Source organism: Brevibacillus gelatini, assembly GCF_003710935.1.
GTDB lineage: Bacteria > Bacillota > Bacilli > Brevibacillales > Brevibacillaceae > Brevibacillus > Brevibacillus gelatini.
On the sequence record NZ_RHHS01000005.1, the window covers coordinates 1 to 115343 of the forward strand.

A 115343-nucleotide genomic window follows, 5' to 3' on the forward strand; every position below is an offset into this window, starting at 1 on the left:
CACGAACATTTTACTCATACATTGTCAAGGAATAAATTTTGCAAACTGGCCCCAAATGTGCCCGCAATGTCCTGGCGCAAGAACGAAGGGTCGATCCGGTTGTGTAAATGTCATCGACCAGAAGGATCTTTGGGAGACCCGCGGGCAACGTTTTTCGGTGATTGGAGGGCGAAGCGGTATTGGCTGGCGAGTCATGCGAGATGGCAGAGCGCAGACTGAACCAACTGCCAAGCAAAAAACCGATCTCAGCAGCAATTTGCTTGGTCAGATTCTGATGATCGTCACCCCGGCTATCAGAACCGACACAGGCACCCCCCGGGAGCACCGCCCTCTCGTCCCACGAAAAGGCCTCCCGCATGCTTTCCTGCCGGGATGCGCGTCCCCACTGCTTGCTTAGCTTCTCTGTCTCTTTTGTGCGCCTGAGCAGGGGTTGCACCGGGATTCCGGTTGCACGCCCCAAGCGGGCGGCCAGCAGGTCTGCCTGGTTGAATCCGCGCTCCTGCAGCCGTCTTGCATGAAGGGGAACAGCGGCGATGCAGGCAAAACCTGACAGAGTGTAGAAACGAAAGGCCGCGATGGCCAAAAGCGTCCCGTAATAGTCAGCCAGACGCTCATCGCCGCGGTATTTGAACAGGCTGAGCATGCTTTTGCCGTCCTGATCGTACCGCAGCAAACTGCGATTTCCCTGCAGCGGCTCGTCTGCCTCCCTGACACAGTCGCGGCAGCGCCCCTCGCTGATGTACCGCTCTGCTCGCATGTCCCGCCCGCACTGTCGGCAGATTTCCTCTCCGATAAACGGCAGCGATTCCAGACAGCTTGCGCAAACAGACAGACTGTGCAGCAAGCGATAGATCGCCGGATAGGTGGCGGGACGGGAAAGCCGGACCGCAAGTTCACGGACAGCCCCTTCCCTTTTGGGCGTATGCACACGTCCGCCGCAGGTGACACATGTCCTCTGCTTCATGAATGCTCTCTTCCTTTTGCCAGCCTGTTTGCAAGCTGGTTCATCCGGGTAATTTGCCGGACCGCAAGCCTGGGCGCCTGAGCGCGTTCTGCCTGCAAAAACAGCACGGTGCCTGCCGGATCATCGAACGACCTGCCCACACGCCCGGCGATCTGCACCAGAGAAGCTTCGTCAAAGACAGGTGCTTCCGCGCCAACAACAATCACATCGCTCTTCGGGATGGTTACCCCCCGCTCCAAAATCGTCGTCGTTACCATGAGAGTATAGCGCTTTTGCCGAAAGCCGAGCACCTTTTCCTCGCGCATCGCGTCCGCAGCATGGACACCCGCCATCTGTTCGGCATGAGTCGGCAACCACTTTTGCAAATAGGTTAGCACCACATCTACGTCATCAATCCGCGGGACAAACACGAAAACTTGCCGTTCGGAAGCGAGCGACCGATTCACCGCCTCTGTCAGTGAGCGTACCGCCCGATTCGCCCGAACGCGCTTGTGCAGGCTGCGAACTGTGCGAATCTCGGGAACGGGCAGCGGAAAGCCGTGATAGCGACCCGGCAAAAGGACGTGTGTGGCGGAAAAAAGCGGATGAGTCTTTGCGCCGCGCCCAGTTAAACGAGCGTTTGAAACCAGTCGCTTTTGCAAATAGCGCGGTGGGGTCGCGCTCAAATAAAGCAGCTTTCCCGCCTGGTGTACAGCTCTGGCCAGCGCCCGGTAGAGGACGGGATTATTGTGATACGGAAACGCATCGGCCTCGTCGAGCACAACCAGCAGAAAGCGGCGGTAATAGCGCAAAACCTGATGGGTCGTCGCGATTGTGATGTCGCTCTCTTCCCACTTTTCAGCGCTTGCGCCGTGGACGGCAATCACCCGCGCGTGGGGGAACACCCGTTGGATGCGCGGGGCCAGCTCCAGCACTACGTCTTTGCGCGGAGTCGCAATCAGTACGCGACCTCCCGCCGCAAGCCCCTCTGCTACGGAAGGAAAAAGCAGCTCGGTCTTGCCAGCTCCGCAAACGGCCCAGATCAAAAACTCGGAAAGGCCGGGGCGCAGATTCGCGACAAACCGCCGAGCGCGCTCGGCAGCTCTCGCCTGGTCGTCCGAGTAGCTGCCTGTCCACTCCAGCCGCGAAGGCGCTGTGTCCGGGGCTGTACCCTTGTATCGACGCACAGCCGGAGAGCCGCTTGCAGCCAGCAAAATATACGGCGTGCAGCATTTGCTCCTGCCCATCCCAAGACAAACCGTGCAATATGCGCAGCCTTGCCCGCAACTATGGCAAAAGGTCAGCTCAATCGTCCGTCCCGTACTGCCGCATCGCTCACAGGTCAGGACAAGGCGGCTTTGCCACCAGCTGCTGCACACGTCAATCCGCACCCCAGGCAGCCACTGCGCTTTTCCTGTCAGCACTTGCCTGTGCAATACAGCAGCGAGATCATCTACTTCCACTCCCCGCTTTTGCAGCAGCGTCCCGATTTCCTCCCAGAGCAGGGCGCGACCATCCAGCAGCTCTCTCACCGTGCTGTCAGGCCCTCCCTCTGGCGTGGAAGGTGCGGGTATGGCTTGCAGCGCATCCATCCGGGAAAGATACGGCGCTGCTGTCTCCTTGCACGCTATTTCCTCCCAGGCAAACCACTCCTTATGCGGAACAGGCTGGCGCAAATGTGCCGGATGCTCCCCGCCATCGACGCGATCCAGTCCCTGGCCGCTGGGCACTGCACGATACAGCTCTGCCCGTCTCCTTGCCACTTCCCGCCCGTATAGCGCGCTCGCCTCCCTGACCTTGGCCGCGGCCAGCCCCCGCAGCTCCGCGACCAGCGTATCCGTCACCCTCGCGCGCTTGCGCAACCGTTCGTTTATTTTCTCGCGCAAGAAAAAGGCCAAGGCAAGCGACGAAGTCTTGCCAATCACATGCAGCACACCGCCCTCCCGCTCCTGCCAAAAAGCTCGATCAACAGAAAAGCTCGGCGTCACATACGTCTGGACAGACGGCACTGCTCCTGTGCCGCACTTGATATACAGCAGGTACTCGCGCATTTGCCTCCCCCATTCCTTGGCTGCTTTCTGCCTCCATTGTGCAAAAAGACAAGCAGGGTCGGCAAAAATTTTTCAGAGAACACAAAAAGGCTGCCGACTCGTTCGACAGCCTTGCATGTCTATTCATTTCCCCTAAAAAAGTCAGGCTCCTTCCCGCTTCTGTCGCAGATCAATCACGATTGCTCCTGTTGCAAGCTCTACAGGATCGTCTGCCACTCCCAAGCCGCAGCAGTACGGCTCTCGCGCCAAAATCGTCACCATCCGCGCCGAATCGTCCGTAGACCCTTCTTCTATCAAGGTAATCCGGACAGGCTTGCCACTCCAGTAGGAGCGCAACAGAAGCTTTCTTACGGCCCGCTCCAAAACCTGCTCCGAATTGTGTACCAACAAACGATAGTGCTCTTGCGGGAGTTCGGTCATGCTGTTCATCCGACTGGTCCATTGCTCCGCTATCATCACAAGCAGCGAGCAGCAGCCAAAAGCCGCCAACAGCCATACAACCAGTTCTTCCATCACGGTCATACCCCCTCCTATAAAAAGGTATGCCGGATGGCTTGAACAGGGTGCCAACGGGACGCGTTGCCTGACTCTACAGCTTCACCCAGCCGTTTTTAATCGAGATGACAACAGCCTGCGTCCGGTCCTGGACATTCAGCTTTTGCAAAATGCTGCTGACGTGATTTTTCACTGTCTTTTCGCTGATGAACAAAAATTCCCCGATAGCCCGGTTGCTTTTTCCTTCCGCCATCAGCTGCAGCACTTCCCGCTCGCGGCGGGTCAGCGATTCGATCACTTTTGGATCGATGGCTTGCGATTCATCCACAGAGAAGCTGCGCTCTGCCGTCCCCTCATTCTCACTCAGGCGACGGAACTCCTCAATCAGCTTGCCTGTCACCTTTGGGTGTATGTAAGCGCCGCCGCTGGCTACCACGCGTACAGCTTCCACCAGGTCGGAGGTGCCCATCTCTTTGAGCAGGTAGCCGGACGCGCCGGAACGCAGCGTGCGATAGACGTAGCCCTCGTCATCGTGAATAGAGAGCATGATGACTCGCGTGGAGGGACTCACTGAAATGACATTTTCTGCAGCAGAGACGCCGTTGATGTTCGGCATGTTGATGTCCATCAGCAAAACGTCCGGCTTGTGCTCTTCCGCAAGCAGCGCAGCATCTCCGCCGTCCGCCCCTTCACCGACGACCTTGAAATCCTCTTCCATTTCCAAAATACGTTTAACTCCCTCGCGGAACAATTGATGGTCGTCCACAATCACAATGCGGAGCTCTTGCTGTCTCTTATCCATGTTTCATCCCCCTGTGTACATGATCTGTATCGGTTCATACTTTTAACGGTATTTGAAAAATTACCTTTGTTCCTTCGCCCGGAGTCGATTGCAAATCCACACTGCCTTCCAGCAGCTGCACGCGCTCTCGCATTCCCAAAAGCCCAAAGGAGTTGCCGTTTGCCATGCGCTTTTCCAGATCGAATCCGACTCCATCGTCTTTGACGACGAGACTCAGCGACTCCTGCAGAAACTCCAGCTTCACTTGTACCGAAGAAGCTTTCGCATGCTTTTCCACGTTGTTCAGGCATTCCTGCACGAGACGGAAAATCGCAGCCTTGACAGAACTGCGCAGCGGCGGCTCCACACCAAATACTACCAGATCAATGGCAGCATGGATACGTTCTTCGCACGTCTGGATATATTTTTGCAGAGTGGGCACCAGTCCAAGGTCATCCAGAGCCATTGGGCGAAGGTCAAAAATAATCCGTCTTACATCAGCCAGGCTCAGCCGGACCATTTCTTTCAGTTCGTGCAGCTCCATTTGCGCTTCCAAAATACGCTCGTTTTTCAGCATGCGCTCCACGATTTCGGAGCGCAGCACGACGTTTGCCATCGATTGGGCCGGCCCGTCGTGAATCTCGCGCGCGACACGCTTGCGTTCTTCTTCCTGGGCCTGGATGATCTTCAGCCCCATCAATTGAGTCTGCTTGGCCGATTCCAGCGCTACTCCGATCTTGCTCAGATCACCAGTCAAATAACCGAGCACGACACCCATCTGGGAAACCAGCTTCTCAGCGCGAACGATGGTTTCCTCCAGCGTCCGCAGTTGCCGCTCCAGATCGTTTCGCCGGCGCTTCAGGTTGTTTTCCCGCTCGCGGTAGATGGATAGCTCCACCTGAATCCGGCTCGCTTCCTCGTAGGCGATGCGAATGTCGTCTTCCGTATACATGTGGAAGTTGCGGCTTACTTGAACGAGCCTGTTGCGCGACTTGCGATAGGCCAGCTCCAGCGCATCGACTTTTTGGATGACCTTCGAGATTTCCTGCCGAAGCTCGTGCAATTCGAATTTTAACGAGTTGCCTTGCTGCCTGGCGTTTTCGGCTATATCAAAAATTTGCGTTTTACTCGTTTCCACGGTTTCAATGGTTCTCTTAATCACCCCATCCAGCACGCTGATGTCGATCACTTTGTTCATGATTGTTCTCCTTCGAACTCTTTTTTCGCCTTCGTGAACAACTGATGGAGTATGACCTCATCTACATCTCGCAGTCCCACATCATTTCGCGGGATGGCGAACGGATCTACCCCTTTTTTCACAAAACCGGGTGTAGAAGTAAAGACATATCCGTAGCCCGCCTGCCGCGCTGTCTCCAGTACGATGGGATTCGTATAGCCAAAAGGCAATGAAATCGCTTTTATCTCCCGGCCCATCCATTTGTTCAAGCCTACACGAGACATACTGAAATCAACGTAAAGTCGATCCCTGTATTCTTCCTCATTTTCCAATCGTTTTAAATCTTGCAAGTAGACGGGCGCCGTCTCCGGTCCCATCTCTCCCCATTCATTCCGTGCTTCCTCTTCGTGCAGGCTGTACGTATGCGAACCAATATCAGCCAGCCCGGAGTGAAGCATTTCCATGACTTGCTGACGCGTCAGCGGCGTCGTCATGTTCTCCCGTTTTCGATCAGCTACATCTCGCAAGCGCCCTGCAATCACAAAGTTCACTGACGGGTAGCCGTATGTACGCAAGATGGGAAAAGCCTCCGTGTAATAACTCTCATAGCCGTCGTCAAACGTAATCAGGACAGCATTCTCTGTCGGCAAGCTCCCTGTATCCACAAACCGCAAAAACTCATCCAGCGAGATCGGATGCAAGTCGTTTTCGTGCAAAAACGACATATGTTTTGCAAATTGCTCCGACGAAATCACGTACCGCTGACCTGATTCATCCGTGACATGGTGATACGTCAGAACGACTACCTGATTGTTATACCACTTTTTCGGCTCTACCGTTGCTTTTTCATTCTGCGTGACGTTTGGCTCAGCAATTTCCGCCGCGCTTATGCTTATAGACGTATCTACTTGGGGAAAAGGTTGCGCTTTTTGCGCATTATTTTTAAATTGGTAAAAATGACCAATCCCTACTGTAGACACAATGAGCAGCAAACAAATAACAAACACGGTCAGGAAGAGCCTTCTGTTCGGCAAAGAAACCCCTCCTTATTTTCCTCTCTAGGAGATTCGACACAGTCCTACATTTTCCCTTCGATCAAGACCCACTAAAAAATGGAAAATTTCCCCATAACAAAAAGAGCCCAGTAGCATTACCAGGCTCTTGCTTGTTGTCGTTCTTATTTTGCCAGTTGAGCGGCTTCTTGCTTCAAAATTTCTGCTTTGTCTGTTTGCTCCCAAGGAACATTCAGGTCATTGCGTCCAAAGTGGCCATAAGCCGCTGTTTGTTTGTAGATAGGACGACGCAGGTCGAGCTGCTTGATGATGCCAGCCGGACGCAGGTCGAAGTGTTTGCGGATCAGTTTCACCAGGTCTTCTTCGGAAACGGTTCCTGTACCGAACGTATCGACAGAGATGGATACAGGCTGTGCTACACCAATGGCGTAAGCCACTTGCACTTCGCATTTGTCAGCCAGGCCGGCAGCCACGATGTTTTTCGCTACGTAACGAGCAGCGTAAGCACCGGAACGGTCTACTTTCGTCGGATCCTTACCGGAGAACGCGCCGCCGCCGTGACGAGCGTAGCCACCGTAAGTATCTACGATGATTTTGCGGCCAGTCAAGCCAGCATCCCCTTGAGGTCCGCCGATGACGAAACGGCCAGTCGGGTTGATGAAGTATTTGGTATCAGCGTCCAGCAGTTCGGCTGGAACAACTGGTTTGATGACATGTTCCATCAGGTCTTGCTTGATTTGCTCCAATGTCGCTTCTGGAGCGTGTTGAGTAGAAATAACGATTGTGTCGATGCGAACTGGTTTGTCTCCATCGTACTCAACCGTTACTTGCGTTTTGCCGTCAGGACGCAGGTAAGCGAGGGTGCCGTTTTTGCGAACTTCAGTCAGACGGCGCGCCAGCTTGTGGGACATGCTGATCGGCAGTGGCATCAGCTCAGGAGTTTCGTTGCAAGCAAAGCCGAACATCAGTCCTTGGTCGCCTGCACCGATTGCTTCGATCTCAGCGTCAGTCATTTTGCCTTCGCGCGCTTCCAGTGCCTGGTCTACGCCAAGAGCGATGTCAGCGGATTGCTCGCCGATCGCAGTGATAACGCCGCAAGTGTCAGCGTCAAAGCCGAACTTTGCACGATCATAACCGATTTCACGAATAGTGTCGCGAACCAGCTTTTGGATGTCTACGTACGTGTTGGTGGTGATTTCACCTGCTACGAGAACCAGACCGGTAGTTACGGAAGTTTCGCAAGCTACACGAGCGTTTGGATCCTTGGCCAAAATCGCATCCAGAATGGAGTCGGAAATTTGGTCACAAATTTTATCCGGATGTCCTTCGGTAACAGACTCCGATGTGAACAGACGACGACCCTTTTGCAAAGCCATGAGAAAATACCTCCTTTGACCTCATACAAATAGTTTGGTAGCCGAATCAGGATTTTATCGACGTAAACGCAAATAAAAAACCTTTTCCATCTTTTGGAGGAAAAGGTTTGAGCGCTTTTAGCTTCCTTCATCCTCTTATCGGCCAGAACAGATTTCCGTCCTGCTGGTTAGCACCGCTCCAGACGGTTGCCGGGCTTCATAGGGCCAGTCCCTCCGCCTGCTCTGGATAAGAGTATCCATTACGGATTATAGAATAATTGTTTTTTGAGGTGGTGTCAATAGACTTTTACAGAGGACTTTTTTGGCCGAAACCGCCCTGGGAAAAACGCTGCTGAATTGCCTGCGGGAAGCATCTGAGGTGATCTGCTGTGCGCTTTTCCGTGTGCGATCCGGCGAGGCTGTACGTTTTCGCTTGTACGCTTACACTTGATACGACTTGGCGAGCAATACAACAACCTCGGCCCGCGTAGCGCTTCCCTGGGGCTTGAAGTTCGAGCCGTACCCATTCAGCCAGTTTCTCGCCGTCATGGCCCCGATTGCCGGAGCTGCCCAGTGGTCGGCCGGAACATCGCGATAGCTCGATGTTCTTCGGCTGTTCAGCGCCAAGCCCTTCGCCCTGGCGATCATCACAGCCATTTCCGCCCGCGAAACAGCCAGGTCAGGCTTGATTTGACTGTCAGGATACCCCTTCAAGATCCCGAGCTGATAAGCCACTCCAAGGGTGTTGTACGCCCAATGCTTTTTTGGCAGATCAGAAAATGCTTCCTTTCCCGAATAGGTGGTAGCTACTTTGGAGCCAGTAGCGCGCATCGTCTGCAGCAGCATGGTGGCAAACTGGGCGCGGGTGACTGCCTGGTTGGGCTTGAACGTCGCATCGTCAAAGCCTTTGACAATGCCTTTGGAGCTCAGCCTGGCAATCTCTGTACGCGCCCAGTGGTCGGAAATATCCCGATACCCCGAGACGAGCGGCTGCTGCGTGACCGTCAGTTTGTAAGCATCGTACTTGAACGGAATGCCGCTGTTCAGGCGCACGTAATACTTGCCTTTTGGCAACCGCAGGCTGAAAATCTCCTTGCCCCGGTCGGACAGCTCTGCCACTTCATTTGTCGATGCGAGCGCGTAGTTCATGTTTTTCTCGCTGTAAAGGGCGATGCGAAACCCGCTGGATACGGGAATGAACGGAGCGCGAATGGTGACGTACGAATCTGTATGGAGCGTAAATTGAAACCAGTCTGAATCCGATGCCGTCGGGATGGTTCCGGTCATGACCCCTCCGGCGGCGAGCGGCGAGGCCCTGCTGTACGTGTCATTCGGTTCGTTCAGGTCTTTTTTCAGCGGAGTGAAACCGAGATCCAGGCGGTATTCACCGTTTACCGCATTTTGCTGATACTCGCTGACCCGAATGTAGTATTTTCCCGGAGAGACTTCCTTGCTCGCACGCTCAGCCGGGTGATCGCGGTCGTCGTTGTCGTAGATCGGGTCCCAAACCGTATTATTTCCGTTCTGCTTCCCTATGGCAAGCACCAGGTCCACCCGCTTGTTGTCGGGCGTCACTGTCACATCCAGATGCCCGTACTCGCGGACGTAGTAGGAGAACCAGTCCTGGTCGCCCTCCTGGTGGAAGTTGCCCGTGACGCTGATCTGGTTGCCGACAAGCGGTCTTGCCGTCGCCATCGTATCGTTTGGCTCATTGCGGTCCGGGTTGATCGTGAACTTGCTCGTCAGCACGTATGTAAACGCATTGACGCCGCCGTTTCGCATCAGCTTGATGTTCATCCTGCCCGCTTTTGCCGGGACGGTAACGGTATCCCCGTTTCCAAAATAATGCGTAATCGACGTCCGGTTTTCGGAGTAAAAGGTAGCCGCCATGGCGGAGGATACCCCGGAGTTAATCTTCGCCGTAAAGCTGACTTTGCCGTCATACGGTACGTCCATCTTAAACCAGTCGACCGTGTCGTTCGGCCCCAGGTTGCCGCGGATTTGCTGTTCAATCGGGAATGCCTTGGCCCGCTGCAATGTGTTGTTCGGCTCCAAAAAGTCACTGGAGAGTGCGCTGCGCACTGCCTTGTTCACGTCCAGCAGTCCGTAGCCTGTCTGCCGATCCCAGCCGCTCTCGCCAAGGTCGGTAGCCGTCTGGTAAAGCAATTGCCTGACATCGAGCGGCGTCAGCTTGGGATAACGCGCCAGGATCAGGGCCGCCGCTCCTGCCACTTGAGGCGCTGCGGCCGATGTACCGGAAAACGATCCGTACTTTCCGCCCAGCTTCGTCGTATATACGTTAAGCCCCGGCGCCACAAGATTCAGCTCGGGCCCTGTATTCGACTGAGAGATCACCTGGTTTTTCCCGTTCACAGCCCCTACCGCAACCACCGTCGGGTAGGCTGCCGGATAGGCCACGCGGCTTGCTTCGTTGCCGCTCGCTGCGACGAGGACCGCTCCGCTTCTCTCCGCCCGGTCGATTGCCTCTCTCAAGGAGCGGGAATAGGAAAGGCTGCTAAACGACATCAGGATGACTTTTGCTCCCCTGTCGAGTGCAGTATTGATCCCTTTTGCGATCATATCCACATTTGTCACAGCGTCTTTGTTCAAAATCTTGATCGGCAAAATCCGGGCATTCCAGACTACCCCTGCAACCCCGATGCCGTTGTTGCCTTTTGCCGCGAGAACCCCGATCACTTCTGTACCGTGCCCGTTGTCATCCTGCGCGGATTTTCCGGGGTTGACCAGATTGACGCCCGGCAGCAGATTCCCTTTCAAATCAGGATGGTTGTAGTCCGCTCCTGAATCGAGAACGGCAATCGTAATCGCCTGGTTGCTGTTGACGACCGACCATGCCTTGTCTGCCTTGATCTGGCTGATGTGCAGCTGATTGCTCAGATAGCTGTCGTTGGAAGCAGGCGCGGCAGCAAGTGCAGCCCGTGCGCCTAGCGGAGCAAGCGTGAGCAGCATCGCTAATGACACGGCTATGTGAATCGATTTTTTCATAAAAAACAGTCCTTCCTTACTTTCCCCTGCAACGAGCGCAGCAAGAAAACCTCTGTCGCAGCTCTCTCCCTGGAGCGCCCGCGCTGTAGTGGAAGGTTTTCTTAACGTAGCGAAACCAATAAACGCGTGCGCTTACCATTTCCCGTACGTTCAAAAAGATACTCAAGTATTGTGCTTCTCGTCCTAGCATAGCGGATGAAAAGGACGAAAAGCAACCCTGTTTCCCCAAGATTTGGAACGTTTTAGCAGGAGAAAAACCCTTTTCACCATGGGCAAAAAGGGTTTTTCGATTATTGCAGCAGGCCTTTGTTGTCTTCGAACCCAGGCTCCGCGTATGCTGCTTTGTCATTTTTGCGTTGACGCGCCTTTGGAATAAAGGCAGTCAACTCCTCCACGTTCACTTCCGACTTTTTGATCGAAGTAGCCGGGATGTCAAACGCCCAGATGCGCTGGCTGTTTGCTTCCACCTTCATGTTTTCCAGGGTGTAGTTGACACGGGCAACCGCATCGCCAGCCTTGTCGTGAACGATGATCGGCACCTCGGTAAACTCCAGGCGCTTCTCCAGTCCGTTGCGGAATACAACCACGACTTTCAGCCCTTTATCCTTGCCTGGCTTGATGTCGAGGACTTGCAAATCTACCTGTCCTTGCTCCACAGGAGCTTTCTCTTTCGCCTTTTGTACATAGTGTGCTTGTTCGTCCGCACTCAGGCCGATATTCAAGTCTTCACTCTCCTCGACGCGGCGTTTTTCCGGCTTTTTAAAGGTCAGAGTCAGCGGCACTTCCTTGTCAGGGATGCGGTCGAACTCCTCCCAACGGAACATAAATTCCATCGGACGGCTGGCCATGTGGCCAACAGGACCTTTTTCCATCAAATCAAACGTCTTTCTCGCTACTTCTTCGCCGTCTGCCGTCACGAGAGTCAGCGGCAACTTCTGCAACAGAACATTGCGGTTTGTCGCATTGCGAATGTAAGTCAGCACCAGGTAGCCTTCCGCCGTCACCTGCGTATAGAACGGAATAATGCCAACCTCGTCGCGAACGACCGGAGGCAGCTCGTCGTGGATGTACTGCAGCAGCTCCTGCTCCGCCTCATCCAGTTGATCGTCCCAAGGACCGTTCATCGTCAAAAACAGCTCTTTGGCCTCAATCCTGTTCGCCGATTGCTGCGGGTTGTCAATTCCCGACACCCCCAGGTAAAACTCTTTATGCAAATGCTCATGAATATCTTCACGTACCTGCTCCAGACTTTCCTTGGAGCCAAACCAGTTTTCCAATAACCAACTCATATAACAACCTCCTTATTGCTGCAGTATGGAACTCTTGCGCCTATTCTACTTCAAGAGTCCATCTACGCAGATTGGCATCCGGCTTTTTCACAAATTCCGGCGGGAATACAACCAGCCACGGGCGGCTGTTCCCCGGTTTCACGCGAATCTTGCTGGCATTTACAACCCCTCGCGCCACGACATCCCCATCCATATCGGAAATGGTGATTTTCAGCTGGTCAGGCTGATAATCCTTGGACAGCCCGTTGCGGAACAGCAAGGCGGCCACCAGCTTTCCGTCTTTTGTCTTCCCGATGTCAAACCCGGTAATGTGCACCGTATTGACCGGGATCGGCGGCAAAGAGTACGCGAGCGATTCCAGACGGTCTTTTTGACGCTGTGTCATGCGGCTTTCCATATCCGGGTCCAGCTCCAGTGTGCTCGGCCAGATATGCGATCTTTTCCCTGCTTTCATCACGACTTTCCAACGGCTGAACATGAAATTGTCGTGCAGGTAGCTCTCTTCCGGGAAATGCACTTCCCACGGACGGCTTGTATGCGGCGGGATGCTGCCCATATCCGACAGGTCGACTCTCATCCGCGCAAACGGTTTGTCGTCCAAATAAATCGCCAGCCCGATGTTCTTGAAGCGCACAGGCTTATCTGTCGCATTGCGGAAAAACAACGCCACGGTCATTCCGTTCGGCTGGGGAATCAAGCTGAAGCCCGTTACGCTAATCAAGCCTCGCGCCATCTCAGGCAGCTCTGCCTGCAAAAAGCGCAGCGTGTATTTTTTCTCTGCATCCAGCTCCTGCTCCCACATCGGATGCAGGGACAGTTCTGTGCGCACTCTGTCAGGCTTGCCGGATGCACCCGCCTCCGCCTTGTTTTCCACTTCCACCTCAGTATCTTTCAGCTCTGCAATATCAATCGCAGACTCTTCCTGAATCTCTTTTTTCAAATCCTCCAGGGATTTTTCACCCTGCTGCTTGCCAAAGAAATTTTTCACAAAAGAAAACATGGGTTACCTCCTCACACGTCCGGGCCCGAACGAAGTATCTCTCTCCATGATAAACATTCCCACACTGCCCATGCAAACCAGACTCTCTACGCCTGCTGCGGAACACTTACCTTCCAGCGCGACAGGTCCGGCTGCTCCACCAAAATGCTTTCCGGAGGATAAATAAACAGCCACGGCTTGCTCGTATTGGCATTCACGGTCAGGTTGCCAAGCTCGAACAATCCTTCTGCCACCTTTGCCCCTGTCGCATCATAGAGCGCGAGCGGCAGCTTTTCAAAGGAGAGCGACTGTTTAGAACCGTTGCGAATCAACAGCATGACGTGAAGCGCTCCTTCCGGGGAGCGGCGAATTTGCACACTCTGGATATTGACTTCTCCCTCTTTCAGAGCCGGGAGATTTTTCGCCAGCTCAATCAGGCTGTTTTTCTGCTTATCCGACAGCGCCTTGATCCAAGACTCTTCCAGTTCCAGCTGCTGCGGCAGCACCATTTTTTTCTGCGCCATCTCGAACGCGATCTTCCAGTTAGCCAAAAGTACATTCGCTTGCAGGAAGTGTTCGCGTGTAAATACAAACGACCACGGTCTGGCTGATCGCGGCGGAATTTCCCCTATCTCGCTCAGATCAAACACCTGGCGGGTAAACAACTGCTGATCCCCGAACAATACCACCAGCGTCATTTCTTTCAGGCGGATCGGACGGTCCGAGCTGTTGCGAATGAACGCCGTCACTTCGATTCCTTCATCATGCGGAACAAGCGCTATTCCTGCGAGAGAGATATTCCCTTCCAGCAGCGGTTCCAGCTCCTGCGCCATAAAGGACAGCGCGTATTTCTCCTGCGTACTCAACTGCGCTTCCCACGATGGATGCAAGGACAGCGCTGTTACGACGCCGGCAGATGTCTCTTTTTGCTCCTGTGCTTCCTGATGAGACTGTTCGGTATCAGAAGCGGACAAAATGGATTCCTCCTGAACCTGCTCTCGCACCTCTTTCGTGGTAGGTGTCTTCCCCATTAAATTCTTCAAGAAGGATAACATAGCACCGCTCCCAACTTATCTCTACATCTATATAGTATAGAGTTTGCGTTCGTCATTCACTATAGCATAGTGACATTCTTTTGCAACATAGAAAACTTGGCATTCTTCTGCTGATTCTCAGGTCTTGATCGAATACGCACGGAAAGGCAGCAAACTGACTGCCATGTCCCAAGCATGCGGCGGGTAATATTTGTTAGGATAACTGTACGAATCAGGGATGTCAAGGAATGGAAGGATGTCACTTGCAATCGTTAAATTTCCATTTGATGATAAAGTTTACATTATTCATCCAAGTTGATAAAATGGAAGTGTCTAAACAAATATCTTGGGGAATGTTTTTGTAGCCAGCTGAGGGTTTCAGCTGGTGATTTTTTATGGAAAGGAGTTGGAAATAGCGTCTATTCGGTCAAGGGGAAGAGGATGTTCATGTGAGTCGCAACGGGGGTTCTGTTTTTGTTAAGATGGAGAAAAAAGCTGCCTTTTCAGAACAGCAGCACGCGTAATGTAATAATACTATTCAGATAATTTATAACAGGTTTATCCACAGTTTGTGGGCAACTTTTTTCTTCTATGAATGGGTCTGGAGGTGTTCGTTACGATGCCGTTTTCGATCAGGTATTGCTCGAACAGTTGGATTTGCTTCACCCTTTTTGCTCCTTTCCGCAACACAACGTAAATAGCCCTACATCCACTTGGGGACATAGGGCTGTAGGTTGGTTCACTTTCTGATTTTTCGCCTCGTGCAAGGCATTCTGCGCGGGATTTCGGGCTACACTTTGCTGCCGTACCCGTAGTGTTTCATCAGGTACAGTCTGACTGCCGTGTTGACCAGGTTGCTGATCCGGTCGATCTCTCCTGACTCGTACAGCTGCTGTACCTTGTCGTACACGCCGTTCTCCAGGTACGTCGTGACCCTTCTGTACCGTTTCTCGAACGGGGCCTGTCTCTTCGGAATCTTCATTGAAGACAGCTGCTGTGACGGTGGCAGTACAGTTTCCGCTTTGAAAGCTTTGTCTGTGTCTTCTGCCTTGTTTGTTGGCCGTGGTTTTACTCTCAACGGCTTGGCCTGTTGACCTTCCAGCAGTTTCGGTGCATGGTTCCCCCTTTCCTGGATTTTTTGTTCCGCTGCCTTGAGAGGTACTACATTTGCTCTCTCTATGGAAGCTCCCTGCTGTTGGTTTTCGGCTGCTTGTGCGGCCTTTTTCGCTTCCTGCTGGGCAAGTACTCTAGCAAGGATTGATTTCGTGTCGTTCATCTCGTCCACTCCTGCTCTGATATTTTGGTTACGTCAACGCCTACGTATACGTGTGCGTTGATGTTGACGTCTATGTATTTGTTTTGCAAGCGGTGGAATGGACGGAAGTCGGAATTTCTGCCTCCTTTCGGGTGTAGGATCAGGGAAATAATATATGTTTGAGTTTTGAGTTGTTACGCAAAAAAGAAAAGACCCCTTAGCCAAGAGAGACTAAGGGGATGAGGTGAATCGAACGTCTATTATGGTTATCGGCTGTTGATGCCGATATTTGTAGATTTATGTCGAACTGACTACAGTTTTTATAGTTTACAGTGAGGGAAGTTTGGAAGGTATTCTTGCTGTGGCTGGATGGTTGCTGGTGGGCATACACGGGGAACGGAAATGCAGTGAGCTACCAGAAAGTTTTGCAGTGAACTTGGGAAAAAGAAAGAGCCTGCCTCTTTCGAGACAGACCCTTTCGACATTTTTCGGATGGTGGCACGCACCAATCACGATCATTACTTAGCAGCAGTGTAGGAAATCTTCTCAGCAGCAGCTTTATTACCAGCTGCATCTTCTGCTACAACATAATAGTCAACAGTTCCTGTTGCTTTGTCTGCAAGGTCGATAGCATCAAAGGAACCATCAGCTTTTACTGTTGCGGTACCAACCAGTGTAGTCAGTGCAGCATCACTATATACACTCACTTTTGTTCCATCGGTTACTGCTCCAGCTGCACCAGCAATAGTATCTACTGCAGGAGTAGTGTTATCAGTGATGGAGATTTTACCAGCAGCCACGGTTGGGGCTACGTCATCACTAACAATAACTTTCAAAGACAATGGAGCAAGATTCAGAGAATCAGCAAAAGTAATTGTGAGTGTAGCTTCACCAGCGCCAACGATTGGGAGTGTGCTTACAGTACCATCTGTGTCACCTTGAACAACAGTGGCCTTGTTACTGTAAATAGCAGCTACCTCAGCACTTGTCAAGATATCGTCACCAGTTGGTTCGTAAGTACCATCATTGTCTCTGTCAAAACCTTTGCCTGTCGTATCTTTTGCAGTGATGTTTGCCAAAACTGCGCTCAATACATCTGCATCAGATTGCTTAGCAGTCAATGTAGCTTTAGTAAGAGCTACAGATCCAATTACTGGTTTAGAATCGTTAACTACTACATCGAAAGTACCTACTTCAAGGCTTCCAACTTTAGCAGTCAGAGTTGCAGTACCTTTCTTCTTAGCAGTTACAGTTACTGAACCTACTGCAGAATCAGTTACACCGTCAGCAGTACCGCCATCGTTATCGATGGAAACAAATCCGTTGGAGAAATCTTTTACTGTCCAAACTGCATTTTCAGCAGGACCAGTGATGTTACCGTTAGCATCAACTGGATACAGTTTCAGAGTAAGATCATCATCAGCTGCATCATTAGCGTCGAGAACATTGTCGTCAGCGCTGTTGACGATTTTATACCCTGTTACAGTACCAGTAGAAGCGGTAACAGTTACGTTAACAGTTGCTTCAACTGCATTTGGAGCAGCACCTACAGAAAGCTTAACTGCTTCAGTACCAGCTGCTTTTGGAGTAATTGTAAGAGTAATTTCCCCTTTGGCATCTGTTTTACCAGAATTGCCAAGTGCAGCATCAGAGAAGTCAGTAGTAGTAGACTCAGTTTTTGTTACAGTAGCACCAGATACAGGGTCACCATATTGATCCTTAACTGTAACCTTAATTGCCTTAGCTGGTGCTTTATCAGACAATGTTACGCTCGATTCAGCAACAGTAAGAGTTGTAGGTTTTGCAGCTGCTTTTACTTCGATAGAGATAAGCTTTTTGAAAGTACCAGACTCAACTTGTACAACAGCTGTTCCAGTTGCAACAGGAGTCAATTTACCAGTAGCGGAGTCAACAACCAGGATAGTTGGGTTTTTAGACGTAAAAGTGAACCCGCTGTTGGTAGTAATTACGTTACCATATTGGTCTTTAACAAATGGGAAGAGGTATCCAGTTTCACCCATTTTCAAAGATGTTTTAATATCAGTTGCAGCCAGTTTTGTATAGTCTGCAACAGTACCATCATCATCGACTGTGAAACCTTCATAAGTGGTAGGTGTAGCATTAGCTACAGTGATCACTGCTTGAGCAGAGTAAACCTTAGTTGTGCCATTCATTACATATGCTTTTGCAAGGATAGTTGTACCAGCTGCAATATTACCAGTCAGTTTACCATCAGCATCAACATTTGCATTGTTTGTCTCCCATTTCACTGGATAATCACCAGTGATATCGTTTCCGGAAGCATCTTTAACAGTTGCTTTCAGTTGATCACCAGTTTTTCCAGTTACATAAGAAGTGTCAATTGTTACGGATGCAGGAGTAGCCAAGCTGTAAGTTACTTCTTTAGTTTGTGCTTGCTCACTCAAACCGCTTACAGTTACAACATATGTTTTTCCAGAGATCAAGTTGTCACCAAGAGTCAAAGTAACAACTTTACCAGAAACGGATACGGAGTCAATGTACGGCTCGTTGTATTCGTTGTCTTTTTGAACCAGGTTAAAGTTAGAAGGTTTAATATCTTTTCCTGTCAGGTCGGTAGCAAATGTTACTTTAACTTCATTTTTGGTAATAGCACTTACCGACTCAACTTTCAACTCGCCAGCTGGCTCTGGATCGATGTCGTTACGTGGGTCGTAAGTGGCACCATCAGTACCGTCGGTCTTAACTTGAGTATAAACACCTTCAAAATCGGACTGTTTCAGGTCTCTCTTAACTTTCTCAAGACCATCAGTGCTATTGAAGATCTCTTCCAAGAAAGCACCTTTTTTATCGTAGTCAACGAAAACGATGTTTTTAGAACCAGCTTTGCCAAGATCGGTATTGAATTTAGCCATACCTTGCGCGTTCAGGTTCATCAGATCTGTCAAAGAGTAATATCTGTCAACATCTCCGCCCATGTAGATACCAGGGTTTGGTGCTGCAAATGCGGAAGCAGCCATGCTGGAAATTACTGTAGCGGAAAGCAGGGAAAGAGCTACTTTTTTATTCACGTACTACCCCTCCGTAAATTTAATAGGAAGTCTATTTTTTTGGGTAAGTATATAAGGAACAACGGAAGGAGGTGTCTCCTCCCGTTGCCCAGCTAACATGGAAAGCTCTACTTCACTATTACTTCTTGAAAGTAACAGTTGCAGTGTCTTTCTCACCATCGTTGTTAGTTACAGTGATTTTTGCTGTACTTGCGTTGAAAGTACCGGAGAATTCAAAAGTGATTTCTCCATTTTCCACTTTACCAACAACTGGTTTGTCCAGACCTGTAGCTTCGAGTACTGCAGATTTGATGTCTTCTTCTTTGATGTCTTTATTCAAAGCAACAGTTACGTGGTAGATGTTCAGGGAACCAATTGGGAATACTTTGCCGTCTACTTTAGAAGGAATAGCATTCCATTCTTCTGGTACTTCTGGATCAGGTTTACCACCGATAGCTTGTTTCAGGAAGTCGTTAACAGCTTTATCGGAGATGCCTTCTTTTTCTACCCAGTCTTCGCTACCTACGATCAGAACGTAGTCATAACGATCACCGTCGATTTCGCTGCTGTCGAGCAGTACGATGTAGTCGCCTTCTTCTACGCCATCTTCAGCTTCGAAATCATCATATGTGTCGATGAAAGCAGTGGAAGACTTGGTATACAGTTTGCGAGTCTCATCGTCGCTTACTTTGTAAGTGATGGTGTTGCCATCAACCTTATCAACACGAGCAACTGTCAGCTTTTCGATGCTAGCCTTTTTCCACTTGGATTGTTCAAGCAGTTTTACATTGTCCTCATCGTCGATAGCTTTGTTGTCAACAACTTCGATAACGTCATCAACAACTACTTCATCATCAGAGTTCAATTGGAATGCGATGAAATCGCCGCGTTTGATTCCGCGATCTGTCAGTTCTTCACGGTCATCGTCCAATTTGTACTCTTTTGTTGTTACAGTGTCGCCATCTTTAGTGATAACTTTGATGGAGTCCTGTTTGCCAGCGGAATTAAGCTCTGTAACTACACCGTAGTAAGTGTCGCTAGAGAAGCCCTCGCCATCTACTACGAAGATAGCTTCTACTTCGTCTTTATCTTCATCAACGGAGTAGTAAACTGTCAGATCGTCTTCGTCAGCGATGTCTTTGAACTTAACTACACCTGGGTTTTTCAGCTCAGGGCGTTTCGCAGATGTATCCAGTTCGCCAGTCATTTTGAAGATCGCAGTTTTGTCTGTTACTTCATAGTCGCCAACAACATCGTCAGTTTCGTCTGCGAGTTTATCCCAAGCAGAACCGGAAGATTTAATCAGTTTGGAATCCAGGATTTTGACTTTGTCAACTTCGCCTTCGGAATCCAAAGTTACTTCCAGCAGAGCGATGGAGTCATCTTTGCTTGGTTGCAGGATTTCCAGCAACTCATTAGTGTCCATACCGTCGCGGCCATAGTGTTTGCCTTCATGGTTGTAGATGTCCTCTTTTTCCAGGGACAGAGCCAGTTTTTTACCTTTTTGAGTCAAAACAGTGAAATCGTAAGTGTCTTTTGAAGTGTTCTCATGAACAGCTTTGACAACGATTGCTTTTTGTTTGCGATCGTCGATTGGATCTTTGGTTTCAATGTGACGAACGCGACCGGAAGCATCCAGGTACAGTTTCACTGTTTCGGAATCCAGGTTGGAGATCACATCCCAGTTGCTGCCATCGATGTCTTTCACATCTTTGTTTCCGTTTTCGGAGTAAGTAACTTCTTTGTAGATACGGTAAGTTTTGTCGCCAACAGTCAGACGATAGTCGTTCGAGTTACGGCTAACAACTTTGTCAACTTTACCTTCTACTACTGTGCGGTTAGCGAATACCAACAGTTTGTCTTTATCGCCATCCGCGTAGTATACGGAGTACACGTCGCCTTCTTTCAGGTCGCTCAGTTTTGCTGGTTTGCCATCGAGGAATACGAGGAAGTCTTTGCCTTCTTCCTTGTCATCCAGCTCGTTGAACTTGCCAGTGTCGAGGTTGGTGATTTTTTTCTTGTCAGCATCGATTTTGCCGATCACTTCAGAACCGTACTTCACTTTGGTGTTCTTGTTCATTTGAGTGTCGTCAATTACGTGCATGTAAGCAATCTCGTTGTCGCTGTTCAGAACAACTTTTACACCAAAGCTGTCGTTGTCAGCGATGATCTCTTTCAGAGCGTCAACTGGATCGCTGTAACGTTTGAAGTTGTAAGTAATTTTGGAGTTTTTGTTGAAGCGGTAAGTTTTGCCGCTGGCATCCAAAGATACTTTCAAATCGTTCAAATCGGAAGAGCTCAGGTTTTTACCATCGGTAGTTTTACCGTTGAGAGTAAACTCGTCCAGACGATCCAGAATTACTTCTTCGTCCTCGGAGCCTTCCATCCAAACGATAGTGTCTTCTCTGTCATCTTTGATCCACACTTGTACGCGTTGACCATCGAAGTCGTTAGGGTTGATACCGTCAGCAACTTTGAAGGTAGTGTTGCCCAGACCAGCATCTTTACCGTTCAGAGTGATTTCGTTCGCTTTCAGTTTGCCCAGACCGATTGCTGGTACGTTAGTAACGAGTGGCAGATCGTCGGAATCATGATCTTTCTCATGAGCCCACTCCATGTCAATTACCGTTACTTTCAGGTATTTGGTCAGGAGGGTTTTGTCGGTAACTTCGAAACGAACGTCAGTACCGTACTCAACTTGCTCCATCAGGTCTACGCGGAGAGCGTTGTCCAGCATTTTGAAGATGTCGCCGCGAGTTGCTGCATTGTTAGGAGTAGTGATGCTCTTCGCAATGTTCAGCTCGGAAGCTTTGGAGATCATGCTGTTTGGCCATACGCCACGAACTGCTGGCTCATAACCCAGAGCACGAACGATCATGGTTACTGCTTCAGCGTAAGTAACTTGGTTTTGTGGTTTGAAGGATTTGTCCGGGAAACCTTTTACGATTTCTTCGCCGGATGCTACGTTTACGAAACCAGCAAACCAATCGGTAGATTTAACGTCAGTGTAAGTAGTGTTGAATTGTGCCAGTTTCGCACCTTGCTCCAGTCCGCGAGCGCGAACGATCAGAGTAGCGAACTCTGCACGAGTGATGGTTTTGTCTACACCGTATTCGCCGTTGCCATAACCTGCTACCAGGCCAAGAGCTTCCAGGCGCTTAACGGTTTTTTCCATATCAGCGTCCATTTTAGGAGCTGTTGTAGTTGCTTCTTCTGCTGCGAAAGCCATTGGAGCAACAGAAAGTGCGAGTGCACTAGCCAATACACTGTTAACGACCTTTTTCATAACCTTGTGTTCTCCTCCTCTAGTATAAACAAATTGTTCTTGGGGAATATTTGTTGTTAATCTATCTTTCTTTTTAAAGCCCGAATCCTGCAAGCGCGTGTCACCTCCTTTCGCAGGACAGCTTCGCTTTTTTGCGTTAAAAATCTCTAGTATATTCAGTATTGTGTAAAATGCAACAATCACTAGTGTAACACAAGTGCTAGAATTCGTGAATCTTTTTTACACAATTCCCCGTATTTCGTGTGACATCCTATTAAACGCCTGAGCCATTCAAAAGTTGCGGCGCCTTCGAAAAAAATTTAAAGATTTTTTCGTGGGTTCGTTTTCACCTGTCGATTATGTACGAAGTGACATCCGCCACAACTCGTATTATAGGGTACGCAGGGCGGACTGTCACCATTGAACCTTTTTCCAGTTCCATTCAAAACCTTACAAATTTTCCTTAAGGGCAAACAAGCCTAGTTGCCGAGTGCTGTTTCAAAGTTTACGACAGCCAGATTGTAGTTGAGGATCGCTTTTTGGTACTGGTTCTCGCGGTCGGAAAGCTCTTCTTCCGCCTGAATCACTTCCAGTGTAGTCGCAAGGCCGTTTTCAAAGCGCAGGTTTGTCAGGCGGTAGCTTTCGGCTGCCGCGTCTTTCGCTTTTTTCTGGAACTCAATCGCCTCACTTGCCGCACTCAGATTCAGATAAGCCTGGGCAACTTCCTTGGAAATGGCTCGTTTTTGCTCCTCGATCGCCATTTTCGACTTCTCTACGTTGTTGCGGGCTTGACGGCCTTGCAGCGTCGACAATGCCGAATACTCCTCGATCAGCTTGACGTTCAGTTCGGCCAGATTCAGCTCTTCCTGCACCTTTGTCATCTCGATCCGTTTGGAAAGGGCCTGAGCTTGCGCTTGCTCCATTGTAAGGGAAATCGGCGCAACCTGTTTGTTGTTGGAGACGATCTTCCACTTTTTGTTCAGATCAACGCCAAGGAAATCGTTCAGCTCCATGCGTGCCACTTCTACTGCATTTGCTGCGGATGTCAAGGCAGCTTTAGCTCCTGCCACGCCCATTTCGGCTTGCAGAACGTCCGTTTTCGCCTTCGTTCCCACATCAAACGCTGCTTTGGCCACTTTCAGCTGTGCTTCTGCACGTTTCAGGCTTTGTTGTTTCAATTCGTAGTCATCCTGCGCAAAAATGAGGTTGTAGTAGGCATTTTGCGCACCCAGTCTGATTTTGGATTCTGTAGCTTTTACCGTCAGAGCGTTCAGTTTTTTGTTGATCTCTCCCTGTGCATTCCCAACGTACTTGGCCTTCGCGGCGTTCAATTGGTCTTTTATATTTTCCAGGGAATCGATCATGTCCTTGGACATTTCAGCAGAGGTCGTGTAGGAAAGCACCTCGTTCAAATCCGCGTTTTTCGCGTCAATACGTGCGTTCTGGAGCGTATTGTTGGTTTGCAAAGCTTGTTCAATCGCTTTTTCCAGTGTCAGCTCTTCGAGGGCAGCAGCCTGGGATGTCGTGGTATTGCCTGTTTCCGCTGCCACTGTTTGTCCTGTCTGCGCTGTTTTCTCCGCCTCTGCTCCCGTATTGGCAGATGCTGTCATGGTTCCTGCTCCAATTGCGGTTGTGAGTACAGCCGCCAAACCGATGCTCATCCACTTTTTGCTCGAATATGGAAAGTTCACGTGGTTCCACTCCTTTTGCTTGTATTGATTGTAAAACTTTTCACTACCTGAAATATTACAGTTTGTCCCAAGTTCACTATATCACAGAGTAATGTTTCGCACACGAAAAATTAGTGGCCTGCCAGCATTTTCATGAGGGGCACTTTACCATGTATAGTTCATCCCCTTCTGGTTTAGTCCTTCTTCGCCTCATAGATTACTACGATTCTGTGTCAAAAACATTTCAGGATTCGCCAACATTATTTTTGCATGCTATCCTTTTCTTGAGGTGATTGATCGATGCTTACCGAATACAAAACCGTCGCTGGCTATGGAGAGGACACCATCGTCATTGAACGATCCCGTTTTATCGGCTATGCACAGCGGGTTACGACGGAAGAAGAAGCCGTTGCTTTTATCGCCATGATTAAAAAGAAGCATTGGGATGCCACTCACAATTGCTCCGCTTTTGTCATCGGCGAAAACGACCAGATTCAACGGTCGAGCGATGATGGCGAGCCTAGCGGGACGGCAGGCAAGCCGATCCTGGAGTGCATCAAGAAAAATGGCTTAAAGGATACGGTTGTCGTCGTCACCCGTTACTTCGGGGGAATCAAGCTGGGCGCTGGAGGACTTGTCCGGGCTTATACGGCAGGAACGGTTACAGCCTTGAAAGCCGCCAAAATTGTTGTGCATACTTTGCATCAGGCTATCTCCGTTAGCGTGGACTATACGTGGTGGGGCAAGGTGGAGAACGAGCTGCGCATCGGGGAATATCGGGTGAGCGGCACTAATTTTACGGACAAGGTTACGGCGCATGTGTTGATCCCTGAAGGTGGGCAGGATGCGTTTGTGGAGCGTTTTACTGATTTGACGAATGGACAGGCCCAGATTGCCTTGGGGGAGAAGGAGTATGTGGAGGTGCCTGTGGAGGCTGTGGGGGGTGAGTAGTGCGCGGCGGCGGACTTGTCACGGTGCGCGTTTGCAGCCATGAATGTGAAAAAAGCTGAAGGGGCGAATGGCCTCTTCAGCTTTTTTCTTCTATATAATATTCACGCGTAAATTGTGAACTACTGCTTAGGTAGTTTTTTGAGTTGAACCATAACACGAACTGTGATGACAGCCATCTCGGCACGAGTCAGGTTGTTTGTTGGTTTGAAACTGTAAGTTGGCTTTTTCACATCCACTTCGTTCGGTTCGCCGTTCATCAGCTTGGCTTTGCTGACAACAAGAACAGAAGGCGCTGCATAGTAGCCAATATCTTTTGCATCTGTAAACATCTTGTTCAAAGCAACTCGAGAAGCCTCAAGTGTCCCCAGTTTCATGTTCAAAGCACGCGCAATCATGATCGCTGCTTCTTCACGAGTCAAGGAGTCATCCGGTCGGAAGTAGCCTGGTTGTTTCCCCCGAACAATGCCTGCCCGCGCAGCAGTCTCGATGTACTTGTACTGATAATCCCATGTATCACGATTTGGACGTACATCCGAGAATGTTGGCTCTAATGGATCACGTTCATTGCTGTCACGGTAAGGGCCAGCATTAATTGGCAAATCCAACGCTTTTACAAGCATCGTAGCAAATTCGCCACGGGTCATGTCTCGGTTTGCTCCGAAGCTGCTTCCACTGTATGCAGGCATGATACCTTTTGCGTACAGTGTTTCAATCGCATCCCGGGCAAAATCATGGTTAACCACATCATCATAAGACTCTCTCGTTTTCATGACCATGTAGAAACCAAATCCGGCAAACGGAACTTGTACTGTCTTCGAACCGGTATTTACAACCCCACCGATGTTTTTCCACTCATCCCCATTATGATAAAAAACCGTGAGAATGTTGTTTGCTGCATTTACGATGGAGGGATCGTATTTAATGGTCAGCGTTCCTCTACGGCTCGGCACCAGATTATCTTGCCAACGGCTCTTGAAATCTTCCGCGTCGCCTTCATCGTAATAAGGATCACGGCCAAATGGAGCTTGCGTATCGCCTGCATCTACATAGAAGAGCGGGCTAGCATAGTTGAATTTCGATTCCAGAACCAGCCTGTCTTCCAAATTATCGTCAGCAATATTTACTTGACCAGTAGTACGATCAGCAATCCCGAAGTACAACGGAATATCAACAAAGATATCGCCATTCGGGTTCTTAACCTCTTGACCCGCTCGTCCATCATCCGGCGAGAGGAGGACTGTGCCTGCAGGGAACTTCAATTCAAACTGCTTATCAAACACGCTAAACGATACTTTCTTGCCCAACACGTCGCGGTACTCAGCACCGTTTACAGAAGAGTTTGCGTTGTAAATCTTAATCTCATCATCGTACGTACTGTCACCCACCACTACGGAGAACTTCACCGTATTCAGGCCCTTTTTCAGGGAGACTGTCGATGTAAATACATAATACGTCTCTGGAATGGTCTTTCCTTGTTCATCATCGTAATAAAAGTCAGGATTCGTTGTATTTGTTACTTTCGCTTCCGTTTTACCAAACAATACTTTGTTTGCATTCTCAGCGAATACCTTTACAACAGCACTATTACTGTTTACAATGATGTACTGGTCTGTCTCTTTTGCTTTAACCGGAGAAAGAACTTCCCAGCTAGAATACTTTTGTTCAATAGTGATGTCGTAGCGAATGACAGTACCATTGTCATCTTCTGCTACGATCGTATAAACTGTCGTCCCACCTTTTTTCAGGGTCAACGGGAAGAGTGCCAGTTTCTGTTCCTGTTCTTTCGCATCTGTTACTGCATCCTGAACTTCCTCTACAAGATCCCCGTATTTCTTCGAGCTCATTGTCCCTTCGAATTTGGTGCGAGACAAGGAATCGATGTTGTGGTCATCGTACAGGTCTCTCAGATCATTATTCAGTGCCGCTTCCAATCGAGCATTCACATACTCCTGGTTCGTCGTATCCTGCTCCCAGTCTCCGCTCTTGTAACGGAAATCGTTGATACGTTTCCCGTTTTTCTCAATGTAAACATGCGTAGCATCATTAACTGTAAAGCTCAAGCTACTCAGGAAGTTTGCTCCAGTACGATAAGCAGGGTCTGTAGCTTTTTTCGTCAACTCCTGTTTATCACCATTCGAGATAATTTCCAGTTTAACATCCTCAACAGATGGCGTCTTTGAAGTGTTGTAAGAAACATTGTAGGTAAATACAGTTTTAGGGTCATCCTTCAAAGTGATTTTCAAGACGTTGTTCCCTTTTTTGTAGGTCAACTGGTTTTTGAGGATGGAGAAAGTTCCCTTATTCGTATCCACGCTTGAAATAGTAACTGGAGCACCATTCAAAGTGGCTTCAATATTCGAAGCGGTCAAAACATAATTGTATACTTTCCCATCCAGGTTCTGAATATCATTTTCACTCTTCACCTGGAATCCGTCTTCGAAGCTTCGCACTTGTCCAGATGAGTCAACATAAGTAAGTTGTGCATACGGCGTAATTCGGACATCGAGAGTATACTCCACTGACGTGGAAGGAGATCCTGTATAGTTAATGACCAACTTCCCAATACCTTGTGGCAGTTTCTTCAGGGTAATCGTAAATTGGTTTGCACCTGATGCAATAACATAGTCTTGGTTCGCTGTTAATGTCTGATTGTTGTATTTCAATTCAAGGTTACCAGGAATGTTTTGTGTCTCAACTTTCAACTCCAAAGGTGATGACACAATAACATTCGCTGCTGTTGGAGACAGAATTTGACCATTTGCCAAGTTTGTAACTCGCTCAAAGCTTGGTTTGGTATTGTCCAGATATTTAAATTCATACTCGTAGTTGGCAATCCCAATATAGCCTGATGGTGACGTAACCGCACCACTAGAGTCTTTGGTGAGATATTGATAACTCAGTGCGATTCTGTAAATTTTTCCGTCCTGGAACGTTCCTCCTGGTACAGGAAGGCTAATACCGTATTCTGTAAAACCACTTTGCGGATTTCCGATAGGCGTGAATGTTACACCATCAGTACCCGTGTATTCCGTTTTATTTGTTCCTTCGAAAATCGTAACCTTGAACTCCTGGAATAACTGCTGGCCTGTAATGTCCACAAACTTCAGCAACGCCGAACCATTTAAGGTCATCGCTGGCGATGTAGCTGCTCCTTTCAGCACAGATTGCTGATCTGGCTGCAACGCCACACCGTTCAAGCTTACTTTGTAAAATTGATCGGAGCTACCTGCTGAAGTAGTCGTAACCAGCAATTTCCGTACAAATGTACCTACTTCTTTATTTTCATTATAAACTCGAATTTCAAGTGTATTTTCACCAATCTGCGAAGGAATGCTCAGTCCAAATGAACCGGTACGATTCACCTGAGTTTTTACGACATCTCCAGTACGCAGATTTTTCACTTCAACCGTATCCGCGTTGAGAGCTTTCCCGTCCATGTTCAAGCTCAAACGATTCAAAGACGGTACAGTAATATAGGTTGGACTGCTCGTAACGTTCGGATCGTTTAACGGCGTATCATTAATTTTCAAGTCACTAACGAGCGGTGTATTGTTGTACTGCACGAAAAATTGATAGTGTTCTTTCGTAACATTACCTACTTTTTCGTAAAAAGAAATCTGATTCAGCCCTGGTTTCAGGCTAATATTGTTGAATGTGAATGTGCTGCCACTAATGGACGGCGCTGTATTGCTCAAATCCTGGATCGTATTTCCGTTGTTGGTCAGGATTTTCAATCGCAGGCTGCTACCTGTCACACCGCTTCCATAGGTACCTGTGATATTGATCGTAGACTCACCATAGACAACTGGATTATAAGCAGTTGTTCCACCAGAAAAGTTCGTAATCGTGATTGGACTGTTCAGCGAGTTGTATTCATAATAAATAACATCTCTCTCACCTGTATTAGAAGCAATGAGTTGGACGGCGTTCAGTCCAGGAGACAGATCAAAATCGGGCAACGTCCCCCCAGCGCCATACACTGTGCGAATGGTAATCCCATTCACCTGTACTTCAACAGCCTGTGTCTTGTCAACTGCTGCTGCGACACCATATGTGTATTTAAGGCCTGATACAGTTCGGTTCGTTACCTTTATCGGATCGCTAGCATGCTCACCTTGACCAGTATTATCAAACTTTAACGGACCTGTTCCAGGAGCAGCTGGATTGGGAGCGTACTGGAAATAAAATTCTGCTGTATCATTCGTTGGATCTGTCGTTACTTTTGGTCTGACCGTAACTTTTGTGACGGCACCACTACTATTCAGAGTAAAATCTGGTAATGTGACGGTGTTGTTAGAAAAAAGCACATTATTGGTGAGTGGAACGCCATCCACCGTAATGTCAACACCTTGTCCATTCTTGGAATTATCTTTATAGTTCAGTTGGACTCCATACACTAGTTTTGAGATTGTCTTGATAGGCGTATTAAAATTTTGCCCATTTCCACTACCCGTCGTAGCGACATATGCTGCTGGCGTAATAACACCTGTTGTCGTGTCCCAATTAGATCCCAGTGCCGCAGACACAGGCAATGCCGGCAACACCCCTGTAATTACAAGCATCATCGTTAGGCACACGGCCAACCATCGTCGGAATTGTTGAATTGGCTTTAACATCTCTTCACCTCTCCTTATGATTCTAATCTAGTTTTCGTCCCATTTTCAGTTTAAAAACGAGATGGACTTAGACCTTTCCCTTTCTTTATATCGGCTAATTTCTTTCCCAACTTAAGTATCCTCCCCCTAAAAAATGGTGAAAAAAAGCCACTACATATAAAACATGCAGTGGCTCCATTTGCTAATATTCTAATTCATCCGCCTCTCCTGCTCAGCCTGCTTGATCTTCAACCGTCTATACGCATTAATCAGCGGGCGGTGGCGGCGGCTGACAAGTCCGACGATTTCCGTGCCAAGATGGATAGCGATCAGGAGTACGACCATGACGATGATGGTCGTCCACTTCGTCGTTTTTGTGAGCAGGATCGCCATTGTGCCGAAGAAGATGCTGATGGAGTAGATCGTAAGTACAGTGGAACGATGGGACAGGCCCATGTTCAGCAAGCAGTGGTGCAGGTGGCCTTTGTCCGGGCTGGAGATCGGCTTTTTGTTCACGATGCGGCGCACGATTGCGAAGAACGTGTCCCAAAGCGGAACGCCGAGCACAACGATCGGGATGATGAAGGAAACGAAGAGCGCTTCCTTGAAGCCCATGATCGACAGTGCAGCCAGGTTGAAGCCCAGGAAAAGGGAACCGGTGTCGCCCATGAACAGGCGGGCCGGGTGAAAGTTAAAGTAAAGAAAGCCAAGAATCGCCCCCAAAAGCACAAAGCAGTAGGTGGCAACCTTGTAATCGTCCATCAGCAGAGCCATGACGCCCATCGTACCTGCCGCGATAGCGGAGACGCCTGCGGACAAGCCATCCAGGCCGTCGATCAGATTGACGGCGTTGGTTACACCAACAATCCAGAACATCGTGATCGGAATAGCCAGCCAGAAAAGCCAGCCGCTGCTAAAGTCAATACTGCCCGAATACGGCAGATTGACGACGCCGATTTTCAGTCCGAACGGGATGACGACAATCGCTGTGGCGATCAGTTGACCGATCAGCTTCCATTTCGGTGAGAGCTGGTATTTGTCATCCAGCATGCCTACAGCCATCACGATGGTGCTTCCAATGAAAATTCCCAGCATTTCCGACATGCTGGCGTAAGGAACAAACAGGAAGAAAGCGGCCAGATAGCCCAGGTAAATAGCCAGTCCGCCCATGCGGGGCATAATTCGCGTATGTACCTTGCGCTGGTTGGGAGCGTCTACCGCCCCGATCTTTTCAGCCAGTTTTTTTACATACGGTGTCGCAATAAACGATACGATCAGCGAAGTCAAAAATCCAAGGATTAATGTAGACATCGACTGTTCTCCTCTCTACGGATGCATCTAGGAACGGCTACTCCATTTTTCTTTCAATACGGTCCATACAAACCGGGGAATAGCCAGCTGACGCTTCCAGCGAGATGGCTGAGAAGCTAGTCGGTAAAACCATTCCAAGTGCAATTTTTGCCAAATTTCCGGCGCTCGTTTTACTTTTCCGGAGATGACATCGAAGCTGCCGCCTACCCCCATCATCAGGGAGGCATTCAGGCGATCGCGGTACTTCACCATCCATTGGTCCTGTCTGGGCGCACCCAGTGCGACGAACAAAAGCTCCGGCCTCGCCTCGGCAATTTCCTGCACGATGCGTTCCTCGTCTTCTTCCCGGAAATATCCGTCCCGGTATCCGACGATGCGCGCGTTCGGGTAGCGAGCAGCGAGCTTTTGCGCTGCCAGACTGATGACATCGGGCTTGGCACCGAGCAGGTAGACTCCCCACTGGCGCTCGTTCGCTTCTGCCATCAACGCTTCCAGCAGTTCCACGCCGGTAACGCGCTCGCGGATTGGCTGATTCGTCCATTTGGCAGCGTAGACAATGCCGATTCCATCGGGAACCACATGGGCTTGTTCCACAATCGATTGAAAAGCGCGATCCGCTCTCGCCAGCATGACGATTTCCGGATTGGCCGTTACGACATGGGTCTTTTGGCCGTTTTCAATGCGCTCTGTTATATATGCGACTGTCTCGCGAAAGCCGCGAGTCGAGAATGGCACACCCAAGATGTTTGCGACCTGTTTGGTCAATGTTTTCACCTTCAATATATAAGTTGCCCACTAGCCATTCTACCCGAAAAGAAAAGCACATTCAAGAATATCATGAATGTGCTTTATTTCCTGCCGTCAAGGCAAACATCAGTCCGCCCTCTGCGACCACTTTCCCATTTACGCTGGCCTTCCCGTGCCCTTTGCCGACCGAACCGCGTACGCGTGTCAGCTCTACTTCCAGCGTCAGCGTATCGCCAGGCTTCACCTGATCCTTGAAACGAAACTCGTCAATGCCGGCAAACAGCCCGATTTTTCCTTGATGCTCCTCCATGCTGAGGATAGCGACAGCTCCGACTTGCGCCAACGCTTCGACAATCAGGACGCCAGGCATGACCGGATAGCCAGGAAAATGCCCCTGGAAAAACGGCTCGTTCACTGTCACATTCTTGATCCCGACTGCACGTTTTCCTTGCTCCAGCTCTTCAATTTTGTCCACCAGCAAAAACGGATAGCGGTGCGGAATGATTTCCTGGATTTGCATAATATCAAGCGGTGCTTTGAATTCCATGTTTGATCGCTCCATTTCCATACTTTATCTGGGCTTGTCCGTGTATGAAGTCCAGTCAGCAAACTGAGAATAAACGTAACTCCCGCCTCCGCCAAGTCGGCAGAGCGGGGTTGAAATAGAAGGGGCACTTCCTCCCCAAACGGGAAGTGCTCTTTTATTCATCCCTTACGTGCGGTTTAACAGCCGAAACTTCCCTAAATAGATCGCGCTCGTGATAAACGAGAACGCGATTACCGTCCACAATATTGCTTCGCTGTATTGATAGCGATACATGACAAGCGGTATGACCAAATACAAAAGAACTGTTGTCAACTTGCCGTATGCATTTGCTGGTACCGTTTTTTTGCCCCGGAAGTGGTAAATGGCGCCTGTTATTATCATGGCCAGATCACGCATAAAGAAAAACAGGGCGGCCCACGCGCTGATTCGCTCTGTCAAAAACAACGAGGCGATCACCGCCAACATCATTAACTTGTCTGCCAGAGGGTCCAACATCATTCCGATTGTGGTCACAAGCTTATGTTTCCGCGCGATGTACCCATCTGCAATATCCGTGATCCCCGCCAAAATCAAGATGCCCAGAGCGATTTCGACGTGAAAAGGAACCCCGGAGAAAAAAACATACAGGTACAAAGGGATGAGCACGATGCGAAAGATCGTAAGCAAATTAGGAAGATTCACGGACATCCCTCCGTAGCATAAATCGTCGCTTCCTTTTTCAACCACTCGATCTATTATACTCTGTGGACAAACTGTGCAACAAGTCCCGCAAAAAAACAGGCAGCCCCAACCATTCGGTCCGGGCTTGTCCAACCTGCTCTTTTCTTCCGTTGCTTACGTATCCGCAAAAAGCAAGTCCCACATATGCTTGTACGTCCCAAGGTCAAATACTTCCGCCGCCGGCTTGTTGCCCACTACTCCGTAGCCGATCACCAAACCGATGACGAGAGAGAAAAACAACAGGATTGGGACCAGCACAAGTTTGGCAACCGTCACTCGCCAGTTTCTGCCGCTCCGTTCCCGCTCTTTCGGCTTTTTCCTGACCTCTTCGATATCACGCGGGAACCTTCTGCCCTTCCCTTGGTCCATGCTCCTCTCCTCCGTCATCCCTGTTTGTATGAATTATCTGCTGCGCAGCGAGTTGGCAATCTCCATCATCTGATCGCTGATGCCAATCGCCCGCGAATTCAGTTGGTAGGCGCGCTGAATGTTCACCAGCTGGGACATTTCCTGTGTCATCGTCACGTTGGAGCCTTCCAGTGCCCCCTGGCGCAGTTTGGCAACGCGCAGTTCAATGGCGTTCTCATACTTGGCCATCGGGTTTTCCTCGGTATCAAGCTCGGCATCAAACAAATTTTGCCCTACCTGCTGCAATTGATCCGGGTTGTCCACTTTCCAGACGCCGATCTTGAAAGTATCTCCATTGGCAGAAATCTCGCCGTCTGGCGTAATTTTAATGTCTTCGATCGGCTCCTGCAAAACGATGCTCACACCGTTCTCGTCCGTGAGAATATGTCCGGATGTCGTATGCAGCACATAGCCGCCTTCGTCATCATCGTATTGTATCTTGAAAGAACCGTCCCGCGTAAAGCGACTTTCTTCCCGAATTATCTCTCCTGCTGCATCCTTGATTTTCTTTGTCACCAGAAAATAGCCTTGCCCTTCAATCACCACGTCTGTCGGCTTTCCGGTCTCCTCGATGCTGCCCGGGGCGAGATCCAACCTGGTCATGCCAAGGCGAGCACCACTGCCTATACGCAAGCCAGCGGCCGAACTGCGATTCTGATTGTCCATGGCAGGCTGATCCGTCATCGAATCGGAGAGAAGCTCGGAAAACGACGCCGTCCTGCGCTTGTAGCCGACTGTATCAATATTCGCCAGGTTGTTGGCCGTATTGTCCAACGCCTGCTGAATGCCGCGCATAGCCGATGTAGATATGTGAAGCGACTGCATCGTTACTACCTCCTATTATCCATTTACCCGTCCGATTTCATTAGCGGCCTTGTCCAGTGTGCCATCAATCGTCGTAATTACCCGCTGATTCGCCTCATACGCACGCAGCACGCTCATCATGCTTGTGATCGTTTGTGCCGGGTCTACATTGGAACGCTCACTCCAGCCCTGCTGCAAGCCGTATCGCCCTGTAATGGCAGGCGTATTGTACTCCCCGGCTGCCAGTGCAACCTGATCCTCCGCTTCCGCATCCTCGATTGACTGTACCTCTATGTCTCCCTCATAGCGGAAAACGCTCGTTCCCTCGCGAGCGAGCTTCTTCGGATCTGTCACGACACTCAGGCCCAGACGCGAATGAGTGGGCAGCGGCTGGTATTCTTCGTCCTCCGAATTTCTGTAGAGCAACTCACCAGCCTGATTGATTTTCAGGTTCTGGCCGACATTGATCCCGGTGTTCGGATCGTTCAGCCGAATTGCCAGATTTTGGTCGTCGAGGATATAGTATCCGTCCGACGTCATCAGGTAGCCCTCCGCGTCCACACGCCAGTTGCCGTTCCTCGTGTAGCGGATATCCTCTGGCTCAGCTGGCTGCGTCAAGTCCTCAATGCGTGCCACGCTGTAAAACAGCCGGCGTTCATTGCCGTCCTGATCGGGCTGCAGGTTGTCCATGAGCGCGACATCGTACGGATTGTTCGACTCCTCGATGTCCCCTTGTGTAAAATTCGGGAGTGCTTCTGACATGTACACGCCGGTGTGCAGCCGTCCGATTACCGCAGGCTGTCCCGGCATACTCGGAACACCTGGAAATTCAGGTCCTTCCGAATCGCGCATGCGCGAGAGAAGCTGTTCCGGAAACGCTCGCATCACACCGATGTCCTGCTTGTAGCCAGGAGTATTGATGTTAGCCAGATTATTCGCCAGCGATTCTTGCTTGTTTTGCAAGGCCAGCATGCCAGATGCAGACGTATACAAGCCTCTAATCACGTCATCTTACCTCCTGAATAATCGCTTATTCGAGTGAGCTGGTACTTTGTCAAGGTATTCCAGCATCATTCCGGTCCCTTTGGCTACGCACATCATCGGTTCTTCCGCTACCAGCACAGGAACCTTCAGTTCCTCCGCCAAAATCTCGTCAATACCGTGCAAAAGTGCTCCGCCGCCGGTCAGGAAAACACCCTTATCAATTATATCGGCAGAAAGCTCAGGAGGTGTTCGTTCCAAAACAGATTTGGAGGCTTGTACAATCGCGCTCACCGACTCGGCCAGGGCTTCTTGGACTTCGACCGATTTAATGGTAATGGTTTGCGGCAAGCCGCTTACCATGTCTCGGCCCCGAATGTCCATTTCGTCCTGGCGCCTGCCGGATACAGTTCCGATCTGTACCTTGATATCTTCAGCCGTACGCTCTCCGATCAGCAGTTTGTATTTATTTTTTATGTACCGCATAATAGCCACATCGAATGTGTCTCCAGCTACTTTGATGGAGGATGACGTGACGATGTCACCCATAGACAATACCGCAACATCGGTCGTACCCCCACCAATATCGACTACCATATTTCCGGACGGCTGAAAAATATCCATTCCTGCCCCTACTGCAGCCACTTTCGGTTCTTCTTCGATAAACACCTGTCTTGCGCCGCCACTGCGCTCTGCCGCCTCGCGAATCGCCTTTTGCTCGACAGACGTAATGTTCGTCGGACAGCAAATCAAAATGCGCGGGCGTGCAAACATGCTTTTCCCGCCAATTTTGTTCAAAAAGTGCTTCAGCATCGCTTCCGTAATCTCAAAATCGGCAATGACCCCTTCGCGCAAAGGTCGGATCGCCACGATGTTTCCTGGGGTGCGGCCCACCATGCGATGTGCTTCGTGCCCCACAGCCAATACTTTCCTTGTATTACTATCTATTGCCACGACAGATGGTTCGTCCAGGACAATCCCCTTGCCTTTTACATACACCAAGACATTGGCCGTCCCCAAGTCGATCCCGATATCTTTGCCAAACATGAAAGGTCCTCCCTGTTACCAGTTACATTTCTATCTAATATCATAGGCTCTTCTACGTGAGAGGACAAGAAAATTATTTATTGGACGCCTTCCTCCTGTTCTACGCGGACTTTTTTACTGCGCCGCTTATACTTGATCTTGGTTGCTTCGCCTCCCCGCAAATGTCTGATCGCTTTGTGATATTCCAAAATTTCCTTTACCTGGTTGGCCAACTCCGGATTTATTTCAGGCAATCTTTCCGTCAAGTCCTTGTGCACTGTGCTTTTGGAAACACCGAACTCTTTGGCAATCATCCGTACCGTATTTCGCGTTTCTACAATATATCTGCCAATCTTGATGGTCCGCTCTTTGATGTAGTCGTGCACATTACTCGCCTCCTTGTATCTACATTGTCTGATACAATATATGGGTGCGCGGGGACACATATTCTACGTTTCCAAGCCTGACAAGCCAGCACGGACGCATCTTTTTTCCACGGTTTGTACCAAAAGCAAAAAAAGCACCCGCAAAACGCTTGATTTTGCAGGTGCTTTTCCATTATTTCGGTGATTATTGATTTTTCGTTTCCGCTTGCAGCAAATATTGCTGAGGGTTGACCGGTTTGCCGTCCACGTGCACTTCGAAGTGGAGATGGACGCCAAAGTCCTTTTCATACTCGCTGCGGCCGGCTGATCCGATGACCTGGCCTTGTGTCACTTCATCGCCCGGTTTGACTGTGATGTTTTCCAGGCTTTGATAAACCGTAACCATTTTGTCTGCGTGCTCTACTTCAACGGTTTTGCCGACGAGCGGATCGTTTTCCACCTTGGTGACTTTTCCGGCGAGCGCAGCCACTACATCAAAGCTCTTGCCGTCGGTTGCTTTCAAATCAATTCCCGTGTGCGGGTAGAAGGAGTTGCCGTACTTGACGAGTGCTTTTTGCTGCTCGTCTTTGGACGCCTGTTCATCGTAGTAACCCATTCCCAGCTCGTACTGAACGTTTTTCCCTACAGGCCATGCCAACGGTTGGGCGCCGCTTGTCACAGGCACCGCTTCTTCGTTTTGCTCTGGAGTCTCAGGAGCCGCCGGAGTTGTCACTGCCACGTCATCCGCGACATTCGTCATGTTGGAGACTGTGTCCATGACGCTGCCCTGATACCACATCACAAAAGCGAGAATGATTGCTGCGGTTCCGATGTAGATTGCGGGGAACGCCCACTTCTTGCCCAAAACTTTTTTCCAGGCACTTGCCTTCTTGAATGGAATCGGTTGATTTTGATTTTTTTGATCTTCCATTTTATTCATCACCTCATCCCTCAGTATCGCCAGAATTTTGGCGAATAAACCTGAGAGAGAAGGGAAAAGTAAAAATTTGCATCTTTTTTGCTAGGCTCGCATGACGTTTGCGTAATTCTGCAAGCTGATTCCCTGGTAGAAATGCTTCACGATTTGCTCGGCGGTTTTTCCGCTCTTGGCCATGCCGTTTGCCCCCCACTGGCTCATGCCGACTCCGTGGCCGTATCCTTTTGTCGTAATAAAGACCTGATTTCCTCTTAGCTCCAGCGTGAAGGAGGACGAATTCAAATTGAGTTTTTCGCGAAATTCCCGTCCGGTAAACTCCTTGCCGCCAATGCTGATCTTGCCGACCCGATTGCCTGTCGTTCGCGACTCAATCCGGTACCAGGCTCCATTGGAGGAAGCCTCCTGCGACAGCTTTACACCCAGCTCTTTTTCCAGCTCCGCCGTCGACTTGACCACGGTTTCTTCATAACGGGGCGACTCGATGTCCCAGGGACTGGCTACGCTTTTCAGATAAGGGATCGGCTTTTCCCAGTATTCATCCGAGTTTTCGGTGAATCCGTTGCTGGTGGAAAAAAATGTCGCATCAATCGGCTCTCCCTGGTAGGTCAGTACAATCCCCGCTGTTGACTGGACAGCTTGCTCGATGCGTCTGTTTTTCCATTCGAATTGATCTTTCCAACGTTCGCGGCGCTGTGCTTCATCCATATAGACCTGATGCTGGACGGTATCCAGCACCTGTGCCCCCGCCGGAACGTCGTCGAATTTCCCTTGCTTCAGCCTGCGCACGATATACGTCCTGGCTGCCATCGCCTGGGCCTTCAGCGCCTCCAGTTCAAATTCGGCAGGCATCTCAGCGGCTACTACCCCGGCAATGTACGTTTCCAGCGGCAATGTCTCCACCACCTTTTTTTCTGTTCGGTAGACCTTGATGGAAAGCTGCGGGTCAGCAGCGGCCATCGTAGGTTTGTCCTGCCCCTGGACGACAGCGTTTGGCTGGGCGGCTGATTCGTGCGCGGGTGCAAACAGATAGACCAGCGCGGCAGGCATCAAGACGAGCAAGATCGGCAAAGTGATAAACCCTATGAGCAAGTAGCGTTTCATCCAGTGATCCTCCCCGTTAAGTGCTAGACACTTTCAGTCTATGTCCTGCCATAGACCCATAGAACGAGAGAGTCAGAGAGTCGCGAGGAAACAAAAAAAGACTCCCTGCTTTTGCAGAGAATCTTCGTTTTTGTCATATGACTGACACATTGGTTACGCAAAATTAGGAGAGAAGCTTACCTTGATGGTTTCCGGGACTACGGCTTCCCGCTTTTTCTCCTCTGGGCCTACACGCTCTACATCTGCTCCGAGCGCCAGCAGCTTTTCCGTAAAGTTCACGTACCCGCGGTCGATATGATGGAGAGCTGTAACCTCCGTCTCTCCCTCGGACACAAGTCCGGCCAGCACCAATGCCGCGCCTGCGCGCAAATCGGTAGCGGCTACCTTGCTTCCGGTCAGCTTGGCGCCGCCTTCCACAATCGCACTGCGTCCTTCGATCTTGATATTGGCATTCATGCGGCGGAACTCTTCCACGTGCATGAAGCGATTTTCAAAAACGGTCTCGGTGACAATGCTTGTCCCTTCGGAAACAAGCAAAAGCGCCATCATTTGCGACTGCATGTCGGTCGGGAAGCCTGGATACGGCAGCGTCTTGAGATCGACCGCCTTGAGCGGACCAGTCCGGCGAACGCGAATGCCGTTCTCCTGCTCGTCTACTTCCACGCCCATCTCCCGCAGCTTGGCAGTGACGGATTTCAGGTGGTCGCAAATTGCGCCTTCCACAAAGACATCTCCGCCTGTAATCGCTGCGGCTACCATGAAGGTTCCTGCCTCGATCCGGTCAGGGATGACGCAATGCGTGCAGCCCTTCAGCTTATCCACGCCTTCAATGCGGATGGAGCCTGTTCCCGCCCCGCGAATTTTTGCTCCCATTCTGTTCAGGAAGTTGGCGAGGTCGACAATCTCCGGCTCTTCCGCCGCGTTTTCAATCACGGTCGTGCCTTCGGCCAAAGTCGCTGCCATCATGATATTTTCCGTTGCGCCGACACTTGCAATATCGAGGTAGATTTTTGCCCCTTTCAATCGCCCGTCCACTTTTGCATCAATAAACCCTTGTCCGATCTCGATTTTGGCTCCCATAGCCTCAAACCCTTTCAGGTGTTGGTCGATCGGGCGAGTACCAATGGCACAACCACCTGGAAGAGCGACACGAGCCTGTCCTTTTCTGGCCAAAAGCGGCCCCATTACCAGGAAGGATGCACGCATTTTGCGGACCAGTTCATAGGATGCTTCCACGCTGGTGAGCTCGGAAGCATGGATTGTCAGCACTTCATGATGATATGTAAGGGAGATTCCCATCGATTTCAAGAGGTCGCATATTGTCCTGACATCGTCGAGAGCAGGTACATCCGAGATCACGCATGTTCCTTCTTCTGCCAGGATAGATGCTGCAATAATAGGGAGTACGGCATTTTTGGCGCCAGATACTTTCACATTTCCGGTCAATGCCTTACCACCACGGACAATAATTTTATCCAATGTGTACCCCTCCGCGTGCTAATATTCCACTGTGATGATTGGCGTACCTACAGTGACCCATGTGCCAACATTGCCACTGTCACGGTGTGTTGCCACTTGCAGATTCATCTTTTGCCCGTTTAACGCGATGAATGGTTCCCACATAGGGGTATGTCCGGAAATACTGACAACCGTCTCATCTTGCAAACGTTCCAATTCTGTTGCCTGAAGGGTAGCAAAAATCGACATAATTTTACCCCTCTGTTGGTCAACACTCATCTTAACATTGTACAATCCGCGAATACAAGTGCTAATTTGCGGAATAAAGTCGGCATTTTTCAGGGCTGATGCGAAGGTTTCCTGTATCTGCTCAATATATAGTAGGGATTCACGGCTTCCAGATATGTGCAGCACTAGATATGTGTCAAATGCCCCATTTTTAGAAACACCTGCCACTTCGTAGCGAACCGAAACGCCGTTTTGCATGTATGTAGTCCGATACATAAGAATGTTGCTGTTCCGCGATTCCCCGCCAAGGGAAAGAGGGATCTCCAGCTTTTTCGCCCATGTCCGTGCCAACTCTTTGACTTCTTCCGGGCGCTGCACTTCTCCCAGCGGAACGCGTGCCCGTACCTGGATGGATACGCCCGTTGCTCCTGATTCTTCGAGCGTTTGCATGAGCTTGCTCGCGACAGGTTTTGCTTCCGACGCCTGCGCAGGCATCCAGTATACAGCACATGCTGCCAGCAATAGAGCTAGTGCAAGCAGGCCAGACCATTTCCCCATTTTTACCCTCTCCCCATGTTCATGCGTATCTCTTTGTACTTCTCATTTTGCACATGAAACTGGGTGGATATACCAGCGGATGGGCAGAAGTTTGGGAATCAGGAAAACAGGCTGCTGAAATTCATGGACCAGCCCAAATAATCCAGGAAAAAGCGCGAAACTTCATAGCCGATCACGATCGACAAAAGGACTTGCAGCAGCTTGGCTTGCGCCCCCTGCGGATGCTTGACGATCTTTTCAAAGCGAAATGATTGCAACGCCCACCAGGCGAGTGCAATGAATACAATCGACAGGACGATGCTCAATACGCCGTATACTTCTTGCGGCATGGTTGTTCCTCCTCTTGCAAATCAGTAACCAGAGAAAAAGAAAAAGGGACAGCCCGAAAGCGAGCTATCCCCTCTATTGTACATGATGTGGCGTTTCGTTACGAGTATCACTGAAAGTCGACAGGAAGCATGTTCCCGAAGTCAAACGACGGATTGAAATGAAGCTGTACGTAGTCAGTAACCAGACCCGGGAAGGCTCCGAAGAACACCGTCAGGAGAGCCAGGACGAAAACGAGAGTCCAGATGCCCTTTGGCACGGCGAGCGGTGCTTCGCTCGTTCCCGGACGCATGTACATCTGCCTGATAATCCCGAAGTAATAATAGTAGGAAATGACACTTGTCACGATCATGATCGCTGCCAGCCAGTAGTTTTCCTGGGCCAGAGCGCCCATGAACAGATAGAATTTCCCGAAGAATCCTGCGGTGACAGGAATGCCCGCCAGCGACAACAGGAAAATGCTCATCGCAATCGCCATAATCGGCGAGCGGTGATACAAGCCTGCGAAGCCCTTGATCTCCTCTGTCCCTTGCTCGCGCGTAACTACCATGATGACGGCAAAAGCGCCGAAGCTGACGAGCAAATAGCCGAACAGATAGAAAATCACTTCGCCGAAAAACAGCGTAGTCGGCGGCACGAACGGCACCAGCAAGTAACCCGCCTGCGCGATCCCCGAATAGGCCATCATGCGCTTGACGTTTGTTTGCCGCAGCGCCATCGTGTTCCCGATAATCATAGAGGCTGCCGCCATCACGCCAAGGTACAGGCTCCCTTCCTGGAAAAAGAAGCGGTTTGCCCCGTCGTTGACGTTAAAGAACGAGATCAGCAGAACCCGGAACAACAGCGAGAAGCCTGCCGCTTTTGATACAACTGCCAAAAACGCCGTGACTGGAGTCGGAGCGCCCTGGTAAACGTCCGGTGCCCACATATGGTTGGGAGCCGCAGATATTTTAAAGGCAAGACCGACCGCCAAAAAGGCAAAGGCCATGTAGACGAGGAACTGGTAGCCGGCCATTCCAGCCTCCGCCAGGCGGAACGAGATTTCGTAAATGTTGGTTGTTCCCGCCAGTCCGTACACATAGGACATACCGAACAGCGTAATGGCTGTGGCGATTCCGCCCGAGACGACATACTTGAAAGCCGACTCGTTTGATTGCAGCGACCTTTTTCGCAGGCCGACAAGCGTGTAGGACGACAGGGACAAAAGCTCAAGACCTACGAACAGCGTAATCAGGTCGGCCGAGGACGCCATGACCATCGCCCCCAAAAGACCCGTCAGCATCAAATAATAATACTCTCCCTTATGGGTAACTTCTCCCTTTTTCAAATACGAGAGAGAAATCAGGATCGCAAATGCCGTCCCGCCCAGGAAAAGCAGCTTGAACGCGTTGCCGTAGTCATCCACGCGAATCATGTCCGCCATGTAGCTGTACGGCTTGTCAAGTACATTGACGTTGACGAAGACAAACACCATAGCCAGCACTACCCCCGCCAGGGACAGCCAGCCGATCACCTGCCTGCCAAGGCGCTTGCCCGCGAACAGGTCCAGGAGCGACAAAATCGTCGCAAAACCGAGAATGATAAATTCGGGCAGAAGGTAGCTCCAGTCATATGAGAAAATATCTTTTACGTCCATGGATTACCCTCCTATTCCCGTTACGATCGGTACGATCGTTTTCAGGGCCTGCTGCATCGGATTGCCCAAAATAGCCGGGTACACCCCGATGAGAATAATGAATCCGAGCAACACGACCATCGGAATCACTTCCATTGGCTGCGCGTCCGCAAGACCTGTAAAACGGCTTGGCATCGGGCCGAATGTCGTCCGCAGGATCGCCCGCAGCAGGTAAACGGCTGTGAGCACGATTCCGAGCGCCCCGATCGCGGCCAACACTGGCATCCGGCCGAACAGCCCAAGGAAAGCGAAAAACTCACTGATAAACCCGGACATGCCTGGCAGACCCAGCGACGCCATCCCGCCAGCCAGGAAAATTCCGCTTGCAAACGGCATGGATTTGGCCAAGCCGCCGAGTTCGCTGATCGTCGACGTCTGTGTCCTGTCCCAAATGACGCCGATCAAAAAGAACAGCAGTGCCGAAATAAAGCCGTGGGAAACAACCTGGAACATCGCGCCTTGAAAGCCGATCGAGTTCATCGCCGCAAAGCCGAGCAGTACGATCCCCATGTGGCTGATACTGGAGTACGCCAGCACCATCTTCAAATCTTTTTGCACAAAAGCGAGAACCGCTCCGTACAAGACGTTGATGATTCCCAAGACCGCAAGCCACGTCGAGAACTGATAGGCTTGCTCCGGGAAAAATCCGATGCCCATCCGCAGCAGTCCATACGCCCCCATCTTCAGCAAAATGCCGGAGTGGATCATGACGATGGAAGGCGGAGCTTGTACGTGTACCTTCAGCATCCACGTATGGAACGGAAATACCGGCAGCTTGATGGCAAAAGCCACAAACAGCGCCAGGAACAGCCCGAACCGGACCTCTGGTGTGAGCGTAGCTGTAACCGGATGATCCGGCGTCGTCAGGATCGCAGCAATTTGGTCCATATTCAGCGTGCGCATGACGACGAAAATCATGATGAAGGCCAGAAGCATGATGCCTGAGCCGATTCCGTTGTACAAAAGGAATTTGTTTGCCGCATGCTCCCGCTCGCCGTAGCCCCAGATGCCAATCAGGAAGTACGTTGGCACCAGCGTCAGCTCGAAGAAGATGAAGAACAAAAACAGGTTATCGGCGGCAAACACACCCAGCATCCCGATCAGCAGCAAGTGGAACAGGATGAAATATTCTTTCAGCCGCTTTTTGATCTGCCAGGAAGCGACTGCAGCCATCGTGCCGATAATCGCCGTCAGCAAGATCAGCGGCATCGAGATGCCATCCACGCCCAGCTCGTAGTTGATTTCAAAGGCAAAGACCGTCCCCGTCTGCGCAAGTCCGATCGGGATGGAAATCCAGTTGTGACGCTCGACAAACTGGAGATTGGACGTATCGTAATTGAAAGCTCCGAACATCCAGAAGGCCAGAATCAGCGGCAGCAAGGTTCCCAGTACCCCAACCTGCTTGATTGCCCCGAATCGGCTGCGCGGGATGAAGGCGATGACAAGAATCGCCAGGAGCGGAGAAAACACCAGCGACGACAAAAGGATATTAGCGCCCGAATCCAAAGAGTCCACCTCCCTCGACCGTCAAACTGATGGCAATAATCAGCAGCAAAAGACCGAACAGGACCATCGCCCCGTAAGACTGAATCTGACCGCTTTGCACTCGCGCATGCAGAGAGCCGATCCCCTGTGAAAGCTTGGCTGTCAGCCCGACCAGGCCATCCACCACGTACTTGTCAAAGCCGTTCAGGATTACGCCGAGCCAGCCGAGCGGCCGCACAACGACATGGTGATACAGCTCATCCACGTAGTATTTGCGGTAAGAGAGTTGATAGAGCCACGGCATCGTCTCGGGAATGCTGTCCGAAGGAATCGACTTTTTGCCATACATCAGATAGGCCAAAATGACGCCGAGCACCGAGATGAGCAGCGCCACGATTTGCAGCCATGCTGCCGCATGCTCTGATCCCTCTCCAAAAATGCCTGCAATCGCCGTTCCCGTGTCTGTAGACAGGAGCCAGTCAGACAGCAGCGGAGCGTAAGGCGTGTTTACAAAACCAGCCACCACAGCGAGCAGCGCCAAAATCAGCAGCGGACCAGTCATGACAGCTGGCGACTCGTGCGCTTCGTGCTTGCCTCTGGCCTTTCCGGCGAACGTGAGGAAAAACAGTCGGAACATATAGAATGCCGTAAAGAAAGCGGCAACGAGCGCAATGACCAACAGATCATAGCGATGCGCTCCGTACACAGCGCCCAGGATTGCTTCCTTCGACCAGAACCCGGCGAACGGAAAAATCCCCGCGATTGCCAGACAGCCGATCAAAAAGGTCAATGCCGTAACAGGCATTTTTTTCCACAAGCCACCCATCTCGAAAACGTCCTGCGTATGTACGGCATGAATGACGCTACCCGCTCCGAGAAAGAGCAACGCTTTGAAAAAGGCGTGTGTCATCAGGTGGAACGATCCGGCTACATAACCGGCAGCTCCGGCAACGCCGAGCGCCATCATCATGTAGCCCAGCTGGCTGACGGTGGAATACGCCAGCACGCGCTTGATGTCACGCTGCGTCAAACCGATGGAAGCGGCAAAAATTGCTGTGAAGCCTCCCACATAGGCCACGACTGTCAGCGCTGTCTCCGAGGCGATAAACAGCGGATACGTCGCCGCCACCAGATACACCCCGGCTGCGACCATCGTCGCCGCGTGGATCAGGGCAGACACTGGCGTAGGACCTTCCATCGCGTCAGGCAGCCATGTATGCAGCGGGAATTGGCCTGATTTTCCGATTGCCCCGACAAAAATCAGAATCGCGGCAAGAGTAATCATCCAAGGCTCCAGACGTCCGAGCGCCACGCTCTCAAAAATCGCCGCGTACTCGAAGCTTCCTGTCCACCAGAACAGCAGACAAATCCCGATAAACAGTCCAAGGTCGCCGATCCGTGTGACAATAAATGCCTTTTTGGCCGCAGCCTTCGCTTCCGGCTTGAAGTAGTAGTAGCCGACGAGCAGGAAGGAGCAGACACCGACCAGCTCCCAGAAAATGTACACTTGCAACAGGTTCGGCGAAATGACCAGACCGAGCATGGAAAACGTAAACAGCGCCAGGTACTGGTAAAACACCGGAAAACGCTCGTCACCGTGCATGTAGCCTTTGGAGTAAATCTGAACCAGCAGGCTGACCAAGGTCACGATGACCAGCATCATGGCATTGAGCGGCGTTACCTCAAAGCCCATGTTGATGACAATGTCACCGACTTGCAGCCAATCTACCACGTAGTTGTAGTCTCCTCCGCCATCCCGGAATCTCTGCCAGAAGGTGAGCACTGCGATTCCAAAAGAAACAGCCGTCAGCCCGATGCCGACGATGGCCGCTCCTTCTTTCAACTGTCGACCAAATGAAACGATCACGATGAAAGCAAGAAGCGGAAACAGAGGGATCAGCCAGGCGTAGTGCAAAAAAGTATCCATCTTTGTCCTCCTTATCAGGTCTCCATCTATCGTTTCATTTGGTTCATTTCATCCACATTGACGGTTTCCTTGTTGCGGTAGAGTGCAATCAGGATTGCCAGACCTACCGCGACCTCGGCCGCCGCCACCGTCATGGAGAACAGGGTAAAAATTTGTCCGGCTACAGCCGGGTACAAGCCGTATTTTGAGAAGGCAATCAGGTTGATATTGGCCGCATTCAGCATCAGCTCAATCGAAAGCAGCACGACAACCGCGTTGCGCTTTGTCAGCGCTCCGTACAATCCGACGCAAAACAGAATCAGCGCGACCATTAAATAGGAGGTAATGCTTACTGTCATTCGTTATCCCCCTCCTTTTTTGCCATGATGATCGCACCGACCAATGCGACCAAAAGCAGTACGGACAACAGCTCGAACGGAATGACGTACTTGGTGAATACTTCAAGTCCGATTTCTTTGGCGTTGCTCACAGACGATGCTGCTTGCGGCGGAGGTCCCGGCCACGGCGTGTTTTGCACACCCCAGAACAACAGACCAAACAGTCCGACGACAAAGAGCAGGATAAAGCGGTTTTTCCAGGTCCGTCCGGTTCCTTCATCCTGGGCATCGTGCTTGGTCAGCATGATGCCAAACAGCATCAGGATGGAAATCGCCCCGGAGTAAACCAGCACCTGTGCTACGCCTACGAACTCCGCTCCAAGCAAAACGAACAGTCCGGCGATGCTGATAAACGTAACCCCGAGCGAGATTACCATGTGAACGACTCGCGTAAAGCTAATCATGAAAACAGCGCCGCCAATCGTCAGGAGAGACAGGATAAAAAAGGCTACAAATTCGCCAGTCATGCTAGTTCTCCTCCCTGACGTTCGTATTGTTGTCATCCAGCCATTTCAGGTCTTTGTACAGTTCGTCCCTGCTGTATACAGCCAGCTCAAAGTTGTTGGTCATCACAATCGCTTCGGTCGGGCAAACCTCTGTACAAAGATCGCACAGGATGCACAATTCGAAGTTAATATCGTACGTATCGATGATTTTCCCCTTTTTCTCCGGATCCGGATGGGGCCTTCCTGTCAACTGGATGCACTCTGTCGGACAAATGCGCGCGCACTGGTTGCACACGATGCATTTTTCCGGGGAAAAGTGCTGGATGCCGCGAAAGCGCGGCGGCATGGGAAAAGGCACGTCCGGGTAAAAATGGGTTACTTTTTTCTCCGTAAGCTTTTTAAATGTGTACCCCAGGCCTTTGGCCAGTCCAAGCATGTATGTCACCCCTCAGAAATTGAGAACTTGTCTTTCGCCTTGCCGACCGTATAAACGTGGGACATCTGGCAGTTGCCTCTTGGCCGCGAAGCTTAGAACATGCCGTTTTGATAGGAAATGACGACAGCCGTGAGCAAAATGTTGAACAAGGCCACTGGCAGCAGAACTTTCCAGGCAAACGACATCAACTGATCGACCCGCAAGCGCGGCATTGTAGCCCGAAGCCAGAACTGAAGGAAGATATACAGCGAGAACTTGAGGACAAACCAGACGATTCCCGGGATAAAGTCCAAAGCCGGATGAATGGGCAGCCAGCCGCCCAAAAACAAAATCGTAATCAACGTCCCCATCCCGAACATGTACACGTATTCCGCCAGCATAAACATCGCAAAGCGGAAGCCGGAATATTCGACGTGGTAGCCTGCCACAAGCTCGGACTCGGCCTCCGGCAAGTCAAAAGGCGTGCGGTTCAGCTCGGCCTGGGCCGCTACAAGAAAGACGGCAAAGCCGATAAACTGCGGAACGATATTCCAGACATCCCGCTGCGCCTCGACAATTTCCCTGAGATTCATGCTGCCCGTCAGCATGACAACGCCCACCACGGACATGACGAGTGGCACTTCATAGCTAATCATCTGCGCCGCAGAGCGGAGACCGCCGATCAGCGAATACTTGTTGTTCGACGCCCAGCCCGCCGTAATTACGCCCAGCACGGTAATTCCCGACAGAGCGATATAGTACAGAAGGCCGATGCCCAAGTCGGCAAACTGGATGCTTTCTGTAAACGGCATGACGGCGAGAACCCCGAAGGCAGGCGCATAGGCGAGAATGGGCGCCAGCGTAAACAGCGCTTTGTCTGCATGCTGCGGACGCGTATCTTCTTTCAGAAGAAGCTTGGTAACGTCAGCAACGGTTTGCAAAAGCCCCAGCGGTCCTACCCGATTGGGACCGATTCGCAGCTGCATCCAGCCGATTATTTTTCGCTCGAAGTAAATGGCATACGTTACAAATCCCAGCAGGACAGCCAGCAGGAGCACCGCCGCCACGATAAACCAGAGCGTGTTTCCCCACGAGGGGGCTTGCTGCAGAAGCTCGTTCATCAACAGTCAACCTCCCCGAGCACGATGTCGATGCTGCCCAGGATCGCGATCATGTTGGCAAGGTTTTCGCCCTGCAACAATTTGGGCAGAATCTGCAGATTGGTAAAGGACGGGCGTCTGAATTTCACTCTCCATGGCTTATCCTTGCCCTGGCTGGCAATATAGCAGCCAATCTCTCCCCGCGGTGCTTCGATGCGCACATATGTCTCACCGGCTGGCGGACGGATGACGCGCGGCACTTTGCCGATGACTTCTCCCTCGCTCGGGAATTGCTCCAGAGCCTGCTCCAGAATGCGCAGCGACTGTTCAATCTCTGCCATCCGCAACTGGTAGCGAGCCATGCAGTCTCCCTCTGTGGCAGTCGGAACATCAAAGTCGAAGCGATCGTAGATACAGTAAGGCTCATCCTTGCGCAAGTCCCATTTGACTCCGGTAGAGCGGAGCATGACTCCGGACAGCGAGTAGTCCAGCGCCGTCTTGGTGTCGAATTTGCCGATGCCTTTGATCCTGTTGATAAAAATTTCATTTCCCGACACCAGCTTATGGTAGTTGCCGAGTTCCTTCTTCATGTACTGGACGAATTCCTTGGCCTTGTCGATCCACCCTGGAGGGGCATCCCATTTCACGCCGCCAATCCGCATGTAGTTAAAGGTCATCCGCGCCCCGCACAGCTCGTTGAACAGGTCGAGGATCATTTCCCGATCGCGGAACGCATACAGAAACGGCCCCATCGCGCCAATATCAAGCAGGTACGTTCCCCACCAGACCAGGTGGCTCGCTACCCTGTTCAGCTCCATGGCAATCAGCCGCAAAAACTGGGCACGCTCCGGTATTTCCAATCCCATCATGGTTTCTACCGCGTGGCAGAAGACGTAGTTGTTGGTCATGGCGGACACGTAGTCCATCCGGTCTGTGTAGGGAATGATTTGCGTATAGTTCAAGTTTTCGGCCAGCTTTTCGGTTCCCCGATGGAGGTAGCCCATCACCGGAATGGCTTCCTTGATGGTTTCCCCGTCAATTTTGACAACCAGACGAAAAACGCCGTGTGTACTCGGATGCTGCGGCCCGACGTTCAAGAGCATTTCTTCCGTGCGAATGCCCGTTTCAGGAGAGGTATCGACATTTGTTGTGAGGATGTTTTGGTTCATCTGTTAAACCTCCTCGTCGTATTGCACGTAATCTTTTCGCAGCGGATAGCCTACCCAATCATCCGGCAGCAAAATTCGACGCAAATCCTTATGTCCCGGGAAATGAATCCCCAACAAGTCAAAAGTCTCTCTCTCGTTCCAATTTGCGCCATGCCATAGATCCATAACCGATGGCACAGATGGCTGTTCCCGGTTTGTTTTGACTTTTACGGCCAGACTTTGTCGGTTTATGTAGGAGTAGAAGTGGTAGTAAACCTCCATCCGGTCCTCATAATCGACGCCGTGCAAATCAGACAAGTAATCGAATGCCAGTGGCTCGTCTTCCTTCAAAAACCGGGCGATTTCATGCCAACGCTCTGTCTTGATGACCAGTGTCGGAACTTCCTTGCCCAGCTCGTTTATGTAGGCAGCCTCCAGCACTTCCTTGCCAAACACTTCTGTAATGCGCTGCACGTACTTGTCGAGATACGGCTGATTTTTGGAAGGAGCTTTCGGCGCTTCTTCCGCAGCTGGGGATTCTCCCTGCGCGGCTTTCGCTTTCGCTGCTGCGGCGGCTGCTGCTTTGGCTTTCGCAGCGGCGGCTGCTTTTGCCTTGGCGTCGGCATCTGCGCCATCTGCTGCCTGTCCGCCTGCTTCCCTCGCGGCCTTCGCCTTCGCTGCAGCTGCGGCAGCGGCCTTGGCCTTTGCAGCAGCCGCCGCTTTGGCCTTCGCCTCTGCGTCTGCACCGGATGCTGTCGGAGCAGCATCAGCCTGCTGGGCAGCCTCTTTGGCTTCTTTCGCAGCTTTTGCTTTTGCCAGCGCTTCAGCAGCGGCGGCTTTTTTCGCGGCGGCTTTTTCTTCTGGCGTCATTTCCGAGAAAGGCTTCGGCGCTGGGGCTGACTCTGCTCCGGCTTCTTTCGCTTCTTTCGCTTCTTTCGCGGCCTTGGCCTTTGCAATCGCCTCGGCAGCGGCGGCCTTTTTCGCAGCGGCTTTTTCCTCTGGTGTCATTTCCGAGATGGGCTTCGACGATGGGGCTGGTTCGGCTTTTGCCTGTGGCTCTGCGGCCTGGGCTTGTACCGGAACTTCTTCCGCTTCCTTTTCCCCCTGTGGAGCCTGCGCCCCCTGTTCTCTTAATTTTCGCAAAGCTTCAGCCTTGGCACGGGCTTCAGCGGCGGCCTTCGCCTTTTCTTCCGGCGTTGGTTTGCGTTTTTCTTCACTCATTGACTGGTCACCCGCTTCCCAGTCTTCGCTTCATAGCGAATTTTTTCCTGGAGCTTGTTGATTCCGTAAATCAGGGCAGCCGGATTAGGCGGACAGCCCGGAATATATACGTCGACAGGAACGATCTGATCGACACCTTTTACCACGCTGTACGAGCGTACGTAAGGGCCTCCTGCCGTCGCACAGGACCCCATGGCGATCACCCACTTCGGCTCGGGCATTTGGTCGTACAAACGGCGCAGCAGCGGCGCCATTTTTTTCGTAACGGTACCGGCAACGATCATGACATCCGATTGCCTTGGCGAGGCGCGGAAGATCACGCCGAATCGGTCCAGGTCGTAGCGCGATCCACCTGTTCCCATCATTTCAATGGCGCAACAGGCAAGACCAAAGGTCAGCGGCCAGAGCGAGTTGCTGCGGACCCAGCCTTTTACCGTTTCCAATGTCGTAAACATGACGTTGCGTTCCAGCTCTTCTTGCAATTCAGGCGCAATGCTTGTCAAGTCTAGTTCCATTCCAGCACCTTCTTTCTCCACGCGTAAATCAACCCTACTACCAGCAAGGCTATAAAGATGACCATCTCGACCAGGGCGAACAGCCCCAGCTCTTTGTAAGCGACGGCCCACGGGTACAGAAAGAGCGTCTCTACATCAAAAATGACAAACAAGAGGGCGAAAATGTAATACTTTACGTTGAAGCGTACCCAGCTGTCACCAACAGGAATGTTACCGCTTTCATAAGTGGTTTGCTTTTCCCGTGTCGGTTTCTTTGGACGCAGCAGTGGACCAACGAAACTGACTGTAGCCACGGGCAACAACACACCCAGAATCAAAAAGATCGCGACAATAACATAATTGTTGGTATAGATCTCATTCACCCACGTTCCCTCCGCTCGTAAGAAAGATTTGAATCTGTCTTGCGCTGCCCTCCAGAAGAAGTAGTCACCTCATCAAAGGGATATTGCTCGCAGCATCGCAGATGAAGGTATGAACGTTGTCGCAGGTCGATACTGCTAGAAAAAAATACCTTTATCATTATAACAAATTGCCAATTGAGTGTCTAACGAAAGCCTTCCTGTATTGCCATATAAAGGGAAAAACTTAGAGAAATCTCTCTAAGCTTTTCCGACATCATATAATAGCCAAACAAAAATGCCCGATTTGGCTCTCGTGTTCATTCATTATTGAACGTTGCTTGAAAACTGCTGACCAAGGAAATCTTCGTAAATGCGTTCCCACACAATGGTGAAGTTCAGCTTCTCATCATCTGGCAGCTCCAGAATGTTCTCGATTGCTTCTTCCATGTACGGGGTCAGCTTAATCAAAACCTCAGCAAGCATTTGATCGTTGGTGTTCAGGATTTCTTTCATTTCTGCCTTGGACATGCTGAACGTATTTTCGTCGCGCTCATGCAGATGCATGACCAGACGGCTGAAAATAGGGTGTACCAGCGCTTCCAGCTTCACATGCGCCAAGGCAAGCGATTCAACCTCACTCAGCTTGAACAGCTGGGAGGCATCCGGGAACGGATAGACAGGGACATCCCATACGTCCTCTTTGTCGAGCACCAGACCCCATTTTACGAAAAGCTGAATGGCTTCCGCACGGGAGGTCGGGTAGTCATAATCGGAGCGTTTCAGGAACGCTTTGAAGCGGTTCAGGAGGTTGACGTAGCCTTCGTAGTCCGCTTCTGATTTGAAAGCTTCCTTCACAGGCTCGGAAAACGTGCCTTTCAACGCTTCGATTTCATCCAGTGCTTTTTCCATCTCTGCTTTTGTCTCGTACTCTGTTACGACTAGACACATGGATTGAAACAGGACATTCATTTCATGCGACAGCACGCTCGACCAGCCATTGGCCGTAAAGCCGCTAGGAATCACTACGCCATCCTGATTGTGGCGAATATCGCGAATGGTTTGCATCAGTTACACTCTCCTTTAATTCCAGAAAGCCAGTGCCGCCCCTTATGCTGTTGCAAAAACCTCAAGTCCGGCGGCAGGGCATTAGGTCTATTATACACAGAAACGTTAGGCAATTACCAACTGGAAATATCATGCCCTGCAAGCATGTATCACCATACATGCCGTGCAACTGAAAAATCCCCGCAGCCACATGGGCGCGGGGATCGCAAGCTTACGCTTACTTCGTTACGTCGAGACGTGCCATCGCACGCTGCAGCGCACGTTCTGCACGCTGAACGTCGAGTTCGGCATATTTTTCTGCCAAACGCTTTTCGGCGCGAGCTTTCGCTGCCTTCGCACGTTCAACATCGATGTCTCCCGGCAATTCAGCCGTTTCAGCAAGGATGGTTACTTTATCGCCGCGCACTTCCAGGAAGCCGCCGCTTACAGCCATCTTTACTTCTTTATCGCCTTCAGTCTTGATCCGAACTGGCGCTATTTTCAGCGGGCTTACCAGCGGCATGTGGTTCGGCAAAATACCGAGGTCCCCTTGAACGCCGCGAGCAATGACCATTTCAGCCTGACCGCTGTAGACAACCCGTTCAGGAGTTACGACTTCAACTGTCATCTTACTCACTTACTCGTCTCCCCTTTCCAGGGTGTCTTACGCCATGTTCTTCGCGCGTTCTACCACATCTTCAATCGTACCGGCGTAGAGGAACGCACCCTCTGGCAGGTGGTCATACTTACCTTCAAGGATTTCCTTGAAGCTGCGAACAGTTTCTTTCAATGGTACGTATTGACCTGGGTTACCGGTAAATTGCTCGGCAACGTGGAAGGACTGGGACAGGAAGCGTTGAATGCGGCGCGCGCGGCCAACGACTTGCTTGTCTTCGTCGCTCAGCTCGTCCATACCAAGGATCGCGATGATATCTTGCAGTTCTTTGTAGCGTTGCAGAATTTTTTGCACGCCACGAGCCACATCGTAGTGTTCTTGACCAACTACTTCAGGAGTCAAGGCACGGGAAGTGGATGCGAGTGGGTCAACAGCAGGGAAGATACCCAACTCAGCGATGGAACGCTCCAGGTTGGTCGTCGCGTCCAAGTGAGCAAACGTAGTCGCAGGAGCCGGGTCAGTATAGTCATCCGCTGGTACGTAGATCGCTTGAATGGACGTTACAGAACCTTTTTTGGTGGAGGTAATACGCTCTTGCAGCTGACCCATTTCGGTAGCCAGTGTTGGCTGGTAACCTACCGCAGATGGCATACGGCCCAAGAGAGCGGAAACCTCGGAACCCGCTTGGGTAAAGCGGAAGATGTTGTCGATAAACAGAAGAACGTCGCGGCCTTCTTCATCACGGAAGTATTCCGCCATTGTCAGACCAGTCAACGCTACGCGCAGACGCGCACCAGGCGGTTCGTTCATTTGACCGAATACCATCGCGGTTTTCGGCAGAACGCCTGCGTCTTTCATCTCGTGGTACAGGTCGTTACCTTCACGGGTACGCTCCCCTACACCAGCGAATACGGAAATACCGCCGTGCTCTTGCGCGATGTTGTTAATCAGCTCTTGAATGGTAACGGTTTTACCTACACCCGCACCACCAAACAGACCGATCTTACCACCCTTGATGTACGGAGCCAGGAGGTCAATAACTTTGATCCCTGTTTCCAGAATTTCAACATTGGTTGCTTGCTCTACGAACTCAGGAGCTTTGCGGTGAATTGGGTCACGACGCTCAACCTCGCCGAGCTCTTGCTGGTCGATTGGTTCACCCAATACGTTGAATACGCGTCCAAGGGTTACTGCACCCACTGGAACGGAAATTGGTGCACCTGTGTCAACGGCTTCCATACCGCGAACCAAACCGTCGGTAGAAGACATCGCAACAGTACGAACCATGTTGTCGCCCAGGTGAGTCGCAACCTCAACTGTCAAGTCGATGTCGCGCTCGCCAGCGCTTTGTGCTTTATGTTGAATCTTGATCGCATTGTAAATGGCAGGCAGGTGTCCACGGTCGAACTCGATGTCAACAACCGGACCCATTACCTGAACCACGCGTCCTTTCGCCATCTTACTTCTTCCCTCCTGTAAAGCTAAATTGGGAGCTATTCACTGCCGCTTAAGCCTGTGCGTTTGCACCTGCAACGATCTCGGAAATCTCTTGTGTAATGGCTGCCTGACGGGCACGGTTGTAGCTCAAGGTGTAACGGTTAATCATATCCGTTGCATTGTCTGTCGCGTTGCCCATTGCGGTCATACGGGAACCTTCTTCGGAAGCCTTCGCTTCCAGAAGCGCACTGTACACCAGTGTTTCCGCGTATTTTGGCAAGAGATCAGCCAAAACTTCTTCCGAGGACGGCTCATACTCGTAATTGATTGTGCGCACTTCGCTGCTCTCGGGAGCTTCCAATGGCAGCAATTGTTTCACGGTCGGTATTTGCGAAATTGCACTTTGGAACTTGTTGTAGCACAGGTACAGCTCGTCGATTTGTTCGTTTGCGAACATCTGGACTGCCGCACTGGCAATTTTCTTGATGTCAGCAAAGGTTGGGCTGGCTGGCAGACCTGTCACCTCTTCCAAAACCGGATAGTTCCGCTTTCTGAAGAAGTCGCGGCCTTTGCGTCCGATTACAAAAATGCCGTACTCGTCCTTGGACTTGTGTTTTTCGTTGATGGTCGTAACCACTTTACGAAGCATGTTGGCGTTGTAACCGCCAGCAAGTCCACGGTCGGAAGTGATGACAATGTAACCAGTCTTTTTCACCGGACGTTTTTGCAGCATCGGATGTTTGGAACCGGATGTCCCGCTCGCAATGCTGGCGATCACTTCCTGGATCTTGTCAGCGTAAGGACGTGCTGCCTCAGCCTTCTCCTGGTTGCGGCGGAGCTTCGCTGCCGCCACCATTTTCATCGCTTTAGTGATTTGGCGCGTATTTTTGGTACTTTTAATACTGCGTCGAATCTCACGAATTCCTTTTGCCACTCGTTTTCACCACCTTGAGGACGCATGCCCGGGCTTATTGGCCCGGCATGCATCTGATGTCTATCAGGTTAACGATTAGCGAGTTACCGAAAAGCCTTTTTTGAACTCTTCGATCGCTGCGTTCAGTTCTTTTTCATCTGGGAGGTCTTTCGTAGTGCGGATGTGCTCCAGCAGATGTGGTTTGTTGGAATCCAGGAAAGACAGCAGCTCTTTCTCAAAGCGGCGTACGTCTGCTACTGGAATGTCATCCAGGTAGCCGCGAGTCGCGCTGTAGATGGAAGCAACTTGCTTCTCAACAGGCATTGGATCGAACTGGCCTTGCTTCATGATTTCCATCAAGCGCTCACCGCGGGTCAGACGAGCTTGGGTAGCCTTGTCCAGATCGGAACCGAACTGGGCAAACGCAGCAAGCTCACGGTATTGAGCCAACTCAAGCTTGAGCGGACCTGCAACCTTTTTCATCGCCTTGATTTGCGCGGCACCACCTACACGGGATACGGAAAGACCGGTGTTAACCGCTGGACGTTGACCTGAGTTGAACAAGTCTGTCTCCAGGAAGATCTGACCGTCCGTGATGGAGATTACGTTGGTTGGAATGTATGCGGAAATGTCACCCGCTTGGGTTTCAATGAACGGCAGAGCAGTAATGGAACCTGCACCCAGTTCATCAGACAGTTTCGCAGCGCGCTCCAGCAAACGGGAGTGCAGGTAGAATACGTCACCAGGATACGCTTCGCGGCCTGGAGGACGGCGGAGCAACAGGGACATTTCGCGGTATGCAGCAGCCTGTTTGGACAGGTCATCGTATACGCACAGAACGTGTCCGCCTTTGTACATGAAGTACTCAGCCATCGTAACACCAGCATAAGGAGCCAGGTACAGCATTGGCGCCGGATCGGAAGCTGTAGCGGAAACGACGATGGTGTATTCCAGAGCGCCTGCTTTACGCAGCGTTTCTACGATGTTCGCAACGGTCGATTGCTTTTGACCGATCGCTACGTAGATACAAATCATGTCTTTGCCTTTTTGGTTGATGATTGTGTCGAGCGCCACTGCTGTTTTACCAGTTTGGCGGTCACCAATAATCAACTCACGCTGTCCGCGGCCAATCGGAATCATCGCGTCAATCGCTTTGATACCGGTTTGCAGCGGCTCGTGTACGGATTTACGCGCCATAACGCCAGGAGCCGGGCTCTCGATCGGGCGGTATCCGTTATTTACGATAGGTCCTTGACCATCGATTGGTTGACCCAGCGGGTTTACTACGCGGCCAAGCAGCCCTTCCCCTACTGGAACTTCCATAACGCGGCCGGTGCGTTTTACAGTGTCGCCTTCCTTGATGTCGCGGAAAGGTCCCAAAATAACGACACCCACGTTATCTTCTTCCAAGTTGAGTACCATACCCATTACGCCATTTTGGAACTCGAGGAGCTCCCCTTGCATGGCCTTTTCCAAACCGTGAACGCGGGCAATACCGTCACCTACCTGGATGACTGTGCCTACATCTACAACTTCGATTTCAGATTTAAAATTAGCGATCCGCTCTTTGATGAGGGAGCTAATTTCCTCTGGTCTGATTGCACTCACTTAATTCACCCCATTCATCCAACTTCTTAAAGACCGAGCTTTACGCTTTTTGCGCAAAGGTTTCCAGCTTTGTTTTCAGGCTGCCATCGTACAGACGGTCGCCGATTTTGATAATAATGCCGCCGAGAATCGAAGGGTCTACCACCGTTGTCATCCGCAGCTTTTTCTTTACTGTTTGGCCGAACTTCTCAGCCAGCTCCGCCTGTTCTTCTTCAGAAAGCGGCTTCGCGCTTGTGACGACAGCATCTGCATAGCCACGCGCTTCGTTTGCCAATTGTACAAAGGAGCTGTAGATGTCAGACAGTTGCACTTCCCGTCCGTTGTCAATCAAGACGTTCAGGAAGTTGAAGCTCTCTTCCCCTACATGGTTTTTGAACAGTTCTTCAACCAGTTTGCCCTTTGCATCTGCCGCGATGTGCGGGTGCTGCATGATCTTTTTCAGATCTTCGTTGCCTTCCACAGCCTGCACGATCGCACCAAGGTCTGCTTCTACCTGATCGATCTTGCCACGCTCGCTCGCTACTTCAAAGAGAGCGCGAGCATAACGCTTCCCTACTGCGCTACTCATAGGCGATCTCCTACTTGAGCAAGGAATTTGTCAACAGTGGACTTTTGCGCTGCTTCGTCCAGTTCTTTTTCGATAATCTTGGAAGCCAAGAGTACGGAAAGACTTGTCATTTGCTCACGCAGTTCGAGTTTTGCTTTTTCTACTTCGCGTGCCAGTTCAGCGCTTGCGTCCGCTTTCAGACGTTCGGATGCAGCCTGAGCTTCTGCCACGATTTTGTTAGCTTCATCAGACGCCTGCTTGGTAGCACGGTCGATGATCGCTTTGGATTCAGCGCGAGCTTCATCCAGTACGCGGCGCTGCTCTGCCAGGAGAGCTTCTGCCTCCGCACGGTTGCGCTCAGCCGTTGAAATTTGATTTTCGATATGCTGACGACGTTTTTCCATGATGCCAACGATTGGGCCCATGGCCAATTTGCGAACCAGCAAGAGCAACAACAAGAACACAATTGCTTGGGTTAAAAGCGTTCCCCATTCCAGGGATACCGCTCCAAAGTCGAGCATTCGTTTCACTCCTTCCTGCGAAAAGAAAGATGTATCATCACGGTATGAACCGCTCTTTGCCAATCATCTGACTTCACGTTTGCCGTGAAGCTTCCAAACTTCTTGCCGAATGAAAGCACAGGCTTCCACTCACTCAAAAATAGAGGCGGGTATCAAGCGCCCGCCTATTTTTACCTAGCTCGCTGACTACATACGACCGAAGAGAATGAAACCGATCGCTACAGCGATGATCGGAACCGCCTCTACCAGACCGAGACCCAGGAACATGAGACCCATGAGGTTACCACGTGCTTCTGGTTGACGAGCTACACCTTCAATTGTACGGGAAATTACCAGGGAGTTACCAATCGCTGCACCAAGAGCAGCCAGACCAAATACGATACCAATTGCAAGAGCCAAACCTTCCATTGTTTAAAAACCTCCTTAGTGTTGTGAAAAACGAGTATAAAATCGGGAAATGCAGATTAGTGATCTTCATTCACTTGCTGAGAGATGTAAACCATCGCCAGCGTAGTGAAAATGAATGCCTGTACAGAGCCGACAAACACGGAGTAGCCAAGCCACAGGAACAACGGAATGCTTCCGAAGATCCCTACACTCAACAGGAAGGCAATCAATACCTCACCCGCAAAGATGTTACCGAATAGACGCAAAGGAAGCGTCAGCGGCTTGATGATGAACTCCTCGAGAATGTGAATCGGGTTCAGGAATGTATGTTTCAACCATCCGCCGAAGCTCTTCTTCATGCCCAGATAGTGCGCGTACAGCAACACGGTGAGTGCGAGGGCGAAAGTTACGCTCGGAGTTGCGGTTGGCGATTTCCACCATCCGATGACAACACCGTGTGAGTGCGGATCGGTAGAGTTCAACTCTTCCTCCAGCTTGGCCAGCTTTTGCTGCTTCGCCTCTTCGTTCGTGGAAACCGTCAGCATGTCTTTAACCTTTTCGCTTACCTGCTGACCTTCAGCGTTGTGGTGAGTTGTATTCACGTTAAATACAAGACCGAGTTGGTTTCCAATGAAAATGTAGAGGAACAAAGTCAGCGCCAGCGAGACAAACCCCGCAGCCTTTTTCGGTGAAATATAGCTTTTTGTAATACCGGTTACGAAGTCCACAATCCATTCCATCACGTTTTGCGCGCCGCTTGGCGTAGCGGAGGTCAGGTTGCGAGTCATCCCGATACAGAGCAAAAGCACCACCAGAGAGGTTACCAAAATCATGAGAATAGTGGAGATGTCAAATACCATGCCCAACCATTCAAATCGCAGAGAATAATGCATGTATTTCACCCCTTTCTTCCGCGCGAGTAAATTGCTTAGCGTGCATGTGTGAAAAAGAATTCTACTTATCTATTTAATGGAGCGATACACAAAAAGGAAGCTGAGAATCTGAAAGAGGAACAAGCCGATGAGCACTCCGGCCAGTCCAAACAAGTGAGGAAAGCGCATGGTCAAAAAGACAGCAAAGCCAGCCACAACCAATCGTTGCAGCATGCCTGTCCCTTTGGGGCGCACACCTGGATCAACAGCCATCTGGCCGATTCGCCAGGTTTTACTGAAGAGAACCGTGCCATTCACCAGACTGCCAGCCATCCCGAGCAGGAGGCTTTGCAAAAAAAAACGACAGGATGGCAACAGCGCCCAGAGTATCGCGGCGATTGCCACACAGAAAAAGGCATAGCGAAACGTGGATCGCATTGCCGAAGAAAACGTTTGCATGTCCCATCTCCCTAGAGGTAACCGCGAATGATGCGGTAGACGCTGTACACGCCTATTCCTAATCCCGCGAGCAGTCCAACCATCAGAAAGAGCGGATTGGTAGCAAAGAGACCATCGAGATATTTTCCCAGCAGGACTCCCGCAATCACACAAACGGCCATATCGACACCAATCAGGGTGACCAACGTGATAGCTCGCCAAGGATTGTCAATTTTTGACACGGAACAACATTCTCCTTTCATACAATAAGGAGAGGGCTGGTGTCAAGTGCCCCTTTGCCCTCATCCATATTAACGAAGAATTATTCCTTTTGTCAATGTTCGTCTTGTTGTGTACACAAAGCGTTCACAATTAAAAACCTACAATTTTTCAACAATCGTCGAAACGCCTTGTCCGCCGCCAATGCACAAGGTTGCTAATCCATATTTTGCCCCTTCGCGCTTTTGCAATTCGTGAACAAGCGTCACCAAAATTCTCGCCCCGCTTGCGCCAATTGGGTGTCCTAACGCGATGGCTCCCCCGTTAACGTTCAGCTTTTCCCGATCAATGCCGAGCGCTTTTCCGACAGACAGCGACTGAACGGCAAAAGCTTCGTTCGCTTCGATCAGATCGATGTCGGACAAGGACAGTCCTGCCTTTTCCAATACGCGTTGGGTAGCAGGAACCGGACCGTAGCCCATGATGCTCGGATCGACCCCTGCGCTGGCGTTGGCAACGATGCGCGCGAGCGGCTTTGCGCCCAGCTCGTCCGCTTTTTTCCTGGTCATAATCAGCAAGGCTGCCGCCCCGTCATTGATGCCGGATGCGTTGCCCGCCGTTACGGTTCCGTCCTTTTTAAAAGCTGGCTTCAGCTTGGCGAGCATCTCGGTCGTTACGCCGGCACGAGGAAACTCGTCGATGGAAAACAGCACCGGATCGCCTTTGCGCTGCGGAATCGGAACGGGTACGATCTCGTCCTGAAAACGGCCGCTTTCCAGAGCTTTCTGGGCTTTTTGCTGGCTCCACGCCGCAAACTCGTCCTGCTCTTCCCGTCCGATCCCGTATTTGGCACACAGATTTTCCGCCGTGATTCCCATATGGTAGTCGTTGAATGCGCACCAAAGACCGTCGCGGATCATTGTGTCGACCACCTTCTGGTCACCCATGCGGTACCCCGAGCGCGCTCCCTCCAGCAAATAAGGGGCCTGGCTCATGTTTTCCATACCGCCTGCCAGCACGACCTCGGCGTCTTCGCTCAAAATCGCCTGCACAGCCAAATGAACGGCTTTCAGCCCGGAGCCGCATACTTTGTTAATCGTCAAGGATGGCACTTCGTGGGCCAAGCCCGCCTGAATCGCAGCCTGGCGCGCGGGATTTTGTCCCAGACCCGCAGACAGCACATTTCCCATAATTACTTCATCAACGGCATCCTTGGACACACCAGCGCGCTCCAAAGCGGCTTCGAGGACGATTCCGCCCAGCTTTGTCGCGCTGATTCCCGCAAGCGTGCCCTGAAAGCTGCCGATAGCTGTACGCACTGCACTTGCAATCACGATTTCCTTTTGACCCATCTTTCAAACACTCCTCGAATGAACAGGATAGCCAACCTTCTTAAAATTCCATATTTTTATACGAATTCCTGCAAAGAAATCGCTTTCATGCAGAAAAAGCTGCTTTCCACATTCTGAGTGGCTACCAGTTTGTCAGGGGTTGAAGCAAAATGCCGCGTGAACGGTGCAAATGCGGCCCGCTTACGGGCGCGGTTGACGACTCCCGCTGATGTAGAGCAAATCGTAGGTGACGCGCACGCCCTGCTCCCCGCCGTACGTCCGCTCGTAATAGTCCATCATCGCCAGCATCAGCCTTCTTCGTCCCAGCCCCGCACGCTTGTCCTCGCTCGTATTTGCGCCTACCGCCTTGATTGCATGCAAAAAGTCCGCTACACGCGGATAGTGCAGCACGACCTTTTGCTGTATCGCCTGCAAGGAACCCATTCCCGCCGCTTCCAGCATGGACAGCCACTGCTCCGCCGCCAAAAACGCCAGGCCGTGGCGCACGTTGTTTTCGCCCAGGCTTGCGTGGGCATAGGCAAAAGAATCGTGCAGCTCGCAAAAGGTGGCTGGCCCGAAGGTGGAAAAAAAGAGCGGGGCGTTTGGCTTCAGCAAGCGGCCTAAGCCGCGGATCGTCTGTTCGGGACGAAAAAACCACTGAAAGCAGGCTCCCGACACAATCAAATCACGGGAGGCCGCTGGCTGCGTCCAGACCCATTCCTCTGCATCTGCCTGGCAAAAGCGCGCTTTCAGGCCGAGACTGGCAAGGCTGGCCTGTGCCTGCGCGATCATCCCGCCGGCGACGTCAATCGCTTCGTAATCGGCATGCGGGTACTGGCTCCGAATCAAGCGAGTCAGCCGTCCCGTGCCGCAGCCGACCTCCAGGATGCTGGCAACCGCGTCACGGGGGAGGGCCGTCTGAACCATTGCGTTCAGTCGATTCGCCATTTCCTTTTGCACGATGGCATACTGCTCATAGGAAGCTGCCTTGTTACTGAAACGATGCTTGACTGTATTTGCGGGCAATCTGCTTCACCATCCTCGTTACTGCTGTCCCGACTACATCCGGGTAAAAAACGTGGGGCATGTGGCCGCAGTCTTTAAGCGGCACAAAATCGGCATCCGGCAGTGTGTTCGCCAGCTCTTCGCCCGCCGCCAGTGGACAGATGAGGTCGTCTGTGCCGGAAATGACGATGGCAGGACAGGAAAGCGACGCGGCTACATGCCGACAGTCCTCGCTTGCCAGGTAGTCCAGACCTGCGAGCAGCGCTTGCTCGCTCCACTGCTCCCCGGCTTTTTCCATCTCCAGTCGGTTTTGTTCACGTTCTTTTGCCGACAGCATCTGTTCCGCAAATTGGGCCATGACCCGCTCGCGCTCTGTTGGCAGCAGCCGTTTCATCCGTTGCAGCACGACTGCGCCCCAGCCTTTGTTCCGCTCTGCCGGATGGCGGACAAAACGCATGGTAGTCCCGATGAGAACAAGCCCTGCTACGGGCCGGGAAGCTGCCAGCCTGAGCGCCAGCAGCCCGCCCATGGACCAGCCGACGACAATCAGCTCGTTTCCGTCGATAGAGCGGGCCGTCTGTTCTACCACCTCGCAAAACTGTTCCGGGCGGGATACGCGAGAATAGTCCGGTGCCAGATGCAGCGCGCAAGGAATCTGTTGACGGACCTCCTGCCAACACGAATCCGGCATCCCCCAGCCTGTCAGCCAAAGTATGGCGGGTGTCACAGCGCATCCCTCCCGTCCAGCTCATCGCGAATCGCAGTCAGCTCCTGGACGGCCCATGTCAGTTCCTGCGGCGTATGCGTCGCCATCACCGTAAAACGGATGCGCGCCGTCCCGTCCGGAACGGTAGGCGGACGAATGGCGACAGCGGCAATCCCGCGCTCCAAAAGCTTCTGGCTGAATTGCAGCGCCCGCTCGTTTTCTCCGATCGCAAGCGGGATAATTTGCGTATCGTCGTCTGTTATGTGAAAACCTTTTTCTTGCAGCATTTGCCGAAACAGACTCGCATTTTCCCGGAGAGCCTGCCTTCTCCACGTGTCCGTCTCGATCTGCGTCAAGGCTTCCAGCGTCGAGCCGATGACGGCAGGCGGCAGAGCGGTAGAGTAAATGAGCGAGCGAGCCTTTGAGCGCAGATGGCGAATCACAGGCTGATCGGCACATACGTACGCGCCGTACACTCCGAAGGCTTTGCTGAACGTACCTACCAGCACATCGACCTGATCGGCCATCCCCAGTTCGTGGCACAAGCCCTGGCCCTGTTCCCCGCGCACTCCACCCGCATGCGCCTCGTCGACCATAAGCAGGGCGCCGTAGCGCTCGCGCAGCTCGGCGAGAGCAAGCAAAGGAGCTTTGTCGCCATCCATGGAAAAAATGCTGTCCGTCACGATCCATTTTCGTCTTTTGCCCTGATACTTTTGCAGCAAAAACTCCAGGTGCTCCAGATCGTTGTGCCGATAACGGACATGCTCGGCACGGCTCAGGATAATGCCGTCGACGATGCTGGCGTGATTCAGCCGATCGCTGAAAACGACATCGCCGCGGCCTGCGAGTGCAGCGATCACGCCCGTATTCGCCTGATAGCCGTTCGCAAACACGAGCGCTCCTTCGCGCCGCTTCCACTCCGCCAGACGCTGCTCCAGTTCGTCGTACAGCGGGTAATTGCCGAGCACGAGGCGGGAAGCCGTACCTCCCGCGCCCCATTTCCTCGCGGCCCGCTCGCCTGCTTCCACGATTCGCTGCTCATGCGCAAGGCCCAAATAGTTGTTAACGGACAAATTCAGCAGCTTTTTCCCGCGAACACAAATCCATGCGCCCCCTGCCTCGGCCAGTGGCTCCACCGTTTGCCACGCTCTGTCCAGCGACTGCTCTCGCATCCGCTTCCACTCCGTCTCCAGCCATTCGTACCTGTGCTTCATTGGCCGCACCTCTTTGCCTAGAGCGCACATAGCTCGATCTCGAAGCCAAGGTCCTCGATCATTTGGTGATCGGCTGAAATCTCCTGCCCTGGCGTCGTCAAATAGTCGCCCACAAACAGCGAATTGGCCGCATAGAGTGACAGCGGCTGCAAGCTGCGCAGGTTGACCTCGCGTCCGCCTGCCACACGAATCTCTTTGTCCGGGCAGACGAAGCGGAACAGCGCCAGCACCTTCAGCGCTTTTTTCGCAGGAACACGGCCCTGGTTTTGCAGCGGCGTCCCTGGAATTGCATTCAAAAAGTTGACCGGAATCGAATCCGCATCCAGGCTGCGCAAGGCGAACGCCATCTCCACGATCTCCTCGTCGCTCTCCCCCATGCCGACGATGACGCCAGAGCACGGTGACATCCCCGCTTTTTTTACTGTATCAACGGTTTCCACCCGCTGATCGTACGTATGGGTAGTCGTGATCGCCGAGTAGTGGTTGCGACTTGTGTTCAGGTTGTGGTTGTAGCGGTGTACGCCCGCTTCCTTCAACCGCTGTGCCTGCTCGTCGCTCAGGATGCCGAGACAGGCGCATATTTTGAGCGGCATCGTCGCACGAATTTCTTTTACCGCTTCGATCACCTGTCCCAGCTCCTTTTCGGTCGGGCCGCGGCCAGAAGCGACGATGCAGTAAGTGCCTGCCTTCCGATTCAGCGCTTCCCGCGCTCCTGCCAGCAGCGTGTCTTTGTCGAGCATGGTGTACTTGGCAACAGGAGCTGTAGAAACGATTGACTGCGAGCAGTATCCGCAATCTTCCGGGCACAGTCCGCTTTTCGCGTTCAGGATCATGTTCAGCTTGACCTTTTTCCCGAAAAAGTGCTTCCTGACCCGAAAAGCGGCGTGCAAGAGCGGCAATAGTTCGTCGTCTGGCGCTTGCAGGACGTGCAACGCCTCCTCCTGCGTCAGCGCTTCTTTTTGCACAGCCTTGTCTGCGTACTCGTTCCAGTTCATGGAAACCGTCTTGTTCATTTTTGTATCTCCCCTTTAATGGATTGCTTTTTCAGCACACTTTCGACAGGCGACACGTCCACATGCGCCCGCATCGATTCCACCAGTTGCTGTCGGGTAAACGCTCCGCCCATGTACGGCAGCACTCCCCAGACAGAAGCATTTCCGTAACGTTCGATCATCGCGGCATTGGTGGCCACACTCTCATCGGTCGCAGTTGCAGGGGCTGCTTCGTTTAAAATCACACCCGCCACCTCAAGCCCTCTGGAGCGCGCATACCAGAGCGACAAAAGCGTGTGGTTGATCGTGCCAAGCCCCGCGCGGGCGACCAGCAGAAGCGGCAGTTGCAGCCGGACGGCGAGGTCGACCATTAGCTCCGTTTGCGTCAGCGGCACAGCCAGCCCGCCTGCTCCCTCGACCAGCAGCCAGTCGTGCTTCGCCATCAAGGAACGTCCGCCCGCGATTACGTTGTCCAGCGTGAGCGTCCTGCCCTCCGCTTGCGCTGCCAGCCAAGGTGTCAGCGGCGCAGAAAAAGCCAGTGGCGCAATCTCCTCGCACAAGTCCTCTACACCGCTCCAGACCCGCAAGCGAAAAGCATCGCTCTTCTGCTCATGTGCCAGCGCCCCGGACTGGACAGGCTTCCACACGCCGAGATCGCAGCCTTGCTCGCGCAGCGCAGCGGCAATTCCAGCCGTGACGACGGTTTTGCCTACATCCGTGTCCGTCCCGGCAATGAACAATCCGGCAAATGGCTTGGTCATCGCACCGCCTGCTCCTTCTGTTCCAGCGTGACCTCGCGAATGGATTCCGCCAAAATCTGCACCATTTCCGCGATCTCGGCCATGCTTGAGGCGAGCGGCGGAAGGAAGACAATGACATTGCCCAGCGGTCTCGTCAACAGTCCTTTTTCTCTCGCCCGCTGGCAGACGCGGACGCCAATGCGCTCGTTCCAGTGGTACGGCTCCTTCGTTTGCTTGTCGCGAACCAGCTCAATTCCTGCCATCAGCCCTTTTTGCCGGATGTCGCCAACGTGCGGCTCTGCCTGTAGCGGCTGCAAAAGCTGCTCCAGCCCGACCGCTTTTTTGGCCACCTGCTCGACCAGCCTTCGCTCTTCCATCAGCCGCAAGTTTTCCAGCGCTACGGCACAGCCCAGCGGATTTCCGGTATAGGAATGGCCGTGGAAAAACGTCTTCTGTTCCTCGTAGTCCGCGTAAAAAGCGTCGTAAATCTCTTCCGTAACGAGTGTGGCTGCTACAGGCAAATAGCCTCCGGTCAACCCTTTGGCAACGGCCATGATGTCCGGCACTACACCGTCGTGCTCACAGGCGAACATTTTTCCCGTCCGGCCAAAGCCTGTCGCCACCTCATCCGCAATCAGCAATACGTCGTGCGCGCGCAAAAGCTCGGCAATCCGCTGCAAGCAGCCGTCCGGCATGACGATCATCCCGCTTGCGCCCTGAACGACAGGCTCGACAATCATCGCGGCAATCTCTCCTGCTTTTTGTTGCAGCAGGCTTTCCAGTTTGCTCAAGGTTGCTTCCACAGCAGCCTGCTCGCCTCCGTCCCGGTACGGATACGGGTACGGGATGACATACGGAGAAAAGAGCAGCGGCTTGTAAACCTGATGGTACAGCGGGATCGCTCCCACGCTGGTAGCTCCAATCGTGTCGCCATGGTAAGCGTTGTTCATCGTGATAAAAGCCTGCTTGCCCGTCCGGCCGCGATTTTGCCAATACTGGAACGCCATTTTCAGGGAGATTTCCACCGCAGTCGCGCCGTTGTCCGAGTAAAATACTTTGCTGAGTCCGGGCGGGGCAATTCGCACCAGCTGCTCTGCCAGCAGGATGGACGGCACGTTTGCCATTCCCAGCAGCGTCGAGTGCGCGATCTGAGTCAGTTGCTCCGTGATCGCCCGGTTCAGCTCCGGTACATTGTGGCCGTGCACGTTCAGCCATACAGAAGAAAAGCCGTCGTAATACGACTTTCCATTGACGTCGATCAGCTTGACCCCTTCGCCTCTGGCAATAATCAAAGGCTCCTGCGCGTTGTAGTCCTTCATCTGCGTAAATGGATGCCACAAAAATTGCCTGTTCTTTTGCGCCAGTTCGGCGTAGTCATAGTAAGAAGTATGTAACAACCAAATCACATCCTTGGTTAACATATATTTGTTAACTGAAATGTTAATTCGGTTTACCGTTTTTGGCAATGACTTTTTTTGGGAGAACCACGTTTCAGCGGAAGGTTGTTTCTTTGTACTTTCCGATTCATAACAAAAGACCACGCCCTCCCCGATTGGAGAAGCGTGGTCTTTGCTTTGTACGGTTTACCCGGCTTATTTGGTTTGCTGCAAAATGCGATAGAGCGCTACGACACATACTGCACGGGTTGTCGGTTTGTTCGGCTGGTATTTTCCGCCGACCGGATCAATCAGGCCGAGTCCGACCATGTTGGTGATGGACGAAGCTGCCCAGGACGGCCATGTTCCTTTATCGGAAACGGTTTTGGCCGCTCCTTTTTTGTTCACCAGACGGTCCAGGATGACAGCCGCTTCCGCTCTGGTCACAGGTTTGTCCGGACGGAACGTTTTATCCTCGTAGCCTTTTACCAAGCCTTTGGCAACGGCAACCTGCACAGCTCCCTGCGCGTAGTCAGGCACCTTGTCCTTGAAGCTGAGCTTCGGCGAGGCGGGCAGTTCCCAATTGAACGCGCGCGCCAGCAAGGTGACGAACTGCGCTCGGGTGAGCGAAGCTTCCGGGCCGAACGTCGTTTCCGTCAGCCCTTTGACATAGCCGTTCTCAGCCATGAACATGATTTCCTTCCTGGCTGGATGGTTGGCAATATCGGTAAACGACGGGCTAACCAGTCCGGCATTGTCCATGTAGTACGGAATGTATTTGCCGTAGCTGTTCACTTCATATACCCACTGTCCTTGTGCGTTCATGGTGCCCAGGAGCGGGTCGAGCGTCTGATTGACTTCGTTGACGTACAGCAGTCCGACTCCTTTTCCGGCGATCCACTTCTTCGGCACCAGCGTCAGCTTGATCGGAGACGTCGAGATCGCATCGTCCGTGCCCGCCTTGCGTTCACCCGGCTTGATCGTGAACGAGTAGTCCGCGGGGACATACCCCGGCAGTTGCTGGGTGACAATCGATTCGACTTCCACCAGAGCGCTGTCCAAAAACGGAGCAGTCTTCTCAAACGAGTAGCCAAGGTCAAGCTCCGCCCCCAGCGACAGGCTGCCCGGCAGTTCAGGCACAACAACCGCATTGCCCGGCTGTCCTGTCTGGTTTGGCAACAGGAGCGAGAATTCGTCGAAGTACAGCGTTCCTTTGTCGTGTGTAATGCCGTCGTTCGCCTGGTCTACAACGTAGATGCTCTTCAGCTTCAACGGATAGGCGGCGTTGCTCGGGAAGTAGCCTTTTACCTGCTTCCAGCCTGTCCAGTCGATTTCTTTTGCCAGATCGACGTAGACGGGCTTGCCGTTGGCATCCAGCACTTCCGCGCGCAGCCAGTGTCTGCTGTTGTCCCCGTATACCCACAGGCCGAGTCCGAGCGGCTTGCCTGGGATGGTGACTGGCTGAGAACCAAGCACGCCGTAAGAGATGCGCATGTTGTTCGCTGGCGCTCCGGAGAAGTTGTAGACGAGCTTTGCCGCTTTTTTCGTGCGGAACACCTGATCCGAAACGAGCGCAAACGAGCCCGCCGAGCTGATGCTGCTCGGGTTGGCCGCGTGGTACATGCCGACCTGGTTGTCAAACGTCAGCCATGGCTGCTCGAATTGGCCGACCGCAAATGGAACGGTTGTCGACACACCGTCATACGTAATCGTCAGGTGTCCATTTCCCGGTTCATTGCCTGCTACAAGCTGCAGCTTGTCGTTGACGGCAGCGACAGCAGAATCTACGCTCGCTTTGACGCTAAGCGGCGTCGCCTGGAGCGTCGCTCCTTTTTTCGTCTTGATTTTCACGTCAAGCGTGACAGCTTGTCCCGGTGCAATCGTGACCGGGTTCGGGGAGACGACGATCTGTTGGACCTCGCTGCCCGCGATGACGTGAACCTCTTTGTTTTGCGTCACGTTGCCCAGTCGGCCTGTCAGTTTGATCTGGCCCGAGCGCGCTGGCGTGAAGCGTTGTCCCTCTACTGTACCCGCATCTGTTTCCCAAGTGACATTTGCCGGATTGATCGCGTATGGCTGATAATGCGTATCGTACCCTTTGGAGGCATTGAGCGTAACGGTCTGGCCGATGAGGATGTCGGCTGGCACGTCAATTTGGAATCCTCGCAATTCTCCTGGCGGAGCGGTGTTGTACACAGCAAGTCCGGTCGGCACGCGGCGTTCGGCACCGCCGGTCGGTTTGTTGGCGAGGTTGGCATGCGTCTCGCCCAGCATGCGCACAGCCATCGTCGTCGAGCCGCCGCCGTCAAAATTCACGGCGCGGTAGGAGCCCAGCTCTGCCATGATTTTTGCCAGCTCGTCCAGGTAAACGCCTTTGTTCCCGTCAACCGTTACCATGTACAGCGTTTTTCCATCCTGGGAAACGCCTACTGCCGTGCGCGCATTGGCAGAAGTGATCGACTTGTCCGCCTGGAACGACGTCAAGGCTTTGCCCTGATCCACGAGCAGCACGTTGCCGCCTACCGCTTGCTTCAAGTCGAGTGTTTGCGGGGTGGTCTGGTACTCGATGGTCGCTTTGGCGCCAACCGGGAAATTCTGCTTGAGGAAGGCCGCTGCCGCGCCGTGTCCCCACAGGACGTAGCCGTTGTACGGTATGTATACTCCCGGTTGATTGACGCGCACTTCCTTGGCGACGTTGTCCACGAACAAAATCTCGACGACATCCTTGTAGCCAGGAATCGCGCCCAGACTTGTTTTGCCGAAGGAAGGTGTATAGACGTTCAACTGGTTTTGGTGGCTTTTGCGGCCGTCGCTCGGATTGTACTCTTCCTTGTTCACACCTTGAATCGAGTAGACAGCCCCGTTTGGTGCGGTGACTTTTCCGCCAAACCCAAACTTTTCGATGATCGCGATCTTGTCTCCGGTCAGCCCCAGGCTATACCAGTACGAGATCAAGCCCATCGAGGAAATCAACTGCTCGTCCTTCAGCACGATGCCAAACGGCGCGCCCCGCTTGGACATGTTGAAAAAGTCCGCGTTGATCGCAGCGATCGCGCCTGTTTCGCGAGCCATCTGGGTAACGGTCTGTCTTTCTGTCAGTTTGCCGGCAGTCCCGTAGACGGGCTTGACCTCCACGTACGGGTTGTTCAGATCCACCTTGGTTACCATGATGGTTACGGCCTGATTCGCAAACGATTTCGTATATTTGAGCAAAGTGGTCCCCTCTCCGATCGGGGTTTGCCACACCATGTTCAATGCACTGGTTTCCGCCCTGGCGTGCGCGACGTTCGTCGCAAGGGGCACAAACGGAACAAAAGCTCCCCAGGCCATTGTCGTAGCCGTGAGCAGCGTCACTATCCTTTGCGCTCTCATGTTGGTGACTCCTCTCCATTTTCCAAACTCTGTCTGTTTCTTATGTAAGTCGGTAACTATTCGTTAGACGCAGTGAGGTAGTGGATAGTTTCGCCAATTTTGCAGATTCCCTGTTGGCAAAACAAACCAAATTGTCAGTCTGTCCAGGCAGCAAGAAAACCCGTCCGGATAATGGCAGTCGCTACCGGACGGGTCACTTTTGGCTGTATGGGCAAATGCTTACTGTCCCGGCTTGAACGGCTCAGGACGCTCGGAACGCAATCCAAAATGATACAGGATTGCTTCTACAATACGGCGGGAAGCCTCTCCGTCCCCATACGGATTCGCGGCGTGCGCCATTGCATCGTAGGCTGCCTGATTGGTCAGCAGCTCTTTTGCCATTGTGTATACTTGTTCTTCGTCTGTACCCGCCAGCTTGAGCGTACCCGCTTCAATCCCCTCCGGACGCTCGGTTGTATCTCTGAGCACCAGCACAGGCACGCCAAGTGACGGCGCTTCTTCCTGAACGCCGCCGGAATCGGTCAGGATCAGGTGAGCGCGGCGGGCGAAGTTGTGAAAATCAAGCGCGTCGAGCGGTTCGATCAGCGAAATGCGCTCGTGATCGCCCAAAATTTCCTGCGCTACTTCCTGCACGACCGGGTTGAGATGCACCGGGTAGACGACGGCGATCTCGGGATGCTCGTCCACCAGTCTTCTGACCGCACGGAAAATGCGGCGCATCGGCTCACCCAGGTTTTCGCGGCGGTGAGCGGTCATCAGCACCAGCTTGTGGTCGCCTGCGCGGTCGAGAACCGGGTGCGTGTAATCTTCGCGCACCGTTGTTTTCAGTGCATCAATCGCTGTGTTTCCGGTAATGTAAATGTTTTCCTCCGGCTTCGCTTCCCGTCTGAGGTTGTCGGCAGACCCGTTTGTCGGAGCGAAGTGCAGGTCCGCCATCACGCCTGTCAGTTGGCGATTCATCTCTTCCGGGAACGGCGAATACTTGTCCCAGGTGCGCAAGCCCGCTTCCACGTGGCCGATTGCTACCTGGTTGTAAAAAGCGGCCAGACTCGCAACGAATGTCGTCGTCGTATCGCCATGCACCAAAACGATGTCCGGCTTTACTTCCTTGATCGCCGCATCGAGACTTTGCAAGGCGCGTGTCGTCACATCAACGAGCGTCTGGCGGTCTTTCATGATGTTCAAGTCAATGTCCGGTGTAATATCGAAAATCCCCAACACCTGATCGAGCATTTGGCGATGCTGGGCGGTCACGCAAACGACCGATTCGATTTGCCCGCTGTACTTTTTCAGTTCATGCACAAGGGGGGCCATCTTGATCGCTTCCGGACGCGTCCCGAATACCGTCATTACTTTTACTTTTTTCATCTTGAATTCCCTCTCCGCCTACTTTGTGCCGTACAAGCGGTCGCCCGCATCGCCAAGGCCTGGCACAATGTATCCATGGTCATTTAAATATTCGTCAATCGCGGCTACGTAAATATCTACGTCAGGATGCTCGTCCTGTACCATTTTGATGCCTTCCGGAGCGGCAATCAGGCACATGAGCTTGAGATTTCGCGCTCCGCGTTTTTTCAGCGCAGCAATCGCCGCGACAGCAGAACCGCCAGTCGCGAGCATCGGGTCGATCACGATCAGTTCGCGCTCGGCTACGTCAGAAGGCAGCTTGACGTAGTATTCCACAGGCTGCAATGTTTCTGGGTCGCGGTACAGTCCCACGTGGCCGACTTTTGCGGCAGGGATCAGCTTGAGCAGTCCGTCGACCATGCCAAGTCCTGCACGGAGGATTGGTACGAGTCCAACTTTTTTGCCGGCAATCACGTTGGATTTACAGGTGGCTACCGGGGTTTCGATGGTGGTTTCCTCAAGCGGCATGTCGCGGGTGATTTCGTAGCCCATCAAGGTTGCCACTTCGTCCACGAGTTCGCGGAATTCTTTGGTTCCTGTATTCTTGTCACGAATAAACGTCAGTTTATGCTGAATCAGCGGGTGGTCAAACACATATACACGGCTCATGTACGTTCCTCCGTTTCCGTATCAATGCATCTTTTCCATCATAGCGAAGGAGAGGGTTGTCGTCAATTTGCCTAATCTTCGTACTTTTTTCCTCCGCTGGCTTTTTTCTGTTTGGCTGGGTTGGGGCTGCGGGGAGGAGAAGACGGTTCCCAGGGAAGAGACTGAAAGAAAGTAAAAAAACAGACCCTCATGAGGTTGCTCACGGGGTCTGTCTGCTTGAGAAATGTTCTTGAAAATTAGATCGTCAAGCCTTCGTACATCGGGAAGCGTTGGCACAGCGCTGCTACGCGTTGGCGTGCTTCGTCGTGTTTGGCTGCGTCTTCCGGGTTTTTCAAGGTCAGGGCGATGATGGCTGCTACTTCTTTCATCGCTTCTTCGTCGAAGCCGCGGCTGGTGACGGCTGGCGTACCCATGCGGATACCGCTTGTGACGAATGGGCTTTGTGTATCGTAAGGGATGGTGTTTTTGTTGGTGGTGATGTTTACTTCGTCCAACAGGTGCTCGGCTACTTTGCCAGTCAGGCCGATTTTGCTTACGTCAACCAGTACGAGGTGGTTGTCGGTTCCGCCGGAGACGAGTGTCAGTCCTTCTGCTTGCAGCGTTTCTGCAAAGACGCGGGCGTTGTTTACGATGCGTGTTGCGTAGTCTTTGAACTCTGGTTTCAGAGCTTCACCGAAGGCAACCGCTTTTGCCGCGATAACGTGCATCAACGGACCGCCTTGCACGCCTGGGAACACGGATTTGTCGATCGCTTTTGCAAACTCTTCTTTGCACAGGATCAGACCGCCGCGAGGACCGCGCAATGTTTTATGCGTAGTGGAGGTGACAAAGTGCGCATGTGGCACCGGGTTTGGATGCAGGCCAGCCGCAACCAGACCAGCGATGTGCGCCATGTCTACCATGAAGTATGCGCCTACTTCGTCCGCGATTTCACGGAATTTGGCAAAATCAATTGTGCGCGGATAAGCACTTGCACCTGCTACGATCAGCTTTGGCTTGTGCTCCAGCGCTTTTGCACGAACATCGTCGTAGTTAATCACGTGGGTGTCTTGCTCCACGCCATACTCTACGAAGTTGTACAGCGTACCGGAGAAGTTTACAGGGCTTCCGTGTGTCAGGTGGCCGCCGTGGGACAGGTTCATTCCGAGTACAGTGTCGCCCGGCTGCAAAATGGTGAAGTAAACCGCCATGTTTGCTTGCGCGCCGGAGTGTGGCTGTACGTTCGCATGCTCGGCGCCGAAAATTTCCTTGACGCGATCGCGCGCGATGTTTTCCACGATGTCCACGTATTCGCAACCGCCATAGTAGCGACGGCCTGGATAGCCTTCGGCGTACTTGTTGGTCAGTACCGTTCCCATTGCTTCCATAACCGCACGGCTTACGAAGTTTTCGGATGCAATCAACTCAATTTTGTCACGCTGTCTTCCCAGCTCCAGTTGAATGCCTTCCAATACTTGCGGGTCCTGTTTACGCAAAAATTCTAGCATGATTTATTTTCCTCCTCGAAAATGGGCTTGTCCCACATTCTTATTAGGTACAGCTTTCATTTTGGGGTACAACTTCATAGACTGCTCGCGCGCCGCCAATCAGCTTGGGGCGTGTGCGTGCAGCGGTGACATGCGCTTCGCCCACAGTCCGCTGCGCGGGACGCACAGGCACAGCCACTTGCTTCAAGTGCATGCCAATCAGCGTGTCACCGATGTCAATGCCTGCATGGGCGCGAATCTGCTCCACCACAACCGGATCGGCAAGCTGTGTAAAAGCGTGTGCAGCCATGGAACCGCCAGCAGTCGGCACGGGAACGACCGAGACCTCTTCCAGTCCGTAGCGTTCCATCACTTCCCGCTCCAGCACGAGCGCCCTGTTCAAATGTTCGCAACATTGAAAGGCCACAGCAAAGCCGCGCTGCTCCTGCACAGTGCGAATGCCGCGATAAATGGCGGCGGCCACGTCCCGGCTGCCGGCTTTTCCAATGTGCTTGCCCAGCACTTCACTTGTGCTGCACCCGATCACCATGACCTGTCCGGCCTTGAGATTGGCAAGCCCGGCGACTTCCTCCACCAGTTGACGAACCTCTTGTTCGATAGCGGATAGATTCACTTACTTCACTCCCGTGTGCTTCGCTTCGATTTGCGCGATCTTTTCCACACGACGCTCGTGGCGGCCGCCCTGGAATTCTGTCTCCAGCCAAATTTTCACAATATCAAGCGCCAAACCAGGTCCAATAACCCGCTCACCCAGAGCCAACACGTTCGAGTTGTTATGCTCACGAGTAGCACGTGCAGAAAAAGTATCGTGCACAAGCGCACAGCGAATGCCAGGAACTTTGTTGGCTGCAATCGACATGCCGATGCCGGTTCCGCAAACCAGGATGCCCCGGTCGAACTCGCCTGCTGCCACTTTTTCCGCTACGGGCAAGGCGTAATCAGGGTAATCTACCGAATCCTCGCAAGAGCAACCGAAGTCTTCCGTCTGGATGTTCATGGAGGCGAGCAGAGTCTTGATTTCCTCTTTCAGCTTGTATCCCCCGTGATCTGCAGCAATCGCCACTTTCATTCTGCCATCCCTCGCTTGTTTCATGATCTCACTCATTATACATCAAAAAGCTGGAGGTAAAAAGTGAACATTTTGTTTGATTGATTAAAAAACGTTCGTACTCTCATGCGAAACAAGGTCCTGGCTACCAACCAGCACCTCCTTTTGTTCCGTTATTTACGAAAACGCGCTTCCATCAACCGCTCCAAAAGCCTGTCCAGCGACTCCTCGATTTCCTCGGCGCAACGACGGTAATCCTCCAGCGCTCCACCGAAAGGATCAGCAATATCCTGCAAGCCCTCCACTCCGGCAAACTCCTGCAGCGTATGCACCTTGTCAGCAGCCGCCGGAAAAAAGCTCAGGATGGCGTGCTTGTGATTGTTCGTCATCGTCAAAATGAGGTCAGCCCACTCGATCAGCTCTTCATTCAGCTGGCTCGACTCATGTGCATGCTCAATGCCCCGCTCCGCCAGCACCGCCTGGGCGTGCGCGGAAGCAGGCTGTCCTGCATATGCCGCCACTCCGGCCGAACGCACTTCAAATTCCTGTCCGGCTGTCTTGGCGCGAAACATCGCCTCCGCCATCGGACTGCGGCAAGTATTTCCCGTGCAGACGAATAAAATCCGTTTCAATGATCGCCCCTCCTTTCTGTCAGCCTGCTAGATGACAAATTTCAGACCGAAGCAAAACAAAATAAGTCCCCCTACTAATTCGCTGTAATCGCCCAACCATCCTCCCACACTTCTGCCAAGCAAAAGTCCGAAATAGGACATGGCCGCCCCCATGACGCCGAACAGGGAGATGGCGAGAATTTTGTTTACTTCAATCAGACCAAACGAAAAACCGACTGTCAACGCGTCAAGACTGACGCTGAAGGCAAACAGCCATAGCCCGATTCCTTTTGTTTTCAGGACGCTTTTTTGGTCGCCGTGAAACAGTCCATTCCACAGCATATGCAAACCGATCAAGATCAGCACTCCGCCGCCGATGAAAACGGCAATGTCGCCCACCAAGTCAGACAAATAAGCGCCGACAGCAATCCCGACGACAGGCATCATAATATGAAAAAGTCCGATGGTAATGCTCACTTTGACAATTTCCCGCAAACGTATGCCGACCATGCCTACGCCGATCCCCAGCGAAAACGCATCCATGCTCAAAGCAAAGGCGATGATGAGCAGCGTCAAAAATTGCCCCCAATGAAACAACACCTGGTCCAAGCGGCCTCCCCCCTGTCTCTTCACCTTATGCGGACAAGGGGGAGTTTAGACTGTTTTAGACGGACAGGATGCGACCGCCCGCCGCTTTCTCCAGCCGGTTCATGACGGCCATACCCAGGCCATCGCGGCTGAAAGTTTCACCTACAATAAACTGAACGTGTTGATTGTCAAACTCGCGCAATACAGCATAAAGCTGCTGGGCGACTTTTTCCAGATCGTGCCGGGAGCCAACAGACAAGACGACGTCGGCCGCCGCCTGTTCCCGCCAGTATCGAGCCGACTCTTCCGTCGCCAGCACTCCGGTTTTTTGCCCATGCTGTTTTGCTTCAGCGAGCAGCTCCGCCATTTTCGCGCGGACCTGTGCTTCGTCGCCTGTCACCAGCCACATTTCCCCCTCCGGGGCGTAATGCGTATATTTCATCCCGGGCGCACGCGGCGTCTCTACCGCGCCCACCTGAAAAGAAGGATCGAGCTCGACCGGACCGATCACAAGCTCCATCTGCTCCCGGGTAATGCCTCCGGGCCGCAGGATGACAGGCGGATCGACCGTCACGTCAATGACCGTCGACTCGACACCGACTCCGGTAGCTCCGCCATCCACAATCCCCGCTACCCGTCCGTCCAGATCGGCAAACACGTGCGCAGCCGTAGTCGGACTCGGACGGCCGGAACGGTTCGCGCTTGGAGCTGCAATCGGCACGCCTGCTTCCTGGATCAGGGCGAGCGCAATCGGATGGTCCGGCATGCGCACCCCGACTGAATCCAGCCCTGCCGTTACCAGCGATGCGACCTGATCGTTTTTCGGCAGGATGATCGTCAACGGCCCCGGCCAAAATGCGTTCATCAGCTTCCGGCCTTTTTCCGGAACGGAACCTGCGACTGTGGACAATTGCGCAAGCTCTCCGATATGCACAATCAGCGGATTGTCGCTCGGTCTGCCTTTTGCTGCAAATATTTTCTCCACTGCGGGATCAGACAATGCATTCGCGCCCAGGCCGTACACCGTTTCCGTTGGAAAAGCGACAGCTTCCCCCGCGCGCAGCAAACGGGCTGCATCCACAATCTGTGTACAACTGCGGATGTTTTCCACATCGTTATCCACAGACCAGACTTTCGTCACCAAATTGGTTTCCATCTTAATAAAATCCTTTCTTTATCTCGTTTCTATGTCATAAGTGCCTTTAGTATAGATGTGCATCCAGAAGTTTTCAACAGGCTGTGGGTAACTTGTGAATAACTTTCAGAAAAGTCTTTGTTACCAATTCTTAACCTCATCCGTCAGAACGGTGTAGTAGAATAAGTCCATGCAAGCGAGATACATCTTCTCTTGGATCGAAAGGATCGTGAATGAACATGACATTGTTGAAATCCGTTACTTCCAGCCTGCTCGGCACAGCCGTATTGCTGACCGCCGCTACTGCCCCCGTCCTGGCAGCTTCTCCTACTGCGGCCAAGCCTGTGCCTGCCGTACAAGCACAAAAGCCGCAAGCAACCGGAGTGGTGTTCACCCCAAAAGTGATGTCCGTCAGCACAAAAGAGTTCGAGGGCAAAGTGACGATCCCGGTCATTAGCGGATTGAAGGATAAAGCGTTTGAAGCCAAACTGAACGCCGATCTGCTGAAAGAAGCACAAACAGGTCTTGCCGAAGGCCAAAAAGCAGGCAAGCAGGATGCAGCAGAAGCAAAAAAATACGGCTGGGAGCCGCGCCCGCACGCACTCGATATTTCCTATGAAGTACACCAGGCAGGCAAGCTCGTGTCTTTCTCCATCCAGACATACGTCTATACTGGCGGAGCGCATGGCATGACCAACGTCACCTACTATACGATCGACAACCAGGACAAAGCAAAAAGGCTCAAGCTCGCCGACCTGTTCCAGTCCGGCTACGACTACCGCAGCATTATCAACCAGCTCATCCGCCAGCAAATCAAGGAACGAACCGCAGCGGACGGCTACAATCCGTACAGCTTTGAGAGCATTACAGACGACCAGGGCTTCTCGTTTGAAAACGGCAATCTCGTCATTCATTTCGGACAGTACGAAATTGCTCCGTATGCGGCAGGAATGCCTTCCTTCACCATCCCTGCCCATCGCTTCCACAGCCTGCTGAAGCCGGAGATTCTCGCTGCCCTGACTCAAAAATAAGCCTTTTTCCACCCAAAACGACACCTGCGCCATGACAGCGGGGTGTCGTTTTTTTGCGGATTGATGGTAAGGCTCAGGAGAACCAGCTTTCAAGCTTTTCCCACAGGTAGAAGCGCACCTGTACTTGCGGCGCAGGGGCTGCCTGCTCGACCACTGCCTGTTCCGCACGGGAAACACCCGCAGCCTGATCGTCACGGTTTGCAGCGTCCTCGCTTTCCAGACGGTCTTGCCGCCATTCTTTTTGCTCTGCGACTTCCTGATCGAGCTTCCATACAGCAGCGGCGGACGTCTGCTCCAGATCGGTCACTGGCTGCCTCTGCTCTGTTTGGGTCCTTGCCGCTGGTTCTGCCGCCTGTACGGCATCTCCGTTTGCCATGTCGATAAAGCAGAGCGGCGGAAACAGCACGCACCACCAGTTTTGCCCTTTTGCCTCGCCGATTTGCACCCGCAGCGCCTGGTAGTTGCCAGCCGGATACACGTAAGAACCGTACAGCTTGGTCGGAAAAGGCACTTGCCCGTAATCGACGACGGCTTGATAGGAAAAGCCGCGTTCACGGATCGTTTTATCCACCACTTCTTGCAAAACGGGCAACTGGGACGCGACCAATTGCTCGGCTTCCTCAAACGACTTGATGTCTTCCGCCCACGTGTTCATCTGGGCGATCAGCGCATCGCGCACTTCTCGCTTGAGCCACTGATCCTGTACTGAGTCGCTGTTGGCGATAATGCGCAGGCGAATCGATTCCTGAGGGATCGGCCCGTTATCGAGTACATTGGCCGAAGTAAGCTGTCCCTCCCAGCACATCATAAGCATAAACAAGCTGAACGCGATCAGTAACATCCTTTTCATCACAAACCGTCTCCCTCTCTACTGAGTCTTCCAAACCTTTTCTCTCTATAGCCTCAGTATGGACAAGGAGCCGGAAATCCAAACCCAAAAGCACAAACATTCATACAATTTTAGCGAAAAAAAGGCGAGACGCCCGGGCCGTTACCGCCTTACGCCGATAACAACCCGCTCGATTCCCGCCAAATCCGGTACGATCCACACCTGCTCGATGACGCCGGATGCCCGCATCAAAGCTGCCACATCACGCGCCTGATGAATGCCTACCTCGAAAGCGACGACCGCCTGCTCCTTGAGCAGAGCTGGCAGCGCCTCGCACAGACGGCGATAGCAATCCAGCCCGTCGTCCCCGCCGTCCAATGCGAGCCGCGGCTCATGCAGACGAACCTCTTCGTCCAGCTCGTCGACATCCCGGCTCGGAATATACGGCGGATTGGAGACGAGAATATCCACCTTCTCCCCTGCTGCAAGCAACGGCTGGACCAGATCGCCTTGCAAAAAGCGCACGGCGGCGCCCAGGCGTTCCGCGTTTTCCCGCGCAACCGCTATCGCATCCGGCGACAAATCAACCGTCGTCACCTGCCAATGCGGTTTCTCCAGGGCAAGCGTGATGCAGATCGCTCCGCTGCCCGTCCCGATGTCCGCCACGGCGAGCGCTTCGTTTTCCGGCCAAATATCCGCTGCCGCAATCAGTACCTGCTCGACGAGTATTTCCGTCTCCGGCCGGGGGATCAAGACTCCTGGCCGCACCGTGAAGGCACGCCCGAAAAACTCCTGCTCGCCAAACATGTACTGCAACGGCTCGTGCCTGCTGCGGCGCTGGCATAGCTCGTCCAGCTTCGCCAGTGTCTCGGCTAAGATCGGCTCTGCCATCGAGATCAAATAGCGCGTGCGGTCCCAGCCCAGGCAGTGGCGAATCATCAGCTCCGCCTCGAACAGCGGGTCCTTTGCCCCTTTTTCCCGCAAAAAGGAAGAAGCCCGTACCTGGGCTTCTCGAATCGTCGTGACATCAGACCAATCAAGCTGTGTGTGCATGGCTTTTCAGCAGCTCCGTCTGCTCATGCAAAATCAGGTTGTCGATCACTTCATCCAGATCGCCTTCCAGTACCGCTTCCAGACGGTGCAGGGTCAGACCGATGCGGTGGTCGGTCACGCGGCTTTGCGGATAGTTGTACGTGCGGATGCGCTCGCTGCGGTCACCGGTACCGACCAGGCTTTTGCGCGTAGCATCTGCTTCCGCATTTTGCTGTTGCATGTAGTAGTCGTACAGACGCGCGCGGAGTACACGCAGCGCTTTGTCTTTGTTGGAGTGCTGGGACTTTTCATCCTGACAGGATACCACGATCCCGGTCGGAATGTGTGTCACGCGAACGGCAGACTTGGTTGTGTTGACGCTCTGTCCGCCAGCACCGCTGGAGCAGAACGTATCGATGCGAATGTCTTTTTCGTGTACTTCCACTTCCACATCTTCCGCCTCTGGCAGTACCAGTACGGTAGCCGTAGAAGTGTGGATGCGCCCGCCGGATTCGGTCGCCGGGATGCGCTGTACGCGGTGTGCGCCGCTTTCGAACTTCATTTTGCTGTAAGCGCCGCGACCGGACAGTGAGAAGACGATTTCCTTGTAGCCGCCAATATCTGTCGGGCTTGCTTCCAGCACCTCGACTTTAAAGCCGTGACGCTCGGCAAAACGGGTGTACATGCGGAACAGGACAGCCGCAAACAGAGCTGCTTCATCGCCGCCCGCTGCCCCGCGCACCTCCACGATCACGTTTTTCTCGTCGTTCGGATCTTTTGGCAGCAACAGGATTTTCAGACGTTCTTCCAACTTTTCCTTGCGCTCAGTGAGTTCGCTGATTTCAAGCTTGACCATTTCACGCATTTCATCGTCGAGCTTTTCTTCCAGCATCGCTTTGGCATCATCCATTTGGCTTACAACTGATTTATATTCACGGTAGGTCGTCACTGTTTCTTCCAATGAAGCCTGTTCCTTGGACAGCTCACGCAAGCGTTTTGTGTCGCTGATGACGTCGGGGTCACATAGGAGATTCGTTACTTCTTCAAAACGCTCTTCAACTGCGGATAAGCGTGCAAACATTGTACTTCACCCCATCGCAAAGAATACTAAGAACGATTATAACAGATAAATTATAGGAGGAAAGCGAAGATAAGTCAAAGCGCATTATTGCAATGGAATTTTGTTCTTTTTTCGATGCAAAACAGGCCCGGCAATGCCGAGCCTTGTCATCCCCGTTTTCGCGTCACCTGTCAACGGTGAAAGCCTTCATTAGAGGTAACGTGGAAATCATAGCGCGGGATTTTTTGCCGGAGAAGAGAGATCACCTGTTGCTCCACCGCTCGCGCCTGACTCGCCGTAATGTTATGCACAAGGTCAAGAGTAACATATGCATTGCCGCCATTCAGTGTGATACGGGCGTCTTCAACTCCTTTTACCGACTTCGCCATCATTTCCATGTTGTTCATGTCGATTTGCGTATTGCGCACATTGGACTGGCCAATGATGAGGTTCGGATTCTGGTTGCGCCCCATCAACGTGTCGCGATCCACCGCAGGCGAAGCAGGCCGATGGAGAATATCTCCGCTGCGCTCGCCTCTGATCGCCGCCGGATGCTGCCCGTCCATCGCCTGTGTATTGGTCCCTTTCTCCTGAGCTGCGTTTTGGCCACACCCGACAGTCAAGGCTGAGGAAAGGACGAGCATGCCCAGCACTGTCAGCGAGTATTTTCCAAAAGGCTTCATTCGCACGAAAAAGCCACCTCCTGTTTTGCTTAGTCTGCGCATCGCCTTTCAGGCTCATGCACACCTGCATAAAGGGGTGGCTTTTTCCTGCTGATTTTGGTCAGCGATTGGCCGGGGGATGGTAGTAATGTCTGCGACAGACACTGCTGTACGTGTCGTTGCCAGCGATTTCAATCGTCTCTCCGGTGTAGACAGGTTGTCCGTTCTTGAATTTGAGGATATGCGTCGCTTTTTTGTTGCAGTACACGCACACGGTCTTGATTTCTTCCACCTTGTCCGCTTCGCAGAGCAAAGCGGCACTGCCGGGGAAAAGCTCGTTCTTGAAGTTTTTCAGCAAGCCGTAGACGATGACGGGAATGCCCAACTGATCGACAATCGCCACCAGTTGATCCACATGATGGCGGCTGATGAACTGCGCCTCGTCCAGCAGTACGCAGTGCGGCTTTACAGGCTCTGCTGCCACAATTTCGTACATATTCGTCTCTTCGCTGATCGGAATCGCCTCTCGGCTGATGCCTACCCGCGAAGCTACTTTTCCCACCCCGTACCGGTCATCGACGGCTGGCGTGAACACTACTACTTTTTTACCCGATTGCTCATAGTTGTGAGCGACAGTCAGCAACTGAATGGATTTGGAGGCATTCATCGCCCCGTAACGAAAATATAATTGTGCCACGTCTCCATCTCCCTTTGCCTCAAGCGAATTCATTTTTCCTGCACATGCCCCGGAAAAAGACAAAACCAGGCAGATCGCTCTACCTGGTTGCTCCAATCCTGTCTGATTAGGACAGATTGTATTTGCGTTTGAAACGGTCTACACGGCCGCCAGCATCTACGAATTTTTGTTTTCCGGTGAAGAAAGGATGGCAGTTGGAGCAGATCTCCACTCTCAGCGCCTGTTTCACGGAACCGGATTCAAATTCGTTACCGCATGCACATGTAACGGTTACTACATTGTACTGTGGATGAATACCTTGTTTCATCGCGCTACACCTCTTTTCGCCCTGAATCGTTTGCCGAAACAGAGTTATATAAACACACATACAAGATAGTAGCATGCTGTCAGCCGAAATGCAACAGGTTGCCTGCTCAGTCCTTATTTTTCCTGCGGCGCAGCTCTGCTGGCGGTATGTGCGTAAACGATCCGATCACCACATCCGGCAGCTCCTCCTGATAGATTTCAATCGCCTGCTTCATGCCGAAGACTTCGCCCTGCGCTTTTGGTATCATCGCCAGATAGCTTTCCGGATCAATGTTCAGGTTGCGCAGCTGAATCAGCTTGATGCCTGTGCGGCGGATGAAGTTAATCATCGCTTCCATTTCTTCTTCGCGGTCAAAAACACCCGGGAAGCACAAGTAGTTGATCGAGGTGTACACGCCCTTGGAGGCCGCGTATTCCGCAGATCGCGCTACGTTTTCCAGCGTGTAGTTGCGCGGGCGGTAGTAGGCATTGTAATGCTCGTCAATTGCGCTGATGATGCTGATGCGCATCAAATCCAGCCCGGCATCGACAATTCCTTTGATATGGTCGGTCAAGCCTGCGTTTGTATTGATGTTGATATAGCCCATGTCGGTCGTCGCCCGCACACGACGCATCGCCGGAACGATGATCCCGGCCATGGTCGACGGCTCGCCTTCACAGCCCTGCCCGAAGCTGATAATGCTCTCCGGCGTCTGCAAATGGTGCAGCATGACCTCCACCAGCTCGTCCTCTGTCGGCTTGAAATTCATCCGCGTCTGCGGGGACGGGAATCCACTGTCGTCTGGTTGCTCGGAAATACAGCCGTAGCAACCGGCATTACAGGTGTAGGATACAGGCAGGCTGCCTTCCCAGCGGTTGAAAAAGTTATTGGAGGCAGTCAAGCACTCGTACTCCAGGGCACAGTGCGACAAGTGTCTCAAGATCCGGTTGTTCGGGAACAGCTCCAACGTCTTTTCCACTCGCTGGCGCAGCTCATCCATCGGGAAATTCAGCGGGTCCCACTTGTAGATGTCGTCGCTCGCTCTGCCTGCTACCCAAAAGCGGTCGTCTTTCCAAACGACTGCCGAATACCCGAACAGCGGCAGCTTGCTTTCCTTGTTTGTTTTTACATAACCTGGAAGCAAGAGTCGGGTAATCCCTTGCGGAACGAGCGCCCCGACCGCTGTACAGCCGTCCAGCTTAATCATTTCACCCGTTTCCGGGTCCATCCCGATCGGCACTGTATCCGGCAGGCTGACCAGCGTCGCCCCTTCCGGCAGCGGGATCAGTTCTTCTTCCAGAATTTCTGTCAATATATCGCCGTTGCGCGCCACCGCGAACAATCCCGGGTGGTCGTAAACATTGCCCTTTTCATCTGCGTACACTAAATACATGGGAAAATCGCCTCGCTTCTTTGCTTTGCCCATTGTAACGCATTGAAAAAGCAATGTAAATTGTGCAGGGTTATCTGCCAAGATACGGGAGCGGGTTTACCGGCACATCGTCCTGCCTGACTTCAAAATGCAGGTGATACCCGGTGGAGTCGCCTGTCTGGCCCATGTATCCGAGTATGTCGCCCGCCTCTACGCTCTGGCCGGGCGTGACCACAATCGTGCGCATATGGGCGTAAAAGGTTTGCAGGCCGTCTCCGTGGTCCAGGACGACCATGCGCCCGTACCCGGACCGATTGGCTCCCGCCTCGACCACCTTCCCTGCCTTCGCTGCCAAAATCGGCGTTTTGGCTTCCTGCTCGTTCCACAAATCTACGCCTTTGTGCATTTTGCCCCAGCGTGTTCCAAAGCCGCTTGTAATCGTCGCTTTTTCCACAGGCCAATCCAATCGGCCGCGAATCCGCGCCACGGCCTGCCTGCTTGCCGCCTGGGCTGTGTTTCGCTTTTGCTGCAGCTCCTCTGCCTGCATCGGCGGCCCTCCGGTAACAGGGATGTACACAACCTGTCCGACGTACAGGTTGTCCGACAGCCATTTCAAAAGCGGGTTGCGTTCCAGGAGCAGTTCGCGACTGACTCCGTATCTTCTCGCAATGTAATCGAGTGTTTCACCCCGTTTGACCATATGTGCCACTTCGTCTTTGGCAATAATCAGCTTCATTCCGACGGAAAGCAGGTGCGGATTGCTGATTTTGTTTGTCTCCACCAGCTTTTTCAGCGTAAGGCCGTAGCGCTCGGCAATTCCGGAAAGAGTGTCGCCCTGGCGCACTGCGTACACCATCGTATTGCTTTTGGCAGCAGGCGCTTGCTTTGTCAAACTCGCGTACGGATTGAACGCCTGAAACAACGCTTGCTCCACGACAGCCTTTTTCACTTCCGCGTGGCTCTCGATGGGCACGGGAACCTGCACGTACTCCACTGACTCTCTCCTCCCTCTCTTCCAACTCTCCTTACGGTATGCAAAACGGGCAAAAAAAATGACGGCGAGTCATGAGCTCACCGTCGTACCTGCCGTTTTCCCCCGGCCTTGCTGCTTGCTTTCCAGGGTCTGCAAAAATTCTTCGTTTGTTTTCGTGTCCGCCAGCTTTTTGATGAACGAATCGACAAAATCACTCGTTTCGTTCATGTTTTTGCGGATCATCCACAGCTTATCCAGTTCTTCTTTGGTCAGCAGCATTTCTTCGCGGCGCGTTCCCGAACGGCGAATGTCGATCGCCGGGAAGATCCGGCGCTCTGCCAGCTTGCGATCCAGATGCAGCTCCATGTTCCCCGTTCCCTTGAACTCCTCGTAGATCACATCGTCCATGCGCGAGCCGGTTTCGACCAGAGCCGTAGCCAGGATCGTCAGGCTGCCGCCCTCTTCGATGTTGCGCGCCGAACCGAAAAAGCGTTTCGGACGGTGAAACGCCGCCGGATCGATACCGCCAGACAACGTCCGGCCGCTCGGAGGAATGACCAGGTTGTAGGCGCGAGCGAGACGGGTAATCGAATCGAGCAGGATGACGACATCCTTTTTGTGCTCAACCAGACGCTTAGCCCGCTCCAATACAAGCTCAGCCACCTTGATGTGATTCTCCGGCAATTCGTCAAACGTGGAGGCGACAACCTCTCCTTTGACAGAACGCTGCATATCCGTAACCTCTTCCGGACGCTCGTCGATGAGCAGCACAAACAGATGAATATCCGGTCGGCTTTCCGTAATACTGTTGGCAATCTCTTTCAGGAGCATGGTTTTTCCCGCTTTTGGCGGAGCGACAATCAATCCACGTTGTCCCAGTCCAACAGGGGCAATAAGATCCATCAGGCGGGTGGAAACACGCTCAGGAGCAGTCTCCAGCACAAGCTTGGTTTGAGGATATAGCGGTGTTAGGGCGGGGTAGTGAAGACGCTCTGAAGCAGCCTCCGGGTCTTCTCCGTTCACTGCTTCCACTTGCAACAGTCCAAAATAACGCTCGTTTTCCTTGGGAGGTCTGGCCTTGCCTGACACCACATCCCCCATGCGCAAATCAAAACGGCGAATCTGCGACTGGGAGATGTAGATGTCTTCCGAGCTGGGGAGATAGTTAATCGGACGGAGGAAGCCGTAGCCCTCCGGCAAGATTTCCAGCACTCCTTCCATAAACATCAGGCCATCCCGCTCCGCCCGTGCCCGAAGGATCGCGAAGATCAATTCCTTCTTCTTCAGCTGGGCGTAGTACGGGATATGATACTCCTTGGCCAGCTTATAGAGATCGGTCAGTTTCTTCTCTTCTAGTTCAGAAAGTAACATACGTCCACCACTCTTTTTTTACTCTTGGAAATCATGTTTAAACCGAGTTGTTCGTTTTCCTACAAACCGAGTGACGGTTTGCGTTCCAGGCGGTGGTTTCCTTCAATGAAGCGTACCGTCCCCGTTTTTGCCCGCATGACGACAGAGTGGGTAGTCGCACGAGTTCCCTGGAAGCGAACCCCTTTCAACAATTCCCCGTCTGTTACGCCCGTTGCCGCAAAAATGGCATCGTCGCCCTTGACCAAATCATCCATAAACAGCACCTGGTGCGGGTTGCTAAGACCCATCTGGACACAACGCTGGATTTCTTCTTCGTTTTGCGGCAACAGCTTGCCCTGAATTTCCCCGCCAAGGCATTTCAATGCAACTGCAGCCAATACACCTTCTGGCGCTCCACCGGAGCCGAACAAAATGTCTACACCTGTATCCGGGAATGCCGTGTTGATCGCAGCCGCCACGTCCCCGTCGGAAATGAGGCGAATGCGGGCACCGGCTTCACGAATCTCGTGAATGATGCGGGAATGGCGATCCCGATCAAGCACGATCGCTACCAGGTCGCTGATGTCTTTGCCCTGTGCCGCCGCAACAGCTTTCAGGTTGTCGCGAATGGGCGCGTTGATGTCGACCTTGCCCACCGCTTTTGGCCCTACTGCCATTTTTTCCATATACATGTCCGGAGCATGCAGCAAATTTCCACGGTCCGCAATGGCAATCACAGAAATGGCGCCCCATGTACCTTTTGCCAGGATATTCGTTCCTTCCAGCGGGTCGACAGCCACGTCTACTGCCGGCGCTACCCCTTGGCCGAGACGCTCGCCGATATAGAGCATCGGCGCTTCATCCATTTCGCCTTCTCCGATCACGACTACGCCATCCATCGGCACTTTTTCAAATTCCTTGCGCATCGCGGTCGTCGCCGCGTCGTCGGCCTCATCTTTGCGCCCAAGTCCCATCCAACGGGCGGAAGCCAAAGCAGCCGCTTCAGTTACACGTACCAGTTCAAGTGTTAAACTGCGTTCCATTCTGGAAGACTCCTCTCCTGATGATTGGTTAACGCTGTGGGCTTTCCGTATGCTGCAAGCCTACCCGCGTCACGTCGGCACCCAGCATTTGCAGCTTGCCCACCAAATTCTCATAGCCGCGGTCAATGTGTTCCAGACCTTCCAGTTCTGTCGTGCCGTTTGTCGCCAGCCCTGCGATAAAAAGCGCTGCGCCGGCCCGCAGATCGGAAGCTACCACCTTGGCTCCGTTCAGCTTGCTTCCGCCTTCGATGACAGCGGAGCGTCCCTCTACCTTGAGCGTCGCTCCCATGCGCCGCAATTCATCTACATGACGAAAACGCGAGCTGTAAATGTTGTCCGTCACGATGCTCGATCCTTTGGCAAGGGTAAGCAGCGTCGTGATCGGCTGCTGCAAATCAGTAGGAAAACCAGGATACGGACTCGTTTTCACATCAATCGGGCGATAGGAATCCCGCCCGATCACCTGAATGCAGTCATCCATCTCCACCACTTCCGCGCCAATCTCGCGCAGCTTGGCAGTCAGCGACTCCAGGTGCTTGGGGATCACGTTTTCAACCAGTACATTGCCGTTTGTCGCCGCTGCCGCAATCATGTACGTCCCGGCCTCAATCCGGTCAGGAATAATGGTATGGCGACAGCCGCGCAGACGCTCCACGCCCTGGATGCGAATGACATCCGTTCCAGCGCCTTTGATGTTTGCTCCCATATTGTTGAGCAGTGTCGCCACATCGACGATCTCTGGCTCACGGGCAGCGTTTTCAATGATGGTCACGCCGTCTGCCCTGGAGGCAGCGAGCATGATGTTAATCGTAGCTCCGACGCTGACGAGGTCGAGGTAAATTCTCGCGCCCTTTAGACGACCTTGCTTGGCGCGGATGGTCATTACCCCGTTTTTGTTCTCGACCTCGGCCCCCATCGCCTCAAAGCCTTTGATATGCAAATCGACTGGTCTTGGGCCAAGATCGCAGCCGCCAGGCAGTCCGACCTGTGCCTCGCCGAACTTGGCGAGCAAGGCCCCCCACAAATAGTAAGAGGCGCGCAGCTTTTTAATCTTGCCGTTTGGCATGAGCATCAGCTTCATCGAGCGCCCGTCGATTTCCATCCAGTCATCTTCGAACAGTACGTCAGCTCCCATTTCCTTCAGAAGCCCGTGGTAAATTTCTACATCCTGAATACGGGGCAGATTTTCAATCACTACAGGTCCATCTGCCAGCAACGCGGCTGGAATCAGTGCGACTGCGCTGTTTTTGGCTCCGCTGATGGTTACCGTCCCCGCGAGCGGTTTTCCACCATTGATAATCAGCTTATCCATGCATCGCTCTCCTCAGGTGTAATCGGGAAAGAAGCACCTTCCCCAATGGAAAAGGTGCTTGAACTCTCGGTACTTGTCCTTATTTTTGCATGCTTGCCCAGTCAGCGAGGAATTTCTCCAGGCCGCTGTCTGTCAGCGGATGGGCAATCAGCTGCTTGAACACTTTTGCCGGAATGGTCGCGAAGTGTGCACCACGGCGAGCAGCTTCTGTCACATGCACAGGGTGACGAACAGATGCTGCGATGATTTCGGTTTCGATGCCATGCACAGAGAAAATCTCTGCAATGTCTTCGATCAACTGCATGCCGTCGTGTCCAATATCGTCAAGGCGTCCCAGGAACGGGGACACGAAGCTGGCTCCGGCACGCGCCGCGAGCAGCGCCTGGTTTGCGGAAAACACCAGCGTGACATTTGTTCTGATTTTGCGCTTGGCAAAATACTTGGTCGCCTTCAAACCTTCGGCAGTCATCGGCAGCTTGATGACGATGTTTTTCGAGAGGGAAGCGAGCTTTTCGCCCTCTTCGATCATGCCTTTTGCATCCGTGCTGATGACTTCGGCGCTGATCGGACCGTCAACGATGTCGATGATTTCCTTCAATGTCTCGATGAAGTCGCGGCCTTCCTTGGCAACCAGGGAAGGATTCGTGGTTACTCCGGCCAGGACTCCCCACTCGTGAATCTCGCGAATTTCTTCAACGTTAGCTGTATCAATCAAAAAACGCATGATTAGCCTCCTAGTTACGCGCGGTTGCTGCTGCCGAACAGACGCATTTTTCCTTTGACAACTTCCTTGATCGCGTCGCGAGCAGGGCCCAGGTATTTGCGCGGGTCGATTTCGTTCGGCTTCGCAGCCAGCACTTTGCGAACCGTTTCGGTGCATGCGACTTGGCTTTCGGTATTTACGTTGATTTTTCCGACACCCAGGCGGATCGATTCTACAATCGCTTCGTCCGGTACACCGGAACCACCGTGCAGAACGATTGGCGCTCCAATGTTGCTTGCTACTTTTTCGATGATGTCGTAGCGGATTTTTGGCACGCCTTTGTACATGCCGTGAGCTGTTCCCACTGCAATCGCCAGGTAGTCTACTTTTGTTTCTTCCCAGAAGCGGATTGCTTCCTCAGGGTTTGCCAGCGTAGCATCTTCCTCGTCAACAGACAGGTCGTCCTCTACCCCGCCGATGGTACCGAGCTCACCTTCTACAGAAACGCCAACAGCGTGAGCAGCCTCAACAACCTGTTTGGTCAAGCGAAGGTTATCTTCAAACGAATGATGGGAACCATCGAACATGACAGAAGAAAATCCTGCGCGAATGCACTTCATGACAATATCAAAGTTGCTGCCATGATCGAGGTGCAGGGCAACCGGTACTCCTGCGCGCTCAGCCGCCGCTTTTGCAATGGCTACCGTGTAATCCAGTCCCATGTATTTGAGTGCTCCCTCGGAAACACCAAAAATCACAGGCGATTTTTCTTCCATCGCAGCTTCCGTAATCGCTTGCGTAAACTCCAGATTGTTCAGGTTAAATTGTCCGACGGCGTATTTATGCAATTTGACGTCTTCGGTAAAAGCGGTCATAGGTACCAATGGCATCTGGTAAATCCTCCTCTGCTAGCTTCAAATCACGAGGCTTATTATATCACAGACAGGCGTTTGTTAACAGGTACGCTTATCCCCACGTATACGTTGCCAAAAGACTAGCAGGCCAGTTGCTGCTGTACGGCCATTCGCAGTTCGTCGATGTCAAACGGCTTGGTAAAATGGGTCAACGCTCCCAGTTGGGTCGCTTCCTTAATCATGTCCAGTTCTCCGTAAGCGGTCATCATGATGACCTTGATGTCCTGATTGATCTTTTTAATGTGCTTCAAAATCTCAATGCCGTCCATGCCTGGAATCTTCATGTCGAGAATGACCAGATCAGGCGATTCTTTTTCTACAATTTCCAGGGCCATTTTCCCGTTTGCTGCCTGGAAGGTTTTGTAGCCTTCCTTTCCCAGCACTTCATACAACAAAATGCGAATGCCATACTGGTCATCGACAACCAGCACCTTTTTATCTTGTTTGTCGAACACGGTTAGTCCCCCTTGACGAATCGTTTCCTTAACCTAATGAAAAAGTTTTCGCCTAAAATCAGGAAACTCCTGCACATTTTACGTATTTACTGTTGAAAATTTCTCGTTATGTCCATTTCGATTATAATAGGGATACTATTTTTGCATCATGCAAGGAGCTAACAAACATATGGATGCGCTCTGGTTGATCTGCCTGTTGACGTTTATTATCCATACGACAGAGACACTTTCCTATGCGATTCGCTTCGCAGGAGTCAAGACCGGGAGAATCGCCGTCGCCCTGTCGCTCGTCGGCGTCACGCTGCTGCTCTCCCGCACCTCCAACCTGATTCAGGGGCCGTTCACCGGGGGGCTGATGGATCAAGCCGCCATCCTGCACACAGACCCCAGCTGGCAGCTGCATGTGATTATAGCAGCTTCCTCTGTCGGCACACTGGCGGCCATCCTGCTGTTTCCCTCGTTTGTCCAAATTTCCAGTCGAGTCATCTCGCATCTCGAACTGGCCGGCTCGATTCCGCAGATGCTGCGCACAGCCGTCACCATTGACAGCATCCGCCGCGTTCGCCACCACTTGCGAATCCCAAGCTGGCAAGCCATCTCCCGCTTTCGCATCAAAGGCATCCCGAAGCGCCTCCTGCTGCTCAATTGCCTGGGAACAGCCATTTACACGAGCAGCGTACTCTCCGTGCTCTACGCGACACTGCTGGTCCCTGAATACAAGGCAACCGTGCTGATGTCCTCCGGCATGATTAACGGCTTCGCCACGATTTTCATGACGATTCTCGTAGACCCGCAGGTGGCCCTGTTGACCGAAAAAGCCATGCAGGGAAAAGCGACGCAGGAATCGATTCGGGACATGTATTTGTGGCTGATGATTTCCCGTTTTTGCGGGACGCTTCTCGCCCAGTTCCTGCTCGTTCCGGCAGCCTACTGGGTAGCCTGGCTGTCTCCGCTTTTTCACTGAAAAAGGCAGGAAACGAAACAAGACGCACCGACGGCGGTTTCAGTCGCCGGTGCGTCTTGCTGTGTCGCTTATTTTTTCAGGTTCAGGGAAGCTTTGACAAACTCACGGAACAATGGCTGCGGACGGTTCGGACGGGAAGTGAACTCCGGATGGAACTGGGTAGCCACAAACCAAGGGTGGTCTGGCACTTCCACGATTTCCACCAGACGTCCGTCCGGGGTCGTACCCGCAAAGCGCAGGCCCAGTTGCGCCAATTGCTCGCGATATTCGTTATTGAATTCATAACGATGACGATGACGCTCGTAAACGAGTGTGCTGCCGTATGCAGCTTCGGTCAGCGTGCCAGGTTCCACTTTGGAAGGACCGATGCCAAGGCGCATGGTTCCGCCTTTGTCCTCGATTTCTTTTTGTTCCGGCAAAAGGTCGATGACCGGATAAGCGGTATTCGGGTCGATCTCGGAGCTGTTCGCGCCGTCCAATCCTGCCACGTGGCGGGCAAACTCGATAACCGCAATTTGCATACCAAGGCAGATGCCCAAAAATGGCACTTTGTTTTCACGAGCATAGCGCGTAGCGATAATTTTGCCTTCGATACCGCGATCGCCGAAGCCGCCTGGAACGAGAATGCCGTTTACATCGCCCAGCAGTTCGCCTACGTTTTCCGGCGTCACTTCTTCTGCGTGCACCCATTTGATTTCCACTTTGGAATCATTCGCAAAACCGCCATGGTACAGCGCTTCTGCTACGGACAAATACGCGTCGTGCAGCTCCACGTATTTCCCGACAATCGCGATTGTAGTTGTCTTGGACAGGTTCTTGATTTTATTTACCAGCGACTTCCACTCGGTCATGTCCGCTTCCTGACAAGTCAGGCCGAGGTGGCGGCAAACGTACTCGTCCAGACCTTGTGCTTGCAGTTGCAGCGGTACATCGTAGAGAGTTTCCGCATCTACGCACTCTACCACTGCGTTTTTGTCGATGTCACAGAACAGCGCCAGCTTGTCCTTCATTTCCTGGGTCATTGGCTGTTCGGTACGAGTCACGATCACTGTTGGCTGAATGCCCAGGCTGCGCAGTTCCTTCACGCTGTGCTGGGTCGGCTTTGTCTTCATCTCGCCTGCTGCCTTGATGTAAGGAACCAGCGTCACGTGAATGTACATGACGTTTTCGCGGCCAATATCGCTCTTGATTTGACGGATCGCTTCGAGGAACGGCAAGCTTTCGATGTCCCCTACTGTTCCGCCGATTTCGGTGATAACCACATCTGCCCCGGTTTCACGGCCAGCGCGGAAAATCCGGTCTTTAATCTCGTTCGTGATGTGCGGGATCACCTGAACGGTTCCTCCCAAATAATCTCCGCGACGTTCTTTGGCGATGACGGTCGAATAGATTTTCCCGGTCGTTACGTTAGAGTTGGCGCTCAGGTTGATGTCGATGAAACGCTCGTAGTGCCCCAAGTCCAGATCTGTTTCCGCTCCATCGTCCGTGACGAACACTTCCCCGTGCTGATACGGGCTCATTGTTCCTGGGTCTACGTTGATGTATGGATCGCATTTCTGGATGGTTACTTTCAAGCCCCTATTTTTCAGGAGTCGGCCCAGAGAAGCCGCTGTAATTCCTTTTCCCAACGAGGATACGACCCCGCCTGTCACAAAAATATACTTCGTCATCGTAAACGTCCCCTCTTTCCCTAACCCTTTGGTAGTAGTAAAAAACGTATGAAGACGGCTCCCAAAAAAAAGAAAAACAAAAGCGAGTCCTATCCCTTTTGGCAATGGGGTAGGGGCACTTTTGTTTTATAGTTTCCCTTATTTAATCCTTCTTCATGTGAAGCCCAAGGAGTATTTTATCTGTCCGTCAGGCGGAAGTCAAGGACTTAAACGTCATCCTCTTCATCTTCCAGATCTTCGTCAACTTCCTCGTCTTCGAGCTCCTCGTCGAACAGGTCGTCTTCCTCGTCTTCGAGTTCTTCTTCGTCAATTTCAGCATCAATCTCATCATCATCAATATCTGCGTCATCAACGAATTCTTCTTCGTCTTCGAAAATGACCACGTCGTCATCCTCGTAGTCTTCCACACTTTCGTCTTCGGTATCGTAATCGTCGAAGTCGTCGTCCAGGATAACTTTCTTCTTCTTGGTTCCGCCGCCTTCCTGAGTTTCTTCAACGGTGTCAGTCGGATACCAGCGTTTCAGTCCCCACACGTTGTCTCCAAGGCACACAAAACGGCCGTCAATATTAATCTCAGTGTATACTTGCGCGATGATAGCCATGAGTTGTTCGTTTGTCATGTTACGAACGATAGCCAGTTCATCCATCAGCTCGCGGAAGTTGTATGTGCGATTGGTTTCACGCAAAATTTCATACGCAATATCAACCAACGCCATCTCGCTCAGTTTCTCGGGATCAATATGCGCAAACAATTGACTCACCCAGGGCACGTCCTTTCCATTAGAAAACTATTGGCTTCAATACCGACCTCGCCCTTTGCTGGGGGACGCAGGCTTTGCTTAGGCAACTCATAAATAATGTCGATGGCCTCCGTTATACATCGTACAACATACGAAGGCTAACATACAGTATTCCTTATTTTAGACGAAAATGCAAGGCTTTCAAACAAGAGAAGGTCCATTAATTGCAGACGATCACCTGACCGTTCAAAAAGAAAGCCGCCTCGCTACCATATGGATAGCAAAGCGGCTCTTTTTTGTTCATTAGTTTCGGATTAGATAATCAAATGCACCCAGGGCTGCTGTTGCACCTGATCCCATCGAAATAATGATCTGCTTGTACGGACTGTTCGTGCAGTCGCCGGCAGCAAATACACCAGGGACGGAAGTGGCACCGTGTTTATCGACGATGATCTCGCCCATTTTGTTGCGTTCGACTGTATCTCCCAGCCAATCCGTATTGGGCACAAGACCAATCTGGACAAACACGCCTTCCAGTTCAATGTGGTGAACCGCTCCAGTCTCCCGGTCCTTGTAGGAAATTCCGTTTACCTTGTCGGTACCGGTGATTTCCGTCGTTTGTGCATTCGTAATAACCGTTACGTTTGGCAAGCTGCGCAGACGATCTTGCAAAACAGAGTCGGCTTTCAGCTCTGCAGCAAATTCAAGAACCGTGACGTGGTTGACAATGCCCGCGAGATCGATGGCTGCTTCCACGCCGGAGTTGCCGCCGCCAATGACGGCAACGCGTTTGCCGGCGAACAGCGGACCGTCACAGTGAGGGCAGTACGCCACGCCTTTGTTTTTGAATTCGGCCTCGCCAGGAACGCCTACATTGCGCCAGCGGGCACCTGTCGAAAGGATAACGGCCTTGCTCTTGAGAACAGCACCGTTTTCCAGTTCGATTTCGATCAAGTCCTTCTTCTCCAGACGCTTGGCACGCTGCAAATTCATGACATCGACATTGTACTCTTTGACATGCTCTTCCAGACTTGCTGCGAGTTTCGGACCTTCGGTGTATTTTACACTGATAAAGTTTTCAATACCCAGAGTGTCCATGATCTGACCGCCGAAGCGTTCAGCTACAATACCGGTGCGAATGCCTTTGCGCGCCGCGTAGATGGCAGCACTTGCTCCAGATGGGCCCCCGCCGATGACGAGCACATCGTATGGCTCTTTGTTCGCAAATTCGGATGCGTCCGGAGCCGATCCCAGCTTGGCGAGAATCTCTTCGAGCGACATCCGGCCGCTGCCGAACGATTCCCCGTTCAGGAAAACGGTTGGCACAGCCATGACGTTTTTGCTTTCGACTTCTTCTTTGAACGCAGCACCGTCAATCATAGTATGTGTAATACCAGGATTGAGAACACTCATCGCGTTCAGCGCTTGAACGACATCAGGACAATTGTGGCAGCTCAGGCTGACATATGTTTCAAAGTGATATTCGCCTTGCAGACTTTTCACTTGATCGATGATTTGCTGGTCGACCTTTGGCGGTCTACCGCTCACCTGCAGCAAAGCCAGCACCAAGGAAGTGAATTCATGCCCCAATGGTACGCCTGCAAAAGTTACTCCGGTATCTTCACCGACACGATTGACACTAAAGCTTGGTGTACGCTGCATGGAGGCTTCTTCAAGCTTGATTTTCTGCGACATGTTTGCCAGTTCTTCAAGGAGAAGCAGCATGTCACGGGAAACGCTATCGGAGCCTGCACTGTATTTCAGCAGCACTTCGCCTTCCATCAGCTGAAGATATTGCTCTAGTTGTGCTTTTATATCTGCGTCCAGTATCATTGATCCCACTCCTTAGATCTTGCCGACAAGATCAAGGCTTGGCTTCAGGGTAGCAGCACCTTCTTGCCATTTCGCAGGGCAAACTTCACCTGGATTGTTGCGCACGTATTGAGCGGCTTTCAGTTTGTTAACAATAACGCTTGCATCGCGACCGATGCCGCCTGCGTTGATTTCAATTGCCTGGATCACACCATCCGGGTCGATGATGAACGTACCGCGGTCAGCCAGTCCCTCTTCTTCAATCAGCACATCGAAGTTGCGGGAGATGGTGTGAGTTGGGTCGCCAATCATGGTGTAAGTGATTTTGCCGATTGTCTCGGAAGTATCGTGCCATGCTTTGTGAGTGAAGTGAGTATCTGTAGAAACGGAGTACACTTCAGCTCCCATGGATTTAAAGGTTTCGTAATGGTTTTGGAGATCTTCCAGCTCAGTCGGGCAAACGAATGTGAAGTCTGCCGGATAGAAGCAAACGATGCTCCATTTGCCTTTAAAGTCAGCTTCTGTCACTTCTACAAATTTACCGTCTTTGTAAGCTTGTGCTTTGAAAGGCAATACTTCTTTTCCGATAAGGGACATAGTGAACATCCTCCTACATGATTGTTTTCGAGAATTATTAAATGTAATAATTCTAACTTGATAACAATTATCATTCAAAACCTTCCATTTGTCAACCTCTTTTATAATAACTTTAATGTAAGAAGTTGCACCTACCATAGTCTTGAATATTTGACAGAAGAATATACGCGCTTACATCGCCCCGGTATTCACGGCAAAATGCTGTCCCATCCCTCAAGCCAACGGAAGGGGCCTCCCATAAAAGTAGCTGCGACTACTGGAGAGGCCCCTTTTTCGTTTACATATTTCGTCTGTACTGACCGCCTACCTCGTACAAAGCGGCACTGATCTGTCCAAGCGAAGCGACCTTCACTGTCTCCATCAGCTCGGCAAAAATGTTTTCGCCTGCCATCGCCACTTCCTGCAAACGACGCAAGGCTTGTGGCGCCAGGTGGCGGTTGCGCTCCTGGAAGGCGCGCAGGTTGTTGATCTGCTGTTCCTTTTCTTCCTCTGTCGCCCGCGCCAGCTCGATTTCGTAATCTTCCTCGGACGCGTTCGGGTTGATAAAGGTGTTTACACCGATGATCGGCAGTTCGCCGGTGTGCTTTTTCATTTCGTAGTACATCGACTCATCCTGGATTTTGCCGCGCTGATACTGCGTCTCCATCGCTCCCAGCACGCCGCCGCGCGAGCTGATTCGCTCAAACTCCTGCATGACGGCTTCTTCTACCAGATCGGTCAGCTCGTTGATGATGAACGAGCCTTGCAGCGGGTTCTCGTTTTTCGCGAGGCCCATTTCCTTGTTGATAATCATCTGGATCGCCATAGCCCGGCGCACAGAGTTCTCTGTCGGCGTCGTAATCGCCTCGTCGTAGGCATTGGTATGCAGAGAGTTGCAATTGTCGTAAATCGCGATCAGCGCTTGCAGCGTCGTCCGAATGTCGTTGAAATCCATCTCCTGCGCGTGCAGGGAACGTCCGGAAGTCTGGATATGGTATTTCAGCTTCTGGCTGCGCTCGTTGCCGCCATAGCGGTTTTTTATCACCGTCGCCCAGATGCGGCGAGCCACCCGGCCGATAACCGTATATTCCGGATCGAGTCCATTGGAGAAGAAGAACGACAGATTCGGCGCAAAATCGTCGATGTGCATGCCTCTGCTCAAGTAATACTCCACGTACGTAAAGCCGTTTGCCAGCGTAAACGCCAGCTGCGTGATCGGGTTTGCCCCCGCTTCCGCGATATGGTAGCCCGAAATGGACACAGAGTAGTAGTTGCGCACTTTATTGTCGATGAAATACTGCTGAATGTCGCCCATCATCCGCAGGGCAAACTCCGTCGAGAAAATGCACGTATTCTGCCCCTGGTCTTCTTTCAAAATGTCCGCCTGCACGGTTCCGCGAACAGTCGACAAGGTGTACGCCTTGATCTCTTTCGCTTCCTCTTCGGTCGGCTGACGGCCTTCCCGCTGGACAAACTTCTCGATCTGCTGCTCAATGGCGGTATTCATGAACATCGCCAAAATCATCGGTGCCGGACCGTTGATCGTCATCGACACAGATGTGCTTGGCGCGCACAGGTCGAAGCCTGCGTACAGCTTCTTCATGTCGTCCAGCGTGCAGATGCTCACTCCGCTCGTCCCGATTTTTCCGTAAATGTCCGGGCGGTAATCCGGGTCTTCGCCGTACAAGGTTACAGAGTCAAAAGCTGTACTGAGCCGCTTCGCCTCGTCGTTTTGCGAAAGGAAATGGAAGCGTCGGTTCGTGCGCTCAGGCGTGCCTTCGCCGGCAAACTGCCGCTTCGGATCTTCGCCCTCCCGCTTGAACGGGAACACGCCTGCTGTGTACGGGAATTCGCCCGGCACGTTTTCCTTCAGCGACCATTTCAAAATCTCGCCCCAGTCTTCGAAATCCGGCACCGCTACTTTCGGAATGCGTGTACCCGACAGCGATTCGGTGAACAGCTTCGTGACGATTTCCTTGTCGCGGATTTTCGTGACAAACTGGTCCTTCCGGTACGCTTCCTTGAGCTTTGGCCAGTTGTCGAGAATCCGGCGGCACTCGGGATGCAGCTTCTCCTCAAACAGCTTGATCTGCTTGTCGAGCACGGCAACCAGCTCTGTCGCTGCCTCTTCCTGCGCAGCGAGCAACGTCTCCTTGGCGCCGTGCAGCTGATACAGCTTGCGGGCGATGGCAGACTGTTCTTCGGTATACGCCCGGTATTGGCGGACTGTGTTGGCGATTTCCTGCAAGTAGTTGGTTCTTTCCGTCGGAATCAACGAAGTTTTATGAATTTTTACCGGAGTGGTATCCAGGTTCTCTACAGACCAATCCACGCCTGTCTTTTCTACAATTTTATGCATCAGAGCGGCAAACAGAACATTTGTCCCCGGATCGTTGAACTGGCTGGCAATCGTTCCGTACACAGGAACTTTTTCGTCAGGCAGATCAAACAGCTGATGGTTGCGGCGGTACTGCTTGCGCACCTCGCGCAACGCATCCTCCGAGCCTTTTCGCTCAAATTTGTTGATCGCGATCACGTCGGCAAAATCGAGCATGTCGATTTTTTCCAGCTGGGACGGCGCTCCGAACTCGCTGGTCATGACGTACATGGAAACGTCACACACTTCGGTCACTTGCGCATCGCCCTGACCGATCCCGCTCGTTTCTACGATGATGAAATCAAAATGAGCCGCACGAGTAACCTGGATCGCGTCCTTCAAAGCGGCAGACAGCTCCATGCCGGACTTTCTGGTAGCCAGACTGCGCATGTAAACGCGCGGGGTGTTGTTGGCATTCATGCGGATACGGTCGCCCAAAAGCGCTCCGCCCGTTTTTTGCTTGGACGGATCGACAGACAAAATCGCGACCGTCTTTTCCGGATAAAAGCGCAAAAATCGGCGTACAAGCTCATCCGTCAGCGAGCTTTTCCCCGCTCCCCCCGTGCCAGTGATGCCCAGCACCGGAATCGAGCTTTGCGCTTCCCGCACGCATTCCTTGAGCGGTTCCCGCCACTCCGGCTGTTCGACAGCATACTCCGCCACAGAGATCAGGCGGGCAATCGCCTGGTGATTTTGCTCGCGCAGGCCGGCCACTTCGTTTTCCAGTTGCTTGACTGTCGGAAAATCGCAGTGCCGAATCATGTCGTTAATCATGCCTTGTAAGCCCAGGCGTCTGCCGTCATCCGGCGAGTAAATTTTACAAACGCCGTATTCCTCCAGCTCCCGGATCTCGCGTGGAACGATGACCCCGCCACCGCCTCCGAAGACGCGGATATGCTCAGCTCCCCGTTCGCGCAAAAGATCAATCACGTATTTGAAAAATTCCACATGGCCGCCCTGGTAGGAGCTGATGGCAATGCCTTGCACATCCTCCTGAATGGCGGCGGTCACAATGTCATCGACAGAGCGGTTGTGTCCGAGATGGATCACTTCCACTCCCGAAGACTGCAAAATACGACGCATGATATTGATCGAGGCGTCGTGACCGTCGTACAAGCTGGCAGCGGTCACGAAGCGAACCTTGTTTTGCGGACGATACACTTCGGTTTCCATCGTTCCACTCTCCCCGAGAATCAATTAATGGACGTTAGCCGGAGACACTGACTTCCCGCAATAGCAGCGTAATCTGCTTCTCGGTGTACTCCTCCAACGTATAGTGCTTGTGCAGAGCCCAGCGGCGGAACACCCACATTTCACCCAACACCATGATATTGTCAGCCATCAGCTTGACATGCTTCTCATCGATGCGCAGCGAACCGTCGGCAATCCCTTTTCGCAGGATCTCCACAAAAATTTGCGCAATTTCCTCTTCACGTCCGAGAACGTAGCGAAGCGTTTCTTTCGGCAGCGACTTCGACTCCTGATAAATGAGCAGGACGCGGTCGCTCATCTGATCCATTACACGAATGAAGCTGCGAATCGCGAGCTTTAAAATTTTCAGACCTGTGCCGCTAAAATTGATCGCTTCGCGCAGGCGCGTCTCCATCTCGGCATGGATCGCATCGCATACGAGATAGAGTACGTCCTCTTTGGATTCAATATATTCGTACAAGGTTCCGATGCTGAACCCCGAGGCTCTGGCAATCTCCCTTGTCGTCGTCTTGTGAAAGCCTTTATTAATGAAGAGATGAACGGCAGCCTCAATAATTTGCTCCCGCCGTTTTTCAATCAGTTTCGGGTCCTTTACCAAGGACGGTATGGTTTTTCTCTTTTCGGACACAGCCAATCCACCTTTCCAACCGACTGAGCGTTTAGTCAGACACTTTCGGGAAAAGAAAGGAGCAAACGCTCTTCTTGTGTATCTTTTCGCACACCATTATACGCGAGGAAGAGCGTAAAGCCAAACCTTTCTTTTCCACAAATCTATCAAAAAATCTTTTTGCTTTCTTCTGGTTGGATTGATCGTGGCTGCTGGTTGGCGTCTTGCTATTCTTTTAGCAAATAGTTGCTGATGACGACACGCTGGATTTCATTTGTGCCCTCGTAGATTTGCGTGATTTTCGCATCGCGCATGAAGCGTTCCACAGGGTATTCGCGTGTGTAGCCGTAGCCGCCAAACACTTGCACCGCTTCGGTCGTAACCTCCATCGCAATATCGCCCGCGAAAACTTTGGACATGGCCGATGCTTTTCCGTAAGGCAGTCCCTGGTCTTCCAGCCATGCCGCCTGATAGGTGAGCAGGCGCGCCGCTTCGATTTTGGTCGCCATGTCAGCGAGCTTGAACTGGATTGCCTGCAAGGAAGCAATCGGCTTGCCGAACTGGTTGCGCTCTTTCGCGTAGTTCAGCGCGTGTTCGAATGCGCCCTGCGCGATTCCGAGTGCCTGGGCGGCGATTCCGTTGCGTCCGCCGTCCAGGGTCATCATCGCAATCTTGAAGCCTTGCCCTTCTTCACCCAGCCTGTTTTCTACCGGCACGCGCACATCTTCGAAATTGACAGCGAGTGTTGGCGAGGAACGGATGCCGAGCTTCTTCTCTTTTTTCCCCATCGTAAAGCCGTCCATGCCTTTTTCCACGATAAAAGCAGTGATCCCTTTGTGCTTCAGCTCTGGCTGGGTGACGGCAAAGACGATGTAGATTTCCGCTTCGCCCGCATTGGTAATGAAAATTTTGCTGCCGTTCAAAATGTAGTGATCGCCATCGCGCACCGCTGTTGTGCGCATTCCCGCCGAGTCGGAGCCGGAGCCTGGCTCAGTCAGACAGTAGGCTCCGATTTTTTTGCCCTCTGCGAGCGGACGCAGAAACTTTTGCTTCTGCTCCTCCGTGCCGAATTTGTAAATCGGCCAGCTGGCAAGCGAAACGTGCGCGGACAAGGTTACTCCGATTGACGCGTCCACACGGGAGAGCTCTTCTACTGCAATCACGTAGCTCAAGTAATCCGCGCCAGCGCCTCCGTATTTTTCCGGCCATGGGATGCCCGTCAGGCCAAGCTCGGCCATTTGCTCGAAAATGGATCGGTCGAAGCGCTCTTCCTCATCACGCTCGGCTGCTGTCGGAGCTACCTGGTTTTCTGCGAAGTCTCGGATCATTTTGCGCATCATGTCGTGTTCTTCCGTAAGCTGGAAATTCATATTTTTCACTCCCCCATGTGCTTTGCGCCGGTCCTTGTCAGGCCACAAGTCTGACGGGACGACAGGCTCTATTAATCAGCAAGCAAATGCTTGGCGATGACGATTCGTTGAATTTCGTTTGTACCTTCGTAAATTTGCGTGACCTTGGCGTCGCGGAACAGCCGCTCTACCGGATATTCCCGGGTGTAGCCGTAGCCGCCGAACACCTGGACTGCTTCTGTTGCCAGCTCCATGGCCGTGTCCGTTGCGAACCGCTTTGCCATGGATGCCTCCATGCCGCAGGAGATGCCTTGGCTGCGCAGCGACGCCGCGCGATACACGAGCAGTCTGGCCGCTTCCACCTTGGTCGCCATGTCTGCGAGCTTGAAGGCGATGGCTTGCTGCCTGGCGATTGGTTGGCCGAACTGCTTGCGCTCCTTGGCGTACTCTGTCGCGTATTGGACAGCAGCCTCGGCGATGCCCAGCGCCTGTGCGGCAATCCCGATGCGCCCCGTGTCCAGGTTGGCCATGGCGATCGTAAAGCCTTCTCCCTCCTGCCCCAGCAGATTGGCGGCAGGCACACGCGCGTTGTCGAATACAAGCTCGGTCGTGTAGGAGCCGTGCAGCCCCATCTTCTTTTCTTTTTTGCCGACGTGAAAGCCTGGCGTATCCTTTTCCACGATGAAGGCGGATATGCCCTTGGCGCCTTTCGCGGGATCGGTGACGGCAAACGTGATGTACGTATCGGCTTCGCCGCCGTTGGTGATAAACACCTTGTTGCCGTTCAGGATGTATTCATCGCCATTGCGCACAGCCGTCGTCCTGATGCTGCTCGCATCCGATCCGGCATGCGGCTCCGTCAGGGCAAAAGCGCCGAGATATTCGCCACTGGCGAGCTTTGGCACGTATTTGCGTTTCTGCTCGTCCGTTCCGAAGTACAGAATCGGATTTGTCCCGACAGAGGTGTGCACGGACAGGATCACGCCCACCGTTGCGCTCACCTTGGAAATCTCATGGATAGCCAAAATGTAGGAGACAAAATCGGCGCCGGCACCTCCCCATTCTTCCGGGACCGGAATGCCCATCAGGCCCATTTCGCCCATCTTTTTGATGACCTGACGGGGAAACTCATCCTTTTCTTCCATAACGGGAACAAATGGCGCAATCTCTTTTTGCGCAAAGTCGCGCACCATGCGACGCATCATTTCCTGTTCTTCATTCAACCTGAAATCCATGGCCGTCCTACCTTTCTGCGAAAATTACCCAGTTAGTTGTATACGTAGAATCCTCGACCGGATTTTTTGCCAAGCCATCCCGCTTTCACATATTTGCGCAGGAGCGGGCAAGGACGGTATTTGGAATCACCGAAGCCTTCGTACAGTACCTCCATGATGTAGAGGCACGTATCCAGGCCGATGAAGTCCGCGAGTTGGAGAGGGCCCATCGGGTGGTTCATGCCGAGCTTCATCACTTCGTCAATCGCTTCCGGCGTCGCCACACCTTCGTATACGCAGTAGATCGCTTCATTGAGCATCGGCATCAGCACCCGATTGGAGACAAAGCCCGGAAAATCGTTGACGCTCACAGGCACCTTGCCCATCTGCTTGGACAAATCCTCAGTCAGTTGGTACACCTCATCGGCGGTTTGCAGTCCACGGATGATCTCGACCAGCTTCATCACCGGCACCGGATTCATGAAGTGCATGCCGATCACTTTTTCCGGGCGCTTTGTCACAGCCGCAATCTCGGTGATCGGCAGAGAGGACGTGTTGCTCGCCAAAATCGTGTGCGGCGGACAAATCTCGTCCAGCCTGGAGAAAATGGCTGATTTCACCGCCATGTTTTCCGTCACAGCTTCGATGACAAAATCCGCTTCCGCAGCGTCTGCCAGATCCGTTGACGCTGTGATCCGGGACAAAATCGCCTGCTTGTCGTCTTCGCTCAGCTTGCCTTTTTCCACGTTGCGCGTCAGGTTTTTCGCAATCGTCGCCAGACCGCGCTCCACAAACGGCTGCTGCACATCGTTCAAATAAACGCGAAAGCCAGCCTGTGCTGCTACCTGGGCAATCCCGCTGCCCATCTGTCCTGCTCCGACGACCATAATCGTTTGTACGTTCATGTAAAGGCCTCCCTATTCCACTTTTATCAAAATGGCGTCTCCCTGTGCGGCACCGCTGCATATCGCCGCGATTCCCAATCCGCCACCGCGTCTCTTCAATTCATAAGCGAGGTGCATGATAATGCGCGCTCCGCTCGCGCCAATCGGATGACCGAGCGCGATTGCTCCCCCGTTCACATTCACTTTCTCGTCGTCCCAGCCGACGATTTTGCCGCTCGTCAAGGTCACAGCCGCGAACGCTTCGTTCACCTCGAACAAATCGATCTCCGCAAGCGAAACGCCTGTTTTTTCGAGCAGCTTGTTGATCGCAAGCCCAGGCGTTGTCGCGATGTACGGCGCTTCTGCCCCTACCTGCGCGTGTCCGAGAATCGTCGCCAGCGGCTTGATTCCCAGTTGCTTCGCCTTTTCATCGGACATCAGCACCATCGCTGCCGCTCCGTCGTTGATTCCCGGCGCGTTGCCTGCCGTAATCGTGCCGTCCTTTTTGTAGACCGGAGGCAGCTTGGCGAGTCCTTCCAGCGTCGTATCCGGGCGAGGTCCCTCGTCTTTTGTAACCAGCACCGGCTCTCCTTTTTTCTGCGGGATCGAAACGGGGACAATCTCTTCGGCAAAAAGTCCGGCTTCGATTGCCTTGGCCGCCCGCTGTTGACTGCGCAGCGCCCACTCGTCCTGCGCTTCCCGCGTAATGCCGTACTCTTCGGCTACGTTGCTGCCGTGAATCGCCATCGGCACCTGGTCAAACGGGCAGGTGAGGCCATCGTACATCATCAGATCGCGAACGGTGGCGTCACCCATCCGCATGCCGTAGCGGGCATTCGGCAGAGCGTACGGCGCGTTGCTCATGCTCTCCATGCCGCCTGCGACGATGATTTCCCCGTCCCCTGCGCGAATGATCTGGTCGCCCATCGTAACGGCGCGCATCCCGGAGGCACATACCTTGTTGATCGTCTCGCTCGCCACATTCCAGGGCAGCCCGGCCTTGCGAGCAGCCTGACGGGAAGGAACCTGACCCGCGCCTGCCTGTACGACCATCCCCATGATGACTTCATCGACCTGATCGCCGGATATACCGGAGCGCTCCACTGCTTCCCTGATGGCGATGGCACCGAGTTCTACTGCAGACAACGCTTTCAAAGAGCCGCCAAACTTACCAAACGGGGTACGTGCCGCCCCTGCAATTACCGTTTTCATCGCATGACCTCCATTCGGCTTTTTCGTGCTTATCAACGAAAAATAAATTGATCGAGCGTTCGTTCACTTTTCTGCTATCTTCATTTTGCCGTCTTCTGTTCGATTAGTCAATGAATTAGGAAAAAAAGAACAGCCTGACTTTTCGCTTGCATCAGGCTGTTCCAACGGTGCCGATCCTTTCCTTGTCAGATCGCGTCCGCCAAAATTTCTGCCACATCGCGCGTTTTGACTTCGTCTTCTTTTTCCTTCGTCTTGATGCCGTCGTTTATCATGGTCAGGCAGTACGGGCAGGCGCTGGCGATTGCGGTCGGATTGACCTCCAATGCCTGCTCTGTGCGCGCCACATTGACCCGCGTGCCTTCGTGCTCTTCCATCCACATGAGGCCGCCGCCCGCTCCGCAGCACATGCTGTCGCAGCCGCTGCGCTTCATTTCCACTACTTCCACGCCAGGAATCGCTTCCAGAATGACGCGCGGCTTGTCGTAAATCTCGTTGTAGCGGCCCAGATAGCAGGAGTCGTGGTACGTGATGCGCTCCTTGACTTCCTTGGTCGGCTTCAGACGGCCTTCCTTCACCCATTGGGCGAGCAGCTCGGAGTGGTGGTATACCTCTGCTTTCAGCCCGAACTCCGGATACTCGTTTTTGAACGTATTGTACGCATGCGGGTCGCAGGTCACGATCTTTTTGACTTCGTAGGCCTCGAACAGCGCGATGTTTTCCTGCGCCAGCTGCTGGAACAAAAACTCGTTTCCGATGCGGCGCGCCGTGTCTCCCGAGTTCTTTTCCTCGTTGCCCAGGATGGCGAACTTGACGCCTGCTTCGTGCATCAGCTTCACAAACGCCTGGGAAATTTTTTGGCTGCGCAGGTCAAACGATCCCATCGAACCTACCCAGAACAAATACTCGAACTCTTCCACCTGCTTGACGGTCGGCACTTCGTATTGCCCGTTCAGACCTTCGATCCACTTCATCCGGTCTTTGCGGTTGATTCCCCACGGGTTGCCCTGGCGCTCGATGTTGTTCAGGGCGCGCTGTGCTTCCGCTGGCATGCTGCCTTCTGTCATCACCAGGTAACGGCGCATGTCGATGATTTTTTCCACGTGCTCGTTCATGACCGGGCACTGATCCTCGCAGTTGCGGCAGGTCGTACAAGCCCACAGCTCCTGCTCGGTAATCACATCGCCAATCAGGTTTTTCTCGTACACGGAGGCAGCCGCTTCGGCTGTCGCCGCTACTTCCGATGCTTGCAGCGCGATCTGGTTGGCCGTCGTTTGCGAAAATGCAAAGCTCGGCATCCACGGCGTGCGGGAGGTGACAGCCGCTCCTTTTTCCGTCAAATGGTCGCGCATTTTTGTAATCAGGTCCATCGGTGAGAGCATTTTTCCGGTACCGGCTGCCGGACACATATTCGTACAGCGTCCGCACTCCACACAGGCGTACAGGTCGATCAACTGCGTCTGCGTAAAGTCCTCGATTTTACCTACGCCGAACACTTCCTGCGTCTCGTCCTCGAAGTTGATGCTGGACAGCTTGCCAGGCGGGTCGAGCTTTTTGAACCAGACGTTTACCGGAGCAAACAGCAAGTGAGCGTGCTTGGATTGCGGCACATAGACGGCAAAGCCGAGCAAAATAATCAGGTGCGCCCACCAGAATACGTAAAACAGAACCGCTCCGCCTGTCGTCCCTACGCCCATCGCGGAAAACGCCATCGCGATTGCGGAAGAGAACGGCGCATAGCCGGACGCTTCATGCCCGAGCCAGATTTGCTCGAAGGCGAGGGAGAGCAGTACGGTCGCCATCAGGGAAGAGATCAACAGCAGGACGATCCCTGACTTGAAGCCGCGCTTCAGCCGCTTCAGCTTCTCGATATAGCGGCGGTAAAAGGCGTATCCGACGGCGACCAGGATCAGAAACGTGGTAATCTCCTGCATGAGCGAGAAGTATTTGTGAGCGCTGCCAAAAGGAAGCTCGAAGCCTTTGGACAGCCCCTTGACAATCAGCTCAATCGCGCCGAATTGCAGGATGATGAAGCCGTAAAACATGACAACGTGCATGAGCCCGCTTTTTTTGTCCTTCAACAGCTTCTTGTGAAAAATGATGTTGTCCAGCATCAGGTTGATGCGTGCGCCAAAGTCATCTTTCACCTCAGGTTTTTTGCCCAGCTTGATGAACAAATACCTGCTGTACACAACATGTCCGGCCAGATACAGCCCGTAAGCGAGCACCAGGAAAAACGCGATCAGATTGACAAGTGCCAGCATGTTTCTACTCCCCCACTTTCACGAGTTGTCTTTAGATTCATCTTATCAGAATCGAGAGGAAAAATGAATGACTATTCAGTCTGTAAAATTGAGTTTTTTAAAAAATGAAACAAAACTGACTGAACGGTCGCTCGAATAACTGTAATTTGATCTTATCACATAAGTCGCAAATCAACCATCCTCCAAATAAAGTTGAAAATATTCACACGAAAAACAAGCAGCCACCCGTTGACCAGGCAGCTGCTTTGGTTTTTGCCAGTTTTATTTTCCCGAGACTTCTTTTGTCTCTACTGCACTTTGTTGCTTCTTCGCTTTTTGCTCCATGCGCACATCGGCCAGCGACTTGACCTTCGTCGCCTTGATCCGCTTGTTGCGCGGCAGATCGGCCGGCTCCAGGTTGTTTGCTTCATCCTGCATGAGCGCCGCGATACCGACTGCCTTGCCTTTTGCCGCGATGCAGTATTCGCAGTTTTCCTCGTCGTGCTCATGGTACTGCTTCGGCTCCGGATACGAAGTGATGACACCTTCGAAGTTGCGCAGCACCACTTTGTCGGACGACTGGGAGATCAGGTAGTTCGGGCTGACCGGAATTTTCCCGCCGCCGTGCGGAGCGTCCACCACGAAGGTCGGTACGGCGTAGCCGGAGGTATGGCCGCGCAGGTGCTCAATGATTTCAATCCCTTTGCTGACAGGCGTGCGGAAGTGGCCGATCCCTTCAGACAGGTCGCATTGATAGATGTAGTAAGGACGAACGCGGATTTTCACCAGATCCTGCACGAGCTTTTTCATCGTGTTCGGGCAATCGTTGATTCCCGCGAGAATCACGGACTGATTGCCGAGCGGAACACCCGCGTTGGCCAGCATTTCACATGCCTGCTTCGCTTCCGGGGTAATTTCCTTTGGATGGTTGAAGTGTGTGTTGAGCCATACAGGATGGTATTTTTTCAGGATGTTGCACAGGTTTTCCGTAATGCGCTGCGGGAAGACGACAGGCGCACGGGTACCGATGCGGATGATTTCCACATGCGGGATGGCACGCAGGCTGCTGAGAACGTATTCCAAAACGCGGTCGTTAATCAGCAGTCCGTCTCCGCCGGAGATCAGCACGTCACGCACTTCCGGTCTGCTGCGGATGTATTCGATACAGGCGTCGAGCTGTTTCTTGGGCACGCCCATCCCGATCTGGCCGGAAAATCTGCGGCGCGTACAGTAGCGGCAATACATCGAGCATTGGTTTGTCACAAGGAACAGCACGCGGTCCGGATAGCGGTGCGTCAGACCGGGAACCGGGGAATCGGTATCCTCGTGGAGCGGGTCTTCCATGTCGTACTTCGTGCGCACCATTTCCGAGGACAGCGGCACGGATTGCATGCGCACCGGATCTTTCGGATCGTCCACGTCCATCAGGGAAGCGTAGTACGGCGTAATATTCAACGGAATGGTTTGCGAAGAAATACGCACGCCTTCTTCCTCTTCCGGCGTCAGGTTGATGACCTTTTTCAAATCATCTACGGTCTTGATGGTGTGGGTCAACTGCCACATCCAGTCGTTCCACTTTTCTTCGGGCACATCTTTCCAAAGTTCAATAGAGCGCCAGTCACGTCTTGTCGCTACTGTCATCTGCTTCACATCTCCTCTCGTCTGTAGTGAACCTTCTTGCGTTTCACTCAACGAAGAAAAGATGCAAGGGTCGTGCCAACCAAATCTAAAGATTTAGAAAATAGGAAATAGAACATTTTGTAAGCGTTTTTTGACCAGATTCAATCGGATTGTCTATATGAGTTGCCGAATTTTCGGCATTCAACAGGGCGGGATCATCCGCTGCGAAAGCTTGTATTGCAGCGTTTGGCGGGGAATGCCCAACAGCTTCGCCGCACGCAGTACGTTGCCTTCTGTCTTTTTCAGTGCCTCCCCGATGAGCCGCTCCTCCATCTCGCGCAAAATCTCGGGCAGCGTACAGCCTTCCTTTTCCACTAGCAAGGAAAACGGGTCTGGCGCGACTGTGTGCAGAGACGTTGCCGGCAGCGCACGCTCCAGCATATGCGCAGGCAGATGCTCCAACTGCAGCACGTCGCCCTCGACCATGTTCATCGCTGCCTCGATGACGTGCTCCAGCTCCCGGACGTTTCCCGGCCAGTCGTAGCGTGCAAACAGCCGGGCCACCTCTTCGCTGACTCCGCGCACGTTCATGGCGAATTCGCGGTTGAACTTGGCCAAAAAGTGTTCGACCAACAGTTCCACATCTTCCCTGCGCTCGCGCAAAGGCGGCAATTCAAAAGAAACGACGTTGATCCGGTAATACAGGTCGGCTCGCATCAGCCCGCGCTCCACAAGCGACTGCGGGGCTTCGTTGACGGCCGCAATGACGCGCACATCGACTTTGGTCGACTGGCTTCCGCCGATTCTCCTGATCTGCCCGTCCTGCAGTACGCGCAGCAGCTTTGCCTGCAAATCGAGCGGCATACTGTTCAACTCATCCAAAAACAAAGTGCCGCCGTTTGCCAACTCAAACAGCCCAGGGCGGTCATCGGCTCCGGTAAAGCTGCCCTTCACCGTGCCGAACAAAAGGCTTTCCAAAAGGGACGAAGGCAGCGCCGCGCAGTTTTGCGCGATAAACGGCTTGCCGCTGCGCGAAGACGCCTGGTGGATGGACTGGACAAACAGCTCCTTGCCCGTCCCGGTCTCGCCGTAAATCAGCACGGGCGAAGTCGTTCGCGCCGCTCTTTTCGCCCGCTCCTTCAGCCGCTTCATTTTTTCGCTCTTCGTCAAAATGTCGTCGAAGTGAAAAGAGACTTCCTCCGCTCCCCGCTTGGCGCGCTTCGGCTTGCTGATCTTCGCCTGCAAGTCGACGAGGCGCTCCGACAGTTCTTTCAGCTTGCCAATATCTTTGGCGACCTCGACAGCGCCAACCAGCCGTTTGCCGACGCGTACCGGGAGCGTCGTGTTGATCGTTTCGACACGCATCCCTTTCCAGTTTTTATACGTCTGTGTCTGGTTGTAGATCGCTTCCCCGCTCTCGATCACGCGCAAGAGCGTGCTCGACTGCCGATCAAGCGACGGAAACACCTCTAAAAGCGGCTTTCCGAGCACTTCCTCCGGCGTAAGCCCGTCAAGCCTGGCCGCGACGTGGTTATAGAAAATCGTGATGCCATCCGCATCGACTACGTGAATCCCCTCATCAATTGCCCCCAGTATCGCCTGCAACATTTCCACCGTATCAGACAACGGCATGCTGGCCTCCACTCCTTTCAACCTTGCTGCCAAAAAACCATCACTATGCCGAAAATTCGGCAGATGCGCATCAGCCTTCCGGTTTCGCGCAACCTGAATCGAGAGCAGCGGCGTGTAAAACGCGGTCCGCGTCATTTGCACCTTGCCAGGCAGGCTAAAAAGCAAAAAGGCGGTCAGACCCTGCCCGGAAATGAGGCCATTTGCGAGTACGAACACGCCTGTGCCCCCTTCCATATCCTGCCGCGAGTACCTTCTATTGTACGTGCAAAAAACCGCCCTTGCAAAGAGCGGCTTATTTTCCCAGCTCAATTTTCAGTTCATGCTCGCCTGCGTACTGCTCATTCATCCAGGTTTGGTAAAAAACTTCCACCTGCACCGGAGCTTCCTCCGCATAACGGATGCGCAGCTTGCTCGTATGCGTCTCCATCGCAAACGGGCCGTACGGGCTTTGGTAAGTGCCGTGCGTGCTGGCCCCTTTTTCAAAATGCTGTCTGGTCGACACGCCTCCCTGGCGCACGAGCGTAACGGCTTTGTCCGTCAGCTTGAGCGTCGTGCTGACTTCGCCTACGCCTTCCAGCTGTTCCTTGTACGTCAAATACCAGGCGCTGGCCTTTTGTACGAGTCTCCCTTCGTACTGATGCGTCGACTCATCCCATTCCCCATCGACGCGGTGTCTCGCTGACAGCTTTATCTGTACTTCTTGCATGACGACTTCCACACTCCATGATTTCTACTTTCTGTCCGACAAATCATCCATTCATTTTACGATCATCCCTCGTGGGTTGCAACAGCAGCTTGTTCTTTTGCATCAGCCAAAAGGTAGCGCATCGTCGCCGCGACTCCAATCGCCGCCAGCAAGAGCAATCCTGCGAGCACCAGGTACCCTGCGCCTGCTCCCGTGTAGTCGATCATGACCGTAAAGACGCCGATCAGCACCAGCCGCATAATCATGCCGAGCGAATTGAAAAAGCTCATCACCCGTCCCATAAACTGCTTCGGCACGACGGTCATGTAGAGCGACTGTCGGATAAGGCGGACGGAGGCATTGGACCAGCCGTAAAACATGTAGGCGGCGATCAAGGCCCAGCCGTAGGGCAAAGCCACCATCACGACGATCACGGCGGCAAACAGCAGCGTATTTCCGACCATCGCTGCCAACTGGCCCATTTTGCGCACGACAAGCGACACCAGGATACCCGCTGCTACCGCTCCCAGTGCATACGCCATTTCCCCGAAGGAATACACCGAGACATCTGCCCGCAAGGTTTGGCTGACGTAGACAGGCTTCAGCAGATTGCTTGCCATCACTGCGATAAACGGCATCAGCGCACATATGCCAAAGATGAGAAAGCCTTTTTTCTCTTTTATGTAGCGCCAGCTTTCGCCGAACTGACTGATCCAGGATACGCCCTGGCTCAGCCTGGCTTCCCCCTCCAGCGTGAACGTGTATTTCATCGTCGAGAGCAGACCGAAGGCAAACAGGTAGGTCAGCGCATTGAACAAGATGACGATGTGCAAGCCGTAGTGGCCGAGCAAAACCCCGGAAAAAGCCCCGGCGAGTACCGACGCCGTCTGACCCTCGATTTCCAGCAGGCTGTTGATGTCGCTGTAGTGTCTCGGCTCAAACGCTTCCTGAACGAGAGCAGACTGCGCCGGATAGTGAATTTGGTACATGAAGGTCGTCACCAGGTAAATTGTTATCAGCATCCACTCGTCGTACTCTCCGAAAAATCCCCAGGCAGCCAATATCCCAAGTACGCCAAAGCCGATCAGGTTTTCTGCCAGCAGCATTTTTTTGCGGGAAAAACGGTCAATCAGCGTCCCGATATACGGCCCGATGAAAAACATCAGTACCGCCGAGCTGAACATCGTCGACCCCAACAACTGTGCAGAGCCTGTCGTCTCCACCAAATACCAGGCAATCCCGATCATCGTCATGCCCTGACCGAAGCCGGAGAAAAGATTAGAGAAAAACAGCTTGCGAAACTCTACATGCGCAAAAACCTCTCTCATCTGAAACATCTCCTTCAAAAAGCCTTGGCAGCTTTTTACTCTGTATGGCCATTTTATCCCATTTAATATACTTTGTAAACTAAAATGTTTATTAAATAACGAATGACAGGTCTGCCTCCGCGTTTTTTGCATGAAAAAAGCCCCCGGCTGCTTGCAAGAGAGCCGGGAGCTTGTCTTGTGTTCGTATGATTATTTTACAAAGCTGAGCAGCAGCTCGCGCACGATTTTCGATGCCACGATTTGCGTCATCTCGCTGTGGTCGTACACAGGAGCCACTTCCACCAGGTCGCAGCCGATGACGTTGGCGCCGTTTTTCGCCATGTAGTGAATGGTGTCCAACAGCTCGCGGGAAGTGATGCCGCCTGCTTCGGTTGTGCCTGTGCCTGGTGCGTGTGCCGGGTCCAGAACATCGATGTCGATGGTCAGATAGATCGGACGGTTGCCGATTGTCGGCAGCACTTGCTTCACCGGCTCCAGCACATCGTATTTGTACAGGTTCATGTTTTCCTTCGCCCAGTCGAACTCTTCCTTCATGCCGCTGCGGATACCGAAAGAATACACATTTTTGCCGCCGATCAGGTCGCACACCTTTTTGATCGGCGTAGAGTGGGAATACTCGTATCCTTCGTAGTTATCGCGCAGGTCGGTATGCGCGTCGAAGTGGAAAACTACCATGTCCTTGTACTTTTCATAAACTGCCTGGAATACCGGCCAGGACACGAGATGCTCGCCGCCCAGTCCGAGCGGGAACTTGCCGTCTGCAAGCACTTTTGCTACAAACGTGCGGATGGCATCGAGGCTGCCTTCGACGTTTCCAAAAGGAAGCGGAATGTCGCCTGCGTCAAAGTATTTGATGTCTTCGAGCAGCCTGTCCAAATACGGGCTGTACTCTTCCAGACCGATTGATACTTCACGGATACGGGCAGGGCCGAAACGGGAGCCCGGACGGAAGCTGACCGTCCAGTCCATCGGCATGCCGTAAATCACTGCCTGGCTTTCTTCATAGCTGCTGTGGCTGCGGATGAAGACATTGCCAGAGTATGCTTCGTCAAAACGCATCAGGGTTGTCCTCCTCCGATTAGTCGCGGGTCAGCTCAGCCACAAAGTTTGGCAGTTTGAAAGCAGCGTGGTGAACTTCCGCATTGTAGTATTTTGTTCCCAGGTCCTTGATTTTCGCCGGATCTACTTCCAACGGATCGTACTGCTTGGAAGCGATGGTGAAGCTCCACAGACCGGATGGATAAGTAGGGATGCTGCAAGTGTACAGACGAGTTACCGGGAAGATGGATTTCAGGTCTTTGAATACGCGTTTGATGAGATCGCGGTTGAACCATGGAGATTCGGTTTGCGCCACCATGATGCCGTCCGGTTTCAGCGCATCGTAAATACCTTGGTAGAAGCCTTTTTCGAACAGACCTACCGCTGGTCCTACTGGCTCTGTCGAGTCAACCATAATCACATCGTACTCGCCTTTGTGGTCATGGATATGCTTGATCCCGTCAATGACTTGCACGTCGACCTTCGGATTGCCGGTCAGTGCGCTCGCAATTTCCGGGAAGTATTTTTTGCAGGATTCAATTACGCCACCGTCGATTTCGGCCAGAACGGCTTTTTCCACAGCGGCATGCTTCACGATTTCACGGATGGCGCCGCCGTCGCCGCCGCCGACAACGAGAACCTTTTTCGGGTTTGGATGCGTATTGAGAGCAACGTGAGAAATCATCTCGTGGTATACAAACTCATCGACATCGGTGGTCATAACCATGCCATCAAGTACCAACATGCGACCAAACTGCTTCGTATTAATAACGTCGATTTGTTGAAACTCGGATTTCTCACTATATAGGGTTTCCGTAATTTTCGTTGTAATCCCGTGATTTTCCGTTTGTTTTTCGGTGTACCACAATTCCATATTCATGGTTATGTAACCTCCTTCGATTAACCGCATGAAAATACAATATAACAAGAAAATTATAGTAGCTGCCAATCAAAAAGCAAGTTTTTTTTCTGCAGGGTCGAAAAAGCTGTACCGCCTGCAACTTTTTCAGGCGACAGACAAGTTTATCCAATACACCGCTGGCCCATACTGGAAGTATCGCGTGTCCCTTAGTATGTCCTCTTTTTCGGGAAACACGTCTCTTCGTTTTTCATGCAAAGGAGCGAGCCCGCTTGTCAGTCAGCAAGAAACTGTACCCGTTTTGTCCATTCAAACAATAGAAAGGA

General features: G+C 52.4%; 102 protein-coding genes, 1 pseudogene and 1 riboswitch. Of the genes and pseudogenes, 4 read left to right on the forward strand and 99 right to left on the reverse strand.

The features are described 5' to 3' along the window. Positions 1-10: 10 nt before the first annotated feature. The 15 genes from EDM57_RS23525 to EDM57_RS00395 all read right to left on the reverse strand — a co-directional run bounded on the left by EDM57_RS23525 (position 11) and on the right by EDM57_RS00395 (position 23363). Positions 11-964 carry a ComF family protein gene (locus EDM57_RS23525; protein WP_211338194.1) on the reverse strand — a complete coding sequence of 318 codons (954 nt, stop codon included), beginning with the start codon at positions 962-964 and terminating at the stop codon, positions 11-13. Next, positions 961-2994, reverse strand: a complete 2034-nt coding sequence (locus tag EDM57_RS00330; RefSeq protein ID WP_122902791.1) for an ATP-dependent helicase ComFA — start codon at positions 2992-2994, stop codon at positions 961-963. The genes EDM57_RS23525 and EDM57_RS00330 overlap by 4 nt, the downstream gene beginning before the upstream one ends. A 141-nt stretch (positions 2995-3135) precedes the next feature. Beyond that, the gene (locus EDM57_RS00335; RefSeq protein WP_246005702.1) at positions 3136-3507 is read right to left on the reverse strand and encodes a glycosyltransferase family 2 protein; all 372 of its coding nucleotides are present in this window, start codon (positions 3505-3507) and stop codon (positions 3136-3138) included. Positions 3508-3583: 76 nt separating this feature from the next. After that, positions 3584-4291, reverse strand: coding sequence for a response regulator (locus EDM57_RS00340; protein ID WP_122902793.1), 708 nt, complete (start codon positions 4289-4291; stop codon positions 3584-3586). A gap of 34 nt (positions 4292-4325) precedes the next feature. Continuing rightward, the gene (locus tag EDM57_RS00345; RefSeq protein ID WP_122902794.1) at positions 4326-5468 is read right to left on the reverse strand and encodes a sensor histidine kinase; all 1143 of its coding nucleotides are present in this window, start codon (positions 5466-5468) and stop codon (positions 4326-4328) included. Then, the gene (locus EDM57_RS00350) at positions 5465-6481 is read right to left on the reverse strand and encodes a polysaccharide deacetylase family protein (RefSeq protein ID WP_122902795.1); all 1017 of its coding nucleotides are present in this window, start codon (positions 6479-6481) and stop codon (positions 5465-5467) included. The genes EDM57_RS00345 and EDM57_RS00350 overlap by 4 nt, the downstream gene beginning before the upstream one ends. 143 nt (positions 6482-6624) lie before the next feature. Next, positions 6625-7836 carry a methionine adenosyltransferase gene (gene metK, locus EDM57_RS00355; RefSeq protein WP_122902796.1) on the reverse strand — a complete coding sequence of 404 codons (1212 nt, stop codon included), beginning with the start codon at positions 7834-7836 and terminating at the stop codon, positions 6625-6627. Between the two features lie 132 nt (positions 7837-7968). Beyond that, positions 7969-8069: riboswitch (SAM riboswitch) on the reverse strand. A 187-nt stretch (positions 8070-8256) separates the two neighbouring features. After that, positions 8257-10821: a S8 family peptidase gene (locus EDM57_RS00360; RefSeq protein ID WP_122902797.1), complete on the reverse strand. Its 2565-nt coding sequence runs from the start codon at positions 10819-10821 to the stop codon at positions 8257-8259. Between the two features lie 290 nt (positions 10822-11111). After that, positions 11112-12110 carry an SLAP domain-containing protein gene (locus tag EDM57_RS00365; protein WP_122902798.1) on the reverse strand — a complete coding sequence of 333 codons (999 nt, stop codon included), beginning with the start codon at positions 12108-12110 and terminating at the stop codon, positions 11112-11114. A gap of 40 nt (positions 12111-12150) precedes the next feature. After that, positions 12151-13110, reverse strand: coding sequence for an SLAP domain-containing protein (locus tag EDM57_RS00370; RefSeq protein WP_122902799.1), 960 nt, complete (start codon positions 13108-13110; stop codon positions 12151-12153). Between the two features lie 86 nt (positions 13111-13196). After that, entirely contained in the window at positions 13197-14144 is a 948-nt protein-coding gene (locus EDM57_RS00375) for an accessory Sec system S-layer assembly protein (RefSeq protein ID WP_122902800.1), read from the reverse strand. Between the two features lie 769 nt (positions 14145-14913). Further along, entirely contained in the window at positions 14914-15399 is a 486-nt protein-coding gene (locus EDM57_RS00380) for a hypothetical protein (protein ID WP_122902801.1), read from the reverse strand. Between the two features lie 497 nt (positions 15400-15896). Then, positions 15897-18428: an Ig-like domain-containing protein gene (locus tag EDM57_RS00385; protein WP_122902802.1), complete on the reverse strand. Its 2532-nt coding sequence runs from the start codon at positions 18426-18428 to the stop codon at positions 15897-15899. Between the two features lie 118 nt (positions 18429-18546). Continuing rightward, entirely contained in the window at positions 18547-21693 is a 3147-nt protein-coding gene (locus tag EDM57_RS00390) for an S-layer homology domain-containing protein (RefSeq protein WP_122902946.1), read from the reverse strand. 458 nt (positions 21694-22151) lie between these two features. Beyond that, complete coding sequence (locus EDM57_RS00395; RefSeq protein ID WP_122902803.1) at positions 22152-23363, reverse strand: TolC family protein; 1212 nt, start codon at positions 23361-23363, stop codon at positions 22152-22154. Positions 23364-23642: 279 nt separating this feature from the next. On the opposite strand from EDM57_RS00395, the gene EDM57_RS00400 reads away from it, so the two are divergent. Beyond that, on the forward strand, positions 23643-24293 hold the full coding sequence (locus EDM57_RS00400) for a YigZ family protein (RefSeq protein ID WP_122902804.1): 651 nt from the start codon (positions 23643-23645) through the stop codon (positions 24291-24293). 119 nt (positions 24294-24412) lie between these two features. Here EDM57_RS00400 and EDM57_RS00405 read toward each other — a convergent pair whose 3' ends face one another. The 53 genes from EDM57_RS00405 to EDM57_RS00670 all read right to left on the reverse strand — a co-directional run bounded on the left by EDM57_RS00405 (position 24413) and on the right by EDM57_RS00670 (position 77300). Then, positions 24413-28909, reverse strand: a complete 4497-nt coding sequence (locus tag EDM57_RS00405; protein WP_122902805.1) for an S-layer homology domain-containing protein — start codon at positions 28907-28909, stop codon at positions 24413-24415. A gap of 189 nt (positions 28910-29098) precedes the next feature. Continuing rightward, positions 29099-30199 carry a glycosyltransferase family 4 protein gene (locus EDM57_RS00410; RefSeq protein WP_122902806.1) on the reverse strand — a complete coding sequence of 367 codons (1101 nt, stop codon included), beginning with the start codon at positions 30197-30199 and terminating at the stop codon, positions 29099-29101. Between the two features lie 27 nt (positions 30200-30226). Continuing rightward, entirely contained in the window at positions 30227-30964 is a 738-nt protein-coding gene (locus EDM57_RS00415) for a WecB/TagA/CpsF family glycosyltransferase (protein WP_211338195.1), read from the reverse strand. 70 nt (positions 30965-31034) lie between these two features. Continuing rightward, positions 31035-31493 carry a 3-hydroxyacyl-ACP dehydratase FabZ gene (gene fabZ, locus EDM57_RS00420; RefSeq protein ID WP_122902808.1) on the reverse strand — a complete coding sequence of 153 codons (459 nt, stop codon included), beginning with the start codon at positions 31491-31493 and terminating at the stop codon, positions 31035-31037. Positions 31494-31658: 165 nt separating this feature from the next. Beyond that, complete coding sequence (locus EDM57_RS00425; RefSeq protein ID WP_122902809.1) at positions 31659-32180, reverse strand: CDP-alcohol phosphatidyltransferase family protein; 522 nt, start codon at positions 32178-32180, stop codon at positions 31659-31661. A 147-nt stretch (positions 32181-32327) separates the two neighbouring features. After that, positions 32328-32582 (reverse strand): DNA-directed RNA polymerase subunit beta, encoded by a 255-nt coding sequence (locus tag EDM57_RS00430; protein WP_122902810.1) that lies wholly within the window; start codon positions 32580-32582, stop codon positions 32328-32330. A gap of 33 nt (positions 32583-32615) precedes the next feature. Further along, positions 32616-33446 (reverse strand): flagellar hook-basal body protein, encoded by an 831-nt coding sequence (locus EDM57_RS00435; protein WP_122902811.1) that lies wholly within the window; start codon positions 33444-33446, stop codon positions 32616-32618. 15 nt (positions 33447-33461) lie between these two features. Beyond that, positions 33462-34430: a flagellar hook-basal body protein gene (locus EDM57_RS00440; RefSeq protein WP_122902812.1), complete on the reverse strand. Its 969-nt coding sequence runs from the start codon at positions 34428-34430 to the stop codon at positions 33462-33464. Positions 34431-34436: 6 nt separating this feature from the next. Then, positions 34437-35453, reverse strand: a complete 1017-nt coding sequence (mreB, locus tag EDM57_RS00445; protein ID WP_122902813.1) for a rod shape-determining protein — start codon at positions 35451-35453, stop codon at positions 34437-34439. Between the two features lie 77 nt (positions 35454-35530). Beyond that, positions 35531-35818, reverse strand: coding sequence for a sporulation transcriptional regulator SpoIIID (gene spoIIID, locus EDM57_RS00450; RefSeq protein WP_122902814.1), 288 nt, complete (start codon positions 35816-35818; stop codon positions 35531-35533). Positions 35819-36002: 184 nt separating this feature from the next. Continuing rightward, positions 36003-36728, reverse strand: a complete 726-nt coding sequence (locus EDM57_RS00460) for a M23 family metallopeptidase (RefSeq protein WP_122902816.1) — start codon at positions 36726-36728, stop codon at positions 36003-36005. Between the two features lie 90 nt (positions 36729-36818). Further along, positions 36819-37835, reverse strand: a complete 1017-nt coding sequence (spoIID, locus tag EDM57_RS00465; RefSeq protein ID WP_122902817.1) for a stage II sporulation protein D — start codon at positions 37833-37835, stop codon at positions 36819-36821. Between the two features lie 153 nt (positions 37836-37988). After that, positions 37989-39314, reverse strand: coding sequence for a UDP-N-acetylglucosamine 1-carboxyvinyltransferase (gene murA, locus EDM57_RS00470; RefSeq protein WP_122902818.1), 1326 nt, complete (start codon positions 39312-39314; stop codon positions 37989-37991). Positions 39315-39332: 18 nt separating this feature from the next. Next, complete coding sequence (locus tag EDM57_RS00475; RefSeq protein WP_122902819.1) at positions 39333-40079, reverse strand: YwmB family TATA-box binding protein; 747 nt, start codon at positions 40077-40079, stop codon at positions 39333-39335. Between the two features lie 98 nt (positions 40080-40177). Next, entirely contained in the window at positions 40178-40408 is a 231-nt protein-coding gene (locus tag EDM57_RS00480; RefSeq protein WP_122902820.1) for a DUF1146 family protein, read from the reverse strand. Positions 40409-40515: 107 nt separating this feature from the next. Next, a complete protein-coding gene (nuoN, locus tag EDM57_RS00485; protein WP_122902821.1) occupies positions 40516-42042 on the reverse strand; it encodes an NADH-quinone oxidoreductase subunit NuoN in 1527 nt (508 codons plus the stop codon). Positions 42043-42045: 3 nt separating this feature from the next. Next, positions 42046-43587, reverse strand: coding sequence for a complex I subunit 4 family protein (locus tag EDM57_RS00490; protein ID WP_122902822.1), 1542 nt, complete (start codon positions 43585-43587; stop codon positions 42046-42048). Then, positions 43571-45493 (reverse strand): NADH-quinone oxidoreductase subunit L, encoded by a 1923-nt coding sequence (gene nuoL, locus EDM57_RS00495; protein ID WP_122902823.1) that lies wholly within the window; start codon positions 45491-45493, stop codon positions 43571-43573. The genes EDM57_RS00490 and nuoL overlap by 17 nt, the downstream gene beginning before the upstream one ends. Positions 45494-45519: 26 nt before the next feature. Then, positions 45520-45831 (reverse strand): NADH-quinone oxidoreductase subunit NuoK, encoded by a 312-nt coding sequence (nuoK, locus tag EDM57_RS00500; protein WP_122902824.1) that lies wholly within the window; start codon positions 45829-45831, stop codon positions 45520-45522. After that, positions 45828-46337, reverse strand: a complete 510-nt coding sequence (locus EDM57_RS00505) for an NADH-quinone oxidoreductase subunit J (protein ID WP_122902825.1) — start codon at positions 46335-46337, stop codon at positions 45828-45830. The genes nuoK and EDM57_RS00505 overlap by 4 nt, the downstream gene beginning before the upstream one ends. A gap of 1 nt (position 46338) precedes the next feature. Then, on the reverse strand, positions 46339-46752 hold the full coding sequence (gene nuoI, locus EDM57_RS00510; RefSeq protein ID WP_122902826.1) for an NADH-quinone oxidoreductase subunit NuoI: 414 nt from the start codon (positions 46750-46752) through the stop codon (positions 46339-46341). 92 nt (positions 46753-46844) lie between these two features. Continuing rightward, positions 46845-47855, reverse strand: coding sequence for an NADH-quinone oxidoreductase subunit NuoH (gene nuoH, locus EDM57_RS00515; protein ID WP_211338196.1), 1011 nt, complete (start codon positions 47853-47855; stop codon positions 46845-46847). Further along, positions 47852-49000: an NADH-quinone oxidoreductase subunit D gene (locus tag EDM57_RS00520; protein ID WP_122902828.1), complete on the reverse strand. Its 1149-nt coding sequence runs from the start codon at positions 48998-49000 to the stop codon at positions 47852-47854. Before EDM57_RS00520 ends, nuoH begins: the two co-directional genes overlap by 4 nt. A 3-nt stretch (positions 49001-49003) precedes the next feature. Then, positions 49004-50200, reverse strand: a complete 1197-nt coding sequence (locus tag EDM57_RS00525; RefSeq protein ID WP_122902829.1) for an NADH-quinone oxidoreductase subunit C — start codon at positions 50198-50200, stop codon at positions 49004-49006. Continuing rightward, positions 50197-50715, reverse strand: coding sequence for a NuoB/complex I 20 kDa subunit family protein (locus EDM57_RS00530; protein WP_122902830.1), 519 nt, complete (start codon positions 50713-50715; stop codon positions 50197-50199). The genes EDM57_RS00525 and EDM57_RS00530 overlap by 4 nt, the downstream gene beginning before the upstream one ends. Then, the gene (locus tag EDM57_RS00535) at positions 50706-51077 is read right to left on the reverse strand and encodes an NADH-quinone oxidoreductase subunit A (protein ID WP_122902831.1); all 372 of its coding nucleotides are present in this window, start codon (positions 51075-51077) and stop codon (positions 50706-50708) included. The genes EDM57_RS00530 and EDM57_RS00535 overlap by 10 nt, the downstream gene beginning before the upstream one ends. 303 nt (positions 51078-51380) lie before the next feature. Next, positions 51381-52121, reverse strand: a complete 741-nt coding sequence (locus EDM57_RS00540) for a DUF6042 family protein (RefSeq protein WP_122902832.1) — start codon at positions 52119-52121, stop codon at positions 51381-51383. A 217-nt stretch (positions 52122-52338) separates the two neighbouring features. Beyond that, positions 52339-52737 carry a F0F1 ATP synthase subunit epsilon gene (locus EDM57_RS00545; protein WP_122902833.1) on the reverse strand — a complete coding sequence of 133 codons (399 nt, stop codon included), beginning with the start codon at positions 52735-52737 and terminating at the stop codon, positions 52339-52341. 27 nt (positions 52738-52764) lie between these two features. Then, the gene (gene atpD, locus EDM57_RS00550; RefSeq protein WP_122902834.1) at positions 52765-54174 is read right to left on the reverse strand and encodes a F0F1 ATP synthase subunit beta; all 1410 of its coding nucleotides are present in this window, start codon (positions 54172-54174) and stop codon (positions 52765-52767) included. A gap of 49 nt (positions 54175-54223) precedes the next feature. Then, a complete protein-coding gene (gene atpG / locus EDM57_RS00555) occupies positions 54224-55087 on the reverse strand; it encodes an ATP synthase F1 subunit gamma (protein ID WP_122902835.1) in 864 nt (287 codons plus the stop codon). Positions 55088-55162: 75 nt separating this feature from the next. Continuing rightward, positions 55163-56674, reverse strand: a complete 1512-nt coding sequence (gene atpA / locus EDM57_RS00560; RefSeq protein WP_122902836.1) for a F0F1 ATP synthase subunit alpha — start codon at positions 56672-56674, stop codon at positions 55163-55165. Between the two features lie 40 nt (positions 56675-56714). Further along, on the reverse strand, positions 56715-57242 hold the full coding sequence (locus EDM57_RS00565; RefSeq protein WP_122902837.1) for a F0F1 ATP synthase subunit delta: 528 nt from the start codon (positions 57240-57242) through the stop codon (positions 56715-56717). Beyond that, positions 57239-57742 carry a F0F1 ATP synthase subunit B gene (atpF, locus tag EDM57_RS00570; RefSeq protein ID WP_122902838.1) on the reverse strand — a complete coding sequence of 168 codons (504 nt, stop codon included), beginning with the start codon at positions 57740-57742 and terminating at the stop codon, positions 57239-57241. Before atpF ends, EDM57_RS00565 begins: the two co-directional genes overlap by 4 nt. A gap of 186 nt (positions 57743-57928) precedes the next feature. Further along, positions 57929-58150 carry a F0F1 ATP synthase subunit C gene (atpE, locus tag EDM57_RS00575; RefSeq protein ID WP_005831752.1) on the reverse strand — a complete coding sequence of 74 codons (222 nt, stop codon included), beginning with the start codon at positions 58148-58150 and terminating at the stop codon, positions 57929-57931. A gap of 56 nt (positions 58151-58206) precedes the next feature. After that, positions 58207-59022: a F0F1 ATP synthase subunit A gene (atpB, locus tag EDM57_RS00580; protein ID WP_122902839.1), complete on the reverse strand. Its 816-nt coding sequence runs from the start codon at positions 59020-59022 to the stop codon at positions 58207-58209. 69 nt (positions 59023-59091) lie between these two features. Further along, positions 59092-59460 (reverse strand): ATP synthase subunit I, encoded by a 369-nt coding sequence (locus EDM57_RS00585; RefSeq protein WP_122902840.1) that lies wholly within the window; start codon positions 59458-59460, stop codon positions 59092-59094. 11 nt (positions 59461-59471) lie between these two features. Further along, positions 59472-59681 carry an AtpZ/AtpI family protein gene (locus EDM57_RS00590; protein WP_122902841.1) on the reverse strand — a complete coding sequence of 70 codons (210 nt, stop codon included), beginning with the start codon at positions 59679-59681 and terminating at the stop codon, positions 59472-59474. 138 nt (positions 59682-59819) lie between these two features. Continuing rightward, on the reverse strand, positions 59820-61010 hold the full coding sequence (locus EDM57_RS00595; protein WP_122902842.1) for an acetyl-CoA C-acetyltransferase: 1191 nt from the start codon (positions 61008-61010) through the stop codon (positions 59820-59822). 180 nt (positions 61011-61190) lie between these two features. Further along, positions 61191-62015 (reverse strand): malonyl-ACP O-methyltransferase BioC, encoded by an 825-nt coding sequence (gene bioC / locus EDM57_RS00600; RefSeq protein WP_122902843.1) that lies wholly within the window; start codon positions 62013-62015, stop codon positions 61191-61193. Further along, the gene (locus EDM57_RS00605) at positions 61981-62721 is read right to left on the reverse strand and encodes an alpha/beta fold hydrolase (RefSeq protein WP_122902844.1); all 741 of its coding nucleotides are present in this window, start codon (positions 62719-62721) and stop codon (positions 61981-61983) included. The genes bioC and EDM57_RS00605 overlap by 35 nt, the downstream gene beginning before the upstream one ends. Next, complete coding sequence (bioF, locus tag EDM57_RS00610; RefSeq protein ID WP_122902845.1) at positions 62718-63914, reverse strand: 8-amino-7-oxononanoate synthase; 1197 nt, start codon at positions 63912-63914, stop codon at positions 62718-62720. Before bioF ends, EDM57_RS00605 begins: the two co-directional genes overlap by 4 nt. 17 nt (positions 63915-63931) lie before the next feature. Beyond that, complete coding sequence (gene bioB / locus EDM57_RS00615) at positions 63932-64927, reverse strand: biotin synthase BioB (RefSeq protein WP_122902846.1); 996 nt, start codon at positions 64925-64927, stop codon at positions 63932-63934. After that, a complete protein-coding gene (bioD, locus tag EDM57_RS00620) occupies positions 64924-65667 on the reverse strand; it encodes a dethiobiotin synthase (RefSeq protein ID WP_122902847.1) in 744 nt (247 codons plus the stop codon). The genes bioB and bioD overlap by 4 nt, the downstream gene beginning before the upstream one ends. After that, the gene (gene bioA, locus EDM57_RS00625) at positions 65664-67067 is read right to left on the reverse strand and encodes an adenosylmethionine--8-amino-7-oxononanoate transaminase (protein WP_122902947.1); all 1404 of its coding nucleotides are present in this window, start codon (positions 67065-67067) and stop codon (positions 65664-65666) included. Before bioA ends, bioD begins: the two co-directional genes overlap by 4 nt. A gap of 171 nt (positions 67068-67238) precedes the next feature. Beyond that, the gene (locus tag EDM57_RS00630; RefSeq protein WP_122902848.1) at positions 67239-70394 is read right to left on the reverse strand and encodes a phosphodiester glycosidase family protein; all 3156 of its coding nucleotides are present in this window, start codon (positions 70392-70394) and stop codon (positions 67239-67241) included. Positions 70395-70613: 219 nt separating this feature from the next. Next, a complete protein-coding gene (gene wecB, locus EDM57_RS00635) occupies positions 70614-71762 on the reverse strand; it encodes a non-hydrolyzing UDP-N-acetylglucosamine 2-epimerase (RefSeq protein ID WP_122902849.1) in 1149 nt (382 codons plus the stop codon). A gap of 18 nt (positions 71763-71780) precedes the next feature. Then, on the reverse strand, positions 71781-72410 hold the full coding sequence (upp, locus tag EDM57_RS00640) for a uracil phosphoribosyltransferase (RefSeq protein WP_122902850.1): 630 nt from the start codon (positions 72408-72410) through the stop codon (positions 71781-71783). Between the two features lie 236 nt (positions 72411-72646). Further along, a complete protein-coding gene (locus tag EDM57_RS00645) occupies positions 72647-73897 on the reverse strand; it encodes a serine hydroxymethyltransferase (protein WP_122902851.1) in 1251 nt (416 codons plus the stop codon). A gap of 43 nt (positions 73898-73940) precedes the next feature. After that, positions 73941-74510, reverse strand: coding sequence for a TIGR01440 family protein (locus EDM57_RS00650; RefSeq protein WP_122902852.1), 570 nt, complete (start codon positions 74508-74510; stop codon positions 73941-73943). Continuing rightward, the gene (gene rpiB, locus EDM57_RS00655) at positions 74511-74966 is read right to left on the reverse strand and encodes a ribose 5-phosphate isomerase B (RefSeq protein ID WP_122902853.1); all 456 of its coding nucleotides are present in this window, start codon (positions 74964-74966) and stop codon (positions 74511-74513) included. A gap of 152 nt (positions 74967-75118) precedes the next feature. Continuing rightward, positions 75119-75577 carry a low molecular weight protein arginine phosphatase gene (locus tag EDM57_RS00660; protein WP_122902854.1) on the reverse strand — a complete coding sequence of 153 codons (459 nt, stop codon included), beginning with the start codon at positions 75575-75577 and terminating at the stop codon, positions 75119-75121. Between the two features lie 27 nt (positions 75578-75604). Then, positions 75605-76165, reverse strand: coding sequence for a manganese efflux pump MntP (locus EDM57_RS00665; protein ID WP_122902855.1), 561 nt, complete (start codon positions 76163-76165; stop codon positions 75605-75607). 55 nt (positions 76166-76220) lie between these two features. Continuing rightward, complete coding sequence (locus EDM57_RS00670; protein WP_122902856.1) at positions 76221-77300, reverse strand: L-threonylcarbamoyladenylate synthase; 1080 nt, start codon at positions 77298-77300, stop codon at positions 76221-76223. Between the two features lie 218 nt (positions 77301-77518). Here EDM57_RS00670 and EDM57_RS00675 point away from each other — a divergent pair, with 218 nt between their 5' ends. Continuing rightward, the gene (locus EDM57_RS00675) at positions 77519-78310 is read left to right on the forward strand and encodes a DUF3298 and DUF4163 domain-containing protein (RefSeq protein ID WP_122902857.1); all 792 of its coding nucleotides are present in this window, start codon (positions 77519-77521) and stop codon (positions 78308-78310) included. Between the two features lie 73 nt (positions 78311-78383). Here the strand turns inward: EDM57_RS00675 and spoIIR are convergent, their stop codons facing one another. The 14 genes from spoIIR to EDM57_RS00745 form a co-directional block, all read right to left on the reverse strand. Next, entirely contained in the window at positions 78384-79160 is a 777-nt protein-coding gene (gene spoIIR / locus EDM57_RS00680; RefSeq protein ID WP_122902858.1) for a stage II sporulation protein R, read from the reverse strand. Positions 79161-79301: 141 nt separating this feature from the next. Then, entirely contained in the window at positions 79302-80192 is an 891-nt protein-coding gene (gene prmC, locus EDM57_RS00685) for a peptide chain release factor N(5)-glutamine methyltransferase (protein ID WP_122902859.1), read from the reverse strand. Further along, positions 80176-81252 (reverse strand): peptide chain release factor 1, encoded by a 1077-nt coding sequence (gene prfA / locus EDM57_RS00690; protein WP_122902860.1) that lies wholly within the window; start codon positions 81250-81252, stop codon positions 80176-80178. Before prfA ends, prmC begins: the two co-directional genes overlap by 17 nt. A 170-nt stretch (positions 81253-81422) precedes the next feature. Then, positions 81423-81914 (reverse strand): sporulation protein, encoded by a 492-nt coding sequence (locus tag EDM57_RS00695; RefSeq protein WP_122902861.1) that lies wholly within the window; start codon positions 81912-81914, stop codon positions 81423-81425. Between the two features lie 100 nt (positions 81915-82014). Beyond that, positions 82015-82590 (reverse strand): thymidine kinase, encoded by a 576-nt coding sequence (locus EDM57_RS00700; RefSeq protein WP_122902948.1) that lies wholly within the window; start codon positions 82588-82590, stop codon positions 82015-82017. Positions 82591-82696: 106 nt separating this feature from the next. Then, positions 82697-82897: a 50S ribosomal protein L31 gene (gene rpmE, locus EDM57_RS00705; RefSeq protein ID WP_122902862.1), complete on the reverse strand. Its 201-nt coding sequence runs from the start codon at positions 82895-82897 to the stop codon at positions 82697-82699. A gap of 106 nt (positions 82898-83003) precedes the next feature. After that, positions 83004-84269, reverse strand: coding sequence for a radical SAM family protein (locus EDM57_RS00710; protein ID WP_122902863.1), 1266 nt, complete (start codon positions 84267-84269; stop codon positions 83004-83006). Between the two features lie 70 nt (positions 84270-84339). Then, a complete protein-coding gene (locus EDM57_RS00715) occupies positions 84340-85242 on the reverse strand; it encodes a M23 family metallopeptidase (RefSeq protein ID WP_122902864.1) in 903 nt (300 codons plus the stop codon). A gap of 69 nt (positions 85243-85311) precedes the next feature. Then, positions 85312-86592 (reverse strand): transcription termination factor Rho, encoded by a 1281-nt coding sequence (gene rho / locus EDM57_RS00720; protein ID WP_122902865.1) that lies wholly within the window; start codon positions 86590-86592, stop codon positions 85312-85314. Between the two features lie 59 nt (positions 86593-86651). Then, positions 86652-87614: a class II fructose-bisphosphatase gene (glpX, locus tag EDM57_RS00725; RefSeq protein ID WP_122902866.1), complete on the reverse strand. Its 963-nt coding sequence runs from the start codon at positions 87612-87614 to the stop codon at positions 86652-86654. Positions 87615-87642: 28 nt separating this feature from the next. Next, positions 87643-88926 (reverse strand): UDP-N-acetylglucosamine 1-carboxyvinyltransferase, encoded by a 1284-nt coding sequence (locus EDM57_RS00730; RefSeq protein WP_122902867.1) that lies wholly within the window; start codon positions 88924-88926, stop codon positions 87643-87645. A gap of 79 nt (positions 88927-89005) precedes the next feature. After that, positions 89006-89650, reverse strand: coding sequence for a fructose-6-phosphate aldolase (fsa, locus tag EDM57_RS00735; RefSeq protein WP_122902868.1), 645 nt, complete (start codon positions 89648-89650; stop codon positions 89006-89008). A gap of 14 nt (positions 89651-89664) precedes the next feature. After that, positions 89665-90519: a class II fructose-1,6-bisphosphate aldolase gene (gene fba, locus EDM57_RS00740; RefSeq protein ID WP_122902869.1), complete on the reverse strand. Its 855-nt coding sequence runs from the start codon at positions 90517-90519 to the stop codon at positions 89665-89667. Positions 90520-90623: 104 nt separating this feature from the next. Then, on the reverse strand, positions 90624-90998 hold the full coding sequence (locus EDM57_RS00745; protein WP_122902870.1) for a response regulator: 375 nt from the start codon (positions 90996-90998) through the stop codon (positions 90624-90626). Positions 90999-91167: 169 nt separating this feature from the next. Here EDM57_RS00745 and EDM57_RS00750 point away from each other — a divergent pair, with 169 nt between their 5' ends. Together EDM57_RS00750 and EDM57_RS24145 are read left to right on the forward strand one after the other, a co-directional pair. Continuing rightward, complete coding sequence (locus EDM57_RS00750; RefSeq protein WP_122902871.1) at positions 91168-91962, forward strand: lipid II flippase Amj family protein; 795 nt, start codon at positions 91168-91170, stop codon at positions 91960-91962. 7 nt (positions 91963-91969) lie between these two features. Then, positions 91970-92059: pseudogene (locus EDM57_RS24145) on the forward strand (hypothetical protein); the annotation flags it as partial. Here EDM57_RS24145 and EDM57_RS00755 read toward each other — a convergent pair. From EDM57_RS00755 to speE, 17 genes are all read right to left on the reverse strand, one after another. Further along, positions 92031-93632 carry a CTP synthase gene (locus EDM57_RS00755; RefSeq protein WP_122902872.1) on the reverse strand — a complete coding sequence of 534 codons (1602 nt, stop codon included), beginning with the start codon at positions 93630-93632 and terminating at the stop codon, positions 92031-92033. The pseudogene EDM57_RS24145 and the gene EDM57_RS00755 sit on opposite strands and share 29 nt — an antisense overlap. 206 nt (positions 93633-93838) lie before the next feature. Next, positions 93839-94393 (reverse strand): DNA-directed RNA polymerase subunit delta, encoded by a 555-nt coding sequence (rpoE, locus tag EDM57_RS00760; RefSeq protein WP_122902873.1) that lies wholly within the window; start codon positions 94391-94393, stop codon positions 93839-93841. Between the two features lie 282 nt (positions 94394-94675). After that, positions 94676-96205 carry an alkyl hydroperoxide reductase subunit F gene (gene ahpF / locus EDM57_RS00765; protein ID WP_122902874.1) on the reverse strand — a complete coding sequence of 510 codons (1530 nt, stop codon included), beginning with the start codon at positions 96203-96205 and terminating at the stop codon, positions 94676-94678. A 12-nt stretch (positions 96206-96217) separates the two neighbouring features. Continuing rightward, on the reverse strand, positions 96218-96781 hold the full coding sequence (ahpC, locus tag EDM57_RS00770; protein WP_122902875.1) for an alkyl hydroperoxide reductase subunit C: 564 nt from the start codon (positions 96779-96781) through the stop codon (positions 96218-96220). Positions 96782-97058: 277 nt separating this feature from the next. Further along, a complete protein-coding gene (icmF, locus tag EDM57_RS00775) occupies positions 97059-100310 on the reverse strand; it encodes a fused isobutyryl-CoA mutase/GTPase IcmF (protein ID WP_122902876.1) in 3252 nt (1083 codons plus the stop codon). 34 nt (positions 100311-100344) lie between these two features. Further along, positions 100345-100977: a TetR/AcrR family transcriptional regulator gene (locus tag EDM57_RS00780; protein ID WP_122902877.1), complete on the reverse strand. Its 633-nt coding sequence runs from the start codon at positions 100975-100977 to the stop codon at positions 100345-100347. A gap of 206 nt (positions 100978-101183) precedes the next feature. Beyond that, positions 101184-102326, reverse strand: a complete 1143-nt coding sequence (locus EDM57_RS00785) for an acyl-CoA dehydrogenase (protein WP_122902878.1) — start codon at positions 102324-102326, stop codon at positions 101184-101186. Positions 102327-102397: 71 nt separating this feature from the next. Continuing rightward, positions 102398-103540 (reverse strand): acyl-CoA dehydrogenase, encoded by a 1143-nt coding sequence (locus EDM57_RS00790; RefSeq protein ID WP_122902879.1) that lies wholly within the window; start codon positions 103538-103540, stop codon positions 102398-102400. A 32-nt stretch (positions 103541-103572) separates the two neighbouring features. Next, complete coding sequence (locus tag EDM57_RS00795; protein ID WP_122902880.1) at positions 103573-104424, reverse strand: 3-hydroxybutyryl-CoA dehydrogenase; 852 nt, start codon at positions 104422-104424, stop codon at positions 103573-103575. A gap of 12 nt (positions 104425-104436) precedes the next feature. After that, positions 104437-105615 carry an acetyl-CoA C-acetyltransferase gene (locus tag EDM57_RS00800; protein WP_122902881.1) on the reverse strand — a complete coding sequence of 393 codons (1179 nt, stop codon included), beginning with the start codon at positions 105613-105615 and terminating at the stop codon, positions 104437-104439. 185 nt (positions 105616-105800) lie between these two features. Further along, entirely contained in the window at positions 105801-107876 is a 2076-nt protein-coding gene (locus EDM57_RS00805; protein WP_122902882.1) for a (Fe-S)-binding protein, read from the reverse strand. Between the two features lie 261 nt (positions 107877-108137). After that, positions 108138-109496, reverse strand: a complete 1359-nt coding sequence (kamA, locus tag EDM57_RS00810; RefSeq protein WP_122902883.1) for a lysine 2,3-aminomutase — start codon at positions 109494-109496, stop codon at positions 108138-108140. Between the two features lie 180 nt (positions 109497-109676). Further along, on the reverse strand, positions 109677-111107 hold the full coding sequence (locus EDM57_RS00815) for a sigma-54 interaction domain-containing protein (protein WP_122902949.1): 1431 nt from the start codon (positions 111105-111107) through the stop codon (positions 109677-109679). Positions 111108-111399: 292 nt separating this feature from the next. Beyond that, complete coding sequence (locus tag EDM57_RS00820) at positions 111400-111813, reverse strand: YwiB family protein (RefSeq protein ID WP_122902884.1); 414 nt, start codon at positions 111811-111813, stop codon at positions 111400-111402. Between the two features lie 62 nt (positions 111814-111875). After that, a complete protein-coding gene (locus tag EDM57_RS00825) occupies positions 111876-113120 on the reverse strand; it encodes an MFS transporter (protein WP_122902885.1) in 1245 nt (414 codons plus the stop codon). Between the two features lie 189 nt (positions 113121-113309). Beyond that, complete coding sequence (speB, locus tag EDM57_RS00830) at positions 113310-114179, reverse strand: agmatinase (RefSeq protein ID WP_122902886.1); 870 nt, start codon at positions 114177-114179, stop codon at positions 113310-113312. Positions 114180-114198: 19 nt separating this feature from the next. Continuing rightward, positions 114199-115032, reverse strand: coding sequence for a polyamine aminopropyltransferase (gene speE / locus EDM57_RS00835; RefSeq protein WP_122902950.1), 834 nt, complete (start codon positions 115030-115032; stop codon positions 114199-114201). Between the last annotated feature and the right edge of the window lie 311 nt (positions 115033-115343).

Bases quoted from the DNA above. Each gene is read 5' to 3' on its own strand.
- EDM57_RS00345 (WP_122902794.1), bottom strand. From the start codon at position 5,468: ATGAACAAAGTGATCGACATCAGCGTGCTGGATGGGGTGATTAAGAGA.
- EDM57_RS00400 (WP_122902804.1), top strand. From the start codon at position 23,643: ATGCTTACCGAATACAAAACCGTCGCTGGCTATGGAGAGGACACCATC.
- EDM57_RS00825 (WP_122902885.1), bottom strand. From the start codon at position 113,120: ATGAGAGAGGTTTTTGCGCATGTAGAGTTTCGCAAGCTGTTTTTCTCT.
- bioF (WP_122902845.1), bottom strand. From the start codon at position 63,914: ATGAAGCACAGGTACGAATGGCTGGAGACGGAGTGGAAGCGGATGCGA.
- EDM57_RS00435 (WP_122902811.1), bottom strand. From the start codon at position 33,446: ATGCAGTCGCTTCACATATCTACATCGGCTATGCGCGGCATTCAGCAG.
- EDM57_RS00645 (WP_122902851.1), bottom strand. From the start codon at position 73,897: ATGCTAGAATTTTTGCGTAAACAGGACCCGCAAGTATTGGAAGGCATT.
- nuoL (WP_122902823.1), bottom strand. From the start codon at position 45,493: ATGGATACTTTTTTGCACTACGCCTGGCTGATCCCTCTGTTTCCGCTT.
- spoIIR (WP_122902858.1), bottom strand. From the start codon at position 79,160: ATGAAAAGGATGTTACTGATCGCGTTCAGCTTGTTTATGCTTATGATG.
- prmC (WP_122902859.1), bottom strand. From the start codon at position 80,192: ATGCACACACAGCTTGATTGGTCTGATGTCACGACGATTCGAGAAGCC.
- atpB (WP_122902839.1), bottom strand. From the start codon at position 59,022: ATGCATTATTCTCTGCGATTTGAATGGTTGGGCATGGTATTTGACATC.
- EDM57_RS00520 (WP_122902828.1), bottom strand. From the start codon at position 49,000: ATGAACCAAAACATCCTCACAACAAATGTCGATACCTCTCCTGAAACG.
- EDM57_RS00430 (WP_122902810.1), bottom strand. From the start codon at position 32,582: ATGGACCAAGGGAAGGGCAGAAGGTTCCCGCGTGATATCGAAGAGGTC.
- EDM57_RS00815 (WP_122902949.1), bottom strand. From the start codon at position 111,107: ATGCCGTTGTCTGATACGGTGGAAATGTTGCAGGCGATACTGGGGGCA.
- glpX (WP_122902866.1), bottom strand. From the start codon at position 87,614: ATGGAACGCAGTTTAACACTTGAACTGGTACGTGTAACTGAAGCGGCT.
- nuoI (WP_122902826.1), bottom strand. From the start codon at position 46,752: ATGCTTGGACTGGCCAAAGGCCTGGGGTACACATTTAAAAAGCTTACG.
- bioB (WP_122902846.1), bottom strand. From the start codon at position 64,927: ATGAACAAGACGGTTTCCATGAACTGGAACGAGTACGCAGACAAGGCT.
- EDM57_RS00670 (WP_122902856.1), bottom strand. From the start codon at position 77,300: ATGGAAACCAATTTGGTGACGAAAGTCTGGTCTGTGGATAACGATGTG.
- EDM57_RS00365 (WP_122902798.1), bottom strand. From the start codon at position 12,110: ATGAGTTGGTTATTGGAAAACTGGTTTGGCTCCAAGGAAAGTCTGGAG.
- EDM57_RS00750 (WP_122902871.1), top strand. From the start codon at position 91,168: ATGGATGCGCTCTGGTTGATCTGCCTGTTGACGTTTATTATCCATACG.
- EDM57_RS00360 (WP_122902797.1), bottom strand. From the start codon at position 10,821: ATGAAAAAATCGATTCACATAGCCGTGTCATTAGCGATGCTGCTCACG.
- bioD (WP_122902847.1), bottom strand. From the start codon at position 65,667: ATGACCAAGCCATTTGCCGGATTGTTCATTGCCGGGACGGACACGGAT.
- rpmE (WP_122902862.1), bottom strand. From the start codon at position 82,897: ATGAAACAAGGTATTCATCCACAGTACAATGTAGTAACCGTTACATGT.
- mreB (WP_122902813.1), bottom strand. From the start codon at position 35,453: ATGTTTGGCAAAGATATCGGGATCGACTTGGGGACGGCCAATGTCTTG.
- EDM57_RS00410 (WP_122902806.1), bottom strand. From the start codon at position 30,199: ATGTCTACATTAATCCTTGGATTTTTGACTTCGCTGATCGTATCGTTT.
- kamA (WP_122902883.1), bottom strand. From the start codon at position 109,496: ATGACAGTAGCGACAAGACGTGACTGGCGCTCTATTGAACTTTGGAAA.
- EDM57_RS00540 (WP_122902832.1), bottom strand. From the start codon at position 52,121: ATGCAAACCATTCGCGATATTCGCCACAATCAGGATGGCGTAGTGATT.
- ahpC (WP_122902875.1), bottom strand. From the start codon at position 96,781: ATGTCCCTTATCGGAAAAGAAGTATTGCCTTTCAAAGCACAAGCTTAC.
- nuoN (WP_122902821.1), bottom strand. From the start codon at position 42,042: ATGGACGTAAAAGATATTTTCTCATATGACTGGAGCTACCTTCTGCCC.
- EDM57_RS00730 (WP_122902867.1), bottom strand. From the start codon at position 88,926: ATGGATAAGCTGATTATCAATGGTGGAAAACCGCTCGCGGGGACGGTA.
- rpiB (WP_122902853.1), bottom strand. From the start codon at position 74,966: ATGAAAGTGGCGATTGCTGCAGATCACGGGGGATACAAGCTGAAAGAG.
- EDM57_RS00630 (WP_122902848.1), bottom strand. From the start codon at position 70,394: ATGAGAGCGCAAAGGATAGTGACGCTGCTCACGGCTACGACAATGGCC.
- EDM57_RS00475 (WP_122902819.1), bottom strand. From the start codon at position 40,079: ATGGGGAAATGGTCTGGCCTGCTTGCACTAGCTCTATTGCTGGCAGCA.
- prfA (WP_122902860.1), bottom strand. From the start codon at position 81,252: ATGTTTGCACGCTTATCCGCAGTTGAAGAGCGTTTTGAAGAAGTAACG.
- EDM57_RS23525 (WP_211338194.1), bottom strand. From the start codon at position 964: ATGAAGCAGAGGACATGTGTCACCTGCGGCGGACGTGTGCATACGCCC.
- rho (WP_122902865.1), bottom strand. From the start codon at position 86,592: ATGTTACTTTCTGAACTAGAAGAGAAGAAACTGACCGATCTCTATAAG.
- EDM57_RS00800 (WP_122902881.1), bottom strand. From the start codon at position 105,615: ATGAAAACGGTAATTGCAGGGGCGGCACGTACCCCGTTTGGTAAGTTT.
- wecB (WP_122902849.1), bottom strand. From the start codon at position 71,762: ATGAAAAAAGTAAAAGTAATGACGGTATTCGGGACGCGTCCGGAAGCG.
- EDM57_RS00695 (WP_122902861.1), bottom strand. From the start codon at position 81,914: ATGAAGCCTTTTGGAAAATACTCGCTGACAGTGCTGGGCATGCTCGTC.
- EDM57_RS00375 (WP_122902800.1), bottom strand. From the start codon at position 14,144: ATGTTATCCTTCTTGAAGAATTTAATGGGGAAGACACCTACCACGAAA.
- EDM57_RS00405 (WP_122902805.1), bottom strand. From the start codon at position 28,909: ATGTTAAAGCCAATTCAACAATTCCGACGATGGTTGGCCGTGTGCCTA.
- atpF (WP_122902838.1), bottom strand. From the start codon at position 57,742: ATGCTCGACTTTGGAGCGGTATCCCTGGAATGGGGAACGCTTTTAACC.
- EDM57_RS00530 (WP_122902830.1), bottom strand. From the start codon at position 50,715: ATGGAACTAGACTTGACAAGCATTGCGCCTGAATTGCAAGAAGAGCTG.
- fba (WP_122902869.1), bottom strand. From the start codon at position 90,519: ATGCCATTGGTACCTATGACCGCTTTTACCGAAGACGTCAAATTGCAT.
- EDM57_RS00380 (WP_122902801.1), bottom strand. From the start codon at position 15,399: ATGAACGACACGAAATCAATCCTTGCTAGAGTACTTGCCCAGCAGGAA.
- EDM57_RS00390 (WP_122902946.1), bottom strand. From the start codon at position 21,693: ATGAAAAAGGTCGTTAACAGTGTATTGGCTAGTGCACTCGCACTTTCT.
- EDM57_RS00460 (WP_122902816.1), bottom strand. From the start codon at position 36,728: ATGGAAGATCAAAAAAATCAAAATCAACCGATTCCATTCAAGAAGGCA.
- fsa (WP_122902868.1), bottom strand. From the start codon at position 89,650: ATGCGTTTTTTGATTGATACAGCTAACGTTGAAGAAATTCGCGAGATT.
- upp (WP_122902850.1), bottom strand. From the start codon at position 72,410: ATGAGCCGTGTATATGTGTTTGACCACCCGCTGATTCAGCATAAACTG.
- EDM57_RS00340 (WP_122902793.1), bottom strand. From the start codon at position 4,291: ATGGATAAGAGACAGCAAGAGCTCCGCATTGTGATTGTGGACGACCAT.
- EDM57_RS00795 (WP_122902880.1), bottom strand. From the start codon at position 104,424: ATGAACGTACAAACGATTATGGTCGTCGGAGCAGGACAGATGGGCAGC.
- EDM57_RS00585 (WP_122902840.1), bottom strand. From the start codon at position 59,460: ATGCAAACGTTTTCTTCGGCAATGCGATCCACGTTTCGCTATGCCTTT.
- EDM57_RS00820 (WP_122902884.1), bottom strand. From the start codon at position 111,813: ATGCAAGAAGTACAGATAAAGCTGTCAGCGAGACACCGCGTCGATGGG.
- EDM57_RS00710 (WP_122902863.1), bottom strand. From the start codon at position 84,269: ATGTATTTAGTGTACGCAGATGAAAAGGGCAATGTTTACGACCACCCG.
- EDM57_RS00505 (WP_122902825.1), bottom strand. From the start codon at position 46,337: ATGACTGGCGAATTTGTAGCCTTTTTTATCCTGTCTCTCCTGACGATT.
- EDM57_RS00755 (WP_122902872.1), bottom strand. From the start codon at position 93,632: ATGACGAAGTATATTTTTGTGACAGGCGGGGTCGTATCCTCGTTGGGA.
- fabZ (WP_122902808.1), bottom strand. From the start codon at position 31,493: ATGGAATTCAAAGCACCGCTTGATATTATGCAAATCCAGGAAATCATT.
- metK (WP_122902796.1), bottom strand. From the start codon at position 7,836: ATGGCTTTGCAAAAGGGTCGTCGTCTGTTCACATCGGAGTCTGTTACC.
- EDM57_RS00480 (WP_122902820.1), bottom strand. From the start codon at position 40,408: ATGCCGCAAGAAGTATACGGCGTATTGAGCATCGTCCTGTCGATTGTA.
- speE (WP_122902950.1), bottom strand. From the start codon at position 115,032: ATGGAATTGTGGTACACCGAAAAACAAACGGAAAATCACGGGATTACA.
- spoIID (WP_122902817.1), bottom strand. From the start codon at position 37,835: ATGAAACGCTACTTGCTCATAGGGTTTATCACTTTGCCGATCTTGCTC.
- EDM57_RS00370 (WP_122902799.1), bottom strand. From the start codon at position 13,110: ATGTTTTCTTTTGTGAAAAATTTCTTTGGCAAGCAGCAGGGTGAAAAA.
- EDM57_RS00790 (WP_122902879.1), bottom strand. From the start codon at position 103,540: ATGGATTTCAGGTTGAATGAAGAACAGGAAATGATGCGTCGCATGGTG.
- ahpF (WP_122902874.1), bottom strand. From the start codon at position 96,205: ATGATACTGGACGCAGATATAAAAGCACAACTAGAGCAATATCTTCAG.
- EDM57_RS00335 (WP_246005702.1), bottom strand. From the start codon at position 3,507: ATGGAAGAACTGGTTGTATGGCTGTTGGCGGCTTTTGGCTGCTGCTCG.
- speB (WP_122902886.1), bottom strand. From the start codon at position 114,179: ATGCGTTTTGACGAAGCATACTCTGGCAATGTCTTCATCCGCAGCCAC.
- atpE (WP_005831752.1), bottom strand. From the start codon at position 58,150: ATGGAAGGTTTGGCTCTTGCAATTGGTATCGTATTTGGTCTGGCTGCT.
- EDM57_RS00525 (WP_122902829.1), bottom strand. From the start codon at position 50,200: ATGAGTGAAGAAAAACGCAAACCAACGCCGGAAGAAAAGGCGAAGGCC.
- EDM57_RS00805 (WP_122902882.1), bottom strand. From the start codon at position 107,876: ATGCTGGCACTTGTCAATCTGATCGCGTTTTTCCTGGTGCTCGCTTAC.
- EDM57_RS00425 (WP_122902809.1), bottom strand. From the start codon at position 32,180: ATGTCCGTGAATCTTCCTAATTTGCTTACGATCTTTCGCATCGTGCTC.
- nuoK (WP_122902824.1), bottom strand. From the start codon at position 45,831: ATGACAGTAAGCATTACCTCCTATTTAATGGTCGCGCTGATTCTGTTT.
- icmF (WP_122902876.1), bottom strand. From the start codon at position 100,310: ATGGAAACCGAAGTGTATCGTCCGCAAAACAAGGTTCGCTTCGTGACC.
- EDM57_RS00595 (WP_122902842.1), bottom strand. From the start codon at position 61,010: ATGGGTCAAAAGGAAATCGTGATTGCAAGTGCAGTGCGTACAGCTATC.
- EDM57_RS00565 (WP_122902837.1), bottom strand. From the start codon at position 57,242: ATGAGTAGCGCAGTAGGGAAGCGTTATGCTCGCGCTCTCTTTGAAGTA.
- bioA (WP_122902947.1), bottom strand. From the start codon at position 67,067: ATGTTAACCAAGGATGTGATTTGGTTGTTACATACTTCTTACTATGAC.
- EDM57_RS00675 (WP_122902857.1), top strand. From the start codon at position 77,519: ATGACATTGTTGAAATCCGTTACTTCCAGCCTGCTCGGCACAGCCGTA.
- EDM57_RS00785 (WP_122902878.1), bottom strand. From the start codon at position 102,326: ATGAATTTCCAGCTTACGGAAGAACACGACATGATGCGCAAAATGATC.
- EDM57_RS00330 (WP_122902791.1), bottom strand. From the start codon at position 2,994: ATGCGCGAGTACCTGCTGTATATCAAGTGCGGCACAGGAGCAGTGCCG.
- atpD (WP_122902834.1), bottom strand. From the start codon at position 54,174: ATGGCGAAAGGACGCGTGGTTCAGGTAATGGGTCCGGTTGTTGACATC.